The sequence below is a fragment of the Streptomyces sp. STR69 genome, assembly GCF_024519455.1.
GTDB lineage: Bacteria > Actinomycetota > Actinomycetes > Streptomycetales > Streptomycetaceae > Streptomyces.
On sequence record NZ_JALJRY010000005.1, the window covers coordinates 306,627 to 421,405 of the forward strand.

A 114,779-nucleotide genomic window follows, 5' to 3' on the forward strand; every position below is an offset into this window, starting at 1 on the left:
TCGTGGAGTTCTTCCTGCCACTGCTTCATCACCGAGGCAGGCACCAGCAACAGCGCCTTCCTCGCTCGGCCGGAGGTGAAGAGCTCGCGTAGCACCATGCCTGCTTCGACAGTCTTGCCAAGACCAACCTCATCGGCGAAGAGATAGCCGCGCGGGTACGTCGACACCACCCGATGGATCAGCTCGGCCTGGTGCGGCAGCGGCTGAGCCCATGCTGTACCTACGCCAGTCCACGCGGATGCTTTCGGTGAATCCCGGAGAGCGACCAGCTCGTCCCAGGCCGCCTGGGTATCGACGTCCACGTCGGTAGGCGGTGCTTCGTGATCGGTCTCTTCGATCTTTGGCTGTGGCGCGAGCGTGTTGAAGTGGAACGGCGGAGCATCCGGGGCGTGCTCTATCAGGTGTTCCCGGACGGCAGTGGGGAGGTCGATGATCGCCCAACCCTCGTCGGGGTTGGCACGCCAGTGCCGATCGAAGGCTCGCTCTTTGGGCTCGCCGTAGTCCTCCCAGGACTCGGTACGCCAGGAGCGGTAGGCGTCGAAGGTCTCGTGGTTCTTCACCCATGCGGTGACCGAAGCGTTGTTGGAGCCGCTGAATGCGACCTTTTGGCCGTAGCGGTCTGTGAAGATGCCGTACTTAGTGTGGAAGTAGCGGCCCGACTCCCGGTGGGTGAGCAGGTGGCCGTGCTTGTCGATCGGGATGCCGACCCGGATGTGGAGCCGGTCGTTGGCAACCATCCAGGCCAGCACGCTGAGGTGCTCGCTCTGCACGATCTTCGTGCCCTCCAGGCCAGGGTCTGCCAGTAAACGTTCGGCAACCACATCGTCGAGCGGAGTGCCAGAGAGCACCGCGTCGACGTCCTTCTTGCCAAGCTGGGCGCCGACGATGAGTCTCATCACGCCGCCACCGGCGATGAAGTACGCCGTGCCCTGAGCGGCGAACTGCAGCTCTGCCCCGGACCAGTAGCCGACAGCACGGTCGTAGGCGACGGCCCTGGAAAGCAGGGGCTCGTAGAACGACTTAAACGGTGCGTCGTCGGGTGAGTACATCGCCTTCAGCGTCACCCTGCGAAACGAGTCCTCGGCCGTGGCAGGTTCGTGGTTGAAGAGACCATCCTGCGCCGGTGCCGCTGGCTTGGCGGCACCGGGAAACAATGCATCGTCGTGCTCGGCCAACCTCACTCCATCTCGAAGAGAGCGACTGGTTCGTCAATCTGCGTTACAGGTAGATCGTCGGCTGGGAGCTGAACACTATCGAAGTAGAGCGTGCACAGCGTGTCGAGAAGCCCCGCCTCCGGGTAGAGCCACGCGCCCTTTGACTTCTTTCGAGGGATTGCGTTAATCAGGCCCTGGATGGCGGCAATGAACGAACGGTCACTTGTGTAGCCATGCCGATCGACGAAACGCTTTGCAGCTTGCATGCCGTCAACCTTGGCGATGTAGAGCATCGTGTCGACGGCATCGATGAGGTGCTCGAACCTGGCTGCCTCTGGGCGGACTCCAGGAGCATCGCCTTCGTTGCCCCTTCGGATCCGCTCTTCAGGTGCCAGCAACTCCACGGTTCCCGCCTTCTTTTTAAGCACCTTGGCTTTCGTTAGGTAGTCGATGTCGAGTCCGCCAACGGCTAGGGCAAGAAGCCGCGCAGCATCGAAGTCGGATTCTCGCGCCTTGAAGATGTCCCAGGCCATGAGTACAAAGTCGGTAAGGCTATCGACTCGGACCACTTCGCCCACGAGGCGGCGACGTCGGAGTTCGACAATCTCCTCACGTGCGATGTTCAGAGCCTCTTCCGGCCTCAGGAGTCGATCGGCTCCGTTCTCGTCGGGTACCGACGAGTAGACGGGCCAGTTCCGCGAGATGACAGACAGTGCGGGGCCGTAGGTGGCGAGCATGAGGTCGACACCTTCGATACCATCTTCGGCGAAGCGGAGCGACGCACTTCGTGCTTCTGCGCGGACCTCCGGCGCTACGTCTTCGAGGTACCGCTTCCCGCCATCATCGCTCCGGTCCCGCTTACGACAAACCAGCATGATGGTGGACTCTGCGGCGTTCTTGTTGGCTTGGTGGCTGCTGGACTCCGACTCAGTAGCGATGGGCCAGGACGTCTCGACCGTGAACCCCGCAGAGATCAACGCCGAGCCCAATGCATCCCATGCCCGAGCGTTCTTGTTGGTGAACATCACCGTGAGTACGCCTCCGGCGCACAGCATTCTGCGGCACTCAGTGAAGATCGCGGCCATCTTTGCCTCGTAGTCGAGGTCAGCGATCTCCTTCTTACGGCGACCCAACGCTGCGAACCGCGCGTCGTTGGTGACAGCCTCGTTGTCGAGGTCGGTGTTCTCTTCTTCGAAGAGCTCCGGCGCCACGAGGCCGAGGGTCTCCCGCTCCCAGGCATAGAAGAAGTTGGAGAGCTCGGAGTACATGACATTGGCGTAGTACGGCGGATCCATGCAGATGTGTTGGATGGATCCGTCAGGCACGGATGGGATGTCGGCCGCGGTCCCGGCGGTGACCTGCACCTGGCGATCCAGGCGTGCACCGGGCGCGCTGCTGCCAGTCTCTTCGAGAAGACGTGCAATCTCGTCGTAAGCATCGACCAACTGGTCCAAACACCACGGCAGCAGCTCCCCTGGGCCCGGAAACTCGACGAAGGTCCACTTGAATGCGAAGTTGTGTTTCTCAAAGACAGCGCGAGTCGACTGACGGTTCACATGCCAGGACGCCTGCCGTGCGTTGTAGTTCAGTGCCTTTCCCTGCATCAGCGCAAGCTCGGTCAGGATGTCTTTCGAGAGGCTCTCATCGAGCTCAGCCCTCGCTTCCGCGGCAACCTTGCGAAACGCTTGAACAAAGGCGGCATGGGTGAGGAGCTGGCGAGGCGAAAAGAAGTCGGCCCATTTGTTGATGCCGTACATCCGATGACCGCGGTCATAGTTCGACACCTCGGGAATCGAGGTCGAGGGAATAATGCCTGTGGCTTCCCAGATTCCGATGTTCTCTGCTACCAGTCGCTCAGCCTTCTGGAGTGCCTCAAGGTCGGCATCGTTCGGGGATCGGAAGGTTCGTCCAGCGGAGGTCCTGACGACAACTGCATAGAGAACCTGGGTCATGCGGCCGGCCTTTGCCTCGGCCTTGATGTAGTCGCCATCGACGACGAGATTGTCGTACGGACTGATCGCACGGCCGCCTGCAAAGAGACCCTTGTCAGCATCGAAGTCGATGTCCGGCCCGTGCACGACTTCAAATCTCGGGGTCTGCAGCTCCACTCCGTCAAGTTCAGTCAGCATCCGTACGGCGGCTGGCTTGGGAGCCTTTCGAAGCCACCAATCCGGCATCAGTGGCACGACCCGGCCAGTGCGGGGGCAAGCCACCGCATGGGCGTAGAGGTAGTTCGTAACCCTCTCCCTGCCGGCTTTCGGGAAGTACTCAAGGAGCCTGATGGTGGCGTCGTCCACGATCCGCTGACCCCACTTGCGCAGGACTGGAGTTAGCGCTGTGCCGTGTTTGGCCGGGATCGTGAGGCTTGCGTTCAGGATCGACACCGCCACGCTATTGAGGTCGTTTGCGTAGGTCGGCAAACCCAAGCGCAGCGCGGTCCACGGGATGGAGCCTCCCCCAGCGGTCACATCTGCAACGGCAGGAAGGCAGCCCCAGGTATCGACGAGGACGTCGTGCAACTCCCGGATCTCCTGCTCGCCAACACTGTTCTTGAATGCTGGGCGGTAGGTGTAAGGGTTGTCCTTGAGCTTGACGCCTGCGGCCTTGGCGGCTTCACTTGTTCGTTTCGCCAGCACAGGGTCTCCCCAAATACCGATAAGGCGGTTGAACCAGTCGCGATATGCCCATTCGGTTTGAAGCCCGCTGATCGTAGGATGCCGCTCCGCAAGTTCGTCGCTCCAGGCTGGCAGGATACCCGCCAGGACTGTGGCCGCCGAGGCGACGATAGGGCGACGAGCCCACCACTGATGGAGGGTCTTGAGCTTCGGGAACTGCCCTGGGATCGGGGCAGCTTCGCGTCGTGACTCGATACTCAGAGCTGCCACCGGCAGCCAGTCTTCAGCCAGTACCTTGGGCCGCGTTGTCACGTTGCTTGCTTTCAGTAGTCGGAGAGGAGGGTGCGGAGGGCCTTGCGGGCGCGGTTGGCGTCGACGCCGATGCACTTGGAATACCAGTAGTAGGTCTCCTCGGTGCTCATGGTGTTGATGCCGGCGACGAGTGCGCGGACGCGCTCATGCTTGGCGATGGGCTGGGTGGCCAGCAGGATCAGGGCCAGGCGTACGCCATCGGGTTCGGTGAGCCGGATGGGTGCCTTGCGGGTGAAGGTCAGCACGCTGGGCTGGTGGCCCGATCGCTTCACGGCAGAGAAGAGTGCGTCGACGACGCGGCCCGTCTGCTGTGGGGTGAGGGCGACGATGGTCGTGGCGAAGACGGAGGCGGCCTCGCCAAAAGTCTCCTCGACGGTGAGGCCGTAGGTCTCGCCACGGCCGGGCTTCACGATGAGACGGAAACCACGGACGCCAGCGACGGCAGCGAGCCGTCGGCTCGGGATGGCCGTCGCGCGCTGGGGCATGGTCATTTGGTCACCTCCGCCGTCATTGTTGTGCTCTTGATGCCGAGCTTCTTGATCACATCGTGGATCTGCGTGAACTGAGGGTCGTCGACGTCGAGTGTCGGGGCGAACCGGAAGGTGAGAGTAACGTCGCCGACCACCTTCGTGGTGGCGTTGAGCGCCTTCTTGGCGTGACCGTAGGCCATCTGGAAGTCGGCGCGCTCGGCGGTGCCTTGGAACTGGATGCCGCCTCCGGTGAGCCCCTTGTACTCGGCGCGGATGGTGGCGCGGACCGTGATGGCCTGCTTCTGCAGCATGCCGAGCGAGGCGACGGCGAGGTCGATGTCGCTTGTGCCGGACGCGGCATCCGCGCTTGCCTTCAAAGTGAGGGTCGAGATCGTGCGAATCGTGTAGTCGGAGACGGCGTCAAGCAGGGTCTGCATGGCCGCGCCACCGGGACCGGTCGCCGTGAAGGTCTTGGAGGTGGCGGTGCGGGTGGGGACCTCGACGCCGATATCGTCTGCGGCTTCGCGGGGCAGGATGTGGAGGGTGTCGAGGCCCTTGTCCTTGATCGCCGAGGGTGAGAGCGCTCTGACTCCGGCGGCAGGCTCGGTGTCGGTGACGACAAACCAGCCGTACTCGCTGGACTGGACGGCGGTGGCCAGCAGCTCGAGGACGTCGGTCTTGGAGGGTTCGCCGCCGCAGGCGGCCTCGAGGCGAGTGCGGAGGTCGGCGCCGGTGAGCTGCTCTCCGGTGAGTACCGAACGGAGGTCGGTCTGGGTGGGTTTGCGCACCAGAAGGCCGCGCTTCTGTGCTTCGGTCATGGTCATGACCTCGGCGTCGGCACTGAAGGTGATCGACATGCCGGCCTGGGTGCTGGCTGTGTGGGCCTTCCCGCTGGCGGAGTCGTAGTAGACCCAGTTGTCGTGGCTGACGCCGTGGACGATCGCGTCACGCAGCAAGGAGACGTTGCGGACGATGGGGACCTTGTGGTCGGACCAGAAGTAGTCGGCGATCGCGGCTGTGCTCGTGGCCTCCTTGTTGGCCCAGGTGCGGTTGCGCAGGAAGGAGGCTGTGAACGCGCTAGTGCGGATCTTGTCCTCGTCGGTCAGCAGGGTGATGACAGCGGAGGTGGCATTCTTCGGGTCGCCCTGGGCCTGGGCAGGGAGCTCACGGTGGCGCAGGTAGCCGGTGGCCTTCTCGTCGGCCGGGTAGTAGATGTGCTTGAAGCACCGGGTGACCGCGATGCGGGCCTGAAGACGGGCCTCCTTGTCGTAGGCCTCGACCTTCTTGCGGACCTCCTCGCTGAACTGGCCTAGCCGGTGGGTATCCGTGGCAAGGTTGTTGGAGGCGATCAGGGCACGTGCACGGTCCTTGAGTGCGGGGACCTGCTCGGTGTCGGCAAGGGCGAAAACCAGGGAGTTGCGGTACTTGCGCGGCGTACCGACTGAGCCGACCTTGTCGAGCATTTCCATGACCTGTGCCGGCGGCTGGTCGGCGTGGCGTGGATCAACGGTGACGACATCGTGGTCGAGCACGACCACGCGCAGCGCGTTCTTGTCTGGGATTTCGGCAGGGCCTGACGGGAAATGGATCGCCGTGACGCCGCCGTCGTTGGCGAACGCTTTGTGTATCAGGCTGTCAACTTCTGCAGCGACCGCAGTGTTGGCGATATTGCGCTTCTCGGTCTCGATGATGGCGTTGACGTTGGGCTCGATGTTGAAACGCCAGCGGGCACCGTCGTACGACAGGTGCCAGAAGACCTTCTCCGACTCGGTCAGCGCCTTCTCGAAGATGGTGGCGTCCTCGCCGGGACGCAGGGTGCCGACCAGCCAGTCGTTGCGGCCCGCCCCTGCGGTCGAAACCATCTCGAGGGAGTGTGTGAACACGGTGCGGGCCACGCGGGTCGCGTAGGCAGGTTTGCCGGGGAAGACATCGGCGTCGACGACAGCCGCGTGGGAAGCCTTGGAGGCGAAGTCGCCCTTAGCCACGCTCGCGTACTCGGCGCGTCCGAGACCATCGGTCAGGTGGTTGAGGACCGGCTCGTTGGAGTAGTCGATGTCGCCGACGTTGATGATCGCGGTGTCGTCGTTGGTCGCGTAAATGTTGGCCACGACCTCGGCGAGGAGCTTCAGAGCGCCTCGAGCGCGCTGGAACTCGGTGATGTTGCCCAGTCGCTTGTCGAGGACGCGGACCAGCTCCGGGTGGAACGGGTAGGTCTTGGTGACCAGGTCGCCATAGGAAGCCGATTGCTCGGCGCCGCCTGCGAGCTGCTCCGTCTTGGCGAGCTGCTCGTAGAAGTCCCGATAGGCCTCCCCGGCGGCCCTGGCGGCGCCCTCGTCGACGGAGGCGAAGAGGCGTTTCTTGAGGATCTCCCCGATCTCGTTGTCAGCGGCGGGCTTGATCACCGCGCTCGGCTGCACCGCGCGGGTCAGCACGTCGCCGGTCTCCTGGGCGGCCTTGACCGAGGCGGTGTTGGCGGCGTCAGCCTTCTCCCTTTCCTCACCGGTCAGCTCGCTGATCTCGGTGGTCTCCGCGCCGAACGCGTTGGTGGTCGCGGCAAGGGTGATGATGACCGAGACCTTGTTGGTCGGGTCGGAGGCGACTTCGAAGAGATTGCCGAGGAAGACAGGGATTGCGCCGACCATGCGGCGGACGTCCTCGCTGCCTGAGGAGGCCACTACACGCAGATGCTTGGCGATCTCGTCGACGATGACCACCGTTGGCTTGTCGCCGAAGGCGGCCTTGATCGTGGCGGTGCCCGGAGCCGTGCGTTGGGCGTCGTTCGCCTCCATCGCCGCGAACGCGTCATCACCAATCTGGGCGGCCATCTCACCCCACATCGTGTAGGTGCGATGGCCACTGGTCTCGAGGCCCGCAGTAGGGTCGAGGGCGTCACCGACTAGAGCTGCGACCTGGACCGGACCGTCGGGAAGCAGGCTCGGGTCGAGGAACTCGGTGATGTTGGACGGCCGGGCGCCCGTCGCGAGGTGGTAGACGGCGGTTAGCCCGTGGGTCTTACCGCCACCGAACGAGGTCGTCGGGCGAAGCACGCCGTTCTCCCCCGCGACACCCTTCGCTCCAGTCAGGCGGCCAAAGGTCTTGGTGAGCAGCTTCTTCAGGCCGCTCGTGGGGTAGGTCTGCGCGAAGAATGCCTCCGCGTCGCCGTACACCGGATAGTGCTTCGCGTCGCGGACTACTTTGTCCAGTTGTGCTGCGAAGTGGTTGTCTGACAACCCGCCTTCGAGCACGTCCTCTCGCGGAACGCACACCTTCCGCAGAGCCCCCAGGTTCGACGCTGTCATGCCTCTCCTACCCCCCCCAGACGCCGTGCACGCGGCGTCGCTCCTTGACCTGTGCATCATGCTATTGCAGGCCGCCGACAACCATGTCGAATTCTGCCGTTGGTCCCGCATCGTCCTGCAACAGCGGCCGGATGTCCGCCTAATCCGTCATGTCCGACGGGTGGTGCGGCTACCGGACGCTGTCGGCAGCATTGCCATGATCATGCCGCCCGCACCCGGTGTTCCCCCCGCTCCAACCGCCCCATGACCACCTGATGTGCCCGCCACCCATCCGGAAACTTAGGCGGCACGTCCAGGTACACCGGACTGCTCCGCGGATGCCGGTCCAGCAGATCCCGGATCCCGGCGCGGGCCACCACGATGCACGCGAAGCGGTGTCGGGAGAGCAGGACGCACAGTCGGCCCGTCTCCAGGTGGAAGGCGGAGGCGTCGTGGCGGCCGGACAGTGGGTGCCAGACCAGGGTGACGTCGAACTCGCGGCCCTGGAGGCGGTTGGCGGTGTCCACGGTGATGTCGGTCAGGCCGCGGTCGGCGAGGCGGGCGCGGACGGCGTCCGCCTGCACGGTGCGAGCCGCGCCGATCGCGATGCGTGCCTCGGTGAGGGGCTCCCCGTTGACCAGCGCCCCGCGTTCCAGCAGGCGGGCCGCCGTCGCCGCGAGGGCTTCGGCGACCTCGGGGTCCTGGTCGAGGGTGTGGCGGGCGGGGAGTTCCAGATGGCCCCAGCCGGAGGCGGCGGCGCGGGTGAGGACGTCGTCCAGCGGGGTGGAGCCGTGGGGCAGGCTGGCGTACGACAGGACGCGGTCCTGTGCCGTCGTACCGGGGACGAACCGGTAGAAGGGGTAGAAGGCCTGCTCGACGAGGGGGGCCGCCGTCTCCGGCAGGCGCCAGGAGACGGGGAGTTGGTGGCGTACGAGATCCGGGGTGTGGGCGAGCGTCACGTCGACCGCGTTGCGCAGGGGGTCCCAGGTCAGGCCGTGCCAGCGGTCGGTCTCCACGGTGGCGAAGGGGTCGAGCTGGCCGGGGTCGCCGACGAAGAGGACCTGCGAGTCGTCCTCGCTGAACAGCGGGGCCGTCGCGAGGAGCGCGTCCGAGCGCATCTGGTACGCCTCGTCGACGATGGCCCAGCGCCACGGCCGGCACTTGTCCGGGGTGACGTACGACCACTTCTTCGCGGTGGACACCACGACGGGCAGCTCGCGAAGGTCTGCCGCCTGGGTGCTTCCGGTGATGTGGGGGTGCCGGGTGACGCGGGGCGGAAGGGTGTGGCCGCCGGCGTGCAGGCGGCCGATCGCCAGGCCGGGATGCTCGCGTGCGAGGCGGTCCACCAGGTCGTCGACCTGCTCGTTGGTCTGCGCGACGATCATGAGCTGGTGGCCAGCCGACGTCAGGTGCCCGGTCGCCCGCACGACCAGGGTGGACTTCCCGGCGCCGGGCGGGGAGTCCACGACGACGCCGCGGCCCGGTGCCGTGTCGAGGCTGGAAAGGATGTCGGCGACCGCCCGGTCGGCGCGCTCCCCGGGGGTGCGACCGTCATCGGGACCGTCGTGGGTTCCCGTGCGGGGGAGGATGGAGGTCACTCCCAGGTCTCCTCTGCGTCCTCGTCGGTGGGTTCGTACGGTCGTGGCGGGCCGCCGTGGGTCCAGGGGGTGTCCTCCTCGGCGGGCAGCGAGGCGGGCATGGCGGTGGGGTTGAGCGTGGTGTACGTCAGCTCCTCGCCGGTCTCGGCGAGAGTGCCGGGCGGTGCCGGAGGCGTGCGCTTCCTCGCGAAGCCGCCCTTGAGTTCCAGCACCACGGTGCAGGCGTCGTCCTGCTGCCGTACTTCGAGGACCCGGCCCTCCTGGCCGGGGCGGGCCGGGGACCTCACCTCCGTGCCGGCCGCGAGGCCGACGGGGGCGTCGGTGCGGAGGGTGATCGTCGGCCGCCACACCTGGGAACCGGGCCGGGTGCCGGGGACGAACCGGTTCTCGTCCCTGGCGGTCACCGTCCCCGTGAACGCCTCGCCCGCCAGCTCGTACTCCGCCATCACCAGCGGGTCGTCGTAGGCCCGCTGCGCCTCGTAGCGGGCGACCGCGTCCTCCAGGCGGGCCAGGCGGCGCGCGGCCCCGACGGCGTGGTCGCGGCGGGCCTGCGGGCGGCCGTCCGCGTCCAGGTACTCGGCGTACTCGGAGAACAGGCGCCGGTCGAAGGCCCAGCGTTCGCGGACGTGGGCGCCCTCCGGCAGGTCCCGGAGCAGTTCCATTCCGCGCCACATCAGCTGCCAGGTGGGCAGCATCTGGCCGCGCAGCTCACCGTCGATCTGACGGCCGACCGCCTCGCGTCCGCGCTCGTCGGACGCCTCGTCGTAGCGCGTCATCAGCTCATGGAGCGTCCGGTCGAAGACCGGGTCCGTGGCCGGGCCGGCGGGGGGCCACACGGCGGGGTCCTCCGCCTCCCACGCCGCACGCGCGCCGTCGCTGCCGTCCGGCGGGTCGATCCAGGCGAGCAGGGACGCGAGGTGGGAGTCCTCCGAAGGGCTCTGGCCCGTCGCCCAGTGCGCAGCGAGCTGCCGGGTCATCGCGAGGAGCATGCTGGAGTCCGGGAACTCGGCCAGATCCGCGAACCGGGTCAGCCACTTGCCGAGGGTGGGCACGGACGGGGCCACCGCGTACGGCCCTTCGGTGGCGCGCAGCCTGGTCAGACGGCCGAGCAGACGGACGTACGCGATGCCCTCGCCGTTCGGCACAAGGAGCTGCGGGGCCCGCAGGCAACGCAGGCGTTCCTCCTTCTCCTTGCCACGGCCGACGGTGTACGGCTCCGTCTCCGTCCGGCATCCGTCGATGTGCGCCAGCAGCAGTGTGGCGAGACGCTCGGCGAAGCGGAACCGTTCGGCACGGTTCCGTGGCTGACGGACCGTCAGCAATGTCGGGTGTGCCGGGTCCGCACCCGCGAGGGCGGCCAGGGGCGCGCAGGCCTCTCCGGCGAGGGTGAGCGGCACCAGCACGAACGGCCTCTGGTCCAGGTGCTGGTGGCGGACGGTGGTCAGCGGCTCGGCGTGGCCGGTGCGGGACGCCGTGAGAGCCGCGACGGTGGACAGGACGCTCATGCGGCCCCCCGGCGGAGTCGGCGCAGCCGGGCGGCGGCGCGCAGCAGGTCGGCTGCCTCCGTCTCGGCCTCTCCCGGGGCGGCGACACCGTCCAGGTAGTCGAGCGCGGTACGGGTGGAGTCGATGCCTGGCAGGTCGTTGCGCACGGCGCTGCCCAGACGGGCAGGTGAGGCACACCCGTCGGCCTCGTCGCGGCAGTAGCGCGCCATCTCGCAGAAGGAGAGACATGCGGGCGTGTACGACGCGTCCAACGCCTCTATGGACGAGGAGAGTTCGGTCATGCTCCGGTCCGGGTCCAGGGTCGCCGTCTCGGGGAGCCGCGCCGCCAGGTCCTCGGCGCGCCGCAGCCGCGTGAGCTGGAACTGCAGGGCGTCGAGCTCCTGCCGGAGGTCGATCAGGCGACCGTAGGGCCGGTTGGAGAAGTCCTTCGGGCAGACGAGCAGGAAGTCGTGGGCGAGCTGCTCGGCGGGCAGGCCCGCGGCGTCGAAGGCGTGGCGCAGGGCGAGGACGTACACGGCGGCCTGCTTGGCCGCCTGGGCCACAGCCGTCGGGTTGGCCTGCCCGTCGATCGCCGCGAACGAGCGGATCAGGACGACGTAGAACTTCCCGTCGACGCGGTGGGTGAGGGCGTCCGGTTCGAGGTACGCCGTCCGTCCGGCGACTTCGAGGGTGAGTACGGGGCGGTCGAGGATCAGTCGGACGTCCTGCCCGGAGGCGATGTGCGCGATGAGGCGGCGGGTCTCGCGCTCCCGTACGGGCAGAGAGCTGTTGCCTCCCACCTCGTTGAGGTCTTCGACATGGGCCTCCGCCACGGGGACGGAGAGCTCCTCGCGCAGCAGCCGGATGAGCTCGGCGTACCCGCCCCACTTCACGAGGCTGTGGAACACCTGCTCGCGGGCGAGTGCGAAGGGCGACTGGCCGAAGCGCGGTTCGTATCCGACCTGCTGGGCGAGTAGCGCCTTGTCCACCCCGGCGGCGTCGAGGACGGCGCGGCGGGCGCAGGCGGGGTTGGCGGTCAGTGCGGTGATCTTGCGGGCGGTGTAGGGCTGAGGGGGGCGCGGTCCGCGCAGCCGCGTGAGTCTGTCGTCTGGGGGTTCGGACTGCTGCGAGGGCATCGTCTCTGCTTCGGGGACGTCTTCGGAGGTGTGCCGGCGGGTGGGACGACCGTGGCCGTCTCCGCCGGGAGAGGTCAGTGCATGCTGCCGCTCGCGTCACGCAGGGCATCACGCAGCGGTGCCGCACCGAACAGCTTTTGCGCGTCGGTGAGTTGGGTACGGGCGCGATCTGCCGCCGCCTGCCGCCGTTGGTCGTCCTCCTGTTGGTGGACGGTCGCTTCGGCTTGGGCGGCGGCGATCACGCGGGCGGGGTCGGGCTCCGGGGCCGCGGAATCGCAGGCACCCGGGATCGTGAGGGCGAACCGGCGCAGCAGCCGCCAGGCCGCGTCCGGGGCCGGATGCCCGGCCGTGGCCAGTCGCTGGATCTGCTCGGCGGTGCCGACAGCGTGGGTGAGGAAGTCGGTCCGGGGGCTGAGCGGGGTGATGATCCGCCGCTCCACGGGCCAGGTGGACAGGGCCAGAAGCCCGCGGGCGGGCACGAGACGGTCGTGGGTCAGCGCCGCGCAGATGTAGTACGGGCGGGCATAACCCTGTGCGGTGAAAGAGCGTTCCTCGTCCCGGCGGAGCGACGCGAGCTTGGCGGCGACGAGCGGCTCGGTGAAGAACGCCTCATACGCGGACGAGATGAGCTTCGGGGACGCGGGAGCACCCAGCAGGGTGAGCGCTTGGTGGACTTGTTCGCGGACTGGGATGGAGCCGTGTGTGGGGCGCTCCTGGCGGCGTGGTTGGCCTGTCGCCCTCGGTGGCGTCCGAGTCTCGGCTTCCGACGGAAGTGTCTCGATGTCCGGTCCGGCCTCGACCTCCAGAGCGTGCTCCCATGCGGTCTCCGCCTCGCGCAGAGCGCGACGGATACGCGTGGTTTCGGCCTTGTCCCGGGCGCGTACGGCGCCGCGCAACTCGGTGCGCAGGTGGGACAGGCGTTGCTCGAGCTCCTCCAGTGATGCCGCCATGAGGGGCACCTTAGCGCAAGAGCCAATCTATGCCAAGAACTTCCAAGATATTCCAATGTTGCATGCTATCGTCGAAGACGTCGGCGCCTCCGGCCGCTCGGTCCGCGGGGTGACGTCTGGGGGTGACGTCTGTCTCGAAGGGGGAGGTAATGGGCCACGACATGGCATGGCGCAGGCCGCACTGGCTCACGGGGGACGACAGTCTTCTGCGGGTGGGGCCCGGAACCGGCGGAGACGAGGAGCACACCTGCCCCTCGCACGCCGCCGCCAAGGCCCGACCGGGGCTGTGGCCGGCCCAGCGCCTGCGGCTGCCGAAGCCGGAGCTCGAAACCTTCACCCTCGGGCCGGTCATGGACGCCGTCGACCGGGTCGAGTTCCACGAGGAGACACTCGACCAGGCCCTGGAGGGGCTGCGCTCCAGGACGCCCGCCCTCCACCCCGGACATCTCACCTACGCCGAGCACGCCCTGCGGTCGTACAGGCAGGCGTTCGCCGCGGAAGGCGACAAGAGGCTGCGCCCCGTCCGTGCCTACTGGGTGGCGCAGCGCGAGAACGGCAAGTTCTGGGAGATGTACGCCTGGTGGCGGCGGTACGAGTCCGCCGACGGACGGCTGCGCGAGTACCGGCGGCTGCGGCACGGCCAGGCCAAGGGATCCGAACCCGGAGAGATCGCCATCGCCGTGTACGTGGCGGTCCACGGGCAACCGGCGGCCTGGCCCGGCAAGTGGTCGCGGGCCTTCCAGCCGCTTGGGCCCGTCGCGCGGCCCGAGCGCGTGCGCGTCGTCGAGGTGGGGCTGGCCGACGGCCGGCCCCGGGTGCAGTTCGACGGTACCGCCGAGGAGGCCGAGGCGTACTACGCCGAGCACGGACACTCGCACGTCGCTCGCGTCGTGGCGGGTGGGGCGCCGACGCCCGGCTCCTCCTGTGTCGACTGCAAGCAGTTCACGGCCTGCCCGGCCGTGCCGCGCAGGCCCGGGGTCCTTGGGCTGTCGTCACGACTCGCACCGCTGCGGAAGGTGTCCGTCAGCGACTTCCGCTACCACGCGGCCTGCCCCGCACAGGCGTTCCTGCGCGCGTTACACCTGCCCAGGTCCGATGAGTACGGCAGCGCCGCCAAGCTCGGCCAGGCGGTGCACGGCTGGATCGAGAAGCTGCACCGGCGTGACGGGTGGCCGCCCTGCGACGTCGCGGACATGCCCGTCGAGGGCGAGAACTGGACGGAAGAGCGGTGGCGGGTCTCCGACGAGGACGCCGCGACCGGCCGGGACATGTTGCTCCACCATGTCGACGCCTGCCCCTTCCAGGACCCGGGACTTGTCCAGCGGGTCGAGCCCGAGGCGCTCCGGGTCGTCCACGACACAGCCGCCCAGGCCGTGGTCATAGCCAAGCCCGACCTGCTCTATCAGGAGGACGGCTCCTGGGTGTGGCGAGAGCTGAAGACGACGAGGAAACGGCGCCGGAGTCAGGTGGATCTCCTTGAGGCGTATCCCCAACTCGCCCTGGCCGTCACGCTGCTGGCACAGGGCGCGCTGGGCGGTGACCCGGGCGGATCGCGCGTCGAGGTGGAGATCCTCCGGCCGGACGGCTCCGATCCCCATGTCATCGATCCGACCGATCCCGAGCAGCAGGCCAAGGCGCGGTCCGTGCTGCAGCGGTATGGCGGTCCCTGGCGGGAGGACGAGGCGTGGGATGCCCGGCCCGGACCGCATTGTCAGTCCTGTCCGGTATCCCAGTGGTGTCCGAGTGCGACGCCAAGCCTGACCGTTGAGGGAGAGGGAGAGGTGTGACGACGACGGACCTGCTGCCCGCGATTCCCGAAGGCGCCGGGACCGCCGACGAGACGCTGTTGCGGCTGATCGCCAGCGCCCTCGCCTGTCTGTCCCGACAGCGGACGGTGCCCAACCCGGTCTACCCGGCCAAGGTGCAGAACGCCTACAACCGCCTCGTGCTGCACTGCCTGCGGCGAGGTGAGGAACCACCGGGCAGCGTGCCTGAAATGGTTCGCTGGGCCTGCGAACGCCCGCTCGCGGAATGGCCGTTGCCCCTGCCCGACGAGGCCCGCTCGGGCACGGCCCTGCTGGTCGATCCCGAGACCAGGCTGCCGCACCAGTCGTGCCTGGAGTGGGAGGTGAACGCGGCCGATCCCGCCGCTGAACTGTTCGAGAACGAACGGATCCTGGAAGCCCTCGCAATCTGCCGCGCAGCCAGGTCACCCCGGGCCTACACCGCGTTCCGTGCCCTCCTCACCACTCGGCCCGTGCTCACGGGTGCCGAACTGGCGCTGCTCGGCGGCGATCCGGAGTGCGGGATGCTGCTGCACAGCGTCATCAAGCGCTGCTACGAACCCGCCCCCGCGTCCTATCTGCGTGAGGGCGCGTATCGGCAGTGCCCGCGCTGCCACTGCCTCATGGTGCCGCTGCTCGTCGGCGGACACCGCTGCGAACTGGACCGTTGCCGCCGAGACGGAGAACGGGGCGAAGGCACTCCACTGCGACCCGACAAAGGGGGAGTCTTCCAACTCAGCCGTCCCCTGCGCATGTTCGTCACCAGCCCCGGACTCGCCGAGACGGAGCTGGAATCCGCACTGAAGAAGAAGTTCGGGATCACGGCCGAGATGTGGCCGAACTACGACGCGTACGACCTTCGCGTCCCCCTGCCGGGGCGGCGGCACTGGGCCGTGGATGTGAAGGACCGCGTCAACCCCGCACTCCTGGCGCGCACGACCACTCCCTTCCGGGGTGACCCGCCGTACGAGCGTGCCTTCCTCGTCGTACCCCGGTACCGCTTCCGCGAGAACGAGGCTTACGGGCGGCAGTTCCGCCGCAACCTGCCCGACGACATGGCCGGGCGGGTCACTCTCCTGGACGACCAGGCGTTTCTACGACTGGTGGGCCGCGACCTCGCCACCCTGAGCCGACAGGAGACAGAACCACCGCGTACCGAAGGAGGCCGCCATGCGTGACCGCAGTGGATGGCACCGGCGCTGCTCACCGAAGCAGCTCACCGAAGTATGGCCGGCGAACCTCGGCAGCTTCCGTCCCGGCGACCTGCTCGACATCGAATTGGGCCTGTACCTGCTTCAGGACGTGACGCCGACCCGCACTGCCGCAGACGTCTGGCCGCTGCTGGGCGGCTACCCCTACAGCGAAGCCTTCGGCGACGTGCGCACAGACGAACAGCGCCTGCGCGTGCTGCGGGCCCGCCACTACCTGTGGGATCTGCGCCGACGGCACGCGTGGCGCGAGGCACTGGCCGACTACCTGACAGTTCCTCAGCAACTGCGGGGTTACGACCTCGACGGACCCGATGACGTACCTCGTCGCCGTGAGCCCGCGCGCGCCGCGCGCCGCTTCGAGATCTTCGAAGATCTGCTCAGCACCGCGCCCGACTTCTCGACGCGGTCCGTCCCGTTCGCCGAGGCTGGTGAGTACACCTTTCGTGTACAGGACCGCACCCACTCCGTCGTGTTCGAGGAGGAACTGCTGTCGGACACCCTGCCCCGTGCACACGCTCTCGACGCGCCGCCCGCAGGACGGGGAAAGCCGGTGGACGTCACGTGGGCGGAACTCGAAAAGGCCGCCGACACGATGGACACCGTGGAGGCGGCGGCACCAAACGGTCCCCGCAACGACTGGGCCGGGCGGCTTCGGCGCGTCAAACTGCTCGTGCGCGACGAGGAGGCCGAGAGCTTCACGGAGAAGGGGCGGCTGACGGTCGACCGGCTGCTGCACCTGGTGGGCATGGTCGGCGCCGGCAAGTCCACGATCCGCGACATCCTGACGTACCACGTCGTGACCCAGACACCCCGCCGCGTCACCATCGTCGTCGGCGACGTGGCGGAAACCCTGGCCGTAGTCGAGCAGTTCGACCGGCTGGGCGTGCTGGCCGCGCCGATCCTCGGGCACTCCACGCGCGAGCGCAACATCAACCGACTGCACCGCCGCACCGCCACGGCCGGTGCGGCCACCATGCTGGGGCACGACCATGCCGGGTTTGCCTATCTGAGCAGTGCCTGCCCGGTCGACGTCCTGCGCGGCCTGGAAGCGCGCCGCCCTCTCGGTATCCGTGAGGCGCCGTGCCTGACCCTTTTCACCGTGCCCGAGGTCGAGTCGGCTGACGGCGATCCGCTGCTCGACGACGAGAGCCCGGCAGTGCGTGACTTCCGGCGCCCGAAGCCACAGCGGCGGCTGTGCCCGCTGTGGAACCGCTGTCCCCGGCACCGCGGGGCCCGCGACCTGGTCGACGCCCAGCTGTGGGTCGCCACCCCGGCCGGCCTGGTGCACAGCTCCGTGCCGCAGCACCAGCACGACGAGCAGCTGAGGTATCTCGAACTCGCCTGTCGGATGAGCGATCTGATCATCGTGGACGAGGCGGATCGGGTGCAGATGCAACTCGACACGGCCTTCGCGCCCGCCAGCACCCTTGTGGGCAAAGCCCCGAACTCCTGGTTCGACGAGGTCGCTGTGCACAAGTTCCAGCAGATGACCCGTGATGGACGGCTCCAGCTGTCAGCCCGTGACGTCGACGACTGGACCAACGCCGTCAACACGGTCAGCGCCGCCACCGATCGCCTCTACGCGCTGCTCGTCAAGGACGACGGCCTCAGGCGCTGGATCAGCATGGACTACTTCAGCGCCTTCACCCTGCACAGTCTGCTGCTCGACAGCTGGTTTCCTGGCCGGAAGGAGGGGGAGCGCCCGCCCGCGGCGGCCCGGAGCCTGGACGTCGCACTCGGACGGTTCAGGGACGATCCGCTGCACGAGCAGCAGAGCGGTACGAGCGACGACGAGGTGACTCCCCTGGTCAACACTTTCGTCCACCTCACCCTGGAGCTCCTGCACGCGCCTCAGGGAGCCCGAACCCGCGAACGGCTCCGCGAGGCCCTCAGCGACGTCGTATCGGACGACTGCGGCGTACTCGCCGATATCGACCTCCAGGCCCGGCTCTTCGAGTTCACCCTGATCCTGTCCGCACTGCACAGCCGGCTCGACTTCATGACCACGCTGTGGCCGCGTGTCGAAGCCGCACTCAACCTGGAAAGCGCCTCCAACGTCCTCTCCCGGAGGCCCCCGAAGGACTATGAGGCGGTCATCCCCGAGTCGCCCATGGGCAATGTCCTCGGCTTCCAGTTCCGCCACGATGACCGGGAGCGAGACGGCGACCGCAGTGGCGAACTCCGCTTCTTCCACTGCAACGGCGTCGGCCGTGAGCTGCTCATGCGGCTGGGCGACCTGTGCGCCGTGGACGGCCGCCCCGGACCGCACGTCCTGCTGATGTCCGCCACGAGCTGGGCGGGCACATCCAGCAGGTACCACGTGCACACCGACGTCGGAGCCGTACTGCGGCCCCGCGACGAGGAGGTCGAGGCTGTACTGGGCAGCGAGTTCCGCAAGGAGTTCCTGTACTGGCCCGGAGGCGACCAGCCGAAACCGTTGCGCCTGTCCGGCTGCGACCCCGAGGAGCGGCCGCAGGCCCTGCTGCACATGCTGCACCAGCTGGCTGTGCCCGACCGTAGCCTGCCCGACTCGGTGAGCATGCTGGACACCGAACTGGCCGAGATCGACGACCCGGAGCGACGTCGCATCCTCCTCCTCGTAGGCAGCTACGAAGAGGCACGCAGGGCCGCCGAATACCTCAACCAGATCCCCGAGTGGAACGGACGTGTCACCCAGCTCGTGTCCGACGACGCGGACGCGGACACCGCCTGGACGCGGCTGCCGGAGGACACCGCCGCGCGCACCCTGCCGCGCGGGGACGTCAAGTCGTTTCCCTCCGTCGGCGGCGACCTCCTCGTCGCCCCGCTCCTCGCGGTGGAGCGCGGGCACAACATCGTGCTGCGCGGGGGCAAGGCCGCCATCGGCACCGTCTACTTCCTGGCCCGCCCCCACCCACGCCCCGACGACATCTCGCTCGCCATCCAGTCCGTCAACGACTGGGCCGTACGCCAACTCCGCGACACCGAGGGCACGTTCCGGCAGAACGCGCTGGCCGCGGCCACACCCGACAGGGCCGCCGTCGAGTTCCGCAGCCGTGCCCGTCGTCAGTGGAACCGTTACCTGACCCGCAAGCTCGCCTGGTCGAGCCTGCGGGACGACGAGAAGGTGGCGTTCACCTGGGACCAACTCGTCGTCATGTGGCAGGTCATCGGCCGCCTAGTACGTGGCGGTGTGCCGGCCAGGGTGGTCTTCGTCGACGCGGCGTTCTCGCCGCGCGAAGCCGGGTTCCAGGCCATGGACACGCCCGACACGAGTCTTCTGGCGAGTATGCGCGAAGTCCTCGCCCCCTACTTCGACGCAGAAGGCGCGGCCGACCCGGAGCCCACCTCGATCGACAAGTCGCTCGTCCGCGAGCTGTACGAACCGCTCTACCGCGCCCTTGCGGACATGGGCTGACGGCCGGTCGGCGCACCCGAGACGCACACGACTCTCTTCGCCTCCAAGGAGAACCAGCACCGTGGAATACCAGTTCCTCCGGGCCGCCGCATATGTTCCCGACCCGGCGCAGGGACCGTTCACGGTCCCGATGCACACGCTCGCCCTCCCCGCGCACTGGGAGGAGCCCGTTCTGCGCCTGCACCACGACGGGTTGAGCGAGTGGCAGGCCGAGCGACGCCGCCGCGTGCCGACGAAGCGCATCAACCAGCTGCTGCGTGCCACCGCCCCGGACATCGTCACGGTCGACTCCACGGCCCGGTTCGGCTCGGCGAACCCCTGGTTGTACTGCACGGACCCGTACCCGATCGCGGTGACCAACCTCTACGTCGCCACCTGGCTCAAGAGCCTCCAAAGGAACCCGGACGACCCCGAGACGATGGGGCTGCTGATGGACTGCTTCCGGGATCTGGACGTGTCCGCCCTCAGGTGGCAGCAGGGCACGGTCGATCTGCTCGAACTACAGGACACATCACGGCAGACCGCGGTCCCCGCTGCCCACGTGTACCGGCTCCTTCCCGACGTCCTCGCAGCCAGGATCACGTGCCTGGCGCCGTACGAGCACAACGGGAAGCGACTTACCTTCCGCCAAGTGGCAGGTCTCGGCGGTTCGCGCGGAGCTGGCAGTGGGGGCGCCGAGCTGATGTCCGAGCTCATCGAGTACGTGCCCAAGCGCCACGGCGGAGGAGACGGGAGGCCGGCGTACTACGCCGCGACCATCCGGGTCACCGTACGCACCGTGCCGTTCTCGCCCGTCCCGCGGGTCCACCTGAGTGCCGGTGTCCGTCGGTTCGTGAGCGGCAAGGTGTTCATCCCCTATGGCAAGGGTGTGTCGGCCTACCTGCTGCCGGACGCCTCACTTGTGCTCGGCGGCCCTGTCCCGCGGCGCTACGCGGTCGCCATGCTGGACTGGAGGAACGGCACGACCGAGTGGCGACAGGGCGGGCCGGGGGGAATGCTCACCCAGATCACCGCTCTCGACGCGCTGCCCTCCCCGGACCGGCTGGTGAAGGAGGCAGACCACTGGATCCACGCCCGGGACGGCATCCGGACCGCTGTCGGGCATCACGCGGTCATGGGCAGGCACACCATCGGCACGGGCCTGATGCCCAGCGAACGACGGAGGCTGATCGAGTGGGCAGAACAGGCACTCGCCCCGGAGTTCGTGCCCATTCCCGCACTCACGCGCAGCTCGTACGCTCGGCCGCCCAAGAAGCAATTGAAGAAGCTGCCGTCCATTCCCAAGAAGGAGCAGACGCCCGAGGACCTCGCGGCGATCCTTGACCAGCGGGAACTTCTCTCGGCGCACAACGCCCAGGTGCTCCGCGCCCGCCTGGCCGAGGCATTGGAGGGTGAGGATCTCACGGCGCTCGTTCTCTACCAGTCGGACATCATGCGCGACCAGATCGTCGCTGCCGCGGAGGCCGGACTGGGTCTCGCAGGGCTCCGGCGGGGGGAGACTGCCGACACGTGGGTCTGGGAGTCGGAGGAGCTGACGGTTCGGCTGCAAGCCCAGCGACTGGGTTCCCTGGGCGGTCCACTGGGCGGTGACCGTGTGCCCCGCAGGGGCAAGGATCACGACGAGGCCATCGCGGACCGCCGGACCCAGGTGGCGGAAGCAATGAACAGTCTGCGCGCGACCGTTCCTGGCATGCGGTTGGCCATCGTGGAACTCGACGGCCAGGACGCCTTCCGCCATGCCAAGCGGCGCAGCGACCCCAAGTACGCGATCCGCCTCGGCTGCGCCGACGCAGGCCTGGTGACCCAGTTCATCCGTCCCTTGGACGCCACCGCTGAACAGCAGGAGCAGGCTATGGAAGACGCACGGATGCGTGCTGCCTCGGCCTGGTCGGACGGCATGCGCCAGACCGGTATGCGGTTGCTGCCGCAGCACACTCTCGGCGACCTCATCCCCGTCGGTCTGAACCAGGTGGCCTTCCATCTCGTGGAGCGCCGCCACGACGGGCCCACGGGCAGGCAGCAGTTCACGCCGATCGCGATCCTCATCCGACCGGGCGCGAAGTGCGTCCTCGGCAGGTCGGCGGACATGCACGGATGGGTTCCGTATCCGGAACTCCTCAAGGCGTTGACCGGACGCGTCGAGGCAAAGAGGACCAGCGGCGACCAGGCGGCTCTCATGGCGGCCTTTATCAAGCAGACGCTGTCGAGCTTGCGCAGCACCCCGACGCTCGTACTGACACATGCCCAGGACGTGCGGAAGCGCTGGATGTGGCTGAAGAACGACGGACTGGAGCAGGACCGCCTCGGTCTCGACGGAGGGCCGACGCAGCGGATCGGACTCTACGGCAAGCAGCTACGAGTCGTCCGGGTCGCCGACGGCACCAGGGACGAGACGGCGCAGTGGTGGGCGGAGCGGGAGGAACTCAAACCTGAGCTGGAGGGCCAACAGCGAGGGGGCATCGCGATGGGGTTGTGGAAGCCCGGCGTACAGGGCGATCCGGGCCGCGTCTTCTACAGCACGGTCGGCAAGTCCAGCACGCAGACGAAGCTCACCAACGATGACGCGAAACTGACGCCGCACATCAACCCGTCGGGCAACAGCGCACACCGTCCGACGGCGAACGCCTGGAACCCGGATCTTCTCGAATTCACGGTCGCCTGTCTCCAGCCGGGCGACGATGCTGAAGCCTGGGCGGCGTTCGTGCACCAGCAGCGTTTCAGCGAGGACTACCGAGAGGCTCGCGATGGCCTGGGCATGCCCCTCATCCTGCATCTCGCGCGGTTGGCGGACGACTATGCCCTGCCTCACGAGATCGAAGACTTCCTAGATCCTACGCAGCCCCAACCCGCGGCTCCGCCGGACGGGGAGCCGCGGGGGCAGCTGACATTTGACTTCGATGACCGGGATGACGACGAGTGACGCTATAGCTTTCGGTATATGCCTGCAGACGGTCTCGTCGCGCTCTTAGAGAATCTCGTCCTTACACCAGAGCAGGCTCTAATCCACAGGAGGGGTCCGAACTCCGACAGTACCGAGTAGTCGAACCCGGGATCAGTCAGTTCCAGTTAGACCAGTTCATCACCGACCCGGGGATGGCCAGGCTCCCCCTGGGGAAGGCGGCTCGCGCGGCCCGCACCGTCTCCGCCGGGATCTCACATGGCTCCTGCGGCCTCATAGACATGGACGCCCACCCCATATGACAACGTCGGGCCCTCAAGACCTACCGGGTCCTGAGAGCCGACGTCACGCCAAGCCCCGAATTAACCAACAGCGTCGGACCGCTCTGGCGCGGGGGCGCCTCCTTACGTAGCCATCGGGGTAGCCACGGACGCGCCTTCCTTGAACGTTTGCGCAGGTCATAGCATTGCGGTGATTCTCCCCGGCGTACAGCCCGACTCGTCTGCCGCTTCGCATTCCACAGGCCACACCTCCTGAGGTGCCACGAATCGGATGCCTCGCAGTGGTGGGCTAGCACGGGGCCGACGTAAGCGCACCGCTGACGAGGGCGTCCGGCGTCGGCAGGGGACCGGTCGCGGCGTCTGCGCCGCCACTGCGAGCACTGGTACGGCTGCCAGTACCGCCAGGTACCCTCGGACACATCGTCAACGCGGCCCGACGGGCTTCCGCTCCACCCCGGTGGAGTCTCGAAGGACATGCCCCCACCCGCACGAGTCTCTTCGTGCTGCCTGGGGGAAGTCCTTGCTGTTCCGCGCGTCCGCGAAAACGGTCGCCGTCATGGCACTCGACGGTTCGCTGTTCCTGCACCTCACCGAGCAGTTCGTCCACATGCATGGCTATCGGCCTGGGGCCTCGGAGGTGCGTTCCTGGGAGCGCAGCATCCCGCTTCTGACAGCCGCGCTCAACGACGCCGGCCTGGGCGACGTCGAGGTCATGCTGGAATACGCGCTCCCGCTGAACAGCAAGCGGGCCGACGTCGTCCTCGCCGGTCTGCACCCGGTCACGCAGGAGCCGTCCTACGTCGTGGTGGAGCTGAAGCAGTGGAGCCAGGCGGCTCCGCACGAGGACGACCCCACCCTGTGTCATGTCGACGCCTACTCGCCCCCCGTGCTCAACCCGATCGAGCAGGTGCGGCGGTACTGCGACTACCTGGTCAACTTCAACGGCGCGTTGGCCGAGCACGGCGAGCGGATCCATGGAGTGGCCTTCCTGCACAACGCCACCGAGTTCGGGGTGGCGGGGCTGCGGGAGATCGAGCGCGACGGGCAGGGTCTGCTTTTCACCGGCGAGCGTCGCGGTGAGTTCCTGGAGCACCTCCGGTCGAAGCTGAGCAACAAGCACCCCGGTGCTGATGCGGCCGACGAACTGCTCGCGGGAGCCACCGTGCCGTCGAAGCAGTTGATGTCCGTGGCTGCCCAGGAAGTGCGGGAGCGACAGCAGTTCGTCCTTCTCGACGAGCAGCAGGTCGCCTACCGCCTGGTGCTCAACGCGGTGGAGAGGGCGAAGCGCGCCGACCACAAGGAAGTCGTCATTGTCACCGGCGGCCCCGGTACTGGGAAGAGTGTGATCGCACTCCAACTGCTCGGCGAGCTATACCGGAGGGGCGTGGCAGCGGTCCACGCGACCGGCTCGCAGTCGTTCACTACGACGATGCGCAAGGTGGCCGGCTCTCGGAAACGGGAGGTCCAGGATCTCTTCAAGTACTTCAACAGCTTCATGACCACGGAGAAGAACAGCCTGGGTGCTCTGATCTGTGACGAGGCGCACCGTATCCGGGAGACCTCCGCCAACCGCTACACCCGCGCTGCACTGCGGACCGGCAGGGCACAGATCGACGAACTTATCGACGTCGCCCACGTACCGGTCTTCTTCCTCGACGAGCACCAAGTGGTGCGTCCCGGGGAGATGGGCACCGTGCACGAAATCCGGGAGGCTGCGTCCAGACGGGGCATCGACTGCCATGTCGTCCCCCTGGACAGCCAGTTCCGCTGCGGAGGCAGCGACGCCTACCTTCGCTGGGTGGTCCGGCTTCTCGGCCTCGAGCCCGGCGGGCCGGTCGTGTGGGAGCCCGACGATCGCATGCAGTTGCTGGTCGCAGAGAGCCCTGAAGAGCTGGAGGCGTTCCTCGACGCCCGCCGCGCCGAGGAAAGCGGTGCCCGGATGTCCGCGGGCTACTGCTGGCGATGGTCCCCCGAGCCCAAGCCCGGCGAGCCACTGCCTCCCGACGTTGTCATCGGGGGCTGGGCCCGGCCTTGGAACCTGCGCGGGGACCGGTCGGTCTCCGGCGCGCCTCCGTCCGCCCTGTGGGCCACCGATCCTGCGGGCTTCGGGCAGATCGGCTGCGTCTACACCGCCCAGGGGTTCGAGTACGACTGGTCCGGCGTCATCATCGGCCCGGACCTGGTCTGGCGGGGTGACCGCTGGATCACCGACCGCACTGCGTCTAAGGACCCGGTGTTCAAGAAGTCCACACCGGACACCGACGTGGACCGTCTCATCCGGAACACGTACAAGGTGTTGCTGACACGGGGGATGGTCGGCACGATCGTGTACTCGACCGATCCGGAGACCCGGACGAAGCTGCGGGAACTGGTGTCCGGGCGACCGGAGCCACGGCCGACCGCGACCGAGGAGCCCCTTCTGCGGCGGTGAGCGCGTGATATCCGGCCATGATGTCGGTGCTTCCAGCCGACCGATGTGTCATATGCGCTGGGAGGGCGCTCACTTTCCTAAGATCCCAGACGTCATTGCGGCCCGACGGGCTTCCCACGTGGACACGCCCCCATCCGCACGAGTCACTCGTGCCCTGGGGGATCCACCTCGTGTCCATGCTCCTGCTGAAACTGGCAGCGCGGGATCTGCTGAACTTGAACTCAAGACGCCGTATGGTGCCCCACCTCGCCGCGAGGTGGACGCACTTCCTGAGCACCGAGGCTTCGTTGACCGAACGTTCCGCCTGGGCGGAGAGCCTGGTTCATCTTGCCGAAGACCTGGTCGCCGCCGACCGTGGGAACGTCGAGATGGTCGTCGAGTGCGCTGCCACGCTCGACGAGACCGAACGCACCGGAGATCCGCGGCTCATCGACGTCGTCCTCGTGGGCCATCATCCCGAAGAGAGCGGGCTGTCCGTCCAGCTCGTCGAGTTAAAGCGTTGGTCGACGGTGACGCGGGTGGAGCGAGCCACCGCGGAACTGGTGCATGTCCCTGGTATGGGGGAGAAGAAGCATCCGGCGCTGCAACTGCGCGAATACTACGAGGCGTTCACGAGTGAAAGAGGACCGCTGCACGGACTGGACTACGAGTGCGGCGGCTTCGCCTATCTGCACAACGCCACCGACGCCGCAGTGCTCCCACTGGTCGGCGTGGACGCGCCGACCGGTTCCTACGCCCGTGTCTACACCAGCGACCGCCGTGCCCAACTGCTGTCGGACCTGCGGAGCAGCTTCGCCGATGACGGTGCCGACTCGGCGGCCGAGATCCTTTTGCGGAGCATGGGCCTGCGCAACACGCCTTTGCTCGACGCGATGATCCGCTCCAGCGGCGAGGACACGGTCTTCACCCTGCGTGGCCGTCAGAAGAAGGTCGCGGACCAAATCCTCGACACGGCCGCCAAGGTGCTTCCCGATGCCCGGCGGCCCGCGCTCCTTCCCGACGAGCGGCGGGTGGTGTTCCTCGTCACGGGCGGTGCTGGCACGGGCAAGAGCGCCATCGGCCTCCAACTCAAGGCCGAACTGGAGGCGGAGGGCCGCACGGTCAAGTACGCGAGCGGCAGCAGGGCCTTCAACGGCGCCCTGCAGGAGCATGTCGGCTTCGGCGACCGGGAGTTCAAGGAGACCTTCACCTACTTCAGTAACTTCGTCACCCCGCCCGCCCCGCCCCTGGACGTGCTGATCTGCGACGAGGCCCATCGCCTGCGCGACCGCTCCACCAACCGCTTCTGGAAACCCGAGGACTGGGGCACCAAGCCTCAGGTGGACGAGCTCCTCGACGCTTCCCGGTTGACAGTGTTCTTCCTCGACGAGGGTCAGTCCGTGCGCCCGCAGGAGGTCGGCACCGCCGCTCTCGTGGAGGACGCGGCACGGCGCTACGACGCCCAGTTGGTCCGCAGCAGCCTGCGGGAACAGTTCCGGTGCGGCGGCAGCGACGCCTATATCCGCTGGGTGCGCGGCGCGTTGGGAGTGTCAGACGCGGAGTCGGAGCTGTGGACCCCGGACGGACTGATGCACGTGGAGGTTGTGGACAGCGCGGAGGAACTCGAGCAGATCATCCGTTCCGAGGCCGGGGCGGGAGCGTCGGCGCGGATGGTCGCCGGATACTGCTGGCCCTGGACGAAACCTTTGGGCAAGGAGAAGCGGCTTGAGCCCGACGTCCGGATCGGTGATTGGCACCGGCCGTGGAACGCGGACAGCGACTCCTTCTGCGAGAACAAGACCGTCCCGCCTTCCAAGATCTGGTCCGTGCACGAGAACGGTCTCGGCCAGATCGGTTGTGTGTACACCGCGCAGGGCCTGGAGTGGGACTGGTGCGGTGTGATCATGGGCGAGGACATGGTGCGCCGGGGCGACCGCTGGGTGTTCCGCCGGGGCAAGGAGAGGACGGACAAGGAGGCGGACGTCAAGCGGGTGGCCGTTCCCGGGTCGTTCGATCCCAAGGTGAAGCCGAAGAGCGTCGACGACGATGAGTTCGCCCGCCTCGTTCGGCACGCGTACCACGTGCTGATGACCCGGGCGAGCCGGGCGACCGTGCTCTACTCCACGGACGAGGAGAGCCGGGCATACCTGAAGGAGCTGGTCGGCGACGTCCAGATCCACGGTCTGCGACCCACTTGGGAGAACCTGCCGGAGCAGGCGCGACAGCCACACCTGCCCCGCCCCGGCCGAGGACGGCGGCGTCGCAGGAAGCGCCAGAAAGACACCCCGCCCGGAGAGCTGCGCCTCTTCTGACGCGGGGACCAGCACGTGGAGTGGCGGGCTCTCCCGGGCCCGCCACCTACCGGTCAGAAGACCAGGCGTGCTGCCGCGGTCAGCGCCGCCATCAACAGGTTGATGACGACTCCCACCGCGACGTCGACCAGAATCTGACGAATCCGGTCACGACGTGCAGGCTTGTACTCAACGGGGTTCATCGGTTTCCACTCCTGAGCGTGAGCTGGGAATGGCAGGGATCGCCCTACCGGGCATCCGCAGTCACACCGCGTACAGCACGCGGTGGAGACCACTCGTCGCTCATCGCCGAGGACCGGCACCTGGAACACCGCCGACGTACCCTCCGGGAAGGTGCGCAGCGGGTAACCATGTTAGTGCACGAGCCAGTTGGCGCAGATCAATCTCTCCCTCAGCCCTCCGAGCCCCTCGGCCTCGTGCTTCGACTTCCAGGTGTAGATCGTTTGGTGCGACACGACACGACACGACACGAGCGCGTCGCGTTGACACCTGGCCCAGGAGTTCATAGCCGACCGGAGTGCCCCGGTTGTCGGCAGGCGACATCCACGTACCGCCCGCCCGACAAGCTCAAGGCGTGAGGTCGGCCAAGAGGATGTCCAGGACCGTCTCCTCCTCGATGCGCACCCCCAGCTCGCCCAGCGCCACGGCCAGTGCAGGTTCCCACGCAGCGTCGGTCGGAGTGCCGGTCAGAGGTGGTGCCAACGGTGTGGCGGCGGCCGCGGTGCGGTAGTCGGCGGCGGTGTAGTGCCAGGGCAGCCAGGGGACGCGGCGCAACAGGGCACCGGCGATCCGCAGGCCGCCCCAGTCGAAGTCGCCGTGGTAGCGGAGCGTGGATCCGTGGGTGTGGAGGTGGCGCAGCAGGGTGAGGGCGGCGGCTGAGGGCTGGCCCTGGAGGCAGACCAGGGGTGGGCAGGTGGGGCCGTGGGTGTCTGCGGCGGTGGCCAGGACGGTCGGGTTCTCGCACACGTAGACGACCTCCGCCGCCGGCGTCGGAGGGGTGTGGGTGAGCTGGCGCAGTGTCAGGACGGCCGGTTCGCCTGTGTCGGTCATCCAGTCCAGGGCGGGGGTGCCGCGTAGGCCCAGGGTGAGGACGGTGGAGGAGAGGGCGTCTCTGAGCAGGCCGGCCGAGGCCCAGGCCTCGCGGCGCCATTCGGCTCCGTTTCCGTCGGGGAAGCCGGTCAGGGCACGGATGCCGGAGAGGACGATCGTGGCGAGCGGGGTTCCGTCGTCGAGCGCGTGAGCGTCGCCGAGAGCGGTGGCGGCGAAGGCGGGCAGGGACACCGCCGGGTCGGCGGGCAGTGTCCGCAGGACCGTCGTGGCGTCGGTGAGCAGGACCTTCGCCGCGTGAGGGGTGCGGGCCAGGCGTCGCACGAGACCGGCCTTGCGCAACTGGTGGGCCCACTCTGCCAGTTCGGGGCGCAGTGCGGCCAGTGGGGCGTACGCCTCCTGCCAGGCGTTCGCCTCCTGTTCGCGTACGTCGGCGAGCCGGGCGACGGGACCGGTGAGGGCGGTGACGGCCGTGGCGAGGCCGTAGGGGCTGATGCCGGAGCGGCGCAGCACTGTATCCACCGCGTCGAGGCGCACGGTCAGTGAGCGTCCGGCGCGTGGGGCGCGGCCCAACAGGCGTTCGGCGGCGGCGCGTTCGGCGCTGGTGGGGGCGGCCAGGGTGAGTAGGCCGGTGAGGGGTTCGTCCCGCTCCATACGGCGCCGGACGCGCTCGACCAGCCAGGCCAGGCCGGGGTCGCCGAGCAGCCGGCCGAGGCGGTCGAGGTCGATGCGCGGGCCCGGTTCGTCGGGGGAGCCGGACTGGCCAGGCCTGTTCATGTCCACAGTGGGTCTCGGCGGAGGTCGGTGTCGTCGGTGGGTAGGGGTGCTGCCGCCCCGAACGTGGTGGCCGCGGGAGCCGCCTGGGCGGGGAGAGGACCGGGCTGTCCGGGCCTGTTCATGCCCACAGCGGGTCCTGGCCGGGGTCGGTGCCGTTGCCGTCGGCGTGCATGGGTGCCGTCGCGCTGACCGCGGCACCCGCACCCAGGTCACCCGCGGCACCCGCACCCGGGGCACCCGCGGCACCCGGGGGAGCCGCCTGGGCGGGGAGGGTCGCCAGGCGGTGGTCCGGTTCATCGCCCCGTACGCGATCGGTGCCGTCCCATTCCCAGCGGGTCACCAGGACCGCGGCGATCTCGTCGACGCGGGAGAGCTGGGCGATGGCGATGCCGGGGACCTGGGGGTAGCAGGCCCACTCGCGTTCGCTGGTCATCACCACGTCCAGGTCGAAGGCGTGCAGCAGGCCCAGACACTTGGCCCGCGAGTCGTCGTCCACGCCCGCGAACGCCTCGTCCAGGGTGACCAGGCGCGGGGCGTCGGGGGCGGCCGTGGCGTAGTGCGAGGAGGCGGCGGCGAACAGCGGTACGGACACGGCCAGGACGCGTTCGCCGCCGGAGGCGGGACCGGTGGCCGGAACCCAGGCGCCGTGCTGGTGCCGCTCGATGCCGAACTCGTGCCAGGACCGGTAGTCCAACGCCGCGGTGAGCACCTCGAGCCAGCTGCCCGCCGTGTCGTCGGACTGTCGGCGGGCGATCTCGGCCTGCAGGAACTCCCCGACCGCCGCCCGGTCCTCGGGCGCCCAGGCGTCCGCGGACTGGCGCAGGCGCTCCCTTGCCTGGGCCAGCCCGGTCGGCGCCTTGCGCGAGGAGCGCCACACCAGACGCAGCTTCATGCCGGTGGACGTGGGCCGCTCCAGCAGTTCGGCGTTCATGGCCCGCACCTGCCGCTCGGCGGCGGCGATCAGTTCCTGCAGGGTGCCCGCGACCTCGGTGAGCAGGTGGGTTTCGAGGATCTCGCGTTCGTGCGCGGACAGGATGTGCGCCAGTTCGGTCACCTCGGCGGAGAGGGCCGCGGCCAGGTCGGGCACGGTGCGCCGGCGGCCCTGGTAGACGATGTCGACGACCATGCCGTCCTCGACCATGCGGGCGGTGGCGGTGTGGCCGCCGCGGGAGAGGGCGTCCTGGAGTTTCTTGTACTCCTCGCTGAGCCGTTTCTGGACGCGTTCCCAGGCGCCGTCGGAGTCGTCGGTGCCGGACGGGCCCGACAGCTGCGCCTCGACGGCGCGGGCGAGCGCGACGGCCGGGGTGGCCGCCCACGGTCCGCCGTCCAGCGGGGGCAGGGCCACCTCGGGCAGCGCAACGGCCAGCAGTCCGGTGGCCGCGAACCGCTGGAGCGCGGCGATCGCCTCGGCGCGGGAGGCGGCGGCCTCGTCCACGTCCTTCTCCAGCTGCTCGATACGGCCCTCCGCATGGCCGACCCGCCGTCCGGCGGCGGTGTGCTCCTCGCGGGAGCGGCGCTGGTCGCGGTCGCACGCGACCAGGGCCTCGGCGGTGGCGGCCAGGCGCCGTTCGAGGTCGGCGACGGCGGCACCGACGGTGGAACGCAAGGTGGTGTGCCGTTCGTCGGCGGCGGCCGCCAGGCGGGCCGACTCCTCTGCGCGCAGGGCCAGTTCGGCCACCCGCGCGCCGGCCTCCTCGGCTTCCGCGCGCTCGTCGGCCACCGCGCGTCCGGCAACTGCCCGCTCACGCAGGGCGGGCCACAGAGCGGCCAGAACGGCGGCGTAGTCGGCCAGCGCCTGGCGGACGACGAGCAGCCGCGGACGGTCGGCGGGCAGGTTCACGGCCGTTGCCGTGTCGGCGAGTTCGGTGGCGGTCTCGGCTTCCTGACCGGCCGCCGCGGCCAGGTCGGCCGAGCGTTCGTCCTGGCGGGCGCGGGCCCGGTGGGCTGCGTCCGCGGAGGCCGCGGCCAGGGCGTGTGCGTGGCGCAGGGCTGCGTCGTCGGGGACGGCGGCCAGTTCGGCATCCAGAGTGCGGCGTCGTCCGGCCACCGTTGCCCGCTCGGCCTCCAGCTCGTTCAACTGGCCTGCCAGAGCGTCCAGTTCGCCGCGCAGAGCGGCGATCCGGGCCCGGCGCGCCTCTTCACGGGCGCCCTCGCCCACGTATACGGCGGCCTGCTTCGACCAGCTGCCGGTCAGCGCTCCGACGCTGAATCGGCCGTCCGAGGCCACCCAGGTGTCGCCGCCGGAGCCGAGCCCCACGGCAGCCAGAAGGCGCGCCACCGTCTGCTCGCCCACCGCCACGGCGCGCGGATCACCGTGGTCGACCGCCGGGCGCAGCACGTTGCCGAGCACCGGCCCGGTGAGCGGGGCGCCCGGTGACAGCAGGACGTCGTGCAGGTCCGTGTGCAGGACGGTGCCGTCCGGGCACACCCAGGCGTCCAGCATCCCGGAGGCCTCCAACGCCGCCTCCAGACCCGCGCGTTCACCGGCGGTGATGTGATCGTGGAAGTCGACCAACCGCCACAGGGGCGCTCCGGGCGCCTGCTCGCGCACGTCGGGTGCACGTGTGTGCGGCGCGGTGGGACCGAGCTGGCCGCCGGCCTCCAGGTCGGCCAGCTCCCGCTCGCTCTCGGCGCACCGGGTGTTCAGTTCGGTCAGCCGTTGGCCGAGTGCCGCCGTCCGGTCGGCCAGGTCCGTGGCCCGGGCACGATGGGCGTCGGCGGCATGCACCCGCGCGGGAGAGGGACCACGCAGATGGGTGACCCAGTCCTGCAGACCGTCCAGCAGGCCCACCGGGTCCTGTGGGGTCAATTCCTCGCATACGTCGAGGTGTTCGCGTACGGCGGCGACCAGCTCCCGGCCCGCCCCGGCAGCGGCGGCTTCCGCCTGGGCCTGCTGCCCGGCGGTGTGCCCGGCTTCGGTCTGCGCCTCGTCCAGCCGGCGGGCGGCGGCGCGCCGCTCGGCGGCGGCCTCCTCGGCGCGGGACGCCATCTCCTCCACGTGGTCGACCGTGCGCCGCCTGCGCGCCACCGACTCCTCGGCCGCGCGGCGCAGTTCGGCCTCCGGCGCGCCCTCGATGCGCAGATCGCCGTCGAGGCGGGCGGCCGAGGCCGCCTCCAGCTCGCGCGCGAGCGTGTCCGCGACCTGCTCCTCGGCCGCCGCGAACCGTCTGTCGGCACTCTCCAGGCGGCCCAGGGCGCGGGTGTGCGCCTGGGCGGCCTGCTCCCGGTCCGCCTCGGTGCGGGAAAGCTCCCCGGCGGTGCGGCGCGCGTCTGCCGCCGACTGCTCCAACTCCCGGGCACTGCGCATCTCCGGGCCCTCGCGCAGCGCGGCCTCCTGCGCCTTCAGCCGTGCGGCACTCTCCTCCAGCCGCACGAGCCGCCCGACGATCCGCTCCCTGTCCTCCTCGGCCTGCGACCGCTCGGTCTGGGCCTGCGTGAGGTCACGGTTCAGCTGTTCGTAGCGGGCGTGCTCGTGGCGGGGGAGCCGGGCACGGCGGCGGGTGGCGACGCGGGCGTAGCGGCGGTAGTGGTCCAGGAAGGCGGAGGCGGCACGCTCGGCCTCGGTGGCCGCCCGCAGCTCTTCCTTCTCCTCGTCCAAGGACCGGAACGCCTCGGCCACATCGGCGATCACCGCCTGGTCCATGGGCGGCAGCGCCTCGGTCAGCGCACGCGAGAGAGCAGTCTCGTTCGGCCGCTTCGACAGCTGCGGCTGGCGCAACTGGACGAGCAGGTCCACCAGGGCCGCATACCGGCGCTCACCCAGACCGAACAGCGCCTCGTCCACAGCCCTGCGGTACGCCGTGGCCGTGTCGTACACCATGCCCCGCCCGACGAGAGCCTCCGCGAGCCGGTCCCGCGACAGCGCGGTGCCGGTGGCGTCGAGCAGACTGAGCTCCGGTCCGATCCGCTGGTCGGTGACGGCGTACCAGTGACGGGCGATTCCCCGCCCCGCCACCGCCTTCAGCCCGCAGGCCAGGGTGAGGAAGCGGTCCTGTCCGGTGGCCTCGTCGTGGCGGCCGAACTCGATCCAGGTGTAGCCGAGCCGCTCGGGGTACGGATGCTGCCCGCCCAGCAGGAGGTTCCACTCCATGCGCTTGCCCGGGTCCGCGTCGGGCTCCACGCGGCGCGCGGACAGGTCGCCGTCCAGGAGGAAGGGCAGGGTGAGGGCGAGGACCTTGGACTTGCCGGTGCCGTTGTTGCCACGCAACAGGAGCCGTCCGTCCCTGAACCAGAACTCCTCGGTGTCGTAGTAGAAGAGATCGACCAGGCCGATGCGCAATGGACGCCACCGGCCGGGCGCGGGGGTGGGCAGGGCGGTCACGGCGGTCATGCCTTTCGCTGAGAAGTACGAGGGGCGGGGACTCCCGGATCCCGTACGACGGTCTTGCCGACCGCGTACCGGGCCAGCGCCGGCAGTGGGGCGACGCCGCACTGGGTGGCGGTAACCAGGCCGAGCGAGGTCAGCTTGGCCAGGGCCTGGTCGACCAACTCCGCTTCCGCGCCCGGCTGTTTGGCGCTCTTGGACCAGAAGCCGCCGTGTTCGGTGCTCAACTCGCGTACGCGGCACTCCAGTTCACCGCGGCTTACCGCGCCGTCGGTGGTCGCGAGGTACTCGGCGAGCAGCAGGGTGACGTGTCCGTGCGTGCCCTGCTCGGGCATCCGTACGTCGGTCAGGTCGTCCAGGGGGTCGACCATCGCGATGCCCTCGGCACGCACCTCCGCGACCAGACCGGTCAGTTCGGTGATCCGGGCGGTGATGAAGGCGCGCTGACGGGTGAGATAGGCGAGCTCTTCGTCGATCAGCTCGGCGTAGTACAGCACGGGGTCGTCCAGCAGGCGCCGGGTCAACCGTTGGCGGATGGCGCGGAAGCGAAGTTCGTCGCTGTCCAGCGCGCTCTCGGAGGTCAGCTCCGTCAGGCGGTCCTCGAAACCGCCCGCGGTGATCATCGACGGGCCGCGGCGGGCGGCGAGCAGTCCGGCCAGGACGCGACGCTGGACGTCGTAGAGCACATCGCCCGCCCCGCTGACGTAGGCGTCCTCGTCCCCGGCCACCCGTCGCAGCACGCCGTAGTGCATGAGCAGCCGTACCACCGACGCCAGATCCAGCCGCTCCTCGCGCCGCTCCAGCGTGAACTCGATCCCGGCGGCGGCCAGATGGGGATCCGCTGCGTCCAGGACCACCTGCTCGGCCAGCCGGCCGAGCGCGATCTGCGCCTCGCCGCGCTCCAGTGCGGCCAGCGCCAGGCACAGCAGCACATAGCGGCGGCGGGTGAACGGCGCGCGGGCGCGGGAGGCCTCGCGGGCCGGATGGGTGGGGTCGGCCAGGGTGCCGGGTGCCCTGGCCAGCCGTGCCGCGTCCGCGTCCACCCGCAGCGGCCAGCCGGTGTTGCGGTCGAACCAGTCGCGCAGGTCGCGGGAGTGCCGGCGGACCAGCCGGAACTCCTCCGCGTGCGGGCCGTGCGCGAGCAGCAGCGGTTCCTTCAGCAGCGCGCGGGCGGCCCTGTGGAACTCGGCAGTGCGCCGGCCGTCCAGCACCTCGCCCAGGGGTGTGGTCATGACTGCTCCCTGCCGGAAGGGCCGGCGGCGCGCGTCCGGCCGGTTCGGGTGAGGTCGGTGATCTCGACCAGGTGGTCGGGGCCGCGGAAGGTGCCGCCCGGGGTGCGGATCCTGGCTCTCGTACCGTCCGTCAAGGCCGTGAGCCGGATCTCCATGGTGCCGTCGTTGCTGGTCGCGACGGTGGCCGTCATGCCGGGGCGCCAGGTGGCCAGGGCGTCGCCGAGCAGTTGCAGGAACAGGCCGAAGGCGAGCGGGTCGAGCTCGCCGAGCGCGGACAGCCTCGTGGTGCCGTCCGTCGCGAGGACGGCCCGGGCCGTCGCGATCTCCCGAGCCTGCTGGACGGCGATCTCGGCGAGGCGCTTGCGCTGCTCGGACCGGTCCTGCACCCGGCGGGTCCTGCCGCGCCGCTCGTAGCTGCCGGTACGGCGCAGTTGCGGGCTGATCCGCAGCGGCTCGGCCTCGGCCCACGGGGTGGAGGCGGCCACCGGGCGGGCGGCGCGCCGGTCGAGGGTATCGGCGTCGACGGTGAGATGACGTGCGGGATACAACCCGAACGCCGCACGCCACAGCTGGTGCCGCGCCGCGTCGTCGGGCGCCTCGGCGAACCAGCGGGCCAGGGTGCGGAAGTCCGCCGAGCGGTCCGAGCGCCCGGCCCGCCGCTCGTTCAACTGCCTTACGACTGCCAGCAATTGGGGGATGGCACCAAGAGCCCGGCCGCGCAGCAGACGGGCCTGCGACTCGCGGCCCTCCGCCGACACGAACCAGGCGGCCAGCCCCGACCACCTGGCCACCCACCGCTCATACGCTCGCGCCTCGGCGCTCTCGGCCTCACCCGGGGCGGCGTCGGCCGCCTCCCGGGCCGCCGCCAGCCGCAGCAGCACGCCGACCCGGCCCTGCTCCTCCAACTCGCCGATGAGCAGGGCGATCCGACCGCCCAGGGTGATCAGGTCTTGGATGAACCGTTCCAGGTACTGGATCAGGCGGTCCTTGTAGGCGAGGAACACCTCGACCTCCACACCGTGCAGGTCGATCGTGCGTTGCAGGGAACCCATGAAGGCCCGTGCGTTCTCCGCCAGCGCCTCGAACCGGCTCGTCAGAGCGGACAGCGCCAGATGCGTCTTGGCCGCGTCCGGCTCGCCTTCCTCCCGCTCGGCGGCGAGCACCAGCAGGGCCCGCAACTGGGTCACGATGTCGTGCAGGGCCACCGCCTGCAGCGCACCGCTCCGCCCCAGCGCCTCGTCGTAAGCGGACAGCGCCTGCTCGGCTGCCTCGCCGGCCTGGGTGAGTTGGTAGATGAAGCGTTTGCGGTAGAAGTCCTCGACCGCGGTGACCCGGGACGTGTCCGGATCCGCCCGCAGATTGCCCCAGTCGACAAGGCTGTCCAGCGCCTTGACCACCGTGTCCACGTCGGCGGGCCGGTGTTCCGGCGGCAGCGCAGCGAACACGTCCTCGGGCCGCAGGTGAACGGCGAAGCGCTCCTTGGCGGCCAGGAACGCTCCCATCACCCGGCGGTAGAGGGCTGCGTTGGGCACGGTGAGATGAGCGAAGGGCGTATACCCGGCCCGGGCCGGTCCGGAAGGCGTCGACGTCATCGTTCAGGCATTCTCCCCGACGGACGCCTCTCTGTGGCAATCGTGGCCTGATCTTCGCGCAGGGTCACGCCGGGGTGGGGCCCTCGCCGCCTGCGCAGTCGCCCGTACTCCGTGGGCCGAGTTGCCGGTCGACAGGGGGCGGCAACCGCGTGCCGCTGCAGGGCAATGCAAGAGGACTGGCCGGTTCGCGTGAACCGGCCTAGTAGGACTCCGTTAGGTCCTTCTGTCGGTGGTGTTCAGCGGCATGGTGGGTGGACGCACATGAAGTGAACCGTGCCCGGGCGAAGTTGGCGTAATTCGTGGCGGATGTGTTCGCCTCGGTGGCGCGGAAGGATCGGCGGGCCAAGAGCGACTGCTATCTGCGGGGACTGATGACGGACGGCCGCCGCAAGTCCGTCCAGGTCATGGCTGCGCGGCTGCCGGACGGCAATGAACAGAACCTGCAGCAGTTCGTGAACCAGTCCACCTGGGATCCGGTGCCGGTGCGGCGGCGGATCGCCGAGCGGACGGTGCCGCTGATCGGCCCGGATGCGTGGGCGGTCGACGACGTGTCGTTTCCCAAGGACGGGAAGATGTCGGTCGCTGTCGCTCACCAGTACTGCGGCGCTCTGGGCAAGCAGGCGAACTGTCAGGTGGCGGTCAGCGTGCACGCGGTGACCCATGCCGCTTCCGTCCCGTCGCAGTGGCGGCTGTTTTTGCCCCGGGAGTGGGACAGCGATGCCGAACGCAGGCTTCGCTGCCAGGTGCCCGATGAGGTCGGACACCGGGAGAAGTGGCGCCTGGCGCTGGTTGTCCTGGATGAGCTGGCGGGGTGGGGGCTGGTGGCGCCGGTGGTGGTGGCCGATGCCGGTTACGGGCAGAACGCCGACTTCCGCGACGGCCTGACCGGCAGGGGCATCGGCTATGTCGTCGAGGTCCGCTCCGATGTGACCGTGCACCCGCACGAGGCGCAGCCCACCACCCCGGCATGGTCGGGCAACGGACGCAGGCCGCAGTCCCGTACTGCGACAAGCCTTTCTCGATGGCCGCGCTGGCGGCCGGTTATGGGCGGCAGGCGTTCATCGAAATGACCTGGCGGGAAGGCTCCCGCGGACCGATGCGCTCACGCTTCCTGATACTGCGGGTACGGCTGGCCGGCATCCGCTCCCGCCGCCTGGCCCAGGTCGCCGCCATCGCCGAACACGGTCGCTGGGACGGCGTAATGCCCGACGTGACGCTGCTGGCCGAATGGCCCCGACAACGCCCAACAGCCCACCGACTACTGGCTGTCCAGCCTGCCCGCCGAGACCCCGCCGGCCGAACTGGTCCGCCTGGCGAAGATCTGCTGGCGCATCGAGCACGACTACCGGGAACTCAAGCACGGCCTCGGCCTGGACCACTTCGAGGGCCGCTCCTGGACCGGCTGACACCACCACGTCACCCTGGTCACCGCCGCCCACGCCTTCCTCACCGAACAGCGCCTGGCCCCAAAAGCCGACACACCGGCCTCACCCTCTACCAGACCCTCGACGCCATCCAGGACCTGCTGAACTGCTGGACCGGCGTCTGCACCACATGCCATCAACCCCTGCCCAGACGCCAATCACCAAGATCTAACTCGACCTAACGGAGTCCTACTAGTCGGTGTAGTGGTAACGAGCCTTGAGGATCTTGACCTCTTTGTTGTCGGCTCGGTAGACGAGACGGTGTTCGTCGTCGATGCGTCGCGACCAGTAGCCGGAGAGGTCCCCCTTCAACGGCTCGGGCTTACCGATGCCGTTGAAGGGATCGCGCTGGATCTCGCCGATGAGGCGGACGATGCGGCGAACCATCTTGCGGTCGGTCGCAAGCCAGTGCTGGAAGTCGTCCCAGGCGGCTGGGTCGAAGTTGACGTCCCTCACTCGTCACCGGCCAGTTCCTGGAGCTCCTCCAGGGTTTTGGTGACCCCTGTCTGGCCCGCACGGTCGCGGGCGACAGCTTCCATGAGGCGGCGGGCGTTGGCCGGCGAGCGCAGGAGGTAGATGGTCTCCTGCCAGGCGTCGTAGTCCTCTGCCGACATGAGGATGGCGTCACCGTTCTTGGAGTGAATCCGTACCGGCGCGTGGTCGTCGTTGACCTTCTTGATCAGGGGGAAAAGTTCCTTGCGTGCCTCGCTGGCGGTAAGGGTCATGGCACACATCCTCTCGCAGTCCAGTACCTAATATCGTACCAGACTGGTACGAAAATTCGTACCGCTCAGAGGGGTGGCCTCCGGGTCGGTGTGCACGCGATGTGCACGGCCTCTGGTCCCGCGGAACGCCTGCGCAGCTCAGAGGATGCTTCCTCGGGCATCGAACCTATCTCCGGCGTACGGCCCGGCTCGTCTGCCATCGGGGCTCTGACCTGGTCCTTTGGGTCGGTCGGGGCCCTTCGTCGGGTTCGGCGTCTTCTTCGGCTCGGCGTCGAGTGCGTCGAGCACCGCGTCGCCGTTCGCCCTCGCCCGCTCGGTCCGTGTGTGGATGGGAACGATCAACGTCGCCCCGAGTGGGGTGAGTTCGTACTCGACGCGGGGCGGTGGTCCGTGACGTCGACGTCGTACTCGACACGATCGGCGGCCACACCGCCGAACGGTCGCTCCAAGTGCTGCGCCCGGGCGGTCACTTGGTGACGGTGGTCGCCGAGGGGGAGGCGGAGCTCGTCGAGGTCTTGTTGACCTCGTCGACCTCGTCGAACAGGGCAGACTCGGCCTCACCGTCCGACCCGGTCGCGTGGTCGTGAGGGATATCCGCGCTCGCCCTTTCTGCGAATCACTCATTCCGTCAGCCGTCAGCCGTCAGCCGTCAGCCGTCAGCCGTCAGCCGTCAGCCGTCAGCCGTCGGTCGTCGGTCGTTTCCCGTGTAATTCCCCGTAGTTTTCCAACAATTCATGTTTGGCCGCGCGGCCGTGATGTATCGCGAGCCGCGACGGATAACTGTCTTGGTTAGATCTTGGGCAGATCTTGACCGTGCGCGCTCAATCCGCGTAGAACTTGTGACCAGATGTTGAAGCATCGGGCTACGGGGGCTGTTGTGGCATCAGTTGTGACGTACCGTCATGTTCGCGCGCGCAGACGGCGGTTGAGAGATATCGCGGGGTTCGTGACGGCAATGGCCGTACTGGCGGGGATTCCTGCGGTCGGCGTCACCGCGACCGCTTCGGCGGCGCACGCGGATTCGCTTTCCCGATCCTCTGCCGAGAAGACCTCCGAGGCGGAGAAAGCCGCCGAGAAGGCCATGGCGACCGGTGAGCGCGTGGAGATCGCCGGAAAGCGCACCGAATACACGTCGACATACGCGAATCCTGACGGCTCCACTTTCTCCCTCAGCATGTCCACCGCGCCGGTCCGGGTGAAGCAGGACGATGGATCGTGGGCCGCGCCGGACGCGACGTTGGAGCGCCGGGCGGACGGCACGATCGGCCCGAAGGCGGCGGTGGCGGACGTGTCCTTCTCCGGCGGCGGGGACGGTGCCGGCCTGGTGACCGTCGCGGAGGGCGGCAAGTCGCTGACGGTCGGCTGGCCGGGCGAGCTGCCCGAGCCGACCCTGGACGGCGCCTCGGCGGTGTACCGGGAGGTGCTGCCCGGAGTGGACCTGCGGATGACCGCGACCGGCGAGGGCTACCGCCAGGTTCTCGTCGTCAAGTCGGCCGAGGCGGCGAAGAGCGGCGAACTGAAGTCGCTGGACTTTCCCGTCGAGGCGCGGGGGTTGACCCTGCGGGACGGAGGCGGTGGCGGCCTGGACGCCGTCGACGACAACGGCAATGCCGTGTTCCGCAGCCCCACCGCTCGGCAGTGGGACTCGGCTGGGGACGCGGCTGGGGACGCGGCGACGACCGGAGCGTCCACCATGTCGCTCCGCACGGAGGACGCCTCCTCGGTCACCGCGGCGGACCCGACCACCGCCGAGGACACCTCGTCGGCCACCGCCAAGAACCTGACCGCCGAGAACGGCGAGTCGGCGACCACCGCGGACCCGACCCCCGGGAACACCTCCTCGGCCACCACCGCAGACCCGACCGTCGAAAACGGCGAATCCGCCCCCGACCCCGCCGCCGGCCCCAGTGATGGTGACGTCACCGCCGTGCTGCCCGTGACGTCGGACGCCGACTCGATCACCGTCGTGCCCGACGCCGGGCTGCTGACCGGTGACGACACCGTCTACCCGGTGTACGTCGACCCCGATGTGACCTGGGGGGAGTCGGAGCGCACGCTCCTGTCCTCGGACGGCGACACCTTCTACAACTTCTCCGGTGGCAGCGACGGCGAGGGCATCGGCTACTGCGGGACGTACGTGACGGGCGGCATCGGCTACTACTGCGGCTCGGGCTACAAGCAGCGGATGTACTTCGAGTTCGCGCCGACCGCGCTGCGCGGCAAGCGGGTGCTGGACGCGACGTTCCGGGTGACCGAGCGGTTCTCGATGTCCTGCGAGCGGACGGTCGTACAGCTGGTCCGGACGCCGAACATCTCGTCGGCGACGAACTGGCCGGGTCCGACCAGCAATTGGGACGTCATGGGCGACCGTACGGTCTCGGCCGGCCGCGGCGACGCGTGCAGCCCGAGCCAGCCGGACGCGCCGATCGAGTTCAACGACGACCCGACGCAGAGCTACGAGAACCTCACCAACACCGTGAAGTCCTTCGCGGCCGGCGGCTTCGCGAGGCTCACGCTGATGCTGAAGGCGGGCAACGAGTCCGACCCCAACGGCTGGAAGCGGTTCGACGACGACGCCGTACTCGATGTCAGTTATGTGGGTCTGCCGGGTGTGCCCACCAGCCCGATCGTGGGTACCTCGTGCGAGACGGACCCGGCGGACCCGGCGTGGCTGTCGAACCCGAAACCGAAGCTCAGCGGTGTGGTGCAGACGGAGGCGGGCGGTGAGAGCGCCGCGAACCTGCGGGCCCACTTCACCGTGCAGGAGAAGCAGACCGACGGGACCTGGGACGTGGCGACCGAGCCGGTCCGGCCCTCCTCCGGCTATGTCGGTGACGGCGTCAAGGTCACGGAGGATTCGCCGATCACGCTGAAGCAGAACACCCCGTACCGAATGGCGGTGTCCTCGCGCTCCTACTACAACAACGGCGCGAACAACATCGAGGCCCACAGCACGGTGACGACCAAGGGCTGGTGCTACTTCACGATCGACTCGACCCGGCCCAAGGCCCCGACGATCACCAACCCGGCCGGCTCGCTCTACGACGTGTGCCCGGTCGACGGTGACGGGTGCGGTGCCGCGACCGGCGGGCCGGGGAAGCCCGGCGCGTTCCTCTTCACCAAGAACGCGGCCGACGCCAACATCGTGGCGTTCGAGTACAAGCTCGCCACCGACACCAAGTGGACCAAGGTGGCGGGCACGAGCTCGGTGCTCCGTTCGGTGAAGCCCGTGCTGTCCGGCCTCCAGGTGCTGTACGTGCGGGCGGTGGACAGCGTCGGAACGGGGCAGTCCGGCGATACGACGACGGTCCGGATCAACGTCGCCGAGAGCAAGGGCGCCTCGGCCCGGTGGAACTTCAACGACAGCGCGGTCGGCTCCGGCGAGACCAACGCGTCCGACTCCGCGACGACCGAAGGGGTACGGCACCCGGCCACCCTCTACAACACCGGCGCGGGCTGGTCCGGCCTCGGCCGCCGTGGCTCGCAGGACAGGTCGCTGGTGCTGAACGACAACTCCGACGCCACCCGGCAGACGGGGTACGCCGCGACCGCGGGGCCGGTGGTCAACACCCAGTCCTCCTACACCGTGTCCGCCTGGGCGTACCTCACGGACGACACCGTCTACCGGGGTGTCATGTCGCAGACCGGCAGCGACAGTTCGGGCTTCGTCCTCTACTACTCGGGCGGCGTCAAGCGGTGGATCTTCCGCTACAACTGGAGCGACAGCACGGGACGGCACTTCGTCACCACGGGTTCGACCGCGGAGGGCGTGCCGCTGAAGGTGTGGACCCACGTCGCCGCCGTCTATGACGCCGACGCCGCGACCATCCAGCTGTTCCTCAACGGCCGTGCCCAGGACCCCCCGGTCGCCGTGCCGGCCGGCGGTGAGGTCCAGACTCCCGACGGTCCCCTGCAGATCGGCCGGGCCAGCTATGTGTACGGCACGTTCACGCAGTACTGGAAGGGCCGTATCGACGAGGCCGCGGTCTTCCCGGAGGCCTTGCAGCCGTCGGACGTGGCCAAGGAGGCCAAGCTGCTGGATGCCACCGGCACCGCCACCGCCACCGAACTCATGGCGAACTGGAATCCGCAGGGCGCGACCGGCACCACGCTGGCCGACTCGGTGACCGGATACGGCCGTTCGCTGACCCTGTCCGGGGGCGCCGCGCTGGACGGTGAGTCGATCGTCCTGGACGGCGTGAACGACGCGGCCACCGTGACCGGACCGGTCGTCGACGACACCGGCTCCTTCACCGTGACCACCGAGGTCGAACTCGACCGGACCGCCCTGAGCACCAAGGAGATCGGCTATGCCGGCCAGGTCCTCGGCCAGCGCAGCGCCGACGGTTCGGCCTGGGGCCTGTGGTACCAGAAGACCGGCACCGAGACCTGGTTCGACGACGACGGGAACCTGCACGAGGACCCGGCCGGGTTCTGGAAGTTCGGCCGCCGCAACAGCGACGGCAGCTTCGACGCGGTGACCTCCGACAGCGCCGCCGTCACCGGCGCGGTCCGCCTGACCGGGGTGTACGACGCCCAGGACGGCACGATCCGGCTCTACCTGGACTCCACGCGCAACGACGTGGAGACCGCGTACACGGCGAAGGTCGGCACGGCCGAACTGGCCGTCGGCAAGGGGTACGTCGGCGGGGCCTGGGGGCACTACCTGCCCGGCCGGATCAACGACATCCGGATCTGGGCCGGTGCCGCCGCGGACAGCGACCAGGTCGACACGATGATCGGCTGATTTCCGTCGGCCGGCCCGGGGTGACGCCCGGGCCGGCCGACGCACCGGCACGTTTTCCGTGCTCCTGGCTCACACGGTGCTCACGCGGTGCTCACACGGTCCTTCTCGCACTTCTCACGGGGGTCATCTCTCATGTTCCGGAAACGAAGGTCACGACTGCGCCGTTGGCAGGTACGGGTCATGCCCGGGGTGGCGCTCGGGGTCGCCCTGAGTCTCGCCGCCGGCGGCCTGACCGTCGCACAGGCGGCCGAGAGACCCAAGCCCAAGCCCCTCTCGGCGCTGTGGAAACGGGACACCGCAGACACCAAGGCGGTGACGACCCCCGGCGCCAGGGCCGCGCGCGAACGCGTCGCCCAGCAGCGCAGGGCCAACGACCGCCAGGCCCAGCAGGCCCGCGCCGAGCAGCAGGCCGACTGGCCCGCCCCCGCCGACCGCACTCTGGGGATAGGCCGGTCGGCCGCCACCCCCGCGACCGTAGGCGAACTGCCCGTCGCACTGACCGCCCCGAAGACCGCGAAGAAGGCCGCGTCGGGCACCGCCGCCGTGCGGGTCCTCGGTCACCAGGCGGCAACCGCCCTGGGTATCAAGGGAGTTCTGCTCAGCGTCCGCGCCGGGCAGGGCGGCTCCGCCCAGGTCGCCGTGGACTACGGCCGGTTCGCCTCCGCGTACGGCGGCGGCTGGGCGGGGCGGCTGGGCCTGGTGAGCCTGCCGCAGTGCGCCCTGACCACTCCGGAGAAGACCGAGTGCCGCAGGACGACCCCGGTGGCGTCCCGCAACGACATCGACGGGCAGTCCGTGACCGGCACGGTCGCCCTGGCGAGCGCGGCGCCGACCGTGCTGGCGCTGGCCGCGACCGCGTCCGGCGAATCCGCCTCCGGCACGGGCACCTACGAGGCGAGCACGCTGTCCCCGTCGGCGACCTGGGAGGCGGGCGCCTCCTCGGGCGCGTTCAGCTGGTCGTACCCGATGGCCGTCCCGCCGGCCCCGGGCGCATCCCCGCCGCTGACCCTGAGCTACAGCTCGGCCACCGTGGACGGACAGACGGCCGCCACCAACAACCAGACCAGCCAGGCCGGTGAGGGCTTCGACCTGTCCGCGAACTCCTATGTCGAGCGGTCCTACGGGTCCTGCGACGAGGACGGCCAGACCGACAAGAACGACCTGTGCTGGAAGTACGACAACGCCAGCCTGGTGCTCAACGGCAAGGCCACCGAACTCGTCAAGGACGACACGAGCGGCGCGTGGCGGCTCAAGAACGACGACGCCTCCACCGTCACCCTGTCGACCGGCGCCGACAACGGCGACGACAACGGCGAGCACTGGACCGTCACCACCGGCGACGGCATCCGCTACGAGTTCGGCCTGAACAAACTGGAGGGCGCCGGCACCGAGCGCACCAACTCGGTATGGACCACCCCGGTCTTCGGCGACGACTCGGGCGAGCCCGGCTACGACAAGGGCAGCGCCTTCGCGGGCCGCGCCGTCACCCAGGCCTGGCGCTGGAACCTGGACTACGTCGAGGACACGCACGACAACGCCATGTCGTACTGGTACACCAAGGAGTCCAACCACTACGGCAAGAACGGCGCGAGCACCGGAACCGCGTCCTACGACCGCGGCGGCTACCTCAGCAAGATCCTCTACGGACAGCGGGCCGACGCCCTGTTCTCCGGGGTCACCTCCGCGAAGGTCGAGTTCACCTATCTGGAGCGCTGCACGGCGGCGGACTGCTCGGAGCTGAAGGACTCCACCTCGGACAACTGGCCCGACGTCCCCTTCGACGTGATCTGCGCCTCCGGCGCCGACTGCCACGCGACCGGCCCGGCGTTCTTCACCCGCAAGCGGCTCAGCGGCATCAACACCTTCGCGTGGTCGGCGGAGACCAGCGCCTTCACCGCCGTCGACTCCTGGGCGCTGACCCAGCAGTACCTCGACGGCGGGGACATCGGTGACACCTCGGACCAGACGCTGACGCTCAAGAGCATCGTGCACACCGGGAAGGCCGGGACCGACCTCGCCCTGCCCCCGATCACCTTCACCTACAACATGCGGCCCAACCGCGTCGACGCGACGACGGACGACATCCTGCCGCTGTCCAAGCCCCGTATCCGCACGGTCACTTCGGAGACGGGCGCGATCACCGACGTGACCTTCTCCGGCCAGGAGTGCGTCCGCGGCAGCAACATGCCCGCCGCCCAGGACGACAACGCCAAGTCCTGCTACCCCCAGTACTGGCACATCAACGGAGCCACGGAAGCCTCGGTCGACTGGTTCCACAAGTACCGGGTGCTCGCCGTCGTCACCAGCGACCCGGCCGGCCACAACGAGAACGTCGTCAACAGCTACACCTACGCCGACCCGGCCTGGCACTACAACGACTCACCGCTGGCCCCGGCCGACGAACGGACCTGGTCGATCTGGCGCGGCTACGGCACCGTCACCTCCACCAGGGGCAACGGCAGCAACCTGTCCAAGGTGACCTCGGTCTACCTCCAGGGCATGGACGGCGACCGGCTCCTGGGCAGTAGCGGCGCGCTCGACCCCGACGCCCGCCGCTCGGTGAGCGTCTCCGGCATCCCCGTGTCCACCCTGAGCGTGCCGGCCCAGAAGGACAGCGACCAGTTCGCGGGGCTCCTGCGCCAGCAGATCACCTACAACGGCACCGCGCCGATCACCGTGGCCGTCAGCGACCCCTGGTCGAAGCGGACCGCCACCCAGCACAAGTCGTATGCCGACACCGAGAGTTACTACGTCGGCATCGACAAGTCGACCACGTCCACGTACCTGACGGCCTCCGGCACCTGGCGCAGCCGCTCCACCGCCAGCACCTACGACGACTACGGCATGGTGTCCAAGGTCGACGACACCGGTGACACCGCGAAGTCGGGCGACGAGACCTGCACCCGCACCTGGTACGCCCGCAACGACACCCTGGGCATCAACTCCCTGGTCTCCCGGACCCGGGTCGTGGGCCGGGCCTGCTCCGTCGCGGAGACCGCCCTCTCGCTGCCGGCGAACGCGGCCACCGCGGGCGACGTCCTGTCCGACTCGGCCACCTTCTACGACAACGCCACCACCACCGTGTGGAGCGCCGCCCAGACCCCCACCAAGGGCGAGCCGACCTGGACCGGCCGCCCCAGCGGCTACCCCGCCACCGCGACCGGCGGCGAGCGCAACCCGGCGTCCTGGCAGACCACCGGCCGCACCACCTACGACACCCTCGGCCGCTCCCTGACCACCACCGACGCGGGCGGCAACCCCACCACCGTCGTCTACACACCCACCGCGACCGGACCGCTGACCCGCACCCAGACCACCGACGCCAAGTCGCAGAAGTCGTACATCTTCTTCGACCCGACGCGCGGCCTGACGACGAAGACCTACGACGTCAACAACAACCTCACCGAGTCGGCGTACGACGCGCTGGGCCGGACCACCTCCGTATGGCTGCCCAACCGCAGCCACAGCGGCGGGCAGAGCGCCAGCTACGTCTTCCGCTACTCCGTCACCAACGACGCTCCGTCCTGGACGACGACCGGCACGCTGAAGGCGGACGGCGACACCTACACCACCAGCTACAAGATCTACGACTCGATGCTCCGCACCATCCAGACCCAGACACCGGGCGCGACGAGCGGACGCATCCTCACCGACACGCGCTACGACAGCCGGGGACTGGCCGACGAGACCTACGCGGACGTCTACGACGCCGCCGCGCCGTCGGGAACGTACACGCAGGCCGAGTACGGCGAGGCGCCCCGCCTGACGAAGACCGGCTACGACGCGGCCGGCCGGCCCGTCACCACCACCTTCCTGACCGGCGGCGTACAGCAGTGGCAGACCACCAACACCTACACGGGTGACTCCACCAGCACGACGGGCATCCCGGGCGGCTCCGCCAAGCGCACCATCACCGACGCCCTGGGACGCACGGTCGAGGAACGCCAGTACGCGGGCACCTCACCCACCGACACCGAGTTCGGCGGCACCACCGGGGCGGCCCACACCGGCACCCGGTTCACGTTCACGCCCGACGGCAGGAACAAGACGATCACCGGCCCGGACGGCGCCGCCTGGTCCTACACCTACGACCTGTACGGCCGTCAGATCACCGCGAACGACCCGGACAAGGGCACCACGGCCACCGGCTACACGGCCCTCGACCAGGTGTCCTGGACGAAGGACGCCACCGGCCACGCCGTGGTCTCCGGCTACGACGTGCTCGGCCGGGTCACCGACACCTGGAAGTCCGCCGTGAACGCGGACCTCACCAGCGCCACGGTGCTCACCGCGCAGAAGACGGACGCCAACAAGCTGACCCACTCCGAGTACGACACCGTCACCGGAGGCAAGGGCCAGCCGGCCTCCTCCACCCGGTACGTGGGCGGCGCCACCAGCACCGGATCCGCGTACACCCAGAGCGTCACCGCGTACGACAAGCAGTACCACGCCACCGGCACCCGGCTGACGCTGCCCGCGGGCGACTCCCTGGTCTCCTCCGGGGCACTGGCCTCCAACACGCTCGACTTCTCCAGCTACTACAACATCGACGGCACCCTGCAGTACACCAACGAACCCGCGGTCGCAGGCCTTGCCGCCGAGAAGGTCGAGTACGGCTACAGCGACCGGGGTCTCGCCACCACCCTCAGCGCCGGCGGACAGGGCATCGTCCTCGGCACCACCTACACCGACCTCTCCCAGGTCTCCACCCAGCGCCTCGGTGTCTCGGAGGCCACCGGGGTGATGAAGGTCGACATCGTCCACGACTACGAGGACGGCACCGGACGGCTGCTGCGCACCGAGGCACGCGGCCAGGCCCACGCCTACGACGCGCTGAACCTCTTCTACTCGTACGACACGGCCGGCAACGTCACCAAGATCTCCGACACCACCACCCTCGGCGGCACCGGCGCGGCCGACACCCAGTGCCTCGGCTACGACGGCTACCAGCGCGTCACCGACGCCTGGACCCCCGCCGGCGCCGACTGCTCCGCCACGCCCAGCGCCACGGCCCTGGCCGGCCCGGCCCCGTACTGGACGAGCTACACCTACACCGACGGCGGGCAGCGCGCGACCGAGAAGGAGCACCGCACCGACGGCACCGTCACCACCCTCAACTACTGCTACAAGGGCGGCGCCACCCAGCCGCACACCCTGCTGACCACCACCACCGCCTCCTGCACCGGCGCCACCGCGACCTACGGCTACGACGCGGCCGGCAACACCACCAAGCGGCCCGACGCCTCCGCCACGCAGTCCCTCGCCTGGGACGACGAGGGCCGGCTGGCCAAGGTGACCGAGGACCCCAGCGGCACCCCCCGCACCACGGACTACGTCTACGGGGCGGACGGAAACCTGTTGATCCGCCGGGACGCGGCCGGCGACACGGTGCTGTACGTCGGCTCCACGGAGGTCCACCTCAAGGCGGGCAAGAAGTGGGCCGACCGGTACTACGGCCTCGGCGAGAGCACGGTCGCGCTGCGCAGCACGCAGAGCGGTTCGGCACAACTGTGCTGGCTCGCCGGGGACAAGCAGGGCACCAACAGCGTGGCCATCACCGCCGACGCGACGCAGACCCTCACCAAGCGCTACACCACGGTGTTCGGCAAGAGCCGGACCGGCGGCAAGGGCACCTGGCCCGACGACAAGGGCTTCCTCGGCCAGCCGTCCGACAGCGGAACAGGCCTGACCCACCTCGGCGCCCGCGAGTACGACCCGGTCATCGGCCAGTTCCTCAGCGTCGACCCGGTGCTCCAGGCGGAGATCCCGCAGAGCCTCAACGGCTACAGCTACGCCGGCCAGAACCCCGCCACCTACGCCGACCCGGCCGGCACCGAGATCGGCTCCCGTCCCAACTCCTGCCAGTACGACCTGAAGTACTGCGACAAGAAGACACAGCAGGCCGTGGGCTACGACCCGAAGACCCGCACGGTGGACTACACCAAGGGCACGCAGGTCGGCGACGGGTCGATCGTCAACGGCAAGGCGAAGACGAAGAAGCTGCCCAAGATCGTCTACGACTGGATGACCAAGGACCTCGGCTACCAGGGCACACGGTGGCTCACCGAACCGCAGTACAAGTCCTGGATCAGAACGGCGTCCGAGGACCAGGCCAAGGCCCAGATCTCGTTCTTCCACGCATGTCTGCAGAGCGGCAGTCCCAAGGACTGCATGAGCACGTCCAAGAACATCAAGATCGAAGAGAAGGAGGAGAACGACGGCCACTGGTTCCTGAGCGACGACTCGGCCGACGCGCTGTCCCTGGCCGGCGGCCTCGTGACCCTCGCCGGAATAGCGTGCCTCTTCAGCGTGGCAGCCGCCCCCGCGGCGCCCGTGCTGGCTCTGGTAGGGGTCGGCATCAGCGCGGTGGTCGCAGTCGACGCGTGCGTCGCCGACCCCATCAGCCTGGGCTGCGGCAACGCCCTCGTCGGCGTGGCGACCGGATTCGTTCCGATGTTGAAAACCGGTGAGGCCCTGGAGGCCGTCACCACGATCGGCAGCAACGCCAGCCGGGCCGGGGGAGCGATCGCCAGCGGGGCGCGCAGCGCCTGGCGAGGCGTCAGCGGCCTGTTCGGCGGCTGACGTACAGACCCCCGCCGTTCTCCTCGGGGGTGCCGTAACCGCCCCCGAGGAGAACGGACCAGCAGGAGAGAATGAGGAAATGACGAAGAACCTGGAGCGCATCAGCCCCTGGTGGGACCGCCGGGTCATGGGCGGTCTGCTCGTCGCGGTCCTCCCCGTGACGGTGGTCGCCGCGGCGGTCGGGTCGATGCCCGAAGTGAGCGTGGTGAAGGTCTCGCTGCTTCTCGCCCTGTGGTGCGTGATCGGCTGGGCGGCGCGCACACAACTGGTGCCGTCCGCGTCCGTGAGCGCCTCTGTCCTTGTGGTCCGCAACCTCTACAGCACCTACGAGATCCCCTGGCAGACGCTGGCGGGTATCGACTGGGAACCCCGGTCGGGCGTGCTCTCTCTCGACCTGGCCGACGGCCAACGGGTTCCGGTGCAGGCGTTCAGCCGCTGGCCCTCCTTCGGCCGCCACCGCAAGGTGATCGGGACACTGGAGGAGGGCCGCCGGCTGGCGGCGGCAGGGCAGAGCGGAACCGGTACGGGTCCGGCGGCGGACGAGGTGCGTGTCACCGGCGCCTCCGGAATCACCGAATTCCTCCTGGCGCTCTGCTTCGGGGGCGCCCTGGTGGCACTCGTGATCGAGGGTGTCATCGCGCTCCTGGACTGACGGGATCGTGACGCGCGGCGACCAGGAACTCAACTACGTGATCGGCTGGGCAGGTTCGGACGTCACGGCCATCACCGTCCGGGACCACGGACACCTGACGGAGGCCACGGTCCAGGGCGGTCGCTTCACCGCCTGGTGCCCCGACGGCCTGCTCGGCTGACCGAACCGAGCAAGTCGGAAACCTGCGGACCAGCGCGGTAGCAGAAGCGCTGCTACTGCGCGCTCCCGCGAAACGCCCCGGTCACCACCGGCACCAGCTGCCGCTCCAACCGCTCGGCCGGCATCGCGGCCAGTTCGGTGCCGATGGGTGCGAGGGCGAGCCAGTTCAGCAGGCCGGCCGCGCAGCGGGTGCGGAAGATCAGTTCTTCCTCGTCGACTCCGGGGATGTTCGGCGCCAGTACCCGCAGGATGTCCCGGCGGCTCTTCTCGAACTTGCCGGTCAGGCGCTCCCACCCCTGGGGCGGCTCGATCCCGAAGCCGGCCCGCCCGATCCCGATCCTGGTGCCCGCCAACTCCCCACGGGCCATGCGCCGGCTCGTCGACCACGCCGACGGCTGGCTGCCGTACGCCGACGGCCCCGAGCAAGTGGCCGCGAGCCTGCGCCAGTTGCAGGAGCTCGCCGCCGAGCGCGGCCGTACCCGCCCGCTGCGGACGGTGGTCCGCGTGAACCCGGACGACACCGCCAAGCGCTACGAGGGCCCGGACCGCCGCCCCTTCCAGGGCGACGTCGAACAGATCGTCACCGACCTGATGGCGTACGACGGCATCGGCCTCGACGAGTTCCTGGTCGACCTCTCGTGGGCCGCCCGGGACGCGGAGGAACTGAAGGACGTGAACGCCGAGGTGTACACGGCGGCACGCGCGGCCGGGTTCTGAGCGGCCGGCCCAGCTCCTGAGCGGGCGACAGGATCCGGGGTCCGGAGCGCCCCCCGCGCGCCCCGGACCGTGGACCCCCCATTCCCCCGTCGTCATTCAGCTCTTCGGTGCCGGGCGGAGCGCGGTGGGTGTGCTGAGGGTGAGTGCCTCCGGCATATCGACCCCCCGTCGATGCCACAGGTTCGCCCGAAGGCATGACCAGTGCTCCTGTTCCGCCAATGGGCACGCCCCTGTGCCCGGTAGGCTCCCGGCACAGACAGCTTCGTCGGTAATCGTGCCGGTCCGCAGGGGTCGGGTGTTGCCAGCGGGTATTTGGCAACACCGGTCGGCCGGCGTGTTGTTTGGGGGGATGGCCATCGAGCACGACGGATTCGGCGCGGAGTTGCGCCGGCGCCGCATCGCGGCCGGTATGTCGCTGAGCGAGCTGGCCGGCAAGGTGTACTGCAGCCGCAGTTTCCTGAGCCGTGTCGAGAACGGACGCCGCAGAGCGTCCCTGGAGTTGGCTCAGCTGTGCGACGAAGTCCTGCGAGCCAAGGGGGCGTTGGTAGGCCTGGCTCCACCACCCGGCTCCGACGCGCCACCGAGGGCCGTTCGCGGGGAGACCGTCCGACTGGTCAAGTCCCCAGGGAAGGACGGCCGTTCGACCCCGGCACAGGAACGGGCCGAGTTCCTGCGGCTGCTGCGGCGCGGTGATCTCAGCCATGCCGCGGGCGAGATGCGGGAGGCCGAACGGCACTACACGGCCGCCTACCGCGGCGCCGCCGGGGACCCGCGGGCGCAGGCCGAGGCCGTGATCAGGCTGGCGCGCCGCTGGTCCGACCCCGGGCAGGTCGACCGTGAACTGCTGCAGTCCATCAAGGGATGCCTGACCGCGCTGGAGGGCGACGGCGGCCCCGAGGCCGCGGGGCTGCGGCTGCGGCTCGAAGCCCATCTGGCGAAGAAGATGGCCCTGGCGGTCAGCCAGGACACCGCGGCGGGGCTCGCCGGACCCGCCGAGGGCGCCCGGCTCGCCGAGGACACACTGCGCCGATTACCCGACGACGGCGACGACGAGGTGCGCTGCGAGGTCCTCACCGAATGCCGGTGGGCACGCTACGACTTCATGAGCGCTCCCGAGTCGCTGGACCTCTCCGAGCGGCTGCGCGAGGCCGCGGCCCGGCACGACTCGACGTACTTCCGCGGTGAGGCGCTCATGGCCGTCGCCATCGACCAGTTGCGCAACGGCCGCATCTTCAGCGCCCTGGCCACCGCCAACCAGTACCGCAAGCACGCGGCGGACACCCAGAGCGCCCTGGCCCTCTGGCAGCGGCACACCCTCGACGCCCTGCTCGACCTCTGGCACGGCCGGTTCGACGCCGCCGCCGAGTGGATCTTCGTGGAGTCCCTGAAGTTCATCGAACTCCTCCGCGCCGACTACGCCGTACCCGCCGACAACCTGACGCAGACCCGGCTCGGCCAGGCGTACTGGCTGCTGCGCCAACAGGGCCGTCTGGCCGAGCTGTTCGCCTCCGATCTGGCCGGCGACGTCGAGCGCCACGCCTACTTCCCCGTCTGGCGGGCCGGGCTGGCCCTCGCCCTGTGCGAGACCGGGCAGCCCGCCGAGGGGGCCGACCTGTTCCTCGGCTGCGTCGCCGACGTCGACCGGTTCCCGCCGTCGGGCTGGGCGGTGCCCGCGCTGGTCCTGCTGGCGGAGGTCTGCGCGGCGCTGGACCTCGAAGGCGGATTCGAGGCCGAGTTGGCCCAGGCGGTGCCCTCGCTGCGTGCGCGCCTCGCGCCGCACGACGGCGCGCAGATCGCCCTGGGCGGCTGGCCCAGCGTCCTCGTCGGCCCGACCGCCCGGGCCTGCGGGCTGCTGGCGCTGGCGGCGGGGGCGCCGGAGACCGCCCTCGACCACTTCCGGCAGGCGGCGGTCCCGTCCCGCTCCTCGCAGCCCGAACTCGCCCGCCTCCGCCTGGCCCAGGCCCGCGCGATGCGCCGGGCGGGCGGCCCGGGCAGCGGGCCGCACGCGGTCCGGCTGCTGCGGGAGGCGGCGCGCGGGGCGGAGACGTACGGCATGACGTCGCTCGGGGCGCAGACCCTGGCCTTGCTGGAGGCGCCGGGGAGGGCGTGAGCAACGACCCCGGAGACCGGTGGAGTTGGTGTGCGTGGACGGTGTTCATGCTGTGAACTAGGTCACATTGGCGTCGGGCCCAGGCGTCCCGCCCCGCCGCTCCCGTCGCGTCCCCGGCGTCACCCGAGCCGCCCTCTGCCCCGCACTTCACCCAGGGTAGTCAGCCAAAACGTCTTCGTGGGCGGGTGGTTGGCCGACCGGGCCGTCGGATTGTCTACGCGCATAGTGTACTGAACGCCCTAAACGGCTGTGCCTGGAGTGTTTGTGGGGTCCCTTGACCCCGGTCGGATGGCTCGGTTTCATAACTGACCAACTGCGCGGGGGGCTCGGGCGCCCGTCGGGAAACCGCAGCCCGTTTTTGGCGTACGTGCCGTGCTACGCCGCCAACTCCCCAGTCTGTGCAGGCGTGTTGACGTATGCCCGCGATCCGACGCGTCACGCGCCACCCCGGAAAGGAAACCACCGGTGTCGCAGTTCCTCACCGCAGCCCGCCTCCATCGTCGCGCCGTCGGACACCGGTGGGTGAAGTGAGCAGACACCGGGACACGTCCACGCAGACCAGACCCGGTACCGGTCGCGGGCGCAGCATCCGCGCCTCCCTCATCACGCTCGCCGTGGTGCCGGCCACGGCGATGGTCCTGCTCTGGGTCAGTGGTTCCTTCGCGCTGTTCGACCAGTGGAACAACGCCAACAAGGAAGGGCAGCCGGCCAAGACCACCTACGCCCTGGTGCCCGCGATCGGCGAGTTCCAGAAGGAACGGCAGCTGACGGTCGGCCTGTTGGCCTCGCACGGCAGCCGCAGCGCCCTGGAGGCGCAGCGCCGCACGACCGACGCCGTACTCGCCGGCTTCCGCAAGGCGGACTCCGCCTCCGCGGGCGACGGATCGGCGCAGTACCAGGCCCAGTTGGGCACCGTACGCAAGCGGCTTACCGCGCTGACCACCGAACGGACCGCCGTCGACGGCGGGAAGAGCACCCGGCAACAGGCCTACACCGCCTACTCCGACGCCGTGTCCTCGGTGCTGAACCTCTTCGGGATGCTGAGCACCGACAGCGGCGACGCGGCCACCGCGGCCGACGCCGGTCACGCCCTGGCGTTCCTGCGCGGCACGGAGGCCCTCTCGCAGGAGGAGGCGATCCTCGGCGGAGTCGCCGCCTCCGGGAAGCTGAGCGTCCAGGAGAGGTCGGCGCTGGCGGCTGCCGAGGCCGTCCGGGTCTCCGTGCTGTCCAACGAGGTGGAGCCGTACCTGCCCACGGACATGGGCGCGGGACTGGACAAGGTCATGGGCGGCCGGGACTGGGCGGCCATGGCGGCCTTCGAGACGGCCGTCGGATCGGCGTCCGCCGGGCACGACGGCACGATCGCGGTGCCGCACACCACGGCCGACCGCGCGGCGGCCCCGGCACGGGTGACCGGCGGGGTGCAGGCCGTGGAGGGCCAGTTCCTGAACAAGGTCACCACGGACTCCCAGGACCGGACCCACCAGGTGCTCGTCAAGGCGCTGCTCGGCAGCGCCCTCGCTCTGGTCGCCGTACTCGCCGTCGCCCTGCTGTCCTGGCGCATCACCCGCTCCCTCCTCGGCCGGATGTCCGGCCTGCGCGCCGAGACCCTCGAACTGGCCGAGGAACGACTGCCCGAGCTGATCACCCGGCTGCGTACCCAGGGCAAGCGCGCCGAACTCGACGACCTGCCCGAACTCGACTACGGCACCGACGAGTTGGGCAAGGTCGCGGAGGCCTTCAACAGCGCCCAGCGGACCGCGGTGAGCGTCGCGCTGGAACAGGCCTCGCTGCGCGAGGGCGCGCGGCTGGTCTTCCACAACATGTCCCGCCGCATCCAGCTCCTGGTGCACCGTCAGCTCACGGTGATCGACTCCATGGAACGCAAGGAGCAGGATCCCCAACTCCTCGCCGACCTCTACCGCGTCGACCACCTCGCCACCCGGATGCGGCGCAACGCGGAGAGCCTCACCGTGCTGTCCGGCGCCGCCCCCAGGCGCCGCTGGAAGCACGCGGTGCCGCTCGCGGACCTGCTGCGCAGCGCGGTGTCCGAGATCGAGGGCTACACCCGGGTCGTCGTCGAACCCCTGCCGCCGATAGCGGTGTTGGGCCCGGCGGTGGGCGACACGATCCACCTCATGGCCGAACTCATCGAGAACGGCGTGACGTTCTCCCCGCCGCACACCGAAGTACGCGTCCGCGCACTGCCGGTGGCGCAGGGGTACGCCGTCGAGGTCGAGGACCGGGGGCTCGGCCTCGGGGTGGACGAGTACGCGGCGGCGAACGAACTCCTGCACCAGCCCAAGGACTTCAGCTTCACCACCCTGGGCGAGGACCCGCGCCTGGGCCTCTTCACCGTCGGCCACCTGGCCCAGCGCCACGGCATCACCGCCAGCCTCCAGGCCTCGTCGTACGGCGGATCGCTCGCCGTCGTGGTCCTGCCGCAGGCCCTCACGGAGCCGGTCGCCGACGGCGTGCCGTCACCGCTGGACGCCCGCGCGGAACGCCACCTGGCGTCGGTGGCCGGTTCCCCCACCGACCCGTTCCCGGCCCCGGGCCAGCCCACCGGCCCCGTCGGCGGCCCGCCCCGCGCGGGAGTGACGGCGGGCGGCATGCCGATGCGCACCCGCCGCACGCGGAACGCCCCGGCGGCGGGTCCTGTTGTCACCGCCACGACACCGTCCCACGAGGACGCGCCCTCCTACGAAGCCCCACCGTCCCGCGAGACCGCGCCCTCCTACGAAGCGGCGCCTTCCCACGAAGCCGGGTCTTCCGCCGGCTCTCGTGCGGGAGACCTCCCCTCCGTGGGCTCTCGCGCCGGGGACAGGCCGTCCGGGGGTTCCCGAGAGGGGAACCCGCCGTCCAAGGCGTCCCGCATCGGCGAGATGCGGGCGTTGGGGTCCCGCACGGGGGGTGCGTCATCCGCGGGTTCCCGCGCGGGGGAGACGCCGTACGAGGGTTCCCGCACCGGGGAGACGGGCTCTTTGGGGTCCCGCGCCGAGGGTGCGCCGTCCATGGGTTCCGGCACCGGGGAGGCGCCGTCCGCCGGACTTCGCGCCCGGGAGACGCGGTCCCTGGGCCCCCAGACGGGGGACACGCCGCCCGTGGGCTTCCGCACCGGGGAGATGCCGTACGCGGGTTCCCGCACCGGCGAGACGCCGTCCGCGGGTCTTCGTGCCGGAGACTCGGCTTCGGTCAGCTTCCGTCCCGACGGTGGTGTGATGCCCGGTGGGTCCCGTCCCGGTGGAGGCGCGTCGTCCTTCGGGACCCGGGGTGGTTCCGGGCGGCTGCCGCGGCGGGTGCGGCAGGCCAATCTCGCGCCGCAGTTGCGGGACCGGGTCGTGGAGCCCGACGGTGACCACGGCCCGGGGCGGGAGGCGGAGCGGCGCCCCGAGCAGGCGCGTTCGATGCTCGCCGCGCTCCGGGACGGTACCCGCCGGGCCCGTGCCCAGGAGGAAGTGCCCATGCCCGCCTGGCCGTCGGCGACGCGCGGGGAGGGTTCCGCGCCCGGCCGCCCTGCCGCCCCGCAAGACGAGTTCCCGCCGGCCAACTGGCCCACCACCCCGCCCGAGCGGCGTCAGCTGCCCACCCGTCCCCGTCCGACAAGGAACACCCCATGACTGCGCCCAACACCACGCACGGCGGACTGGCCTGGCTGCTGGACAACCTGATCGAGCGGATCCCCGAGACCCTGCACGCCATCGTCCTGTCGGAGGACGGACTCCTCGTCGGCTCCTCCGAGAAGCTCGCCCAGGAGGACGCCGAGCAACTCGCCGCCATTTCCTCGGGTGTTCACTCGCTCGCGCTCGGCACCAGCCGTCACTTCGGCGGCGGCCGGGTGCAGCAGACCGTCATCGAGATGGACGACCTCTTCCTCTTCGTCACCACGGCCGGCGGCGGCGCCCGGCTCGCCGTACTCGCCACCTCCGAGGTGGACGTCGGCAACGTCGGCTACGAAATGACCATGGTGGTACGGCAGGTGGGGCAGTTCCTCAGCGCGGCCCCCCGGTTCCCGGAGTACAGCGGTGTGCCCTTCGCGGGTGAGCATGAATGAGACATTGGTCGGAGGAAGATCCCTGGGAGGACGAAGACCCCGCGCTGCTCGTCCGCCCGTACACGGTGACCGGCGGACGCACCCCGACCGCCCACTCCGGCATCGAGCTGATCACCCTGATCAGCACCGTCCGGCCACCGACCCGCGACCAGCGCCTGCAGCCCGAACAGAACCGGCTGCTCGCGCTCTGCCGCACCCCGACGGCGCTGGTGGAGGTCGCCGCCCTGCTCGACCAACCCGTCGCGGTCATACGGGTGTTGCTCGATGACCTCCTGGACAACGAACTCGTCTCCGTCTCCCCGCCCGCCGCGGCCGGTACCCCCGACGCCCGTTTCCTCCAGGCAGTGATCGATGGCATTCGCAGAATCTGACCCCCGCGCAAGCCGCTCTCGCGCCACCACCGTCGCGCCCAACGCCGCCACGGCCAAGATCCTCGTCGCGGGCGGCTTCGGCGTCGGCAAGACCACGCTCGTCGGCGCGATCAGCGAGACGACGCCGTTGCGCACCGAAGAACTCATCACCGAGGCCAGCGTCGGCATCGACAACCTCGTCGGCGTGGAGCAGAAGACCACGACGACGGTCGCCATGGACTTCGGCCGGATCACGCTGAGTTCGGCCCTCGTGGTCTATCTCTTCGGCGCCCCGGGACAGGACCGGTTCTGGTTCATGTGGGACGACCTGTCCCGCGGCGCGCTCGGCGCGGTCGTGCTGGCCGACACCCGGCGGCTGGAGAGCTGTTTCCCGTCCGTCGACTTCTTCGAGCACCGCGGCATCCCCTTCGCCGTGGGCGTCAACTGCTTCAACGGCATCTGCGAGGAGGACCCCGAGGAGATCCGCTCCGCTCTCGACCTCGCCCCCGACATCCCGCTCGTGCTGTGCGACGCCCGCGACCGCGAGTCGGTGAAGTCGGTCCTGCTCGCCCTCCTCGAACACGTCATGCGGGGGCTGGCGGTGGAGGCGTCGGGCGACCGCCAGTCGGTCTAGCCGCACGGCCGACCGGCGGTCGTACGGTCATGAGGGCTTCGTCGCCGTCACGGCCGTCGCGGTCAGCGTGCCGTCGCACTCCGCGAACTGCCCGTCGTCAAGGGCGACTTGGTGTTTCCCGGCGCCGGGCAGTCCGATCACCATCGTCGGGTAGATCACCGGCGCCGACCCCGACTCGCAGTAGCCGTCCCCTTCACCCTGCACCTGCACGAAGGTCAGCTTCAGCCAGGCCTGGCCGCCGGGCGACAGCGTCACGGGGGAGGCGGAGCCGGTGGGGGTGACCTTCAGCGGGACGTTGAGCTCGGGGGAGCCGTTCGCGGCGCCGGCGACTGTGGGGTGGCCCTGGAGGACACACGCCTTCGATGTGGTGTTGGTGAACTGCACGACCGCCGCCCCGGTTCCGGTGCCCTGCGGCCGGTCGGCGGCCTGGTAGGCGATCGCCTTCAGCGAGGCCGCCGCGCACGTCTTCACCCCGGTGCCCGCGGGCCCGGACGATCCCGTGGATCCCGTGGATCCCGTGGATCCCGTGGATCCGGACGACCCCGTGGACCCGGAGGAGGTGGGGGAGGCGGTCGCGGTCGGCGTCTGTGACGACACGTCGGACCCGGTGTCCGTGTCGCCCGGCTGACATGCCGTCATCACCAACGTCGCCGACAGCGCGGCCATCGCCATCGCGGCCCTGCGGATGCTGCTCTTCTGCATGACGTCCCCCGAGTTCGGTTCGTGCGACCGGACATGCCGGCATTTCGGCGAGGGAGACAGTTCAGGTCGTACGCCCGGTTTCTTCTGTGCGCTCGCTGTGTCCCGGCTGTGACGAGATCAAGGCCGGATCAGGACGACTCGGCCGGCTTCCCGTCCGTGCCCGCCTCGAAGCTGGCGAAATACGCCGCGGCCATGTCATCGTCCCCGTGCCCCTGTGCCGCCGCCCGCGCGAACCGTTCCGCGCCCGCCGCCGCCACGTCGAGGCGGACGCCGTGGGCCGCGCCGGCCTGCACGATCAGGCGGGCGTCCTTCTCCGCCGTCGTGACCGCGAAACTCGCCGGAGTGAGCTGGTTGTTGAGGATCGCGGCGGACTTGGCGTGCAGATAGACCATGTCGAGGGGGCCGCCCGCGATGAGGTCGAGGAAGCTCTGCGGGTTCACGTCCAGGGCCTGGGAGAGGGCCAGGGCCTCGCCCGCCGCGTTGGTCACGGCGAGGACCCAGCTGTTGGCGACCAGCTTCAGGCGGGTCGCGGTGGCCGCCGCGCCGTCCTCGCCGACCCACATCGTGCGGGCGCCGACCGCGTCGAAGACCGGGGTCACCGTCTCGCGGCCGGACTCCGGTCCCGCCGCCAGGACCGTCAGCTGACCGGCCTCGGCGGGCTGGCGGGTGCCGAGCACGGGGGCGTCGTAGAAGACCAGGTCGTGGCGGCTCGCGAACGCGGCCAGTTCGCCGACCGATTCGAGGCCCGAGGTCGTCGACTGGATCCACGCGGCGCCGGGACGCAGGACGGGCGCGGCCTCGCGCATCACGTCCAGGACGGTGTCGCCGTCGTAGAGCATGGTGAGGATCACGTCCGCGTCGCGCACGGCCTCCGCCACGGTGTCGGTGACGTGCGCGCCGTCGGCGGACAGCGGTTCGGCCTTGGCGCGGGTGCGGTTCCAGGCGTGGACGGTGTGTCCGGCGCGCGCGAGGTTGCGGGCCATCGCGGCGCCCATGATGCCGGTGCCCAGGACGCCTACGGTGAGCTTCTCGGTGGTCATGACTCGGCTTTCGTCCTCGACGGTGTTGTCGAGGACCAGGGTGCCAGGGTGCCGCGCGCCCGGCCTCCCGACCGGGCGCGCGGCACTGTCCGGCTTCGTCCGTCAGCCGGTGACCGTGAACCAGGTCGAGCGCGACTTCTGCCACTCCGGGTGCGTCAGGTCCTTCGCCTCGGTGCCGTCGCCGTACAGGTCGGCCGCGCCGTCGTCGGTGATCAGCTGGGCGCGGGCGCCCGCCACCGTCAGGTCCGGCACGTCGACGACCGCCTCCCAGGCGCCCGGGTCCGTGGTCGGCAGGTCACGCAGCCTGGCCGGCTTGTCGGCCGCGTTGCCGGTCCAGGAGTAGAGGGCGTACGGGTCGGAGTTGTCGTCGGCGGCCCAGGAACCGGCGACGATCAGGTACTGGTTCGCCGCGTTCTTGCGGATGTCGCGGACCGAGAGACCGCCGAGGTCCAGCTCGACCGGCGTGCCGAAGGTCGCGGCGGTGCCGTTCGCGACCACCTTGTCGAGGTTGGTGACCGGGACCAGGAGGGCCTTGCCGCCCGCCACCGCAGGGGCGAGCGGCGCCCGGAAGCCGAGGTACGCCGTCGTCGTCGAGCCCGGCGCGAACTCCAGGCCCTCCACGTTGAACCCGTCGATCTCCTTGGGTACTTGACCGTCCGCCGTGCCCGCCGCGAAGCCGTACCTGTTGCCGTTCGCCTTGTCCCACGCCACCAGGTTGTCGCGCAGCTCGCCGTACGAACTGCCGTAGGAGAGCGCCGTGTTGGCGCCGCTGCCGGTCACCTCGGTGGTGAAGACCGTGTTGCGGGCCGCCTTGTACTCGCCGTCCTTGTTGTTGCCGAGCGAGCCGGTCCAGTAGATCGTGTCGCCGACGCGGGCCGCGCCCTCGATGTCGATCTCCTTGTCGACGCCGATGTCGTCGCTGAAGTCCCAGGTCTTGACGGGCGCACCGGACGCCGAACGGTCGTACAGGCGCAGGACGTTGGACTCGTCGTCCGCCACGACGACGTAGCCGCCGCCCACGTCGACGGCGGCGGAGGCGTCGCTGGAGCCGGCGAAGTAGCGGGTGTCGGCGGGCTGTTGGACCGACGCCGAGGCCGCGTAGTGCAGGGTCTTGGTGGCCGTCTTGCCGCCGAGGCCCGTGACCTTCACCGTCAGGTCGGTGTAGCCCTGCGCGGCTGCCGCCACGGCGAGTTGACGGGTGGCGCCCGTGCCGGTGACGGTCACCGCGCTCGTCGGCGCCACGGACGTCTTGCTGCTCTTGCTCGCCGCGACCGTCAACGCGCTGACGTCAGCGCCGCTCTGAGCGACCGTCACCTGCACGGTCGGGTCACCGACCGCGCCCACCGCGCCCGAGAGGTAGGCGGCCGAGAGGAAGATGGTCGGGGTGCCATAACTCGCTGCGTGCGCCTGGGTGTTGAAGCCCAGGCCGAGGGCGGTGAGGGCGAGGCAGGTGCCCGCAACGGCGACCGTCCTGCGTCCGTTGGAGAAAACGTAGTCCTGCACTGGGACCCCTTCGTCGGCTCGGTGTCGACGAGAAGGCTCAGCGGATCTCACCAACTCCGCGCGGCCCGGGCAGGTCTTGAGGGTGAACAACGGCGGACGGGCCGAGGGAGCGTTCCATGACCCGGGCCAGATGGCGGTTGAAAACCTCCTGCGTGTGGGGGGTCAGGGTGCGCAGCGCAATCAGCGCGGTGATCACGACGTCGCACAGTTCGGCCTGCACGTCGTCCCAGGTGTGGGTGACGCCCTTGCGCGGGTTCTGACCGGTCACCCCGATCACCGCCTCGGAGACCTCGCCGACCTCCTCGGACAGCTTCAGGATGCGGAGGAGGAGCCCCTCCCGGCCGTCGAGGGGACGGTGCGTGTCCACCCAGGTCCAGAGGTCCTCGACACCGGTCCAGAGGTCGGCGGGCTGGTCCTTCTGATCACTCATGGACCCAGCCTGCCATCAGGTCCCTGCGCGTCGGACTACCCCCTGCTGCCGAAGACCGCGTCCGCCTCGTCGAACAGGGCCTCCTGCCCGAACTCCGACGCCTCCCGCCCCCGCCGGTTGCGCAGGCCGACCACCACGGCCGTCGCCGCCCCGGTCACTGCGAGCGCGACCGGGACCATCCAGCCCCGGTTCACCGCGTGGCCGAGCGCGTGGTCCAGGGAGAGCCGGCCCGGGCCCGTGACCGCGAGGCCGGCCGCGGTCAGGGCGAGGGAGGCCGCGTACTCGTATCCGCCGCCCGCCGCGAAGAACCCGTTGGGCGCGTGCACGGCGGTCGCGCCCGCCATCGCCCCGGCCGCCGCCGCACCCGCCGCCGGGGTCGCCAGGCCCAGCGCGAGCAGCGCGCCGCCGCCCGCCTCCGCGAGGCCCGCCATGGTGGCGCTCTGTCTGCCGGGGGAGTAGCCCATCGCCTCCATGGCCACGCCGGTGCCCTCGATCCCGCCCCCGCCGAACCAGCCGAACAGCTTCTGCGAACCGTGCGCGGCCAGCACACCGCCGGTACCCAGCCGGAGCAGCAGCAGGCCCAGATCTTGTCGGTCGTAACAGGTCATGCTGACTCCCTGGACAGAGGGCGGGGACGGTCCTCCCAACGTTCCTCCACCGTCGCATCCCCGGTGTCCGGCGGGCGGGTTCGCGCGGCCGTTCGGGTGGCGGCCCCCGGGGAACGGTGTGAGTCTGGCCGGCATGACGATTCAGCCAGCCAAACTCAGCGATCCGGCCGTCCGGGCCTTCGTCAGTGCCGTCAACGCCCATGACCGCGACGCCTTCCTGGCGCTGCTCGCGCCCGGCGCGACGATGGCGGACGACGGCTCCGACCGTGACCTCGCGGAGTGGATCGACCGGGAGATCTTCTCCTCCCACGGCCACATGGAGGTCGACCGCGAGTCGAACGGCGGCCGGGCCCTCGTCGCCCGCTACTCCAACGACGCGTGGGGCGAGATGCGCACCCGGTGGAGTTTCACGGTCGGCGAGGACGGCAGGATCGCCCGCTTCGAGACCGGGCAGGCGTAGACGTACCGGTCGGCCCGACCGACGTAAAAACCCTTGCCTTGGTGTGCACTCCAACTCCTAGTGTCCGCAGGCATGGAGACGAACAGCAGGACTCTCGGACGCACCGGCATCGACGTGAGCGCTCTCGGCTTCGGCTGCTGGGCCATCGGCGGGGAGTGGCAGGACGCGAGCGGGCAGCCGCTGGGCTGGGGCAAGGTCGACGACGAGGAGTCCGTACGGGCGATCCGGCGCGCCCTCGACCTGGGCGTCACCTTCTTCGACACCGCCGACACCTACGGCGCCGGGCACAGCGAACGTGTCCTCGGCCGGGCGCTCGGCAAGCGCCGGGACGACGTGGTCCTCGCCACCAAGTGGGGCAACGTCTTCGACGAGGAGACCCGCACCCTCACCGGCGCCGACGACTCCCCGGAGTACGCCCGCCGAGCCCTCACCGCGTCGCTGGAGCGCCTCGGCACCGACCACGTCGACCTCTACCAACTGCACCTGTCCGACGCCGACTTGGGGCGTGCCGCCCAACTACGCGACCAGTGCGAGGAGTTCGTGAGCGAGGGGCTGATCCGGGCCTACGCCTGGAGCACCGACGACCCCGCGCGCGCCGCCGTGTTCGCCGAGGGGGAGCACTGCGCGGCCGTACAGCACGCGGCGAACGTGTTCCAGGACGCGCCCGAAATGTTCGCGCTGTGTGAGGAGTTGGGCCTCGCCAGCATCAACCGCAGTCCGCTGGCCATGGGGCTGCTCACCGGCAAGCAGGCCGCCGGGCGGACCCTGGAGGCCGGCGACATCCGCAACACCCCGCCCGCCTGGATGCAGGGCTTCAAGCAGGGCGCCGGCGCCGACGAGGACTGGGTCGCCCGGGTGGACGCCCTGCGCGAGATCCTCACCTCGGAGGGCCGCACGTCCGCCCAGGGTGCCCTCGCCTGGCTGTGGGCCCGCAGCCCGCGCACCGTCCCGATCCCGGGCTTCCGCTCGGTCGCCCAGGCCGAGCAGAACGCGGACGCGATCGCGAAGGGGCCGCTCACCGCCGGGCAGTTGGCCGAGGTCGACCAAGTACTCGGGAGGTGAGCGGCCCCGACAGGAGCGGACCGGCGAGGTTCGGGTTCAGTAGCCCTGGTTGCCGTACTGCGCGAACTGCTGGTCGGCGTCGCTCCGCTGGGGGGCGAACCGGCCGGTGCCGCGGCCCTGTTCGGTGAGGGTGATCTGGCCGGCCTTGATGGTGGCCAGACGCGGGGCGCGGCGGGCGATCGACGAGTCGTGGGTGACCATGATGAAGGTCAGCCCGTACTCGTGCCAGAGGCCTTCGAGCAGGCCCATGATGTCGTCGCGGGTGCCCTCGTCGAGGTTGCCGGTGGGCTCGTCGGCGAGCAGTACCTTCGGCTTCTTGACCAGCGCGCGGGCGATTGCGACGCGCTGCTGCTGGCCGCCGGACAGCTCGGACGGGGCGTGCTTGAGGCGGTCGCCGAGGCCGACCGAGGTGAGCGCCTCGGCCGCCCGCTCGCGGCGTTCCGCCGGCTTGACGCCGAGCGGGACCAGGGCCGTCTCGACGTTCTCCTGCGCGGTGAGCGTCGGGATGAGGTTGAAGGACTGGAAGATGATGCCGATCTTCTCGGCCCGCAGCCGCGTCAGCTTGGCCTCGCTGATGGTGGCGAGGTTGACGTCGTCGAGCTCGACACTGCCCTCGGTGGGGCGGTCCAGGCCGCCGATCATCTGCAGCAGCGTCGACTTGCCGCCGCCGGTGGGGCCCTGGATGACGAGCTGGTCGCCGTCCTCGATCGTGAGGTCGACGCCGCGCAGCGCCTCGACCGTCTCCTTGCCCCGCGTGTAGCGCTTGGTGACGCCGGTGAGCTTGTACATGGGATCTCCGTCTGAACGTCCGTGAAGAAGAAGAGAGTTGGGGCGCCGTCTCCCGGGGGGGAGTGGAGGCGGCGCCCCGGATCAGGGGTTGCGCCAGAGCGACTACGACACGCTGCGCAGGGCGTCCGCCGGGCGCATCCGGGAGGCGCGCCAGCCGCCCATCGCGCCGGCGATCAGACCGCCGGTGACGGCGAGGCCCACGGCGAGGGCGATCGTGGTCAGCGAGACCGGCGCGTTCAGGGCGATCTCCAGGGTGTTCTGGGTGGCCTGCTGGCCGGGGCCGCCCTGACCGCCGCCGGGGCCGCCCTGGCCGCCACCGCCGGTGTTGCCGAGCTGCGCGGTCAGCTTGGGGCTGATCGCGGTGACCGTGTAGGCCGCCGCGAGACCGAGCGCGATACCGAGCCCGCCGCCGATCAGACCGTTGACCATGGACTCGCCGACGACCTGCCGGGTGACCTTGCGGCTCGGCCAGCCGAGCGCCTTCAGGGTGCCGAACTCACGCACCCGGCGGGACACGGCGGAGGAGGTGAGCAGCGCGGCCACGAGGAACGCGGCGATCAGCACCGCGATGGACAGCCACTTGCCGACGCTGGTCGCCAGGTTGGAGGCGGTGGACAGCGAACCGGACACGGTGGACGCGAGGTCGGCGGAGGTGGTGACCGTCGTACCCGAGATGTTCTTCTGGATGGTCGTCTTGACGGCCGAGATCTGCTTGGAGTCGGTCGCCTTGACGTAGATCGTGGTGACCTTGTTCTTCGAGTCGCCCAGCGTCTGCGCCTGCTTCAGCGGCAGGTACACGTCGATCGTGGACTCGCTGCTGTTGGGCGTCGCGATGCCGATGACGGTGAACTTGGTGCCGGAGATCGAGAAGGTCGAACCGACCTTGTACTTCTTCGACTTGGCGTACGACGCGCTGACGACGGCGACCTTCGCGTTGGTCTGCGCGGTCGTGAACGTCTTGCCGGAGGTGATCTTCGACGTGGACAGCGGGCCGAGCGCCTGGTTGGTGACGTCGATGCCCGAGACCGAGTACGAGTTCACGTTGAAGTTGGCGCCGCCGCCCTGGACCTGCGGCGCGCCGGTGCTGCTGGTTCCGCCACCGCCGCCGGGGCCGCCCTGCTGCGATCCGGAAGAGGAGCCGGAGGTGGTGGAGGACTTCGCCTTGCCCTGGGTGAAGGAGCCGTCGACCTTGGTGACGTTCAGGGTGAGCGAGCCGACCGCGCTGGACACGCCCTTCTGCGCGGCGACCTTGGTGACCAGCGAGGACGCGAGGACCTGACCGCCCTGCGTGTTCACCCGGTCCGAGCTCTGCGAGCTGCTGCTGGAGGAGGTGGCGCCGAACTTGAAGCTGGGACCCCCTGAGCTGCCGGCCTTGGGGGCCGACTGCGCCTTGGTCACGGTCATGTCGGTTCCGAGACCGTACAGAGACTTGAGGACCTTGTCCTGAGCCTGATTCATGCCGGCCGACACCGAGTTGACGGTGATGACCAGCGCGATACCGAGCGCCAGACCCATGGCGATGACCAGGGCCGCCTTCTTGCGCCGGCTCAGCTCGCGCTTGAGATAGATGCCAAACATCCCATTCCCCAAAGGTTCTTGGCGCCCGCTGTGGGCGCGGCCACAAGCTATGGAGGAACCTTTGAGTCGACCTGAGTAAAGGATGTGTCTGGCCTGAGAAAAAGACGCCCGAAATCAGAATTGTGTCAGACAGCTCATTCCTAAGCTGCGGAGGGCTTCCTGCCAGGAAACCCCAGTTCAATGGCGTGTTGGTGTGGGGTGCCGCGCCTTCGTACCGGCTTCTTTTCGCCACCCCCGCCGTGCACCGCCCGGCCCCGATTTTGTACGGTCCCCGGATGCGCGATTCCTCTCGGCTCACCCGGCGTGCCGCTCTCGGTCTGACCGCCGCCGCCCTTCCCGTGGCAGCGGCCACTCCCGCGTCCGCGGCGACAGCGATAGGCGGTGAGCGTCTGGCCCGCGACGGGATCCAGACGAGTGGTGCCACCGGTCTGCCCAAGAAGCTCACCGCCCGCTCCTGGCTCGTCGCCGACCACAAGACCGGTGAGGTGCTCGCCTCGTACCGCGCGCACCAGCGCCTCGCGCCCGCGTCCACGCTGAAGATGCTGTTCGCCGACACCGTGCTGGGGAAGTTCGAGAAGACCCGCACCTACCGGGTCACCGACGCCGACCTCGCCGACGTCCCCTCCGGGTCCAGCATGGTCGGCGTCAAGCCCGGCATCACCTACACCGTCCACCAGCTGTGGCAGGGCGTCTTCCTTCGCTCCGGCAACGACGCGGTGCATGTGCTGTCCCACATGAACGGCGGCATCGCCAAGACGGTCGCCGAGATGCAGGCCAAGGCGAAGGACCTCCAGGCCCTGGACACCCATGTGGTGAGCCCGGACGGCTTCGACCACCCCGGGCAGGTCTCCTCGGCGTACGACCTCACGCTCTTCGCCCGGCACGGCCTGCACGACGACGACTTCGGCGCCTACTGCTCCACCAGGACCGCGAACTTCCCGGCCGGCGGCAAGAAGACCTTCCAGATCCAGAACACCGACCGCCTGCTCACCGGCGCCTATGGCCTGCGCCCGTACAAGGGCATGATCGGTGTCAAGAACGGTTACACCAGCCACGCCGGAAACACCTTCACCGGCGCAGCGACCCGCGACGGCCGCACCCTGCTGGTCACCGTGATGCACCCGGCCAACGGCGGCAACGAGGTCTACAAGGAGACCGAGGCACTGCTCGACTGGGGCTTCGGCAGAGGGAGTTCGGCACGCGCCGTAGGCACGCTGGTCGAGCCGCTGAGCGAGGGCGGGGCGAGCGCGAGCCCGACGCAGTCGGGGAAGGGTGCCAAGGGGGCTCCGGGGGCCACGGGCGCGGCGGCCTCGTCGGCGGACGGTTCCTCGTCCTGGCGGCTGCTGGAGGGCGCGGCCGGAACGGTGGTCCTGCTCGCGGGCGGCGCGTTCGCGCTGCGCAGGCGGCGGGCGGCCGTAGCGGCGGCGAAGTCCCGCGAGGAAGACGGGAGTTGAACTGTGCGACAGCCGTTCCACCGCCCGGTGTGAAACCTCGCGGTCCCACGCGAGGCCCACCCCCACCCGGGCAGTGGAACGACTGTCGCCTCCCCCCTCGGTTTGGTCTGCGGAAGCTCAGTGTCTCAACTGTGAAGCTTTGGTGGAGAAGAGTTGAGCATAAGTCAGTAACCGGGCGCAATGGTGCGGACGGTCAAATTCCGTTTGTGCAACTTGCCTCAGCCACGGCCCACATACGGCATCGAGGTCGCCAACACCGTCGCGAACTGCACATTCGCCGCCAACGGCAGCTCCGCCATGTGCCGCACCGTGCGCGCCACATCCGCGACATCCATCACCGGTTCCGGGGCTACCACCCCGTTGGCCTGCAACGCCCCGGTTTCCATCCGCCGCGTCATGTCCGTCGCCGCGTTCCCGATGTCGATCTGCCCGACCGCGATCGAGTACGGCCGCCCGTCCAGCGACAGCGACTTCGTCAGCCCCGTCAGCGCGTGCTTGGTCGCCGTGTAGGCCACCGAGTGCGGCCGGGGCGTGTGCGCGGAGATCGACCCGTTGTTGATGATCCGCCCGCCCTGCGGCGCCTGCCCCTTCATCTGCCGGAACGCCGCCTGCGCGCACAGGAACGCCCCGTTGAGATTGGTGTCCACCACATGCCGCCACGCGTCGTACGGCAACTCCTCCACCGGCACCCCACCGGGCCCGAACGTCCCCGCGTTGTTGAACAGCAGATCCACCCGCCCGAACCGCTCCACGGTCGCCGCGAACAAGGCGGCCACGTCCTCCGGCCGCGCCACATCCGTCGCTACGGCGAGGGAGGCGCCCTCGGGCCCCAGCGCGGCCGTCTCCTCCAGCGTCCCGATGCGGCGGCCGGCCAGCGCCACCGACCAGCCCCCGCCCAGCAGTTCCACGGCGACCGCGCGGCCGATCCCGGAGCCCGCGCCGGTCACCACGGCGATCCTCGATTGCTCAGCGTTCATGGACCGCAGCCTACGAGCCGGAGTCACCCCTCCTGCGGGTACCGCACCCCGATCCGCTCCCGTACCGCGTCCAGCGTGCGCATCACCGCGAGCGTGCCCTCAAGCGGCACCAGCGGCGACCCGGTCTCCCCGGCCCGCAGCGCGCGCATCACCTCCGCCGCCTCGTGCCGCAGCGTGTTGCGCGGCCCGTCCACCGGGTCGAGCACGAACTCCTCGGGGTCACGGCCGTCCCGGTGCAGCACGAACCGCTCCGGGTGGAAGAAACCGTCCGGGATGTCGATCCGGCCCAGCGAACCGGTCACCGACGCCGACGTCCCCGTACCCCCGACGATCGAGCAGTGCAGCGCCGCCAGCGCGCCGCTGTCCCACGAGAACAGGGCCGCCGTCTGCAGATCGGCGCCCTCGGCGGAGAGCACGGCCGACGCCTTGATGTCGGCGGGCTCACCGAGCAGCAGGTGCGCGAACGACACCGGGTACACCCCGAGGTCCAGCAGCGCGCCGCCGCCCTGCGCCGGGTCCCGCAGCCGGTGCGAGGGCGGGAACGGCCCCGCGAGCCCGAAGTCGGCCTGGATCGTGCGGACTTCACCGATCGCGCCGTCGTCCACAAGGGCCTTCAGCCGCCGTACCAGCGGATTGCAGTACATCCACATGGCCTCCATCAGGAAGCTGCCGCGCGCCCTCGCCAGCTCCACGAGCTCCGTGGCCTCACGGGAGTTGAGGGTGAAGGCCTTCTCGACGAGCACATTGCGTCCGGCCTCCAGACAGAGACCGGCCGCCGCGCGGTGCGCCGAGTGCGGGGTGGCGACGTAGACGACATCGATGTCCCCGTCCTGTGCCAGCGCGGCCCAGTCGCCGTAGGCCCGCTCGATCCCGAACCGGTCCGCGAACGCCTTCGCCGACTCCTCCGTCCGCGAGGCCACCGCGACCACCTCGGCGTCCGGCAGATCGACCAGCGCCGCCGTGAACGCGGCGGCGATCCCACCGGTCGCCAGGATCCCCCAGCGCACCTTCTCTTCCGTCATCGCGGCCCCACCCTCGTTCACCAGACCCTCGGCACCCCGTACGAGCTGAGAGCATAGGTGGCGGATCAGCCAGGGAGGGAGGGGCACATGCCCGAGCAGAGGGCGCAGGCACCGGCCGCGCCGCAGTCCGCCGTACCGTCGTCGCTCAAGGCGACCCGCCGCGCGGGCCTCCTCGTCGTCCTCGTCCTCGGCGGCCTCACCGCGACCCCGCCGCTGTCGATGGACATGTACCTCCCCGCGCTCCCGGCCGTCACCCGCGCCCTGCACGCGCCCGCCGCGACCGTCCAGCTCACCCTCACCGCGTGCCTCGCCGGCATGGCGCTCGGGCAGCTGGTGGTCGGCCCGATGAGCGACAGATGGGGCCGCAGACGCCCGCTGCTGACCGGCCTCGCCGTCTACGTCGTCGCGACCGCCCTGTGCGCGTTCGCGCCGGACGTGGAGTTCCTGGTCGCCTTCCGCCTGCTCCAGGGCCTCGCGGGCGCGGCCGGAATAGTGATCGCACGGGCCGTCGTACGAGACCTCTATGACGGCGTCGCCATGGCCCGCTTCTTCTCCACCCTCATGCTGGTCTCCGGGGTTGCCCCCATCGTCGCGCCGCTCGTCGGCGGCCAGATCCTGCGGGTGACGGACTGGCGGGGCGTGTTCGTCATCCTGACCTTCGTCGGGGCCGCCCTCGCCGTCCTCGTCTGGACCCGCCTCCCCGAGACCCTCGCCCCCGCCGACCGGCACATCGGCGGCACCGGCGAGGCCCTGCGCTCCATGCGCCGCCTCCTCGCCGACCTCCCCTTCACCGGCTACATGCTCACCGGCGGCTTCGCCTTCGCCGCCCTGTTCGCCTACATCTCCGCGTCCCCCTTCGTCGTCCAGGAGATCTACGGCGCCTCCCCGCAGACCTTCAGCCTGCTGTTCGGCGTCAACTCGGTCGGCCTGGTCGCGGTCGGGCAGATCAACGGCAAGCTGCTGGTCGGCCGGGTCTCCATGGACAAGGTGCTGGGCGCGGGCCTGGCGGTGGTGGTAGCGGCGGCGACGGCCCTGCTCCTGATGGCGACGGGCGCGTTCGGAGAGGTGGGCCTGGCCCCGGTGGCCACCGCGCTCTTCGTCCTGATGTCGGCGATGGGTGTGACCCTCCCCAACGCCCAGACCCTCGCCCTCATGCGCACCAAGCACTCCGCGGGCTCCGCCTCCGCCCTGCTGGGCACGTCCTCCTTCCTCGTCGGAGCCGTGGCCTCCCCGCTCGTCGGCATCGCGGGCGAACACACCGCCGTACCCATGGCCGTCGTCCAACTGGTGGCCGCACTGGTGGCGGTGGCCTGCTTCGTGGGAATGTGCCGACCCTGGAACACCCGTACGACTCCGGAGGGAGTGGGCAGCTGAGCGCCCCGAGACTGCGCAGCGACACACCGGAACGAGCCGGCCTCGACCCCGGGGAGCTCCGTCACCTGATCCGGGAGGTCCACGACCTCACCACCGGCGACCGCCCCTGGGCTGCGGGCGCCGTCGTGGTCGCAGGGCGCGGCCCGGTGATCGCCGTGGAGGAGGCGGCGGGCTGGGCCGTACGGTATTCGGCCTACGACCCCGAGACCGACCGGGGCGTCGAACTCCCGGTCGCCTCCCGTGTCCGGACAACGGTCGACACCCCCTTCGACCTGGCGTCCCTCACCAAACTCTTCACGGCGGTGGCCGCGATGCAGCAGATCGAGCGGGGCACCCTCGGCATCGACGCCCGCGTCGGCGCCTACCTCCCGGACTTCCGCGCCGCCGTTCGCCACGACATCACCGTCCGCCAACTCCTCACCCACACGTCCGGTCTGCGCCCCGAACTCCCGCTGTACGCCTGCGCGGACGACGCGGAACGCCTGGCGATGCTGCGGGCGGAGGCACCGGTGGCCGAGCCGGGCACGTATCTCTACTCCGACCTGAACCTCCTCCTGCTCCAGTTCGTCCTGGAACGCGTCAGCGGACGCACCCTCGACGTCCTCGTCCACGACGGCATCACCCGCCCCCTGGGCATGACGTCCACCGACTTCGGCCCGTGCCCCGGCGCGGCGGCCACCGAGGACCAGCGCCGCCCGTGGGCCAAGGCGGACCGGGGAATGCTGCGGGGCGTCGTCCACGACGAGAACGCGTGGGCGCTGGGTGGCGTGGCCGGCCACGCGGGCCTGTTCTCGACGGCCCGAGACCTGGCGATCTTCTGCCGCACCCTCCTGGCCGGGGGTTCCTACGGCCCCGCCCGCATCCTCGGCACGGACTATGTGGAGCTGCTCCTGACCCCGCCCGGGCTGGGCTTCGCCGTCGACCAGGCCTGGTTCATGGGGGAGTTGGCGGGGCGCGGGGCAGTGGGCCACACGGGCTTCACGGGAACGTCGCTGGTGCTGGATCCGGCGACGGACACGTTCCTGGTGTTGTTGGCGAACACGGTGCATCCCCGGAGGCGGGGGCCGGACAGTGGGCCGAGGGCGGCGGCGGGGACGCGGCTGGCGCGGGCGGTACGGGGTTTTTGAGGTGAGCCTTTTCAGCATCCGAGTCGGGTGGTGGGCGGGCACAGGTCCCGGGGGTCTGGGGGCGGAGCCCCCAGGGGCGTCGGCACGGACCCCGGGCCACTTAGAATCGGCGGGTGAACGACCCCGTGACCCCGGCCGAAACCCTCCGTACCGCGCTCGCCGCGCTGCTCGGCGGGCTTCCGCCCCGGCAGGCCGCCGGCGCCGTAGAACGCCTGATCGGCAAGTACCGCGGGGCCACCCCGACCGACGCCCCGATCCTCAGGGACCGCGCGGACGTCGTCGCCTACGCCGCTTACCGGATGCAGGCCACCTTCGAAGCCGTACGCTCCGCGCTGGACGCGTTCGCCGATGCCGTGCCCGGCTGGGCTCCGCAGGGGCACACGGACGTCGGCGGTGGTACCGGCGCCGCGACCTGGGCCGTCACCGCCACCTGGTCCGGCGACCGCCCGGTGACCGTACTCGACTGGGCCGAGCCCGCACTCACGCTGGGGAGAGAGATCGCCGCCGCCAACCCCGGCCTGCGGAACGCCAGTTGGCGGCGGGCCCGCATCGGCTCGGCGCTCACCCTCGACCCCACCGACCTCGTCACCGTCTCCTACGTCCTCAACGAACTCACGGTCCCCGACCGCGCCGCCCTCGTCGACGCCGCCGCCGACGCGGCCCAGGCCGTCGTGATCGTCGAAGCCGGCACCCCCGACGGCTACGCCCGTGTCATCGAGGCCCGCGACCGGCTGATCGGCGCCGGGTTCCGCATCGCCGCCCCCTGCCCGCACAGCGCCGCCTGCCCGATCGTTCCCGGCGAGGACTGGTGCCACTTCTCGGCCCGGGTCAGCCGTTCCTCCCTGCACCGGCAGGTGAAGGGCGGCTCGCTGCCGTACGAGGACGAGAAGTTCAGCTACGTCGCCGCCACCCGCCTCCCCGTCGAACCCGCCCCCGCCCGGGTCGTACGGCGTCCGCAGATCCGCAAGGGGCAGGTACTCCTCGACCTCTGCGAGAGCGACGAGCACCTGCGCCGGACAACGGTCACCAAACGCCACGGCGACCTGTACAAGGCGGCACGGGACGCGAGCTGGGGAGACCCCTGGCCCAAAAAAGTATGACACTTTCGCCGAAACTGCCACACGTGTGTCTCGTCCCGCCTACCCCGCATGTGGGGTACCGCCTCCCCGGGCGCAGGATGGTGCGACCATGGGGGAAGTTCTCCGTACAACAACAGGACAAGAACAGCAGGGCGACAACAGCGAGGCGAGGAGATAGATGAGCGCGACGTTCGGTGGCCGGACCGGTCGGCAGGGCAGACTCTCCTCGTGGCTGCGCGGACGCCGCCCGCAGGAGGAGGCCGCCGACGGCAGTGGGCGCGAGGCGCTGCTGCTCGCCGCCGCCGGAGCGGGACTGCCGCTCGCGCCCGCCGCGCACCCGGCCCCGGGGTACCGATGTTCGTGCGACCGTGTGGGCTGCCCCACACCCGCCCGGCACCCGGTGTCGTTCGCCTGGCAGACGCAGTCCACGACCGACCGTGCGCAGATCGAGCGCTGGGCCCGCCACCAGCCGCAGGCCAACTTCATCACCGCGACCGGCATGGTCAACGACGTCCTCGACGTCCCCCTGGAGGCCGGCCACGAGGCGCTGGAGCGGCTGCTCGCCGCCGGTATCGAGGTCGGACCCGTCGCCGCGAGCGACGACGGACGGCTGCTCTTCTTCACCCTCACCCGCGGCACCCCCGAGGACGAGGACGAGTGGTGGCCGTGCGAACTCGACTGCCACCCCGAGACGATGGACGAACACCCGGGGCTGCGCTGGCACTGCCGCGGTTCCTACGTCCTGGTCCCCCCGGCCCAACTGCCCGGCGACAACCAGTCCGTGCACTGGGTACGCGGTCCCGAGCATCCCCTGCCCGACCCGCTGACCCTCCTGGAAACCCTCACGGACGCCTGCGCCCGCCACGCCGGCCAGGACTCCGACCGCGCGAACGAGGCCTGGCCACTGGGCCGTTGACCGCCGGGGCGCGCTGACCGCCAGGGGTTTTCGACCGCCCGATCCGTCAGCCGCCCTGTGCGGAGGTCAGCCCCTCGATCCGGCCCAGCACCGACACCTTGCCGCCCCGCTTCGGGTCCAACGCAACCTGGTTGGACACGAGTTGGAGGGTGAGGGACTGCTGCACGGCGCCCGTCGTCAGCGCCTGCACGTCCTTGTTCTGAGCCGGCACCGAGGTGCCCGTCGCCGCGGTCTCCTTCTGGAAGTAGCGCGTGGTGTAGAACACCAGCGCTCCGCCGTCCGCGGTGCGCAGCGCCAGCGGCGCGTAGTCGCCGTTCGTCACCGGTTCGTCGAGGAACTGGACGGCCAGACCGGGCTTGGTGGCCTTCTCGCGGTCCGCGCGCCACGCGCTGGTGTGCGCGCCGTCCGCGAAGTCCGTCCCGCCGCTCTTCAGGTATGTCGCGTAGCTCTTGCTCAAGTCCCCTGGCGCGACGGCGAGTTCGGCCGAGTTGACGGGCACTGCCTCGGCCCAGCCGTCCTTGTCGGTCCTGAACTTCGGTACGGCGGTGGGCGCGAGCAGCGTCAGATACGCCACCTGCCACGGCTCGGACAGGTCGTTGCGGGTGAACACCAGCAGCCAGCGGGCGCTGCCGCCCTTGTTGGCGGCGGTGTCGGCGAGGAACCAGCGCGGCCAGCCGGCCTTCTTCGGGATGGTGAACTTCGCGTCCGTCAGCTCCAGCGGGGTGTAACTCGGGTTCCCCGACGGGTGGTTGGTGTGTCCCGCCTTCAGCCGTGCCGCGTCGATGTCACCGAGCGCGCCGGTGACATGCGCGGCGTCCAGGGAACTGTCGTACGCCTTGTCCGCCGCGTTGTACGCGGTCGTGAACTGCTGGAGCGCCTTGGCGGCCTCGGCGCGCGTGGTGGCCGGGAGGACCTCGCGTTCCCCGTGGACCACCACGCATCCGCTCGCCGTCAGCGACAAAGCGGTCATCGAAGCCGCTATCAGTACGCGCCGGTCAAGCCTGCGGAGCCTTCGAGGGCTGCGATCCCTGCTCATCAGGTGTCTTCACCTTCCCCTTCCCGGAGGCGAACCCTACCGGGGCGAAGAACAGGGTGAGCGTGGGGATCAGGTACAGCAGCCACACCGTGATCTGCAGGACGGTCGGGTCCGGCTGGAAGTTGAAGACGCCCTTGAGGAGGGTGCCGTACCAGCTGTCCGGCGGGATCGTGCCGCTGATGTCGAAGGCCAGATTCGTCAACCCCGGGATCCAGTCGGCCTCTTGGAGGTCGTGGAAGCCGTAGGCCAGCACACCCGCCGCGACCACGACGAGCATCGCGCCGGTCCAGGTGAAGAACTTCGCGAGGTTGATCTTCAGGGCGCCGCGGTAGAACAGCCAGCCGAGGAACACGGCGGTGGCCAGGCCCAGTCCGACGCCGACCAGCGGGCGCGGGGTGCCGTCGCTCGCCGCGTGCACCGACGCCCACACGAACAGCGCGGTCTCCAGGCCCTCGCGGCCCACCGCGAGGAACGCGGTGGCGACCAGCGCGCCGGTGCCCATCGCGAGGGCCGCGTCCAGCTTGCCGTGCAGTTCGGACTTGAGGTGCCGGGCGGTGCGCCGCATCCAGAACACCATCCACGTCACCAGCCCGACCGCGAGGATCGACAGCGAGCCGCCGAGCGCCTCCTGGGCCTGGAACGTCATCTCCTGGGAGCCGAATTCGAGCGCGCACCCGAAGCCCATCGCGATGAGGACGGCGACGACGATGCCGATCCAGATCGGCTTCAGCGCGTCCCGCCGGTCCGTCTTGACCAGATAGGCGATCAGGATGCAGACGACGAGGCTGGCCTCCAGGCCCTCGCGCAGACCGATCAGATAGTTGGAGAACACGGTCTACGACTCCTTCGCGTCCTTGGAGAACAGCGTGCTGCCCCACCAGTCGTCCTTGTCCCGGACGCCCGGCGGGACGGCGAAGACCGCCGAACCCACGTGCTGGATGTACTCGTTGAGCGCGTCGGTCGCCGACAGCCTGCGCTGCAGCGGGATGAATCCCTTGCGGACGTCGCGCTGGTAGGCCAGGAAGAACAGGCCCGCGTCGAGGCGGCCGAGGCCGTCGGTGCCGTCGGTGAAGGAGTAGCCCCGGCGCAGGATGGTGACCCCGCCGTTGGAGTCGGGGTGCGCGAGCCGGACGTGCGCGTCGGGCTTCATCGCCTTCAGGAACGGTACGTCGTGCTCCTTGGCCTTGCCGACCGGCGCGCCCTCGCCCTTGTCGCGGCCGAAGACGTCCTCCTGCTCCTGGAGCGAGGTCCGGTCCCAGGTCTCGATGTTCATCCGGATGCGCCGGGCGACGAGATACGAACCCCCGGTCATCCAGGCCGAGTTCTTGCCTACGTCCCCTTCGTCGACCCACACGAACTTCTTCAGCCGGTCCGTCTCGGTGCCCGCGATGTTGCGGGTGCCGTCCTTGAACCCCATGAGATTCCGGGGGGTCTGGGCACCGGGGGTCGTGGACGACGTCTTCCCGAAGCCGAGTTGGGACCAGCGGACGGCGACCTTGCCGAAGCCGATCCGGGCCAGGTTGCGGATCGCGTGTACGGCGACCTGCGGGTCGTCCGCGCACGCCTGTACGCAGAGGTCGCCGCCGGTACGGGACTTGTCGAAGTTGTCGCCGGGGAACTGCGGAAGGTCGACGAGAGCCTCGGGACGGCTGTCCTTGAGCCCGAACTTCTCGAAGAACGACGGCCCGAAGCCGATGGTGAGGGTCAGTCGCGAGGGTTTCAGGCCCAGCGCCTCACCGGTGTCGTCCGGCGGCGCCTCGGCGAGCCCGCCGTAGGCCCCGTCGCCGACCGCGTGCCCGCCGGTCATCCGGCGGGCGGCGGCCGTCCAGTCCTTCAGCATCTGCACGAACTCGGCGCGGTCGTCGGTCTTCACGTCGAACGCCGCGAAGTGCAGCCGGTCCTGCACGGGCGTGGCGATGCCCGCCTGGTTGGCGCCGTGGAAGGCGACCGCGGCACCCGTCTCGGCTGCCGTCGGGTCGACGTCGTCGCCGACACGGCTCATCGCCACCGCGCCACCGGCCGCGACGGCACCGAGCGCGAGCCCGGCACCGCCCCAGCCGATGAGCGAACGGCGGGAGGGGCTCTCGGATTTCAGGGTCTCGGATTTCGGGGTCTCGGCCATGGTGATCCCCTACTTCACAACTGCGGCGGCGAGCTTCGACAGCGGCTCCGCGAGGGCGTTGACCCCGTCCGACAGCTCCTTGCGCTGGTCTGCGGTGACCTTGTCGTACGACACGAAGCCGTCCGAGGTCGACGTGGAGCGGTACTTGTCGAGCAGCGTGTCGATCGCGGCGAACTGCTTGTCCAGCTCGGCGGTCAGCGCCGCGTCGTTCTTCTGCGCGACCGGCTTCAGGAGTTCGTACGCCTTCTTGGCACCGTCGACGTTGGCCTTGAAGTCGCTCAGGTCGGTGTGCGAGTAACGGTCCTCCTCGCCGGTGACCTTGCCGGTGGCGACCTCGTCGAGGAGTTCCTTGGCGCCGTTGGCCATGGAGGTCGGGGTGATCTCGGCCTTGCCGACCCGCTTCTGCCAGTCCTTCAGATCGGTGAGCAGCTCATCGGCGAGGGCCTTCTGCTCGGCGCCGATCTTCTTGTCCTGCCACAGGGCCTTCTCCAGCGCGTGCCAGCCGGTCCACTTCTGGCCCTTCTCCAGGCCGTCGGCGCGGGTGTCGGTCTTGGGGTCGATGTCCCCGAACGACTCGGCGATCGGCTCGGTGCTCTCCCAGCCGACGCGGGAGGGGGCGTAGGCGTTCTTGGCGGCGGTGAGGTCGCCCGCCTTGATGGCGTTGACGAACGTCTCCACCTTCGGGATCGTCGCGTCGGCCTCGTTCTGCGCGTACTCGCGGTAGGCGGCGACGGCCGCGTCCAGCTTCGGGTCGCGCTTGGCGACCGAGCCACCGGTGACGGTCAGCTGCTGCCGCACCCCGTGGCCCTTCATCCCCGGACGGCAGGCGATCTCGTACGACCCCGCCTTCACCTCGGCGGTGAGCGTGTACTTGGTGCCCGGCCCGATGTTCTCCTTCTCGGAGACGATCCGGTCGTCCGGGAAGAGGATCTCGACCTCGGTCGCCTTCGAGCCGGTGTTCTCGATCTTCAGCGTGACATGGCCGGCCGGTATCGACTTGGTCGAGGTCGTGCACTTGGAGTCGGCCGCGGTCACCTGGATCGCGTCGCCGCCCTTGGCGTCGCTCTTCGCGGTGCACGCCGTGACGGCGGTCAGTGCGGTCGCGGCGGCGACAGCGGTGACGACGGGAAGTCGGACGGCACGCATGCAGGCTCCAAGCGAGAGGGTGCGGTGAGGCAGTGTGGTGAGGCTGCCCTAACTTACCTGAGGCTTACCTCACTCATACCCGCCCGGGTGGGTATTCACTGCCCACAGAAAAATCACAGACACGGCTTGATCTCGCCGGCGGAAAACGCACACCAAGGGACAGTCAAGGGAAGGTCAAGCGGAGCGGCGCGGAGCCGCGACGGTCGCCCCCGTGCGCGGATGGGGAAACACCTCAACTGCCTGGTCGTAGACGTCCGAAAGCAACGCCTCGGTGAAAACGTCCCCCGGCGGACTGTCGGCGGCGACACGACCGGCGCGCAGAATCGCGACCCGGTGCGCATAGGCGGCGGCCGGCGCCAGATCGTGCAGCACCACGACCACCGCGTCCCCCGAGTGCGTGGTGTTCGCCCTGCGCAGGCGGCGTACGGAGGTCACCGAGGCGTAAGACTGTGCTCCATGGACATCAGGGGGCGCAGAGAGACGCTGTCGGAGGACGGACTGGTGCTGACCGTGACCGGTCGGCCCGGCCCGTCCCCGCTGCGTTTCGAGACGGCGGACGGCGGACGCAGACTGCTGCGCCAGGGCGAACGGCCGCTGTTCCTGGGCTGGTTGGACGGCGACGGTTGCTGCCACGACCTCGCCCTGCACCGCTACGACGGATACCGCTCACCCCTGCCGCCGCTGCGTGCCGCGCAACAGCGCTCGGACCTCAACTGGGTCCACCAGTACGCCCGTTGGCTGGAGGAGTCACCGGAAAGCCCCCTGCACGACGGCCGTTGGGCCTTGACCCGGCGCGACCACTTCGCCCCCGGCATCTGGACGACGGACTTCATGGGGGAGTGGCCGAACGGCACCCTGGAGCTGCACTGCGGCGGTGGCTGGCACGGCATCCTGCCCCTGCGCCGGCTCTCCCCGCCCGACGCCCCACGCGTGAAGGCGTACCGCAAGCACGCCCGCGAGGGCACCCTCGCACCCGTGCTCCTGTGGTGGGTGACCTTCCTCGACGGCTGGCTGATCCTCGACGGCCACGACCGCGCCGTGGCCGCGCTCGCGGAAGGCGCGCAGCCGTCGTGCGTGGAGCTGCGCCGCGTACCGGACGAGCCGGACTGGCGCCGCACCGCCGACGAGATCACCGAGGCGCACGAACAGCGCTTGGAACGACTGGCAGCGCGCCCCGCCCACCCGGGCCTCGCCCACCAACGGGCCACGCTGGACAGGGCGTTCGGCGACACCCTGTCCTCGCTGCCCTACGACAACGCACCCACCCCCACATGGCCCCTCCCCGGCGGCGCCCCGGCCTGGGATGACCTCGCCGCCCGCGCGATGTTTGAATGCCCCCGTGACTGACTACGACGTGCTGCGTGTCTTCTGCGGCCCCAGCGGCGGATACGGCAACGAACTCGGCGTCGTCCGCGAGGGCTCCGTCATGCCGGACCCGGACGAGCGACAGGTGTTCGCCGGGAAACTCGGCTTCAGCGAGACCGTGTTCGTCGACGACCCCGAGCGCGGAGTCATCGACATCTACACCCCGACCACGCGCCTGCCCTTCGCAGGACACCCCTGCGTCGGCACGGCCTGGCTCCTGGACATACCCGAACTGGTCACCCCGGCGGGCATCGTGGGCGCCCGCCTCGACGGCGAGTTCAGCTGGATCGAGGCCCTCCCGGAGTGGGCCCCGCCGCGCACCCTGCGCCAGTACGCCACCGCCACCGAGGTCGACGCCCTGCCCGTGCCCCCGCCCGGCGAGTGGATCTACGCCTGGGCCTGGGAGGACGAGGCGGCGGGCCGTATCCGCGCCCGTGCCTTCCCCGGCCGCGACGACGGCATCCACGAGGACGAGGCCACCGGAGCGGCAGCACTGCTCCTGACCGACCAGCTGGGCCGCGCCCTCAACATCACTCAGGGCGCGGGGTCCCAGATACTTACGGCGCCGCAGCCCGGGGGGTGGGTGGAGGTCGGGGGGCGGGTGTTCCTGGAGCGCTGAACGCCTTTGGGAACAGGGTTACTTGACCTGCGCGACGAAGGCACTCCAGGCAGTGCGGCCGAAGGGTATGACCGGGCCGGCGGGGATTTTGCTGTCGCGGACGGGGGCGAGGGCGGGGATGTCAGGGGCGAGTTCGAGGCACTCGTTGTTGCCACCGCTGTAGCTACTGCACCGCCACCTCGCGCCCGACAGGTCCGGCGTGTTGTGGCGTGCGGTGTTCATGCCCTGTGCTCCTTGGCCCTGTGTCGGATGACGGCGAGGGATTCCACGGGAGAGAGCGCGGACGTGCGCGCGGCGTCGAACAGCTCCTGGTAACGGGCGACTTCAGTCTCCCGTTCGAACCACATGGAGCCGGTCGGGTTGTCCGCCAGCACTACGTCCAGTGCTGCCTCCTCGGGGAAACCCAAGACTACGTACGGCCCGAACATACTCGCATGGGCGCCGTGGGAGAACGGCAGCACCTGGATGGTCACATTCGACTGCTCCGAGGCGGCCAGCAACTGCGCCAGCTGCCCTTTCATCACATCCGGCCCGCCGACCTGTTGGAGGAGTACGGCCTCCGACAGGACTGCCCAGAGGTGGAGCGGGGAGTTCCCGGTGAGGCGTTCCTGACGGGCGAGACGTACCTGGACGAACTTCTCGATCTCGTCCGCCGTCTGCCATTGCCGCGAGGCGACGGTGACGGCGCGGGTGTATTCCGGAGTCTGGAGCAGGCCGGGGACCAGCTGCGCCTGAAACGTATGGATCGTCCCGGCCATGGCCTCCAGGGCGATGTAGTCGCGGTAGGTGTCCGCGAGCACTGATCCGTACTCGTTCCACCACCCTTGCCTGCGACGGCGGTTGGCCTTCCGGGCCAACTCTGAGAGCCGACGGCGCAGCTCGGTGTCCGTCGCTCCGTAGGCGTGCAGCATCGCGGTCAGGTCCGGGAGCCGGACGGCGACCCGGCCGTTTTCGATCCGGCTGATCTTGCCCTTGGTGCAGTCCAGTGCTTCGGCCGCCTGGGCGGTGGTCAGCTCCGCCGCTTCCCGCAACCTGCGCAATTCGTCGCCGAGTTGGCGGCCGAGGACGGTCGAAGGGTTGGGGGTGGTGCTTTTCGCAAGCATGGCAACACCTTCTAGCAGGACGGCAGATGCGATGGCGGTGGCTTAACTCGAAGGAGTGAATATCGGCATCATCCTAGTCGGCAACGTTGCAGGATCGCATCATCCTTGGGCATTCTGCCGATGTCCGCGACTCCAACCGGAGCCGCGCTGCGGGGAGTTCGCCACAGTCGCCGAGTCCCGAGGAGGCCACCGCACGGCTGCACCGAACGAAGTCACCTTCCGGCTGCCCCGTTGCCATCGCAGCGTGCCCAGAGCGAGGGCCGCGCTGCTCGCGGTGCTCGGTGACGGGGTGTTGATCAAGAGGTCCTGAGCAACGCCGAGTTGGTGCTCTCGGAACTCGTGACCAACGCGCTGCGCGTACCCGCGCCGAGCGATCGCCAGGTAGGCGTACGGATCGCACGCACGGTGGACGAAGGGATGCTACGGCTGGAAGTCAGCGACGCGGGAGCCGGGACGCCCGAGTTACGTGAGCCCGGAGACGAGGAAACGGGTGGGCGCGGGCTGCTCCTGGTCGAGGTGCTCGCCCACCGCTGGGGCGTGGAGAAACGTACGGGCGGGATCGGCAAAACGGTGTTCGCGGAGCTGAAGGCACCGGACATCGTGGCCGAGCCCGTCGAGGTGGAGGTTGCGGCGGTCCTGGTCCGGACCGGGCAGTGCGTGCGGGTATGGGGTGCCTGGCATGCGGTCCTCGATGTCCATACCGAGCAGCATGAATCGCATGAATCCACGGTCGTACTGAGGCTGGACGAGGGGCCGGCACTGCGCGTACATGCGACCGAGCCGCTGGCCGTACGGCGAAGGGAGGACGGATAGTGTGGCCGCGCAACCGCTTCGCGTATACGCGGTGAGTGAGGAGCAGCAGTGATCACCCGGATCGAGATCGACGGCTTCAAGACGTTCGACGATTTCTCACTCGACGTTCCGCCGTTCCTGGTCCTGCTGGGAGCGAACGGTTCCGGCAAGTCCAACCTGCTGGAAGCGATCGCTCTGCTCGGTCGCCTTGTCCGGGAGCCCAGCAGCCAGACGCTGGTCCGCTATGCCAGGCGGGGCGGCCCCCGTGAGCTGTTCCGACGGCGTCCGGACGGGAGTCTGGTGGACGAGATCCACATCCGCGCGAATGTTCTGGTGGAGACCTCGGAGCCCGAGCTGGCTCACGTAGGGGTCCACGCGTACATCGGCTTTCGTAATGCGCCGGACCCGTTGGACGTTGTGGTGACGATCAAAGATTCTCGTTTTGGCGATGAGGTGGACCGCGCTCTGAAGCGAGCAACCGAAGGCTGGCGCCTGCTGGATCCCCTGCCCGATGCCATGCGCCTGCCCGCTGACGCGTACGACATCGAGGCGTTGACCGAAGACGGCCGTAACCTCGGTGCCGTACTCGGTCGTTTGTGGAAGTCGAAGGAGCGGAAGTCCGCCTTTCTGGCAGACGCGGCGGCTGTTCTGCCCGATGTGCGGAAGATCGACGTCGTACAGGACAGGGACCAGGCCCAGTGGGACGTCTGGATCCAGTACCAGTACGAGCCGTGGATGGCTCCGCGCGTCGTGTCCGGTGGGACGCTGCGGGTGCTCGCCTTGCTCGCTGCCGCACATGATCCGGCTCATCCGGGCGTGCTGATGGTCGAAGAACCCGAGAACGGCCTGCACCCGAATCGCGTCCCCCGCCTGTTGGAGCGGTTGAAGGCACGCGTCACGGATCTCGCCGCGTACGAGGAGCCCGCCGAAGGCGTTGGTGACGCGCTCCGCCAGATCATCGTCACCTCCCACTCCCCGGTCGTGCTGGCCTCGTTGCTGGACGAGGCATCACAGGACGTGGTGTTCATGGACACGGTCACCCGGCTGGAGAGCGGGAAGTTGCCGACCAGGTTGACGCGGGCCCGGAGGGTCGGCGTGACCGGTGAGCGCGGTACGTACGTCACGCCCATGGAAGTACGCCAGTACCTGGACCCGGTGGGATACGCGCATGGGGCTTAGGTACTTGAGCATCGCGCTGCTCACCGAGGGGCTCAGCGACCAGTGGTTCCTGCTGCCGCTCATCGACCGCCAAGTGGCGGCGCTGGAGCCGCAGTCCGCTCCCGGATTCGATTTCGGAGGCACGGCACCGGGAAGTCGCTTCACGGTTGCGCCGCGCGACGAGGTGGTCAAGGAGGTCGCCTTGCTCCTGGAACACATGGACATCGTGCTGATCCATCATGATCACAACGAGCGGAGCAAGGTCGAATCCGTCCGGGCGAGGCTCGGCAGTGCGGCGGACCGGCTCGTCGGGATCGTCCCGGTGCGGGAGACGGAGGCCTGGATGCTGGCCGACGCCTCAGCGCTGCCCACGGCGATGGCGGAGGCGTCGGTACGCGACCTGGTCCGGTCACCTCGCGATGTCGAGAAGGTCCCGGATCCGAAGAAGGCTCTGGCCGAGGCGTTCGGCCCACGGCACCGGCCGGAGTACGACTTCGACCGGCTGGGCCAGCACGTGTCCTTGGCGGTGTTGCAGCAGGTTCCCGCCTATGCCCGTTGGGTCAGTGACTTGCGTACGGCGATGGAGCGACTGCGCTTCTTGTGACGGCCACGTCACGCGCTCAGCGGAAACTCCTCGCCCAACGCCCGAAAGACCCCGGTGTTCAACGCGAACGCCCGCTTGCACTCGGCCACGATCCGCTGCTTCTCCAACTCGTCGACCTGAACTCCGTCCAGCAGCTCCCGGTACCCCCGCTTGAACGCCGCCGGGTTGCCGATCTCCTCGAAGACGTAGAACCGCACCCCGTCCCCCCGCCGCGTGAACCCCCATGTCCGCTCCGCCTTGTCGCGGATGATCTGGCCGCCGGAGAGGTCGCCGAGGTAGCGCGTGTAGTGGTGGGCGACATAACCGGCCGGCCACTCCTCCGCGCACTCCCGGACCCGGTCCGCGTACGCCCGGGTCGCCGGCAGTGCGGTCAGCCCGGACCGCCAGTCCGCGCCCCGCAGATGTTCGAGGTCCCGCTCCAGTGCCGGCAGTCGGAACAACTCGCCCTGGATGAACGGCCCGGTCACCGGATCCGCCGCCAGCCGCTCCGCACCGGTCTCCAACGCCTCGTACACGAACCACAGTTGCTCGGTGTAGCGGGCGTACGCGTCCACGCCCAGTCGGCCGCCGAGCAGATCGCTCATGAAGGTGGAGGTCTCGGCCTCCACGTGCTGTTCGTGGGACGCGGCGCGGATGACTGTCGAGAAGGAGTCCATGAGCTCTATCCTCTAAGGCAAGCCTTACCTAAGTCAACAGGTTGCCGACATCCTGTCGGTAAAAGCGTACAAGAAAAGACCCACCCTCGGCTGAGAGTGGGTCCCCAGGTGCTACGGCAGCGTGAGCACCTCCACCCCCGTCTCCGTCACCACCAACGTGTGCTCGAACTGCGCCGTCCGCTTCCGGTCCTTCGTGACGACCGTCCACCCGTCGTCCCACATGTCGTACTCGTACGTTCCCAGCGTCAGCATCGGCTCGATGGTGAACGTCATCCCGGGCTGGATGACCGTCGTCGCGTGCGGGCTGTCGTAGTGCGGGACGATCAGGCCGGAGTGGAAGGACGAGTTGATGCCGTGGCCGGTGAAGTCCCGGACCACGCCGTACCCGAAGCGCTTGGCGTACGACTCGATGACCCGGCCGATGATGTTGATCTGGCGGCCCGGCTTGACCGCCTTGATCGCCCGGTCCAGGGACTCGCGGGTGCGCTCGACCAGCAGCCGGCTCTCCTCGTCGACGTCGCCGACCAGGTACGTCGCGTTGTTGTCGCCGTGCCCCCCGCCGATGTACGCCGTCACGTCGAGGTTGATGATGTCGCCGTCGCGCAGCACCGTGGAGTCCGGAATGCCGTGACAGATCACCTCGTTGAGCGAGGTGCACAGGGACTTGGGGAAGCCGCGGTAGCCGAGCGTGGACGGATAGGCGCCGTGGTCGCACATGTACTCGTGCGCCACCCGGTCGAGTTCGTCCGTGGTCACCCCCGGCGAGATGACCTTCGCGGCCTCCGCCATCGCCCGCGCGGCGATCCGCCCGGCGATCCGCATCGCCTCGATCGTCTCGGGGGTCTGCACCTCCGGCCCGGTGTACGGGGTCGGCGCGGGCTTGCCGACGTACTCGGGGCGACGGATGTTTCCGGGCACGGGACGGGTGGGAGAGAGCTCCCCTGGTACGAGCAGCGACTGGCCAGACATGCCAGCGAGTCTAACCAGCGGACATGGGGGAACATGGCCGTAGGGAAAGGAGCCGTTGATGGCCCTGTTCAAGAAGCGCACGGTCGGGAAGCCCGGCGAGTGGTACTACTGCCTCGAACACAAGAAGGTCGAGGAGGGGCCGGAGTGCCCCGCCAAGGACCGCTTCGGGCCGTACGCCACCCGCGCGGAGGCCGAGCACGCGATGGAGACGGCCCGCGAGCGCAACCTGGAGTGGGAGACCGACCCCAAGTGGCACGACGCCACCAAGGGGAGCGCCGACGAGGACTGATCAGGCAGGGGCGGTGGCGTCGGCCGCCCGCTGCGCCTTCAGCCGCAGCGCGTGTTCGTCCGTCCTCGCGTCGTACGACATCAGCTTCGGCAGTCCCGCGGCCAGCAGCCCCACCGCGCCCACGCACATCAGCCCGCCCGCCCACACCGAGGTCCGCACCCCGGACAACGCGGCCATGCCACCGGACCTGACCTGCCCCAGCTGCGGGCCCACCGAGTAGGACAGCAGCTCGATCCCGGCGAGCCGGCCGCGCAGCTCGTCCGGGATCGTCTGGTTCCACATCACGGCGCGGAAGATGCCGCTGACCATGTCGAAGCCGCCCGCGAGGGTGAGGAACAGCAGCACCAGCCATACGTTGCCCACGGCACCCGCGCAGGCGATCGCCGCGCCCCACAGTGCGGCGGCCAGCACCACCATCCGCCCGTGCCGGTGGATCCGGGAGGTCCAGCCGCTGGTCACACTCACCAGCAGGGCACCGGCCGGGACCGACGAGTACATCAGCCCGAGCGCCCACTCGGCGTGCAGGTCGTCCGCGAGGAACGGCAGCACCGCCAGCGGCATCGCGAAGAACATCGCCGCGAGGTCGATCGCGTACGTACCGAGGAGCTCCTTGCGGCTCCACGCGTACCGGGCGCCCTCCGCGATCGACCGCAGCGAGGGCTTCCGCGCCTCGTGGGCGCCGGGGGAGGAGGCGATACGGAAGATCAGGACCACGGACACGACGAACGTCAGCGCGTCCGCCGCGAACGCGTAGGGCAGGCCCGCGAACGCCACCACCACACCCGCCAGCGCCGGTCCGACGACCCCGCCGACCGTCCAGCGCAGGGAGTTGAGCGCGGACGCGGCCGTCATGTGCTCGTGCGCCACGATCCGCGGCCACAGCGAGTCCAGCGCGGGCCGCTGGACCGAACCGAGCACCGAGGTCAGCGCCGCGATCACATACAGCGGCCACACGGCGGGCGCCGGCAGCAGCGAGTTGAACAGCAGCGCCCCGCACAGCACACCGAGCCCGACCTCGGTCCACACGATCAGCTTCCGCTTGTCCCACGCGTCGGCGAGCGCACCGCCGTAGAGCCCGAACACGATCAACGGCACGAGTTCTACGGCACCGATCGCGCCCACCGCCGCGGCGGAGCCCGTGAGTTCCTTGATCTGTACCGGGAGTGCGACGAACGTCAGGAAGTTCCCGAAGTTCGAGATCAGCCCCGCGAGCCAGAGCCTGCGGAAGTCGGCGGAGGCGTGCCAGGGGGCGAGGTCGGGGAGGAGGGCGCGGAGGCGGGCAGGGGGAGCGGGACTGTCGGTCACGAGGGGCAATGGTCGGGGCCGGGGGAGGGCCGGGCAACCGGATTTCCGGCGCCCTACCAGCGGGCGGGCGGCGGTGCCGTCAACTGGTCGGTGAGGCGGGAGAGCCGGTCCCGGAAACGCCGTCGCCCCCGCGCCGCCGGCAACACGTTCTCCCCGGCCGCCGCGCTCACCAGATGCTGCACGGTGTCGAGGTCCAGGTCCGTGCCCTCGGGTACGGCGAGCGACTCGTGGGCCAGGGACGCCAGTTCGCGGTTCCCGGAGCCGAGCGAGAGGACGGTCGCCCCGGCCCGGCGGGCGTCGTGCACCCGTTCCAGGAGCGGATCGCCCGGCCCCTCCGGCGACACGACGAGCAGCGTCTCGCCGCGCCGGGCCGCCTCGATCCGGCCGAGTCCGACGGCCAGATGGGCCGGGTCCGAGGGGCGTGCGTCGTGCCGTACGAGAGTCGGGGCCAGTTCGGGTGTGCCCGACCAGGCCGCCTCGTCGACCAGGTGCGCCGCGAGATGCCACGGCTCGTACGCGGGCGTGCCCACCAGCAGCAGCCCGCCCCCGTGCGCCACCACGGACCCGCGCAGCACTCCCGCGAACCGTCGCGTGGCCCCCAACCACTCGGTCCCGGCGAGCACTTCACGAAGCAGCGCGACCCGTACGGCGTCCATGTCCGCGCATCCTGCCGCAACCGGCCACTCGTGACGTGGAGTTCACCACGAATTCGCCCAACTTGGGGATGGTGCGGGCTCATCGGTCCCGCACGTCGCACGAGGAGTCACCTCATGACAGACCCCGCAGAAGTCACCGTTCCGTTCCGCGCGGGCGAAGGGGGCTACGCGAGTTACCGGATCCCGGCGATCGTGGTCTCCCGCGCCGGTACCCTCCTCGCGTTCTGCGAGGGCCGGATCGCCTCCGCGAGCGACTACGGCCACATCGACATCGTCCTGCGCCGCTCCACGGACGGTGGGCGCACCTGGGAGCCGTTGACCGTCGCCGCCGACAACGGCACCGACCTCGCGGGCAACCCGGCCCCCGTCGTCCTGGACACCGGCCGCATCCTGCTCGTCCACGTCCGCTCGGCCGCCTCCGCGAGCGAGGACGCCATCCTGCGCGGCAAGGTGAAGGCGGCCGACGGGCGGCGGGTGTGGGTGCGGTACAGCGACGACGACGGGGTCACCTGGTCCGACCCCAAGGAGATCACCGAGCAGGTGAAGAAGCCCGAGTGGCGCTGGTACGCCACCACCCCCGGGCACGCGATCCAGCTGAGCACCGGCCGCGTGGTCGTCCCCGGCAACCACACGGTCCCGCCCACCGGCACCGATGTCGGCAACGAGGCCAAGTACAACAGCGGCCACTGCCTGCTCAGCGACGACGGCGGCGAGACCTGGTCCCTCGGCTACGTCGACGAGAACACCGACGGCTACATCAACTGCAACGAGACCACCGCCGCCGAACTCCCGGACGGGCGCGTCTACTTCAACACCCGCAACGACTCCCCGTCCCCCGGCAACCGCGCCGACGCGTACTCCGAGGACGGCGGCAGGACCCTCGTCAAGCCGTTCCGCCCGCAGGCCGGCCTCGCCGCCCCCGTCTGCGAGGGCAGCGTCCTCCAACTCCGCGACCCCGACGTGCTGTTGTACTCCGGCCCCGGCGACCCGGCCGCCCGCGCCCTGATGACCCTGCGCGCCTCGGCCGACGGCGGCACCACCTGGCGCCCGGTGTTCACGGTCGACGGCCTGCCCGCCGCCTACTCCGACCTCGTCCGCGTCGACGACGACACGGTCGGACTCCTCTACGAGACCGGGGACTTCGGGGCGTACGAGACGATCACGTTCCGCCGGGTGCCCGTGACCGGTCTGACCTGATCGGTGACGTGCCTCACCCGGTCCGTGACAGACCTCACCTGAGCCGATGCGGGCGTCATAGCGGACGTAAAGTCGGCCCATGACCTCTACCGACAGTGCTGCACAGACCCCCGCGACGGCCTCCGGGACCGCCCCCGCGAAGGCCCCCGCCAAGGACCCGTGGGACCTCCCCGACGTCTCCGGACTGGTCGTCGGCGTGCTCGGCGGGACCGGGCCGCAGGGCAAGGGCCTCGCCTACCGGCTCGCCAAGGCCGGCCAGAAGGTGATCATCGGCTCTCGCGCCGCCGACCGCGCGCAGGCCGCCGCCGACGAACTCGGCCACGGGGTCGAGGGCGCCGACAACGCCGAGACCGCGCGCCGCAGCGACGTCGTGATCGTCGCCGTGCCCTGGGACGGCCACGGCAAGACCCTGGAGTCGCTGCGCGAGGAGCTGGCCGGGAAGCTCGTCGTCGACTGCGTCAACCCGCTCGGCTTCGACAAGAAGGGCGCCTACGCGCTGAAGCCGGAGGAGGGCAGCGCCGCCGAACAGGCCGCCGCCCTGCTGCCCGACTCGCGGGTCGCCGCCGCCTTCCACCACCTGTCGGCCGTCCTGCTCATGGACACCGAGATCGCCGAGATCGACACGGACGTGATGGTGCTGGGCGAGGAGCGCGCCGACGTCGAGATCGTGCAGGCGCTGGCCGGCCGTATCCCCGGCATGCGCGGTGTCTTCGCGGGCCGGCTGCGCAACGCCCACCAGGTGGAGTCCCTGGTCGCGAACCTGATCTCCGTCAACCGCCGCTACAAGGCACACGCCGGGCTGCGCGTCACGGACGTCTGAGCGGGTGGGGGACACTGGTGGCTGCCCAGCAGTGTCCCCCCGTCCTCGACAGGAGCCGATCCCATGCCCCGCCTCGCCCTCTACGCCCTCGTCGTCTGCCTGCTCGCCGTGGCGGCGGCGGTCGTCTCCTTCGTGGAGGGCAGCTGGATCGGCATCGTGTGGGTCCTGCTCGCGGGGCTCTCGTCCAACATGTGCTGGTACTACCTCAAGCGGGGCCGCACCGCCTAGCGCCAGAACTGGTAGAGGCTGTAGCCGTTCGACGTCTGCCAGTCGCTCACGCCCAGCCCCCGCAGGACCGCGTCGATCATGTCGAAGAACTCCCGGTTGATCGACGGCACCCACAGCAGCGCGAACACGAACAGCAGGCCGAACGGCGCGAACGGCTCCACCTGCCGCTTGATGTCGTTCGACAGCCAGGGCTCGATCACGCCGTAGCCGTCCAGGCCCGGCACCGGCAGGAAGTTCAGGATCGCCGCGGTCACCTGGAGCAGGGCCAGGAAGGCCAGCGCGTACTGGAAGTCGGCCGGCACCCCGTCGAGGGAGTGCAGCCAGAACGGAGCCGTGCAGACCGCCGCGAACAGCACGTTCGTCAGTGGGCCCGCCGCCGAGATGAGACTGTGCTTCCAGCGCCCGTGGATCCGCCCCCGCTCGATGAACACGGCCCCTCCGGGCAGACCGATGCCGCCCATGATGACGAAGATCACCGGGAGCACGATGCTGAGCAGGGCGTGCGTGTACTTCAGCGGGTTGAGGGTCAGATAGCCCTTCCCGCCGATCGAGATGTCACCGCTGTGCAGCGCGGTGCGCGCGTGCGCGTACTCGTGCAGACACAGGGAGACGATCCAGGCCGCCGTCACGAACAGGAACACGGCGATGCCCGGCTTCTCGGCGAACCCGGTCCAGGTGGCCCAGCCGGTCACCGCCGTGACGGCCAGGATCCCGAGGAAGACGGGACTGATCCGCCGGTCGCTCGGGCGGGTGGTGGTGGCGGTCATGGGGGTGGGCTCCCTGTTGAGGTCGGTGGAACGCGAAGCCCGACGGTACCGGGCACAAGGGAAAACGTCTCGCGGGTGGCCACCAGTTCCGGGGAAGGTGGGCGCATGGGACTCTGGCACGCGATCCGCGATCCCGTCACCCCCCCTCGGGGCGGCGGCTCCCGCACGCCGGCCCGGCGCCGCGCCGCCCCAACCCCGTGACCGCTTCCGTCGCCACCAGAGACAATGGACCCCGTGCGCTATCGCATTCTCGGTACCACCCAGGCACTTCGCTCCGACGGCACGCCCGTCCCGGTCGGCGGGGCGCGGCTGCGCGCACTGCTCACCGTGCTCGCCCTGCGGCCCGACCGGGCCGTGCCCGCGAGCTTCCTGGTGGACGAGGTGTGGGGCGCCGACCCGCCCGCCGACGCGACGGGTGCGCTGCAGGCGCTGGTGGGCAGGTTGCGCCGGGCGCTCGGCGCGGACGCGATCGGCTCGACGGAGAGCGGCTACCGGCTCGCCGTCGCCGCCGACGACATCGACCTGCACCGTTTCGAGCGGCTGACCGGCGAGGGGCTGCGGGCGCTGGCCGACGGCAACCCCGCGAAGGCGGCGGAGGCCCTGGACGACGCGCTGGCGCTGTGGGGCGGCCCGGCCCTCGCGGACCTGCCCGACCGTACGGCGGAGGCGGCCCGCTGGGAGACCCGTCACCTGGACGCCCGCCGCGCCCGTCTGACGGCGGCCCTGGCCCTGGGCGACGCGGACACCGCCCTGCCCGAACTGACCGCGCTGTGCGACACCCACCCCCTCGACGAACCCCTCCAGTCCCTCCGCCTCCAGGCCCTCCGCGCCACCGGCCGCACGGCGGAGGCGCTGGCCGCCTACGAGGACGTACGACAACTGCTGGCGGACCGGCTCGGCTCCGACCCGGGGCCTGAACTGCGGGCGCTGCACGGGGAGTTGCTGCGGTCCGCGGACGGGGAGAGCGGGACACGGACCATCCCTGTGCTCACCGGGACCGATGACTCCCTCGCCGCACCACCTCCCGGCAACCTCCGCGCCCGCCTCACCTCCTTCGTCGGCAGGGAAGCCGACATCGACGTCATCCGGACCGATCTCGTCGCCGCCCGGCTGGTGACGCTGCTCGGGCCGGGCGGGGCCGGGAAGACACGGCTGTCGCAGGAGGCCGCCGAAGGGGTGCGGGACGCGGCGCGGGACGGAGTGTGGCTGGCCGAACTCGCCCCCGTCGACGACCCCGAGGCCGTACCGGAGGCCGTGCTCACCGCCCTCGGGGCGCGCGAGACCGTGCTGTACGGCGCCGGCGCCGAGGCGATCCGGGCCGCCGGGGGAGAGCGGCACGACGACCCCGTGGAGCGGCTCGCCGAACACTGCGGGCGGCGCCGGATGCTGATCGTCCTCGACAACTGCGAGCACGTCGTGGACGCCGCCGCCCGCCTCGTGGAAGCCCTGCTGGAGCGCTGCCCCGAACTCACCGTGCTCGCCACCAGCCGCGAACCCCTGGGCGTACCGGGGGAGTTGCTGCGCCCGGTGGAGCCCCTGCCCGACCCCGTCGCGCTACGGCTGCTCGCCGAGCGGGGTGCGGCGGCCCGGCCGGGGTTCGCGGTCGACGACGACATCGAGGCCTGCGCCGAGATCTGCCGGCGGCTCGACGGGATGCCCCTCGCCATCGAGCTGGCGGCGGCCCGGCTACGGATGTTGACACCGCGTCAGATCGCGGACCGGCTCGACGACCGCTTCCGGCTGCTCACTTCGGGAAGCCGCACCCTGCTGCCCCGCCAGCAGACCCTGCGGGCCGTCGTCGACTGGTCCTGGGACCTCCTCGACGCGGACGAACGGGACGTGCTGAGCACCCTGTCCGTCTTCGCGGGCGGCTGCGACCTCGCCGCCGCCGAGGCCGTGTGCGGACCCGTCGCGTTCGAGACGCTCGGCTCCCTCGTCGACAAGTCCCTTGTCGTGGCGGCCCCTTCGGGCGAGGGCGAGATGCGCTACCGGCTCCTGGAGACCGTCGCCGAGTACGCGGGCGAACGGCTCGCCGAGTCCGGCCGCCGCCCCCGCGCCGAGCGCGCCCACCTGACGTACTACCGCGAACTCGCCCGCACCACCGACCCGTTGCTGCGCGGCCCCGGCCAACTCGCCGCCGTGGAGCGGCTGGAGCGCGAGTACGAGAACCTCCGCACCGCCCTGCGGCACGCCGTCGCCGAGCGCGACGAACAGGAGGCCATCTGTCTCGTCCTGTCACTGATCTGGTACTGGCAGATGCGCGACGTCCGCATCGAGGCCCGCAACTGGTGCGTCGAGGTCATGGCCCTGGGCCCCGACCCCTTCGCCGCCCCCGTCCAGCGCGCCGCCCCGGTCTGGCAGCGCTGCACCGACATCCCGCCCCCGCTCACCGGGGAACTCCTCGCCGAGGCCCGGCGCGGCCTCCATCTCGCCCATCTGGCCTGTATGGACACGGAGTTGGACGCCTGGGAGACACCGGCCGCGAAGGAGAAGCTGGGCCTCATCGCCCAGGTCTACGAACCGGGTCTGCCGCAGACCTGCCGTACGCCCGGCATGTTCTGGTTCTTCGCCGTGATGCTCAGCGGCAGCGTGGAGCGGCTGCCCGAGATCCTCGACGCCGACGTCCACACCTGCCGGACCACCCCCGGCATGGAGTGGGAACTCGCCACCACCCTCCAGATGCGCGCCAACATGCTCGCCAACCGCACCGACTGGGCGGGCGACGCCGCCCGGGACGCCGACGAGTCGCTGGAGATCTTCCTTGGCATCGGCGACATCTGGGGCGTCGCCGAGGCGCTCTCCGCCCGCGCCGAGGCCCGGGAGCGCCTCGGCGAGTACCGGCTCGCCGCCGCCGACTACGAGGCCGCGATCGAACACGCCGAACGGCTCGGCGCCCATGGGCAGACGGCCGTACTCGGCGCCCGGCTCGGCAGTGTGCTCATCGAGGAGGGCGAGTTCGAACGCGGCGAGCGCATCCTGCGCGAGGTCATCGACCGGCCGCACGGCGTGGCCACCGAGGCGATGCCCGCCGCCCGGATGTTCCTCGCGAGCCGCCTCGCCATGTCCGGCCGGATCGCCGAGGCGCGCGAGGAACTGCGCCTGCTGCGCGAGGAGTTCCACATCGCGCACTTCATCGTCTTCGACGCGTTCATCCTCGGCTCCGAGGCCTGGGTGGCGGCGCTCGACGGCGAGTACGACGAGTCCCTGGACAAGATCCGCAAGGCGCTGAAGCGGGCCGGCGACCCGCTGTCCGAGGCCATCGCCCCGCACATGAACTCGCTGTACCTGGGGATCGCCGCGGTCGCCCTCACCGAGATCGACGGCGGCGACCGGGCCAGGGACGGCGTCCGCTGCCTCGTCGCGGCGCGGGCGCTGCTGCCGACCGGGCATGTCCCGACCTTCATGGAACGCGAGGTCTACCGCCAGGCCGAACAGCACGCGCGCGCCGCGCTCGGCGACGCGGCCTACGAGGCGTGCGCGGCCGGGTACGCCGAAGGCGACGGCCTCTCCGCGAAGGAGGCCGCCGCCCTGGTGTGAGCCGGCACGAACCCGCTGGGACGGGACGCATGCCCGGTCAGGTCTTGGTGCGGAACTTGTAGATCGAGATCGGGGCCATCACCGCGGTGAGCCCCACCGACCAGGCGAGGGTCAGCAAGGTGCCATGGGCGACCGGGCCGCCCACCATCAGCCCACGGGCCGCGTCCGCCAGGGCGGAGAGCGGGTTGTAGTCGGTGAAGTTCTGCAGCCAGCCCGGCATCGACCCGGTCGGCGCGAAGATCGACGAGCCGAACTGCAGCGGCATCAGCACCAGGAAGCCCATGGCCTGCACGGACTGCGCGGACTTCATGGTCACGCCGAGGGTGAGGAACACCCACATCAGGGCCGAGCCGAACACCGCGGACAGTCCGATCGCGGCGAACATGCCGAGCCAGTGGTGGATGTGGAAGCCGACGAGGACACCGACGACCATCAGCACGGCGGACGCGACCAGCATCCGCATCATCTCGACCGAGATCTTGGCGATCAGCACCGAGGCCCGCCCGATGGGCAGCGAGCGGAACCGGTCCATGACCCCGGTGTGGAAGTCGGTGTTGAAGCCGGTGCCCACCCCCTGGGCCATGTTCATCCCCATCATGGCGAGCAGACCGGGCACGACGTACTGCACGTACGCCTCCTGCCCGCCGCCCAGCGACTGCCCGATCGAGCCGCCGAAGACGTACACGAACAGCAGCGTGAAGATGACCGGGAACAGGATGGCGTCGAACATCGACTCCGGGTCCTGCCGGATCCACAGCAGATTGCGCCGGATCAGGGCGCCGGTGTGGCGCAGGTGGTTGCGCAGCGGGATACGGGGGTCCGACGCGACGGCGCCGGGCTTCACGGCGACGGCGCTCATACGGCGACCTCCTCGCGGTCGGGGGTGGGCACGGAGTCCTGCGGGGCGCTGGCGCGGTGTCCGGTGAGGGACAGGAACACCTCGTCCAGGCTGGGCAGTTCGGTGGTGATGGAGGCGATGGTGAGGCCACGGGCGCTCACCGCGCCGACGACGGCGGTCAGTTGCTCGTCGCTGAGGATCGGCACCAGAACCGTGCCGCTCTCCACGTCGACGGTGACGGTGGCCAGTCCGGTGATGCCCAGCTCGTCCAACGCGTGGGCCAGCGGCCGTAGTTGCAGCGGATCGGTGGGGCGGATGCGCAACGCCCGTCCACCGACCTTCGCCTTCAGCTCGTCGATCCCGCCGTTCGCGATGACCTTGCCGTGGTCCACCACGGTCAGCTCGGAGGCGAGCGCCTCGGCCTCCTCCATGTACTGGGTGGTGAGCAGCACGGTCACCCCGCCGCCGACCATGGACCGCACCTCGTCCCACACCTCCATGCGGGTGCGCGGGTCGAGACCGGTGGTCGGCTCGTCCAGGAACAGTACCTGCGGGTGCCCGATCATCGAGGCGGCCAGGTCGAGCCGGCGCCGCATACCGCCGGAGTACGTACTGGCGGGCCGCTTGGCGGCGTCCGTCAGCGAGAACCGCTCCAGCAGTTCGTCGGCGCGGGCGCGGGCGTCCTTGCGGGACAGGTCCAGCAGCCGCCCGATCATGTAGAGGTTCTCCCAGCCGGGGAGCTTCTCGTCGACGGAGGCGTACTGGCCGGTGAGGCCTATCACCCGGCGCAGCTGGCGAGGCTGGCGCAGGACGTCGTAGCCGGCGACGGTGGCCTCGCCGGCGGTCGGGGCGAGCAGCGTGGACAGGATGCGTACGAGGGTGGTCTTACCGGCACCGTTCGGCCCGAGCACACCCATCACGGTGCCCTCCCGGACGTTCAGGTCGACGCCGTCCAGCGCCTTGGTCTCGCCGTAGTGCTTGACCAGCCCCCGCACGGTCACTGCCGTGCCGCTGGGAGTGTTGTCGATTCGCGTCATGCCGATGACAGTGCCAGGGCCTGCCGACAGAACACCGACATCCCACCGACAGCCCACCGACGGCCCCCAGGGACGGGGCAGCCCCGCCGACGGGGGAAGATCGGCGGGGCTGTGTAGTACCGCAGTGGCTCTGTGACCTGCTGACGTCAGTGGACCGAGTGCTCCTCAAGCGGGAACGTCCCGCCGACCACGTCCTCCGCGAACGCCTTCGCCGCGTTGCCCATGACCTCGCGCAAATTGGCGTACTGCTTCACGAACTTGGGCATCCGACCGCCCGTAAGCCCCAACATGTCGGTCCACACCAGGACTTGGGCGTCGGTCTCGGCCCCCGCCCCGATCCCGACGGTAGGAATGTGCAGCACCCGAGTCACCTCGGCCGCCAGCTCCGCAGGAACCAGCTCCAGGACGACCGCGAACGCCCCGGCGTCCTGCACGGACTTGGCGTCCCGCAGCAACTGCTGGGCGGCCTCCTCGCCACGCCCCTGCACGCGGTACCCCATCGCGTTCACGGACTGCGGGGTGAGGCCGATGTGCGCCATGACCGGGATACCGGACTCGACAAGAAGCCGGATCTGTTCGTGCGACCGCTCGCCGCCCTCCAGCTTCACCGCGCCGACCCCGGCCTCCTTCACCAGCCGGGTCGCCGAGCGCAGCGCCTGCACCGGACCCTCCTGGTAGGAGCCGAAGGGCAGGTCGCCGACGATCAGGGCGCGGCTGGTGCCGCGTACGACCGCGGCGGACAGCATGGTCATCTCGTCCAGTGTGACGGGCACGGTCGACTCGTACCCGAGGTGGCAGTTGCCCGCCGAGTCGCCGACGAGCATGACCGGGATCCCGGCCTCGTCGAAGACGGACGCGGTCATCGCGTCGTAGGCGGTGAGCATGGGCCACTTCTCGCCGCGTTCCTTGGCGAGAGCGATGTCGCGAACGGTGATACGGCGTGTGCCCTTGCCTCCGTACAGCGCCTTGCTGCCGTCGGAGGAGCTGTTCTTCACAGTCGGGGCAGCCGAAAGCTGCGTCATTGCAACGGCTCCTTCAGTCATCTTGAGGCACCCTTACGGCGTCCCCAGATCCCCTCCATGGTGGCACCTCGTGTCACGGAGGGCCAGAGGGGCCCACGTCACCCGCGTCACGTCAGGAGGCATACGTAAGGTCTGAGTAAAAGATTTACGATACGGCACGGTCTCGTATCGGAATTCGCCCGCAACTCCCTAGTCTGGACCGCATGACCACTCCACCCGTCCCGGGCACCCGGATACCCGAAGCGGTGCACCGTCGCCGTTGGGCCATCCTCGGCGTGCTGATGCTGAGCCTGCTGATCGTGGTGCTCGACAACTCGATCCTCAACGTCGCCATCAAGACCATTTCCACCCCGGCTCCGACCGGCCTGGGCGCGACACAGAGCGAGCTGGAGTGGGCGATCAACGCCTACACCCTCGTCTTCGCCGGCCTGCTGTTCACCGCCGGCCTCCTCGGCGACCGGCTCGGCCGCAAGAAGGTCCTGCTCGGCGGGCTCGTCGTGTTCGGCATCGGCTCCGCGCTGGCCGCCGAGTCCGGCTCGCCCGGCCAGCTCATCGGCTTCCGGGCCCTGATGGCACTCGGCGCCGCCTTCGTGATGCCCGCCACCCTCGCCGTCCTCATGAACGTCTTCGAGCGCGAGGAGCAGCCCAAGGCCATCGGCATCTGGGCCGGCGGCGTCGGCCTCGCCATCGCGATCGGCCCGATCACCGGCGGTGTCCTCCTCGACCACTTCTGGTGGGGCTCGGTCTTCCTGATCAACGTGCCGATCGTGATCGTCGCGCTCGCCCTGATGATCTGGCTGGTCCCCGACTCCCGCGACCCGAAGCCCGGCCGCCTCGACCCGATCGGCGTGATCCTGTCCGTCGTAGGCCTCGTCCTGCTGGTCTACGGCATCATCGAGGGCGGCGAGCTCGCCGACTTCACGGCGCCCAAGGTGCTGTCGACGATCCTCGCCGGTGTCGTGGTCCTCGCCGGGTTCGTCTGGTTCGAGAAGCGCAGCGACCACCCGTCCATCGACGTCACGTACTTCAAGAACAAGGTGTTCTCGGCCGCGATCGCCGCCATCGCGCTGGTCTTCTTCGCACTGATGGGCGTGACCTTCTTCTCGGTCTTCTACACCCAGAGCGTGCGCGGCTACTCGCCGCTGCAGACCGGTCTGCTGATGCTGCCGCTGGCCGCCGCGCAGATGATCTTCGCGCCGCGCGCCCGGCTGGTCGTCGACCGCTTCGGCTACCGGATCACGACCGGCGTCGGCCTGCTGCTGCTCGCCGGGACGCTCGCCGCGTTCGCGACCCTCAAGGCGGACACGCCGATCTGGATCCTGGAGGTCGTCTTCTTCCTCATGGGCACCGGCATGGCCCACGTCATGACCCCGACCAGCGTCGTCATCATGCAGACCCTGCCGCGCGAGAAGGCGGGCTCCGCGTCCGCGCTGAGCAACACCTTCCGCCAGGTCGGCGGCGCCCTCGGCATCGCCGTGCTCGGCTCGGTGCTCTCCACCGCCTACCGTAACGGCATCGAGGGCAAGCTCGGCTCGGTGCCGGCCGCCCTGCGCGACACCGCCGGCGAGTCCATCGAGGCCACCCTCGGAGTCGCCGCGAAGCTCGGCCCGCAGGGCAGGTCCCTGGTCGCCCCGGCCAACGACGCGTTCCTGCACGCCATGCACATCACCGCCCTGTGCGGCGTGGGCGTCGCGCTCGTCGGCGCTGTGGTCGCGTTCCTCTTCCTGCCCGGGAAGCCGACGGTGGCTCAGGAGGGCAAGGAGGAGCCGGAGTTGGTCGTAGTCGGGGAGTAGCCGCGACAATCGACCGGGGACGACGAAGGGACGGAACGAAGTGAGCCTTGCCGACAACGGAACTCGGCAGTGCGCCCCCACCAGGGGACGCCCGCGCAGCGAGGCCGTCGAACGCGCCATCACGGAAGGCGTGATGAAGCTCCTGGAGGAAGGCGTGCCCCTGGCCGAACTCTCCATCGAGCGCATCGCCCGCACCGCCGGTGTCGGCAAGGCCACCATCTACCGCCGCTGGCCGGGCAAGGAGGAGTTGTTCGTCGACGTCGTCCGCGGGGCCGAGCCGCCGGACCCCGAACTGCCCGGCGTCTCCCTGCGCGACGACCTCGTGGCCATGGTGGAACAGCTGCGCCAGCGCGGTCTGATGGCCCGCTCCTCGGCGCTCCTCCACAACGTGTTCGCCCAGATGAAGAGCAGCCCGAAGGTGTGGGCCGCCTACCACGCGACGGTCGTGGAACCCCGGCGCCGCAAGCAGGTGGACATCCTGCGCCGCGGTCAGGAGAGCGGCGAACTCCGCACCGACCTCGACGCCGAGCTGATGAACGACATGCTGGTCGGCCCGATGCTTCTGCGCACCGTCATGCGCGCCGACGCCGACCTCCCCGAGGGCCTGTCCGAACTCCTCGTGGACACCGTGCTGGTGGCCCTGCGCCCGGCCAAGTCCTAGCGGATCCGTATGTGCGCGTCTCGTCACAAACAGGGCCTGCGGACCGGTATTCGGAACCCGTGGCGCCGACTTGTTCGTCCTCGTGCCAGTACGGCCGTCATGGGACGGCGGATCGGAACCGATCATCCCCTAGGGTCGTAGGCGCGGGGACGACGGTGTGCACGGCAGGTAGTGAGGCGACGGTATGGCACAGCAGGCGTATGTGGCGGAGACGGACGACGGCGGCTCGGGGGACGAGCCGCACGGAAACCGACTTCGGCGCCTGCGGAACAGACTGTTCGACGGCTGGCGGGGCGACCGGAGGATCTGGCGACGGGGACTGATCCTCGCCGCGCTGGCGATCGTCCTGGCCCTCGTGATGCTGCTGCACTCACGCATCCCCAACCGGATCGGCAACCTCGGCAGCCTCACGGAGACCTTCCTGCCCTGGTTCGGGATCGCGATCCCGCTGCTGCTGGTGCTCGGCCTGGTCCGCAAGTCGGTGACCGCGCTGATCGCCGTCGTACTCCCGGCGGTCGTCTGGCTGAACCTCTTCGGCGGGCTGCTGCTCACCGACAAGACCGGCACCGGCGGCGACCTGACCGTGGCCACGCACAACGTCAACGCCGACAACCCCGACCCGGCCGGTACGGCCCGTGACGTGGCGGCGTCCGGCGCGGACATCGTCGCCCTGGAGGAGCTGACGGCCTCGGCGGTCCCGACGTACGAGAAGGCACTCGCGTCGACGTACAAGTACCACGCGGTCGAGGGCACGGTCGGCCTGTGGAGCAAGGACCCGATGACCGGCGTCCAGGCCGTGGACATCAAACTCGGCTGGACCCGCGCGATGCGCGCCACCGTCACCACCCCCGAGGGACAGATCGCGGTCTACGTCGCCCACCTCCCCTCGGTGCGGGTGAAGCTCGAAGCCGGCTTCACCGCCCGGCAGCGCGACAAGAGCGCGGACGCGCTCGGTGAGGCCATCGCCGCCGAGCCGTTGAAGCGGAAGATCCTCCTCGGCGACCTCAACGGCACGATGAACGACCGTTCGCTGAACGCCGTCACCTCCCAGATGCGCTCCACGCAGGGCGCGGCGGGCGACGGCTTCGGGTTCAGCTGGCCGGCCTCGTTCCCGATGGCGCGGATCGACCAGATCATGGTCCAGGGTGTGGAACCGGTCACCTCGTGGACCCTCCCCAGGACCGGCAGCGACCATCTCCCGATCGCGGCCCGTGTGAACCTGGACACGAGCTCTTAACCTCGTGGAATAGAGCGCCTGGGAGTCTTTGTTCCGTAACTGAACTTAAGCTTGGCAGTACGGAACTCCGCTCTCCCTCGAAAGGCACAGGCACCTCCCATGCCCCTGGCCCTGCTCGCTCTGGCCGTCGGCGCTTTTGGTATCGGCACCACCGAATTCGTGATCATGGGCCTGCTGCCCGAGGTCGCGGACGACCTCCACGTCTCGATCCCCACGGCGGGACATCTGGTCTCGGCGTACGCGCTGGGGGTCGTCATCGGCGCCCCGCTGCTCGCGGCGGTCACCGCCCGCCTGTCCCGCCGCACGGTCCTGATCGGCCTGATGGTCCTGTTCGTGGCGGGCAACGCCCTCTCGGCCCTCGCGGCGAACTACGACTACCTCCTCGTCGCCCGCTTCCTCAGCGGCCTGCCGCACGGCGCCTTCTTCGGCGTGGGAGCGGTGGTCGCTACGACGATGGTGGCGCCCGAACGCAAGGCGCGCTCCGTCTCGTTGATGTTCCTGGGCCTCACGGTCGCCAACATCGTGGGCGTGCCCGCAGCCACGCTGATGGGCCAACACCTGGGCTGGCGGGCCACGTTCCTCGCGGTGAGCGTGATCGGCCTGGCGGCGATAGCGTCGCTGGCCCTGCTGATCCCGCACGATCACGCACACGCGCCGGCGGTGGGCCTGCGCCGCGAGATGGCGGCTCTCCGCTCCCTCCCGGTATGGCTGGCACTCGGCACGACAGTGGCCGGCTTCGGGGCCCTCTTCTCGGCCTACAGCTACATCACCCCGATGCTCACGGACGCGGCGGGCTTCGCCGACGGCAGCGTGACGCTGCTCCTGGCCCTGTTCGGCGTAGGCGCGACGGCAGGCAACCTGGTGGGGGGCCGCCTGGCGGACCACTCGCTCCGGGGCACGCTGTTCGGCGGCTTGGTGTCCCTGGCGGCGGTCCTGGCCCTGTTCCCGCTCCTGATGACCACGGAGTGGAGTGCGGCCCTGTCGGTCGTCCTCCTGGGCGTAGCGGCGTTCGTGACGGGCTCCCCCCTCCAACTGATGGTGATGGAAAAGGCTTCCGCAGGTCCCTCATTGGCCTCTTCCGCGAACCAGGCAGCCTTCAACTTGGCGAACGCGGGCGGCGCCTGGATCGGCGGCCTGGCCTTGGCGGCGGGCTTCGGTGCTACGTCACCTGCGGTGGCCGGCGCGCTGTTGGCCGTACTGGGACTGGGAGTTGCGGCCACGGCGTGGAGCGTGGACCGGCGTCGAACGGTACCGGGCCGCGAGCGCCTCGTCGCAGTCCACGTCCCTGAACAGTCCCCGGCGCTGCACCCCTGACCTTTCGCCCACCCGCCCGTCTCGGTGGGTTGAAAGGTTCAAGGTTCACCTTTTGGCCGACAGTAGACGGGCGATGGGTGGGCAAAGGCCGGGGGTCTGGGGGCGGAGCCCCCAGGGCCGCACCCCCAGACTCCCGCACTGCATCAGTCGAACCGCTCCAGATCCCGCAGCCAAGCCGTCGCCGACCCGTCCGAAGGCGCCCGCCAGTCCCCACGGGGCGACAGCGAACCTCCCGCCGAAACCTTCGGGCCGTTGGGCATCGCCGAGCGCTTGAACTGGGCGAAGCCGAAGAAGCGGCGGCAGAACACCTCCAGCCAGGACCGGATCTCGGGCAGGTCGTAGGCGACGCGCTTCGCCTCGGGGAACCCCGGCGGCCAGGCTCCCGCCCCCGCGTCGTGCCACGCGTGCCACGCCAGGAACGCGATCTTCGACGGGCGGAAGCCGTAGCGCAGGACGTGGAACAGGGTGAAGTCGTGCAGCGCGTACGGGCCGATCTTCGACTCCGTCGACTGCATCTCCTCACCCGGCACCAGTTCCGGGCTGATCTCCGTGTCGAGGATCGCGGTGAGGATCTTGCCGGTCTCCTCGTCGAACTGGTCGCTGCTCACCACCCAGCGGATCAGGTGCTGGATCAAGGTCTTCGGTACGCCCGAGTTGACGTTGTAGTGGCTCATCTGGTCGCCGACGCCGTACGTCGACCAGCCCAGCGCCAGTTCCGACAGATCGCCCGTACCCAGCACGATGCCGTTGCGCTGGTTGGCGAGCCGGAACAGGTAGTCCGTGCGCAGGCCGGCCTGCACGTTCTCGAAGGTGATGTCGTACACCGGCTCGCCGGAGGCGAAGGGGTGGCCCATCTCCTTCAGCATGAGGCGTGCGGTCGGCGTGATGTCCAGTTCGGCGGCGGTGACGCCGATCGCCCGCATCAGGGCGTGCGCGTTGTCCTTGGTGTGGTCGCTGGTCGCGAAACCGGGCAGCGTCCAGGCCAGGATGTCGCTGCGCGGGCGGCCCGCGCGGTCCATCGCGCGGGCGGCGACGATCAGCGCGTGTGTGGAGTCCAGGCCCCCGGAGACCCCGATGACCACCTTCGGGCCACCGATCGCCGCGAGCCGCTGCTGAAGGCCCTCGACCTGGATGTTGTACGCCTCGTAGCAGTCCTGCGCGAGCCGCTCCGCGTCGGCCGGCACGAACGGGAAGCGTTCCAGACGGCGCCGGAGTCCCAAGTCGGTGAGCGGCGGCGCGAGTTCGAAGCCCACAGTTCGGAAGTCCGACGTCCTCGCCCGGTGCGTACGCCGGTTGTCGTCGAACGTGCCCATCCGCTGCCGCTCCTGCCGCAGCAGGTCGAGGTCCACGTCGGCCACCGCGTACTCGTCGCCGAGCGGGAAGCGCTCGGTCTCGGCCAGCAGCACGCCGTTCTCGTAGATCATGGCCTGGCCGTCCCAGGACAGGTCCGTCGTCGACTCGCCGAGGCCGGCCGCCGCGTAGACGTACGCGGCGAGGCAGCGCGCGGACGCCGAGCGGCACAGCAGTTTGCGGTCCTCGGCGCGGCCGACCGTGATCGGGCTGCCGGAGAGGTTGACGAGGACGGTGGCGCCCGCCAGGGCCGCCTCGGCGCTGGGCGGCACCGGCACCCACATGTCCTCGCAGATCTCCGCGTGCAGCACGAGGGACGGCACGTCCCGCGCCGCGAACAACAGGTCCACGCCGAAGGGGACTTCCTCCCCGCCGACACGGATCGTCCCGCCGCGCTCGTCGGCGCCGTCGGCGATCTGGCGGCGCTCGTAGAACTCGCGGTAGTTCGGCGGATACGACTTCGGTACGACGCCCAGGACGCGGCCCCGGTGCACCAGTACCGCGCAGTTGTAGATCCGGTTGCGGTGGCGCAGCGGGGCGCCGACGACCAGCACCGGGAGCAGGTCCGCGGACCCCGTCACCACGTCCCGCAGCGCCTCCTCGACCTGGTCGAGCAGCGCGTCCTGGAGGAGCAGGTCCTCGATGGAGTAGCCGCACAGGCCCAGCTCCGCGAAGACGGCGACGGCGACGCCCTCCTCGTCGCAGCGGCGGGCGTGGCGCAGGACGGCTTCGGCGTTGGCGTGCGGGTCCGCGATCACGGTGTGGCCCGTGCAGGCGGCGACGCGGGCGAAGCCGTGCTGATAGATCGACCAGAAGTTCAGTGGAGGCACGGGTCCACTGTAATCGTCAGTGAGACGCGATGGGGTGGCGCGGGGTGTCTTGTACCCCACGCCACCCCATCAACAGGTGACTCGCCTACCGCCTACCGGGTCAGTGGTGACCCTTCGGGGAGGCGAACGACTCGACGTAGCCGTTCGCGGGCGTGCCCACGCCGGTCACGTCGTCGTAGCCCTTGACCGCGGACAGCGAGCTGTCCTTGCCGAGGCTGCGGACCGAGGTCAGCAGGCCGTTGGTGGCGTCGTACCCGTTGGCGAAGTCCACGCGCGCCACCGCCAGGCCGGAGCCCGTCGGGTTGTCGGTCACGTCGTGGTAGACCTTCGAGCCGTACTTGGCGTAGATCGACGGGTTGGCGAAACCGATCGCCTTGCCGCCGCGCGCCTCCTGGGCCAGGGCCTGGACCGCCGCGATCACCGGGGAGGCGAGCGAGGTGCCGCCGATCCGGTACTCGCTGTACGACTCCGAGCCGTCCGCCTGGGTCTGCGTCTGGCCGACCTTGAAACCGGTGTTCGGGTCGGCGATCGCCGAGATGTCCGGGACGACGCGGTTGCCGGTGGCGCTGTTGGCCGTGGCGAGCGCCTTCGGGACGACACCCTTCTGGTAGAAGGGCTCGGCCACGGTCTTGCTGGTGCCGCCGCCCGCGCCCGAGGTGAAGGCGCCGGGGAAGCTGGTCCAGCTCTTGCCGTCGGTCGACAGCGCGGCCTTCTCGGTGCCCCAGCCGGTCTCCCACAGGTACTTGTCGCCCTTGCCGACCGCCAGCGAGGTACCGCCGACCGCCGTCACCCACGCCGAGTTGGCCGGGGTGTCGACCTGCTTGACGCCGGGCTGCGTCGGCGTGGTGGTGTTGGCCACCTCGTCGCCGTTGTCACCCGAGGAGAAGTAGAAGCCGATGCCCTCGACCGCGCCCAGCTGGAACACCTGGTCGTAGGCCGCCGCGAGGTCCGGCGTCTGGTTGGCCTCGATGTCGCCCCACGAGTTGGAGACGATGTCGGCCAGGTGGTTGTCGACGACCTTGCTGAGCGAGTCGAGCAGGTCGTCGTCCATGCAGGAGGCGGAGCCCACGTACGTGACGTTGGCGTCCGGAGCCACCGCGTGCACGGCCTCGACGTCGAGGGTCTCCTCGCCGTACCAGCCCGAGGCGTCGCACTCGTCGGCACCGGTGTTGGTGTAGTCGCTGGGCAGGACCTGCTTCAGCTGACTGGTCTTCCAGGTGGCGTCGCCGTGGTTCTTCGCGTAGGTGGCCGCGTCGAACGCGATGGTCGGCGAGGCGTAGGCGTCGGTGATGGCGACGCGCACGCCCTTGCCCGTGTACTTGCCGGCGCCGTAGGCGGCCCGCAGCTGCTTGCCGGTGTAGCCCTCGATCGCGTACGGGATCTTCTTGCCGTACGCCGAGGGCAGGGTGGTCGCGGTGTTGGAGCCGTAGTACGAGGAGAACGGTCCCGAGTTCTTGAACACCGCGGTCGGACCCGGCAGCGTGTCGTCGTGGTTGGCCTTGTGCGGGGCGTTGTCGAGACCGGTGACGGTCAGGACGGCACCGTTGAGGCTGTCCGGCGCGGAGGCCGTCTTCGACGGGGCGCGGTAGGTCTTCGAGCCCTTCGAGTAGTTGTGCAGCGAGGTGCTGAACGCCTTCTCGACCGCCGCCACGTCACCGGAGACGGTGACGTAGTGCTGCGTGGTGCCGGTGACCTTCAGCCCGGCGGACTTCAGCCAGGACTTGACGGCGGTCACCTGGGCCGTCGTGGCGCCGAAGCGCTGCTGCACCTGAGCGGCGCTCAGGTACTTGCCGTACGAAGCCGAACTCGGATCCGAGACGGCCTTGGCGTACGCCGCGAGGCCGGAGGCGTTCCGGCCGGCGAGGTAGACCCGGGCGGAGACCTTGGAGCTGTCGGAGGTGGCTCCCTTGTCCGCCTTGGCCGTCGCCCACGCGGGCTTGGTGCCCGCGAGAGCGTCCCGGCCCGGGGTGTCCGCGGCGTGCGCCGCGGGTATACCGAGCGCCAGAGCGCCGGCGATCATGGGCAGTGTCGCTGCCATGCTCACGCCGGCGCGCATGGTGGCGCGATTGGATCTCATAAAACCCCCTGCTATGCGGTTCGACGCATGGAGTGGTCGGTCATGCGGGATCCGCACGGAACCTGCGGCGGGAGGTCCGTGGATGGATCACACGATGGGGGCCACTCTTTCGATGAACCGTTCATGCCAGGGGAACGCAAAAGTCAAGAGAAACCCAAGGAACCGTCACCCAGGGCGAATTGGGTGCTTTTTTCCTTACGGGCGTGTAACGAACGACCGGGGATGCTTTACGAACGCGCTTTTGCGCCACGCTCCTTGAGCATGTCGGCCATCAGCTGGATCTCCGACTGCTGCGCGTCGACCATCCCCTGCGCCAGCCGTTTCTCCACCCCCACTGTGCACTTCTCCACACACCCTTCGGCCATGTGGATCCCGCCCTTGTGATGGTCCGTCATGAGCTGCAGGAAGAACACCTCGGCGGGCTTGCCGCTCAGTGAATTCAGCTTCTTCAGCTCGGTGTTGGTCGCCATCCCCGGCATCAGCGCGCCGTCCTTCCCGGACGCCATGTCACCCATGCCCATCCAGGTCATCGGCGGATCGGCCGACACCTTCGGCAGGTTCCACAGGTCCAACCAGCCGAGCAGCATGCCCCGTTGGTTGGCCTGCGTCTGCGCGATGTCGTATGCAAGGCGCCGCACTTCCACATTCTGGGTGCGATCCCGCACGATGTACGACATCTCGACGGCCTGCTGGTGGTGGACCGCCATGTCCCGCGCGAACCCGGCGTCCGCCGAATCGGCCGTAGGAGTGGGGGAGTTGGCCGATCCATCGCCGTCCTCGGCGACCGCGTACGTGATCGCACCGGCCGCGACCAGCGCCACCGCCGCGGCCCCCGCGATCAGTCCCACCTGCCTCACTGCGACAGCCCGCCCGTGCAGGCCGCACCCGGCTCGGGTGTCTGCTTGCCCTGCACGAACTCGGCGAAGAACTTGTTCACGTCCGGGTCGCTCGCGCTCTTCACGGTGCGCTGGTGCCCCCACGCCGACAGCATGATCGGGTCCTTCTGGCTGTCGTACGGGCTCATCAGCGAGTACGGCGTCGACTTCACCTTCGTTGTGAGCGCCTTGACGTCGGCGGCCGAGGCCTTCTTGTTGTACGTCACCCAGACCGCGCCGTGCTCCAGCGCGTGCACCGCGTTCTCGTCCTTGACGGCCTTCGTGTAGACGTCGCCGTTGCAGTTCAGCCAGACCGGGTTGTGGTTGCCGCCGACCGGCGGGCGCATCGGATAGTTCACCGTGCCGGTGACGTGGGTGCGGCCCAGCGTGCCCTTCCACGTGTTCACGCCGTCGGCGCCGGCGACGAAGTGCCCCGAACCGCCGCTCTTGGAGTCACTCGCGGAGCTGTCCTTCTTACCGGACTGCGCGTGCACGACGGCGACCCCGCCGATGACCAGACCGGCGGCGACCACCGTGCTCGCCACGATCTTCACGAGCTTGGCGCGTCGCTCGCGGGCCTGCTCGGCGCGCCGCATCTCCTCGATGCGGGCCTTGCGCGCCGCGTTGCCGGTGTTCTTCGCGGAACCCATGAAATGTGTGTCCTTTTGGGGGAAGGGACAGGAAGGTCGGGACCCACCGATCGTAGTGGGGGAGGAAAGGGTTCTCGAAGGGCGCCCACAGCAAAGACCGCGGAAGAGTGCGAAGTGCCCCGGGCCAGGCATTACGAATGTCAGTCCGAGCAGGCAAGATGGTCAGCAGATGGGCATCGGCACAGGACATCTGCCGTTCGCGAGTCGTTCAACCCGAGGACGGCCGGTCGATCAAGGTCGGCAACGCGCACGAAATGGTGTTGTGGTGGGATGCTCAGGTGCCCGACCGCCTCCTGCGGTACGAGGACAGGCGGCCTGACCAGCAAGGATGGGGAAGCGGAAGATGGACAAGCAGCAGGAGTTCGTGCTCCGGACGTTGGAGGAGCGCGACATCCGGTTCGTACGGCTGTGGTTCACGGACGTGCTGGGCTTCCTCAAGTCCGTCGCCGTGGCCCCCGCCGAGCTGGAACAGGCCTTCGACGAGGGCATCGGCTTCGACGGCTCCGCGATCGAGGGCTTCGCCCGCGTGTACGAGTCCGACATGATCGCCAAGCCGGACCCCTCCACCTTCCAGGTCCTGCCGTGGCGCGCCGAGGCCCCCGGCACGGCCCGCATGTTCTGCGACATCCTCATGCCGGACGGCTCCCCGTCCTTCGCGGACCCGCGGTACGTGCTGAAGCGAGCCCTCGCCAAGACCTCCGACCTGGGCTTCACCTTCTACACCCACCCCGAGATCGAGTTCTTCCTCCTGAAGGACCGCCCCCTCGACGGCTCCCGCCCCACCCCCGCCGACAACTCCGGCTACTTCGACCACACCCCGCAGAACGTGGGCATGGACTTCCGCCGCCAGGCGATCACCATGCTGGAGTCGATGGGCATCTCGGTCGAGTTCTCCCACCACGAGGGCGCCCCGGGCCAGCAGGAGATCGACCTGCGCTACGCCGACGCGCTCTCCACGGCCGACAACATCATGACCTTCCGCCTGGTCATGAAGCAGGTGGCGCTGGAGCAGGGCGTACAGGCGACGTTCATGCCGAAGCCGTTCTCGGAACACCCGGGCAGCGGCATGCACACGCACCTCTCGCTCTTCGAGGGCGACCGGAACGCCTTCTACGAGTCCGGCTCGGAGTACCAGCTCTCCAAGGTCGGCCGCTCCTTCATCGCGGGCCTGCTGAAGCACGCGGCGGAGATCTCCGCCGTCACCAACCAGTGGGTCAACTCCTACAAGCGCATCTGGGGCGGCTCCGAGCGCACGGCGGGCGCCGGCGGCGAGGCCCCGTCCTACATCTGCTGGGGCCACAACAACCGCAGCGCCCTGGTCCGCGTCCCCATGTACAAGCCCGGCAAGACGGGCTCGGCGCGGGTCGAGGTCCGCTCCCTGGACTCGGGCGCGAACCCGTACCTGGCGTACGCACTCCTCCTGGCCGCCGGCCTGAAGGGCATCGAGGAGGGCTACGAACTCCCCCCTGGCGCCGAGGACGACGTCTGGGCCCTCTCCGACGCGGAACGCCGCGCGATGGGCATCGAGCCGCTGCCCCAGAACCTGGGCGAGGCCCTGACCCTGATGGAGCGCAGCGACCTCGTCGCCGAGGCGCTCGGCGAGCACGTCTTCGACTTCTTCCTGCGCAACAAGCGGCAGGAGTGGGAGGAGTACCGGTCCGAAGTCACCGCCTTTGAGCTGCGGAAGAACCTGCCGGTGCTGTAAGGGCAGGTCGGAGCGGGCTTCCCGCTGATTCGACGCGTGGGGCCGACGGTCATGGACCGTCGGCCCCACTGCGTCTCACTGGCCCTGGGCCGTCTCTGGGCCGTCAGACCGAATCCCCGACGCGCTATAGCTACCCTCGGCGCTCATCCTCAGCGTTGGCTCGGTGTATCGGAGGACTGGCTAGCGTTGCTCGATGGCGGCAGGACACTCAACTTTCCCCACATCGATCAAGCCCCGGCTGCGCTCCGCTCCGCCGGGTGCGCTCCACAGCTCCGCTCCGCGCGCCGCTCCTGCCTTCGGCCCACTCCGCGCACGCCCACATGCGGACAGGGCCGGTAGCCATGAGTCTGTCGGCGACGGGTGAATCTTGACTGAGTCGAATCGGGCTCAGTCAAGATTTCCGTAAAGCCGATCAGTGAGCTGCACGGGGCGTGGCTCTGTGTTGCCGTCGGTCTGCGGTCGCGAGGAGGACGCGCTTGCCGGGTAACGGGAGTCTGACCTCATCCCCAGCCAACGGAGTGTCCCGCAGACGCATTCGGCGCTCCTGCCAGACTGCTTTCAGCTCTGACCGTTTCCGGTCCGGCACACCCGTCAGCTGACCGTTGCGTTCCGGTCCTGCGGCAAACAGCCCCTCAAGTTACCGAATGGCATTGGTCCCGATTCTCGATGCGGTGAAACCCTGCCGAATATGTCTGATCCGGCGCTATCTTCGTACCCCTGATTGGTCGTCACCTAGGTCCAGTGCCCCGGTGGCGAGTGTGAACGGGGGAACAGTGGTGGCTTCACTCAAGCATCTTGTCGTCGTGGTGCCCGGAATAGGTGGGAGTGTCCTGCAGACGGCGGAGGGGGCCGCTCGCTGGGACGAGCACCGACGGCGGTTCGTCTCCGCGGCCACCCGGCCGCACCGGTTGGGCCTGGATACGCATCCGGACCTGGTCCCGGTCGGTCTGATGCCGGACATCACCCTGGTCGGCCCCTTCGTCGTCCCCGGCTATGACGGCCTGGTACGCAAGATCCGCAACCGCTTCGATGACGTGCGGGTGGATGTCTCCCTGCCTGGGCGCGAGCCGGACAATCGTGCTGACCTGATCCTTTTCCCGTACGACTTCCGGCACAGCATCCGGCACGCGGCCGAGCACCTCGCCTCCGATCTTGCTGCCCGTCTGGGCGGAGAGCACTCCGGAGCACGCCGACGGCGCGTGATCGTGGTCGCGCATTCCATGGGTGGCCTGGTTGCCCGCTACTGGCTGGGCCCTTTGGGCGGCGCGGCCGACTGCGCGGCGCTGATCACCCTCGGCACCCCGCACCGCGGCGCCCCCAAAGCCCTGGATGTTCTGGTGAACGGACTGGCGGTGGGTCCGAAGCGGCTGGGAGGGCTGACGGATGTGCTGCGGCAGTGGCCGTCGGCGTACGAGCTTCTGCCGCGCTATCCGGCGGTGGGACAGCCCGGGGCCACGGCGGCACTGGCCCCGCACGAGCTGGCTGAAGAGGCCACGGCAGCCGTCGTGCCGGGGTTCGCGGCGAAGGCGAAGGCGGCCAGGAGCGTCCACGAGGACATCGAGGCAGACTGGAATGGCCTCTACGGCGGTCCGGACTGCCCCGAGGTGACGGCGGTGTTCGGGCGGGGGCACGGCACACTCCAGCGGGCCTTGCTGTCGCCGACCGGGATCTCGGTGACGAAGGACGCGGCGTCCTGGCTGCCCAACACCGACTGGCACGGTGACGGCACCGTCCCGGCAATCTCGGCCATCCCCATCGAACAGGAGGACAAGCGTGCCCGCAGGTCGGTTGTGGAACGCCACATGGCCCTGGCATCCACGTCCGTGGCGGTGGACATCCTGGCCGAGTACGAGGGGCAGCCGCTCACGGCCGTACGCGGTGATCAGCCGGATCGGCCCTGGCTCGGGCTCGACCTGGACGAAACGGTCCCGGTCGGCCAAGCGATCCGCGTCGGCGTGACCCTCAACGGCGCACCGGTAGAGGAACGCACGCGGGTGCAGGTCCGTGCCCGCGCCCGCGGGGGCAGCCCAGGCGGCGCCGGGTGGCAGCTGTGCACGAGGGGCGTGGACGGCAGTTGGCAGACTGACCTGCCGCCGCTGCCTGCGGGGACGTACGTGGTGGAGGCGGCCGCCACCCACGTCCCGGCCGTGAACCGCTTGAATGCCGGGGACGTTCTGGGCGTCGTCAGCACCGAAGACATGGACATGACCCCATGAGTACGGCATGGCGACGCTGGCCGAGCAACGATCCGAAGGCCCTGCTCGACTACGTTCAGCGCAACCGCAACGGCAAGAACACACCGGGAACACCGGCTCAGCTTCTCGGCACGGACATGCCAGCTCCTGGTGACGGCCCTGTCATCGACCGTGCCCGCGCCCTGTACGACGCCTTCGCAACTCGCAGGATCGTCTACGCCGACGAGCCGACCACCAGCGACCCCGGCCGGCAGACCATTCGCCCGCCGTACGAAGTGCTGGCCTCGCCCCGGCACGGGACCTGCCTCGACCTCGCCATCGCCTTCGCCGGGGCCTGTCTGGATGCCGGACTCCATCCGCTTGTTCTCGTCACGGCGGGAACCCAGAGCGGCCCCGCCCATGCCTTGGTCGCCGTGTGGCTGGGCGGTACCTGGTCGAACCACGCTCACCGGGACTACCGCGCCGACGAACCGGGCCCCGACTGGCAGACACTGCCCCCTGACTTCCCCGACCACCTCGCAGACGCCGAGGACGCCCCCGGATCCTTCCTCGCCATCGACGTCACCGGCGTCGCCTCCCGGCCCGACGCCGCAGACCCGCGGCGACGGCAACAGCAGTCCTGGGCCCAGTCCGTCGCATACGGTGCCTCACTTCTACGGCAGGCCGCCGACGAAAACCGCCTGAGCATCGCACTCGACGTGGGCCTGGGCCACGAGCAGGGCGAACCCCTGCCCCTGCCCGACCAACCCCGCACTCGGGTCCTCACACCGCCGTACCAGCCCATCCCCGAGGACAGGGACGACACTGGGCCGCTGAAACTCCTGTGGGCCCGCCACGACGCCATTCGCTTTCATCCCCGCGACGAACTCGACTTCCTCCAGGACTGGTTCCGGGCTCCCGACCCCCAAGGACCCCGCACCCGTATCGCCCTGCTCCACGGCGTCGGTGGAGCAGGAAAGACACGCCTGGCCGCCGAACTCGCCCACCGCCTGGCCGGGACCGGTTGGTTCACCGGCTTCCTCGCACGCGACCCCGACCTTCAGGACTGTGCGTGGCTCAGCCGCGTCGCCTCCCCGCTCATGGTGGTCGTCGACTACGCCGAAGACCACAAGTCGGCCGACGTGATCAACACGCTCCGCACGCTGCAGGATCGCGAGGCACCCACCTGTCTCCTGTTGACTGCCCGCTCCATCGGCGGCTGGTGGGACGAGGAGATTGCCAAGGCACTTGAGGACGATGCCCACCGGCTACTGGTGCAGCAACTGCCGCTGGCTGCCCGTCATCCCCGCCAGACCGGCGTCTACCGCGCGGCCCTGCGGTCCTTCGGAGCACCGGAGACCACGGTCATGGGCAGCATGCCGCCACCCGACCCGAACTCCGGACGCTGGACCACTTTGGACCTGGTCATGCTGGCCTGGCTCGCCGCCCGACCCTCCGACGACAACACCGAGACACCCACTTCCGAAGAGCCCCTGTACGAGAAGATCCTCAAGCACGAACTCGACTACTGGGTTCGTACATACAAGTCCCAGATCGGGAAACCCTCCAAGCGGACAAGGGAGATGCTGCGAGAGGCGGGAGCCTGCGTCAGTCTGCTCGCCCCGCGAGAGGACCGGCTCGATCACGCACTCACGACCATCGCCGAACTCCGCTGCGACACCAAGAGGCGTGACGAAGTAACGGCCCTCCTGGAGGAGTTGCTGCCCACAACGCCCGAGGACGGCACCGTCGCGGTGCGCCCCGACCCACTGGGCACCCACCTGGTGTCAGCCGTCTTCCGTACGAACCGCGAACTGTTCGGCGCATGCCTCAAGACCGCCGACAAGGACGAGCGACTGAATGCCTGCGTGAGCGTGTCACGCCTCGCCGCAGTGAGCAGCGGAGCGGACGCCGGCTCGTTGGCGCAGACGGCCTTGGAAGCGGTCTCCGAGCTGTGGCAGCCAGCGCTCTCGCTGGCCGCCGCGCAGGGAGGCCCGTTCGTCAAAGCCCTCGAATCCCTTGCCGCTGCGGAGACGACACCACTGCCGCTGGCGGAACTGGCCGCCACACTGCCGATCGGACACAGCAACCTGCGGGGCCTGGCGCTGATCGCCACCGAACGTTCCCGGCCCGATGACTTGGCAGATTCGTCCGAGGAGGTTCTGGCCGCCCGTGCCAGTTGGCTCAACAGCCTCTCCGTTCGGCAGGGCGAGACCGGTGACCGGCAGGGCGCACTCACCTCCATCACCGAAGCCGTCGCCATCCGCCGCACCCTCGCCACCGGACCCAACGGCCCCGCCTTCCTCCCC

Annotated in this window: 81 protein-coding genes and 6 pseudogenes (1 of these 87 only partly in view); 42 read left to right on the top strand and 45 right to left on the bottom strand. The window is 69.8% G+C overall.

Features of this window, described 5'->3' with window-relative positions; all coding sequences use genetic code 11:
* The 8 genes from OC490_RS11900 to OC490_RS11935 form a co-directional block, all read right to left on the bottom strand.
* On the bottom strand, positions 1-1,175 hold the 5' portion of the coding sequence (locus tag OC490_RS11900) for a DEAD/DEAH box helicase (protein ID WP_262057847.1). It extends 2,131 nt beyond the left edge of the window; 1,175 of the gene's 3,306 nt are visible here — the first part of the coding sequence; its start codon is at positions 1,173-1,175; the stop codon falls past the left edge of the window.
* 2 nt (positions 1,176-1,177) lie between these two features.
* Positions 1,178-4,039: a DUF1156 domain-containing protein gene (locus OC490_RS11905; RefSeq protein ID WP_262057848.1), complete on the bottom strand. Its 2,862-nt coding sequence runs from the start codon at positions 4,037-4,039 to the stop codon at positions 1,178-1,180.
* 53 nt (positions 4,040-4,092) lie between these two features.
* Entirely contained in the window at positions 4,093-4,572 is a 480-nt protein-coding gene (locus OC490_RS11910; protein ID WP_262057849.1) for a hypothetical protein, read from the bottom strand.
* On the bottom strand, positions 4,569-7,850 hold the full coding sequence (locus OC490_RS11915) for an ATP-binding protein (protein ID WP_262057850.1): 3,282 nt from the start codon (positions 7,848-7,850) through the stop codon (positions 4,569-4,571). Before OC490_RS11915 ends, OC490_RS11910 begins: the two co-directional genes overlap by 4 nt.
* Before the next feature lie 200 nt (positions 7,851-8,050).
* Positions 8,051-9,427 (bottom strand): AAA family ATPase, encoded by a 1,377-nt coding sequence (locus tag OC490_RS11920; RefSeq protein WP_262057851.1) that lies wholly within the window; start codon positions 9,425-9,427, stop codon positions 8,051-8,053.
* Positions 9,424-10,932, bottom strand: a complete 1,509-nt coding sequence (locus tag OC490_RS11925; protein WP_262057852.1) for a hypothetical protein — start codon at positions 10,930-10,932, stop codon at positions 9,424-9,426. The genes OC490_RS11920 and OC490_RS11925 overlap by 4 nt, the downstream gene beginning before the upstream one ends.
* Positions 10,929-12,047, bottom strand: coding sequence for a hypothetical protein (locus tag OC490_RS11930; RefSeq protein WP_262057853.1), 1,119 nt, complete (start codon positions 12,045-12,047; stop codon positions 10,929-10,931). Before OC490_RS11930 ends, OC490_RS11925 begins: the two co-directional genes overlap by 4 nt.
* A 74-nt stretch (positions 12,048-12,121) precedes the next feature.
* Positions 12,122-12,997 (bottom strand): hypothetical protein, encoded by an 876-nt coding sequence (locus OC490_RS11935; RefSeq protein WP_262057854.1) that lies wholly within the window; start codon positions 12,995-12,997, stop codon positions 12,122-12,124.
* A 161-nt stretch (positions 12,998-13,158) separates the two neighbouring features.
* On the opposite strand from OC490_RS11935, the gene OC490_RS11940 reads away from it, so the two are divergent.
* The 6 genes from OC490_RS11940 to OC490_RS11965 all read left to right on the top strand — a co-directional run bounded on the left by OC490_RS11940 (position 13,159) and on the right by OC490_RS11965 (position 27,291).
* A complete protein-coding gene (locus OC490_RS11940) occupies positions 13,159-14,784 on the top strand; it encodes a PD-(D/E)XK nuclease family protein (RefSeq protein ID WP_262057855.1) in 1,626 nt (541 codons plus the stop codon).
* Positions 14,781-15,959: a hypothetical protein gene (locus OC490_RS11945; RefSeq protein ID WP_262057856.1), complete on the top strand. Its 1,179-nt coding sequence runs from the start codon at positions 14,781-14,783 to the stop codon at positions 15,957-15,959. Before OC490_RS11940 ends, OC490_RS11945 begins: the two co-directional genes overlap by 4 nt.
* Positions 15,952-19,389 (top strand): signal recognition particle, encoded by a 3,438-nt coding sequence (locus tag OC490_RS11950; RefSeq protein WP_262057857.1) that lies wholly within the window; start codon positions 15,952-15,954, stop codon positions 19,387-19,389. Before OC490_RS11945 ends, OC490_RS11950 begins: the two co-directional genes overlap by 8 nt.
* Before the next feature lie 61 nt (positions 19,390-19,450).
* On the top strand, positions 19,451-22,309 hold the full coding sequence (locus OC490_RS11955; protein WP_262057858.1) for a pPIWI_RE module domain-containing protein: 2,859 nt from the start codon (positions 19,451-19,453) through the stop codon (positions 22,307-22,309).
* A 780-nt stretch (positions 22,310-23,089) separates the two neighbouring features.
* Positions 23,090-25,000, top strand: a complete 1,911-nt coding sequence (locus OC490_RS11960) for a DUF2075 domain-containing protein (protein ID WP_262057859.1) — start codon at positions 23,090-23,092, stop codon at positions 24,998-25,000.
* Positions 25,001-25,287: 287 nt separating this feature from the next.
* A complete protein-coding gene (locus OC490_RS11965) occupies positions 25,288-27,291 on the top strand; it encodes a DUF2075 domain-containing protein (protein ID WP_410098606.1) in 2,004 nt (667 codons plus the stop codon).
* Positions 27,292-27,344: 53 nt separating this feature from the next.
* Here the strand turns inward: OC490_RS11965 and OC490_RS11970 are convergent, their stop codons facing one another.
* From OC490_RS11970 to OC490_RS11990, 5 genes are all read right to left on the bottom strand, one after another.
* Entirely contained in the window at positions 27,345-27,473 is a 129-nt protein-coding gene (locus OC490_RS11970) for a DUF6408 family protein (protein ID WP_262057860.1), read from the bottom strand.
* A gap of 385 nt (positions 27,474-27,858) precedes the next feature.
* A complete protein-coding gene (locus OC490_RS11975; RefSeq protein WP_262057861.1) occupies positions 27,859-29,115 on the bottom strand; it encodes a TIGR02679 family protein in 1,257 nt (418 codons plus the stop codon).
* Positions 29,116-29,233: 118 nt separating this feature from the next.
* Complete coding sequence (locus OC490_RS11980) at positions 29,234-33,445, bottom strand: TIGR02680 family protein (protein WP_262057862.1); 4,212 nt, start codon at positions 33,443-33,445, stop codon at positions 29,234-29,236.
* Positions 33,442-34,671, bottom strand: coding sequence for a TIGR02678 family protein (locus OC490_RS11985; RefSeq protein ID WP_262057863.1), 1,230 nt, complete (start codon positions 34,669-34,671; stop codon positions 33,442-33,444). The genes OC490_RS11980 and OC490_RS11985 overlap by 4 nt, the downstream gene beginning before the upstream one ends.
* Positions 34,668-36,203, bottom strand: coding sequence for a TIGR02677 family protein (locus tag OC490_RS11990; RefSeq protein ID WP_410098607.1), 1,536 nt, complete (start codon positions 36,201-36,203; stop codon positions 34,668-34,670). Before OC490_RS11990 ends, OC490_RS11985 begins: the two co-directional genes overlap by 4 nt.
* Before the next feature lie 359 nt (positions 36,204-36,562).
* On the opposite strand from OC490_RS11990, the pseudogene OC490_RS11995 reads away from it, so the two are divergent.
* Positions 36,563-37,792, top strand: a pseudogene (locus OC490_RS11995) (IS701 family transposase).
* Positions 37,793-37,879: 87 nt separating this feature from the next.
* Here OC490_RS11995 and OC490_RS12000 read toward each other — a convergent pair.
* The 3 genes and pseudogenes from OC490_RS12000 to OC490_RS12010 form a co-directional block, all read right to left on the bottom strand.
* On the bottom strand, positions 37,880-38,143 hold the full coding sequence (locus OC490_RS12000) for a Txe/YoeB family addiction module toxin (protein WP_262057865.1): 264 nt from the start codon (positions 38,141-38,143) through the stop codon (positions 37,880-37,882).
* Positions 38,140-38,412, bottom strand: coding sequence for a type II toxin-antitoxin system Phd/YefM family antitoxin (locus OC490_RS12005; RefSeq protein ID WP_262057866.1), 273 nt, complete (start codon positions 38,410-38,412; stop codon positions 38,140-38,142). Before OC490_RS12005 ends, OC490_RS12000 begins: the two co-directional genes overlap by 4 nt.
* A 258-nt stretch (positions 38,413-38,670) precedes the next feature.
* Positions 38,671-38,799, bottom strand: a pseudogene (locus OC490_RS12010) (transcriptional regulator); the annotation flags it as partial.
* Here OC490_RS12010 and OC490_RS12015 point away from each other — a divergent pair.
* The 5 genes and pseudogenes from OC490_RS12015 to OC490_RS12035 all read left to right on the top strand — a co-directional run.
* A pseudogene (locus OC490_RS12015) lies at positions 38,799-38,921 on the top strand (zinc-binding dehydrogenase); the annotation flags it as partial. The pseudogenes OC490_RS12010 and OC490_RS12015 overlap by 1 nt on opposite strands.
* Positions 38,922-39,367: 446 nt before the next feature.
* On the top strand, positions 39,368-43,159 hold the full coding sequence (locus tag OC490_RS12020) for a LamG domain-containing protein (protein WP_262057935.1): 3,792 nt from the start codon (positions 39,368-39,370) through the stop codon (positions 43,157-43,159).
* Between the two features lie 180 nt (positions 43,160-43,339).
* Entirely contained in the window at positions 43,340-49,741 is a 6,402-nt protein-coding gene (locus OC490_RS12025; RefSeq protein WP_262057867.1) for an RHS repeat domain-containing protein, read from the top strand.
* Between the two features lie 79 nt (positions 49,742-49,820).
* Positions 49,821-50,393: a PH domain-containing protein gene (locus tag OC490_RS12030; protein WP_262057868.1), complete on the top strand. Its 573-nt coding sequence runs from the start codon at positions 49,821-49,823 to the stop codon at positions 50,391-50,393.
* Between the two features lie 7 nt (positions 50,394-50,400).
* Positions 50,401-50,553, top strand: a complete 153-nt coding sequence (locus OC490_RS12035; RefSeq protein ID WP_262057869.1) for a hypothetical protein — start codon at positions 50,401-50,403, stop codon at positions 50,551-50,553.
* 52 nt (positions 50,554-50,605) lie between these two features.
* On the opposite strand, the gene OC490_RS12040 is transcribed toward OC490_RS12035, so the two are convergent.
* Positions 50,606-50,920, bottom strand: a complete 315-nt coding sequence (locus OC490_RS12040; protein ID WP_262057937.1) for a hypothetical protein — start codon at positions 50,918-50,920, stop codon at positions 50,606-50,608.
* Here OC490_RS12040 and OC490_RS12045 point away from each other — a divergent pair.
* The 6 genes and pseudogenes from OC490_RS12045 to OC490_RS12070 all read left to right on the top strand — a co-directional run.
* Positions 50,865-51,269, top strand: a pseudogene (locus OC490_RS12045) (LLM class flavin-dependent oxidoreductase); the annotation flags it as partial. The gene OC490_RS12040 and the pseudogene OC490_RS12045 overlap by 56 nt on opposite strands.
* A gap of 349 nt (positions 51,270-51,618) precedes the next feature.
* The gene (locus OC490_RS12050) at positions 51,619-53,379 is read left to right on the top strand and encodes a helix-turn-helix domain-containing protein (RefSeq protein WP_262057870.1); all 1,761 of its coding nucleotides are present in this window, start codon (positions 51,619-51,621) and stop codon (positions 53,377-53,379) included.
* 527 nt (positions 53,380-53,906) lie between these two features.
* Positions 53,907-56,999, top strand: a complete 3,093-nt coding sequence (locus OC490_RS12055) for a nitrate- and nitrite sensing domain-containing protein (protein ID WP_262057871.1) — start codon at positions 53,907-53,909, stop codon at positions 56,997-56,999.
* Complete coding sequence (locus tag OC490_RS12060) at positions 56,996-57,433, top strand: roadblock/LC7 domain-containing protein (RefSeq protein WP_200714321.1); 438 nt, start codon at positions 56,996-56,998, stop codon at positions 57,431-57,433. The genes OC490_RS12055 and OC490_RS12060 overlap by 4 nt, the downstream gene beginning before the upstream one ends.
* Positions 57,430-57,804: a DUF742 domain-containing protein gene (locus tag OC490_RS12065; protein ID WP_019067253.1), complete on the top strand. Its 375-nt coding sequence runs from the start codon at positions 57,430-57,432 to the stop codon at positions 57,802-57,804. Before OC490_RS12060 ends, OC490_RS12065 begins: the two co-directional genes overlap by 4 nt.
* Positions 57,785-58,417, top strand: coding sequence for a GTP-binding protein (locus OC490_RS12070; RefSeq protein ID WP_262057872.1), 633 nt, complete (start codon positions 57,785-57,787; stop codon positions 58,415-58,417). The genes OC490_RS12065 and OC490_RS12070 overlap by 20 nt, the downstream gene beginning before the upstream one ends.
* Before the next feature lie 27 nt (positions 58,418-58,444).
* Here OC490_RS12070 and OC490_RS12075 read toward each other — a convergent pair whose 3' ends face one another.
* From OC490_RS12075 to OC490_RS12095, 5 genes are all read right to left on the bottom strand, one after another.
* A complete protein-coding gene (locus OC490_RS12075) occupies positions 58,445-59,119 on the bottom strand; it encodes a DUF4232 domain-containing protein (protein WP_262057873.1) in 675 nt (224 codons plus the stop codon).
* 128 nt (positions 59,120-59,247) lie between these two features.
* Positions 59,248-60,198 (bottom strand): NAD(P)-dependent oxidoreductase, encoded by a 951-nt coding sequence (locus OC490_RS12080; protein WP_410098610.1) that lies wholly within the window; start codon positions 60,196-60,198, stop codon positions 59,248-59,250.
* A gap of 63 nt (positions 60,199-60,261) precedes the next feature.
* Entirely contained in the window at positions 60,262-61,662 is a 1,401-nt protein-coding gene (locus OC490_RS12085; RefSeq protein WP_410098608.1) for a hypothetical protein, read from the bottom strand.
* A gap of 37 nt (positions 61,663-61,699) precedes the next feature.
* Entirely contained in the window at positions 61,700-62,092 is a 393-nt protein-coding gene (locus tag OC490_RS12090; RefSeq protein WP_262057875.1) for a MazG-like family protein, read from the bottom strand.
* A gap of 35 nt (positions 62,093-62,127) precedes the next feature.
* Complete coding sequence (locus OC490_RS12095) at positions 62,128-62,700, bottom strand: DoxX family protein (RefSeq protein ID WP_262057876.1); 573 nt, start codon at positions 62,698-62,700, stop codon at positions 62,128-62,130.
* A gap of 133 nt (positions 62,701-62,833) precedes the next feature.
* Here OC490_RS12095 and OC490_RS12100 point away from each other — a divergent pair, with 133 nt between their 5' ends.
* Positions 62,834-63,160, top strand: a complete 327-nt coding sequence (locus OC490_RS12100) for a nuclear transport factor 2 family protein (RefSeq protein ID WP_262057877.1) — start codon at positions 62,834-62,836, stop codon at positions 63,158-63,160.
* A gap of 72 nt (positions 63,161-63,232) precedes the next feature.
* Positions 63,233-64,222 (top strand): aldo/keto reductase, encoded by a 990-nt coding sequence (locus OC490_RS12105; protein WP_262057878.1) that lies wholly within the window; start codon positions 63,233-63,235, stop codon positions 64,220-64,222.
* Between the two features lie 36 nt (positions 64,223-64,258).
* Here OC490_RS12105 and OC490_RS12110 read toward each other — a convergent pair whose 3' ends face one another.
* Positions 64,259-65,011 carry an ABC transporter ATP-binding protein gene (locus OC490_RS12110; protein ID WP_262057879.1) on the bottom strand — a complete coding sequence of 251 codons (753 nt, stop codon included), beginning with the start codon at positions 65,009-65,011 and terminating at the stop codon, positions 64,259-64,261.
* 102 nt (positions 65,012-65,113) lie between these two features.
* The gene (locus tag OC490_RS12115) at positions 65,114-66,589 is read right to left on the bottom strand and encodes an ABC transporter permease (protein WP_262057880.1); all 1,476 of its coding nucleotides are present in this window, start codon (positions 66,587-66,589) and stop codon (positions 65,114-65,116) included.
* 275 nt (positions 66,590-66,864) lie between these two features.
* On the opposite strand from OC490_RS12115, the gene OC490_RS12120 reads away from it, so the two are divergent.
* A complete protein-coding gene (locus tag OC490_RS12120; protein WP_262057881.1) occupies positions 66,865-68,043 on the top strand; it encodes a D-alanyl-D-alanine carboxypeptidase family protein in 1,179 nt (392 codons plus the stop codon).
* A 218-nt stretch (positions 68,044-68,261) separates the two neighbouring features.
* On the opposite strand, the gene OC490_RS12125 is transcribed toward OC490_RS12120, so the two are convergent.
* Positions 68,262-69,020 carry an SDR family oxidoreductase gene (locus OC490_RS12125; RefSeq protein WP_262057882.1) on the bottom strand — a complete coding sequence of 253 codons (759 nt, stop codon included), beginning with the start codon at positions 69,018-69,020 and terminating at the stop codon, positions 68,262-68,264.
* A gap of 23 nt (positions 69,021-69,043) precedes the next feature.
* Positions 69,044-70,042 (bottom strand): Gfo/Idh/MocA family protein, encoded by a 999-nt coding sequence (locus OC490_RS12130; protein WP_262057883.1) that lies wholly within the window; start codon positions 70,040-70,042, stop codon positions 69,044-69,046.
* Positions 70,043-70,129: 87 nt separating this feature from the next.
* Between OC490_RS12130 and OC490_RS12135 the strand changes: the two genes are divergently transcribed.
* The 4 genes from OC490_RS12135 to OC490_RS12150 all read left to right on the top strand — a co-directional run bounded on the left by OC490_RS12135 (position 70,130) and on the right by OC490_RS12150 (position 74,538).
* Complete coding sequence (locus tag OC490_RS12135) at positions 70,130-71,416, top strand: multidrug effflux MFS transporter (RefSeq protein ID WP_262057884.1); 1,287 nt, start codon at positions 70,130-70,132, stop codon at positions 71,414-71,416.
* Positions 71,368-72,543 carry a serine hydrolase domain-containing protein gene (locus OC490_RS12140; protein WP_262057885.1) on the top strand — a complete coding sequence of 392 codons (1,176 nt, stop codon included), beginning with the start codon at positions 71,368-71,370 and terminating at the stop codon, positions 72,541-72,543. Before OC490_RS12135 ends, OC490_RS12140 begins: the two co-directional genes overlap by 49 nt.
* Positions 72,544-72,656: 113 nt before the next feature.
* A complete protein-coding gene (locus OC490_RS12145) occupies positions 72,657-73,643 on the top strand; it encodes a small ribosomal subunit Rsm22 family protein (protein WP_262057886.1) in 987 nt (328 codons plus the stop codon).
* Between the two features lie 157 nt (positions 73,644-73,800).
* Positions 73,801-74,538 (top strand): bifunctional DNA primase/polymerase, encoded by a 738-nt coding sequence (locus OC490_RS12150; protein ID WP_262057887.1) that lies wholly within the window; start codon positions 73,801-73,803, stop codon positions 74,536-74,538.
* A 46-nt stretch (positions 74,539-74,584) separates the two neighbouring features.
* Here the strand turns inward: OC490_RS12150 and OC490_RS12155 are convergent, their stop codons facing one another.
* The 5 genes and pseudogenes from OC490_RS12155 to OC490_RS12175 form a co-directional block, all read right to left on the bottom strand.
* Entirely contained in the window at positions 74,585-75,574 is a 990-nt protein-coding gene (locus OC490_RS12155; protein ID WP_262057888.1) for a hypothetical protein, read from the bottom strand.
* A complete protein-coding gene (efeU, locus tag OC490_RS12160; protein ID WP_262057889.1) occupies positions 75,534-76,406 on the bottom strand; it encodes an iron uptake transporter permease EfeU in 873 nt (290 codons plus the stop codon). The genes OC490_RS12155 and efeU overlap by 41 nt, the downstream gene beginning before the upstream one ends.
* A gap of 3 nt (positions 76,407-76,409) precedes the next feature.
* Positions 76,410-77,696 carry an iron uptake transporter deferrochelatase/peroxidase subunit gene (gene efeB, locus OC490_RS12165; protein ID WP_262057890.1) on the bottom strand — a complete coding sequence of 429 codons (1,287 nt, stop codon included), beginning with the start codon at positions 77,694-77,696 and terminating at the stop codon, positions 76,410-76,412.
* A gap of 9 nt (positions 77,697-77,705) precedes the next feature.
* Positions 77,706-78,842 (bottom strand): iron uptake system protein EfeO, encoded by a 1,137-nt coding sequence (gene efeO, locus OC490_RS12170; RefSeq protein ID WP_262057891.1) that lies wholly within the window; start codon positions 78,840-78,842, stop codon positions 77,706-77,708.
* Positions 78,843-79,016: 174 nt separating this feature from the next.
* A pseudogene (locus OC490_RS12175) lies at positions 79,017-79,235 on the bottom strand (hemin ABC transporter ATP-binding protein); the annotation flags it as partial.
* A gap of 63 nt (positions 79,236-79,298) precedes the next feature.
* Here OC490_RS12175 and OC490_RS12180 point away from each other — a divergent pair.
* Positions 79,299-80,189, top strand: a complete 891-nt coding sequence (locus OC490_RS12180; protein WP_262057892.1) for a hypothetical protein — start codon at positions 79,299-79,301, stop codon at positions 80,187-80,189.
* Positions 80,182-80,826, top strand: coding sequence for a PhzF family phenazine biosynthesis protein (locus OC490_RS12185; protein WP_262057893.1), 645 nt, complete (start codon positions 80,182-80,184; stop codon positions 80,824-80,826). Before OC490_RS12180 ends, OC490_RS12185 begins: the two co-directional genes overlap by 8 nt.
* Before the next feature lie 18 nt (positions 80,827-80,844).
* Here OC490_RS12185 and OC490_RS12190 read toward each other — a convergent pair whose 3' ends face one another.
* A complete protein-coding gene (locus OC490_RS12190; RefSeq protein ID WP_262057894.1) occupies positions 80,845-81,048 on the bottom strand; it encodes a DUF397 domain-containing protein in 204 nt (67 codons plus the stop codon).
* Entirely contained in the window at positions 81,045-81,929 is an 885-nt protein-coding gene (locus OC490_RS12195) for a helix-turn-helix domain-containing protein (protein ID WP_262057895.1), read from the bottom strand. The genes OC490_RS12190 and OC490_RS12195 overlap by 4 nt, the downstream gene beginning before the upstream one ends.
* A 324-nt stretch (positions 81,930-82,253) precedes the next feature.
* Here OC490_RS12195 and OC490_RS12200 point away from each other — a divergent pair, with 324 nt between their 5' ends.
* Genes OC490_RS12200 through OC490_RS12210 form a run of 3 tightly spaced genes read left to right on the top strand, consistent with a single transcriptional unit; the run spans position 82,254 to position 84,483 of the window.
* Complete coding sequence (locus OC490_RS12200) at positions 82,254-82,742, top strand: ATP-binding protein (RefSeq protein ID WP_262057896.1); 489 nt, start codon at positions 82,254-82,256, stop codon at positions 82,740-82,742.
* A gap of 48 nt (positions 82,743-82,790) precedes the next feature.
* The gene (locus OC490_RS12205; protein WP_262057897.1) at positions 82,791-83,900 is read left to right on the top strand and encodes an AAA family ATPase; all 1,110 of its coding nucleotides are present in this window, start codon (positions 82,791-82,793) and stop codon (positions 83,898-83,900) included.
* Positions 83,890-84,483 carry a DUF4276 family protein gene (locus OC490_RS12210; protein ID WP_262057898.1) on the top strand — a complete coding sequence of 198 codons (594 nt, stop codon included), beginning with the start codon at positions 83,890-83,892 and terminating at the stop codon, positions 84,481-84,483. Before OC490_RS12205 ends, OC490_RS12210 begins: the two co-directional genes overlap by 11 nt.
* Before the next feature lie 8 nt (positions 84,484-84,491).
* Here OC490_RS12210 and OC490_RS12215 read toward each other — a convergent pair whose 3' ends face one another.
* Positions 84,492-85,139, bottom strand: a complete 648-nt coding sequence (locus tag OC490_RS12215) for a heme oxygenase (biliverdin-producing) (RefSeq protein WP_262057899.1) — start codon at positions 85,137-85,139, stop codon at positions 84,492-84,494.
* A 111-nt stretch (positions 85,140-85,250) separates the two neighbouring features.
* On the bottom strand, positions 85,251-86,108 hold the full coding sequence (gene map, locus OC490_RS12220; protein ID WP_262057900.1) for a type I methionyl aminopeptidase: 858 nt from the start codon (positions 86,106-86,108) through the stop codon (positions 85,251-85,253).
* Between the two features lie 58 nt (positions 86,109-86,166).
* Between map and OC490_RS12225 the strand changes: the two genes are divergently transcribed.
* Positions 86,167-86,397, top strand: a complete 231-nt coding sequence (locus OC490_RS12225; protein WP_200716580.1) for a hypothetical protein — start codon at positions 86,167-86,169, stop codon at positions 86,395-86,397.
* Here the strand turns inward: OC490_RS12225 and OC490_RS12230 are convergent, their stop codons facing one another.
* Both OC490_RS12230 and OC490_RS12235 read right to left on the bottom strand, forming a co-directional pair.
* Positions 86,398-87,702: an MFS transporter gene (locus tag OC490_RS12230; protein ID WP_262057901.1), complete on the bottom strand. Its 1,305-nt coding sequence runs from the start codon at positions 87,700-87,702 to the stop codon at positions 86,398-86,400. It lies immediately after the preceding gene.
* Between the two features lie 53 nt (positions 87,703-87,755).
* Positions 87,756-88,358 carry a hypothetical protein gene (locus OC490_RS12235; RefSeq protein WP_262057902.1) on the bottom strand — a complete coding sequence of 201 codons (603 nt, stop codon included), beginning with the start codon at positions 88,356-88,358 and terminating at the stop codon, positions 87,756-87,758.
* Positions 88,359-88,472: 114 nt separating this feature from the next.
* On the opposite strand from OC490_RS12235, the gene OC490_RS12240 reads away from it, so the two are divergent.
* The 3 genes from OC490_RS12240 (at position 88,473) to OC490_RS12250 (ending at position 90,603) form a co-directional block, all read left to right on the top strand.
* The gene (locus tag OC490_RS12240) at positions 88,473-89,555 is read left to right on the top strand and encodes a sialidase family protein (protein WP_262057903.1); all 1,083 of its coding nucleotides are present in this window, start codon (positions 88,473-88,475) and stop codon (positions 89,553-89,555) included.
* 79 nt (positions 89,556-89,634) lie between these two features.
* On the top strand, positions 89,635-90,375 hold the full coding sequence (npdG, locus tag OC490_RS12245) for an NADPH-dependent F420 reductase (RefSeq protein ID WP_262057904.1): 741 nt from the start codon (positions 89,635-89,637) through the stop codon (positions 90,373-90,375).
* 63 nt (positions 90,376-90,438) lie between these two features.
* The gene (locus OC490_RS12250) at positions 90,439-90,603 is read left to right on the top strand and encodes a hypothetical protein (RefSeq protein ID WP_262057905.1); all 165 of its coding nucleotides are present in this window, start codon (positions 90,439-90,441) and stop codon (positions 90,601-90,603) included.
* Here OC490_RS12250 and OC490_RS12255 read toward each other — a convergent pair.
* Positions 90,600-91,370: a site-2 protease family protein gene (locus OC490_RS12255; RefSeq protein WP_262057906.1), complete on the bottom strand. Its 771-nt coding sequence runs from the start codon at positions 91,368-91,370 to the stop codon at positions 90,600-90,602. The two genes, OC490_RS12250 and OC490_RS12255, sit on opposite strands and share 4 nt — an antisense overlap.
* Before the next feature lie 225 nt (positions 91,371-91,595).
* On the opposite strand from OC490_RS12255, the gene OC490_RS12260 reads away from it, so the two are divergent.
* Entirely contained in the window at positions 91,596-94,907 is a 3,312-nt protein-coding gene (locus OC490_RS12260; protein ID WP_262057907.1) for an AfsR/SARP family transcriptional regulator, read from the top strand.
* Positions 94,908-94,944: 37 nt separating this feature from the next.
* Here the strand turns inward: OC490_RS12260 and OC490_RS12265 are convergent, their stop codons facing one another.
* From OC490_RS12265 to panB, 3 genes are all read right to left on the bottom strand, one after another.
* Entirely contained in the window at positions 94,945-95,766 is an 822-nt protein-coding gene (locus OC490_RS12265) for an ABC transporter permease (RefSeq protein ID WP_019067291.1), read from the bottom strand.
* Positions 95,763-96,782: an ATP-binding cassette domain-containing protein gene (locus OC490_RS12270; protein WP_262057908.1), complete on the bottom strand. Its 1,020-nt coding sequence runs from the start codon at positions 96,780-96,782 to the stop codon at positions 95,763-95,765. The genes OC490_RS12265 and OC490_RS12270 overlap by 4 nt, the downstream gene beginning before the upstream one ends.
* A gap of 146 nt (positions 96,783-96,928) precedes the next feature.
* Positions 96,929-97,804: a 3-methyl-2-oxobutanoate hydroxymethyltransferase gene (gene panB / locus OC490_RS12275; protein WP_262057909.1), complete on the bottom strand. Its 876-nt coding sequence runs from the start codon at positions 97,802-97,804 to the stop codon at positions 96,929-96,931.
* 203 nt (positions 97,805-98,007) lie between these two features.
* Here panB and OC490_RS12280 point away from each other — a divergent pair, with 203 nt between their 5' ends.
* The 4 genes and pseudogenes from OC490_RS12280 (at position 98,008) to OC490_RS12295 (ending at position 102,809) form a co-directional block, all read left to right on the top strand.
* Positions 98,008-99,597, top strand: a complete 1,590-nt coding sequence (locus OC490_RS12280; RefSeq protein ID WP_262057910.1) for an MFS transporter — start codon at positions 98,008-98,010, stop codon at positions 99,595-99,597.
* Between the two features lie 40 nt (positions 99,598-99,637).
* Positions 99,638-100,258 (top strand): TetR/AcrR family transcriptional regulator, encoded by a 621-nt coding sequence (locus OC490_RS12285; protein ID WP_262057911.1) that lies wholly within the window; start codon positions 99,638-99,640, stop codon positions 100,256-100,258.
* Positions 100,259-100,543: 285 nt separating this feature from the next.
* Positions 100,544-101,495 (top strand): annotated as a pseudogene (locus OC490_RS12290) (endonuclease/exonuclease/phosphatase family protein).
* 99 nt (positions 101,496-101,594) lie between these two features.
* Positions 101,595-102,809, top strand: a complete 1,215-nt coding sequence (locus OC490_RS12295) for an MFS transporter (protein ID WP_262057913.1) — start codon at positions 101,595-101,597, stop codon at positions 102,807-102,809.
* 143 nt (positions 102,810-102,952) lie between these two features.
* Here the strand turns inward: OC490_RS12295 and OC490_RS12300 are convergent, their stop codons facing one another.
* The 4 genes from OC490_RS12300 to OC490_RS12315 all read right to left on the bottom strand — a co-directional run bounded on the left by OC490_RS12300 (position 102,953) and on the right by OC490_RS12315 (position 108,591).
* Positions 102,953-104,989: an NAD(+) synthase gene (locus OC490_RS12300; protein ID WP_262057914.1), complete on the bottom strand. Its 2,037-nt coding sequence runs from the start codon at positions 104,987-104,989 to the stop codon at positions 102,953-102,955.
* Between the two features lie 100 nt (positions 104,990-105,089).
* Positions 105,090-107,066: a protease pro-enzyme activation domain-containing protein gene (locus OC490_RS12305; RefSeq protein WP_262057915.1), complete on the bottom strand. Its 1,977-nt coding sequence runs from the start codon at positions 107,064-107,066 to the stop codon at positions 105,090-105,092.
* A gap of 227 nt (positions 107,067-107,293) precedes the next feature.
* Positions 107,294-107,923 carry a DUF305 domain-containing protein gene (locus OC490_RS12310; RefSeq protein WP_262057916.1) on the bottom strand — a complete coding sequence of 210 codons (630 nt, stop codon included), beginning with the start codon at positions 107,921-107,923 and terminating at the stop codon, positions 107,294-107,296.
* Positions 107,920-108,591, bottom strand: coding sequence for a DUF3105 domain-containing protein (locus OC490_RS12315; protein ID WP_262057917.1), 672 nt, complete (start codon positions 108,589-108,591; stop codon positions 107,920-107,922). The genes OC490_RS12310 and OC490_RS12315 overlap by 4 nt, the downstream gene beginning before the upstream one ends.
* Before the next feature lie 343 nt (positions 108,592-108,934).
* Between OC490_RS12315 and glnA the strand changes: the two genes are divergently transcribed.
* The 3 genes from glnA to OC490_RS12330 form a co-directional block, all read left to right on the top strand.
* Entirely contained in the window at positions 108,935-110,296 is a 1,362-nt protein-coding gene (gene glnA / locus OC490_RS12320) for a type I glutamate--ammonia ligase (RefSeq protein ID WP_093631824.1), read from the top strand.
* A gap of 950 nt (positions 110,297-111,246) precedes the next feature.
* A complete protein-coding gene (locus OC490_RS12325) occupies positions 111,247-112,512 on the top strand; it encodes an esterase/lipase family protein (protein ID WP_262057918.1) in 1,266 nt (421 codons plus the stop codon).
* On the top strand, positions 112,509-114,779 hold a 2,271-nt coding region (locus tag OC490_RS12330; protein ID WP_262057919.1), incomplete at its 3' end, for a hypothetical protein. The genes OC490_RS12325 and OC490_RS12330, both read left to right, overlap by 4 nt.

Coding starts and splice junctions, on each gene's coding strand:
- OC490_RS11925 (WP_262057852.1), bottom strand. CDS start 10,932: ATGAGCGTCCTGTCCACCGTCGCGGCTCTCACGGCGTCCCGCACCGGC.
- OC490_RS12190 (WP_262057894.1), bottom strand. CDS start 81,048: ATGAACACCGCACGCCACAACACGCCGGACCTGTCGGGCGCGAGGTGG.
- OC490_RS12150 (WP_262057887.1), top strand. CDS start 73,801: ATGAGCGCGACGTTCGGTGGCCGGACCGGTCGGCAGGGCAGACTCTCC.
- OC490_RS12210 (WP_262057898.1), top strand. CDS start 83,890: ATGGGGCTTAGGTACTTGAGCATCGCGCTGCTCACCGAGGGGCTCAGC.
- OC490_RS12110 (WP_262057879.1), bottom strand. CDS start 65,011: ATGTACAAGCTCACCGGCGTCACCAAGCGCTACACGCGGGGCAAGGAG.
- OC490_RS12065 (WP_019067253.1), top strand. CDS start 57,430: ATGAGACATTGGTCGGAGGAAGATCCCTGGGAGGACGAAGACCCCGCG.
- OC490_RS12105 (WP_262057878.1), top strand. CDS start 63,233: ATGGAGACGAACAGCAGGACTCTCGGACGCACCGGCATCGACGTGAGC.
- OC490_RS12235 (WP_262057902.1), bottom strand. CDS start 88,358: ATGGACGCCGTACGGGTCGCGCTGCTTCGTGAAGTGCTCGCCGGGACC.
- OC490_RS12020 (WP_262057935.1), top strand. CDS start 39,368: ATGGCCGTACTGGCGGGGATTCCTGCGGTCGGCGTCACCGCGACCGCT.
- OC490_RS12180 (WP_262057892.1), top strand. CDS start 79,299: ATGGACATCAGGGGGCGCAGAGAGACGCTGTCGGAGGACGGACTGGTG.
- map (WP_262057900.1), bottom strand. CDS start 86,108: ATGTCTGGCCAGTCGCTGCTCGTACCAGGGGAGCTCTCTCCCACCCGT.
- OC490_RS11950 (WP_262057857.1), top strand. CDS start 15,952: ATGCGTGACCGCAGTGGATGGCACCGGCGCTGCTCACCGAAGCAGCTC.
- OC490_RS12030 (WP_262057868.1), top strand. CDS start 49,821: ATGACGAAGAACCTGGAGCGCATCAGCCCCTGGTGGGACCGCCGGGTC.
- OC490_RS12305 (WP_262057915.1), bottom strand. CDS start 107,066: ATGAGATCCAATCGCGCCACCATGCGCGCCGGCGTGAGCATGGCAGCG.
- OC490_RS12050 (WP_262057870.1), top strand. CDS start 51,619: ATGGCCATCGAGCACGACGGATTCGGCGCGGAGTTGCGCCGGCGCCGC.
- OC490_RS12100 (WP_262057877.1), top strand. CDS start 62,834: ATGACGATTCAGCCAGCCAAACTCAGCGATCCGGCCGTCCGGGCCTTC.
- OC490_RS12090 (WP_262057875.1), bottom strand. CDS start 62,092: ATGAGTGATCAGAAGGACCAGCCCGCCGACCTCTGGACCGGTGTCGAG.
- OC490_RS12225 (WP_200716580.1), top strand. CDS start 86,167: ATGGCCCTGTTCAAGAAGCGCACGGTCGGGAAGCCCGGCGAGTGGTAC.
- OC490_RS12325 (WP_262057918.1), top strand. CDS start 111,247: ATGCCGGACATCACCCTGGTCGGCCCCTTCGTCGTCCCCGGCTATGAC.
- OC490_RS12115 (WP_262057880.1), bottom strand. CDS start 66,589: ATGTTTGGCATCTATCTCAAGCGCGAGCTGAGCCGGCGCAAGAAGGCG.
- npdG (WP_262057904.1), top strand. CDS start 89,635: ATGACCTCTACCGACAGTGCTGCACAGACCCCCGCGACGGCCTCCGGG.
- OC490_RS12250 (WP_262057905.1), top strand. CDS start 90,439: ATGCCCCGCCTCGCCCTCTACGCCCTCGTCGTCTGCCTGCTCGCCGTG.
- glnA (WP_093631824.1), top strand. CDS start 108,935: ATGGACAAGCAGCAGGAGTTCGTGCTCCGGACGTTGGAGGAGCGCGAC.
- OC490_RS12125 (WP_262057882.1), bottom strand. CDS start 69,020: ATGAACGCTGAGCAATCGAGGATCGCCGTGGTGACCGGCGCGGGCTCC.
- OC490_RS12060 (WP_200714321.1), top strand. CDS start 56,996: ATGACTGCGCCCAACACCACGCACGGCGGACTGGCCTGGCTGCTGGAC.
- OC490_RS12155 (WP_262057888.1), bottom strand. CDS start 75,574: ATGAGCAGGGATCGCAGCCCTCGAAGGCTCCGCAGGCTTGACCGGCGC.
- OC490_RS12025 (WP_262057867.1), top strand. CDS start 43,340: ATGCCCGGGGTGGCGCTCGGGGTCGCCCTGAGTCTCGCCGCCGGCGGC.
- OC490_RS11980 (WP_262057862.1), bottom strand. CDS start 33,445: ATGACCGCCGTGACCGCCCTGCCCACCCCCGCGCCCGGCCGGTGGCGT.
- OC490_RS12195 (WP_262057895.1), bottom strand. CDS start 81,929: ATGCTTGCGAAAAGCACCACCCCCAACCCTTCGACCGTCCTCGGCCGC.
- OC490_RS12240 (WP_262057903.1), top strand. CDS start 88,473: ATGACAGACCCCGCAGAAGTCACCGTTCCGTTCCGCGCGGGCGAAGGG.
- OC490_RS12280 (WP_262057910.1), top strand. CDS start 98,008: ATGACCACTCCACCCGTCCCGGGCACCCGGATACCCGAAGCGGTGCAC.
- OC490_RS12295 (WP_262057913.1), top strand. CDS start 101,595: ATGCCCCTGGCCCTGCTCGCTCTGGCCGTCGGCGCTTTTGGTATCGGC.
- panB (WP_262057909.1), bottom strand. CDS start 97,804: ATGACGCAGCTTTCGGCTGCCCCGACTGTGAAGAACAGCTCCTCCGAC.
- OC490_RS11985 (WP_262057863.1), bottom strand. CDS start 34,671: ATGACCACACCCCTGGGCGAGGTGCTGGACGGCCGGCGCACTGCCGAG.
- OC490_RS12315 (WP_262057917.1), bottom strand. CDS start 108,591: ATGGGTTCCGCGAAGAACACCGGCAACGCGGCGCGCAAGGCCCGCATC.
- efeB (WP_262057890.1), bottom strand. CDS start 77,696: ATGGCCGAGACCCCGAAATCCGAGACCCTGAAATCCGAGAGCCCCTCC.
- OC490_RS11915 (WP_262057850.1), bottom strand. CDS start 7,850: ATGACAGCGTCGAACCTGGGGGCTCTGCGGAAGGTGTGCGTTCCGCGA.
- OC490_RS11935 (WP_262057854.1), bottom strand. CDS start 12,997: ATGGCGGCATCACTGGAGGAGCTCGAGCAACGCCTGTCCCACCTGCGC.
- OC490_RS12095 (WP_262057876.1), bottom strand. CDS start 62,700: ATGACCTGTTACGACCGACAAGATCTGGGCCTGCTGCTGCTCCGGCTG.
- OC490_RS12040 (WP_262057937.1), bottom strand. CDS start 50,920: ATGGCCCGTGGGGAGTTGGCGGGCACCAGGATCGGGATCGGGCGGGCC.
- OC490_RS12260 (WP_262057907.1), top strand. CDS start 91,596: ATGGACCCCGTGCGCTATCGCATTCTCGGTACCACCCAGGCACTTCGC.
- OC490_RS11940 (WP_262057855.1), top strand. CDS start 13,159: ATGGCATGGCGCAGGCCGCACTGGCTCACGGGGGACGACAGTCTTCTG.
- OC490_RS12120 (WP_262057881.1), top strand. CDS start 66,865: ATGCGCGATTCCTCTCGGCTCACCCGGCGTGCCGCTCTCGGTCTGACC.
- OC490_RS12130 (WP_262057883.1), bottom strand. CDS start 70,042: ATGACGGAAGAGAAGGTGCGCTGGGGGATCCTGGCGACCGGTGGGATC.
- OC490_RS11930 (WP_262057853.1), bottom strand. CDS start 12,047: ATGCCCTCGCAGCAGTCCGAACCCCCAGACGACAGACTCACGCGGCTG.
- OC490_RS12075 (WP_262057873.1), bottom strand. CDS start 59,119: ATGCAGAAGAGCAGCATCCGCAGGGCCGCGATGGCGATGGCCGCGCTG.
- OC490_RS12070 (WP_262057872.1), top strand. CDS start 57,785: ATGGCATTCGCAGAATCTGACCCCCGCGCAAGCCGCTCTCGCGCCACC.
- OC490_RS12255 (WP_262057906.1), bottom strand. CDS start 91,370: ATGACCGCCACCACCACCCGCCCGAGCGACCGGCGGATCAGTCCCGTC.
- OC490_RS12005 (WP_262057866.1), bottom strand. CDS start 38,412: ATGACCCTTACCGCCAGCGAGGCACGCAAGGAACTTTTCCCCCTGATC.
- OC490_RS12270 (WP_262057908.1), bottom strand. CDS start 96,782: ATGACGCGAATCGACAACACTCCCAGCGGCACGGCAGTGACCGTGCGG.
- OC490_RS11910 (WP_262057849.1), bottom strand. CDS start 4,572: ATGACCATGCCCCAGCGCGCGACGGCCATCCCGAGCCGACGGCTCGCT.
- OC490_RS11970 (WP_262057860.1), bottom strand. CDS start 27,473: ATGAACCCCGTTGAGTACAAGCCTGCACGTCGTGACCGGATTCGTCAG.
- OC490_RS12135 (WP_262057884.1), top strand. CDS start 70,130: ATGCCCGAGCAGAGGGCGCAGGCACCGGCCGCGCCGCAGTCCGCCGTA.
- OC490_RS12215 (WP_262057899.1), bottom strand. CDS start 85,139: ATGGACTCCTTCTCGACAGTCATCCGCGCCGCGTCCCACGAACAGCAC.
- OC490_RS11975 (WP_262057861.1), bottom strand. CDS start 29,115: ATGAACAGGCCTGGCCAGTCCGGCTCCCCCGACGAACCGGGCCCGCGC.
- OC490_RS12265 (WP_019067291.1), bottom strand. CDS start 95,766: ATGAGCGCCGTCGCCGTGAAGCCCGGCGCCGTCGCGTCGGACCCCCGT.
- efeO (WP_262057891.1), bottom strand. CDS start 78,842: ATGCGTGCCGTCCGACTTCCCGTCGTCACCGCTGTCGCCGCCGCGACC.